109 protein-coding genes, 1 other RNA gene and 1 riboswitch (1 of these 111 running past the window's edge) are annotated in these 110,897 nt (G+C 68.5%); of the genes, 57 read left to right on the top strand and 53 right to left on the bottom strand.

Translation table 11 applies throughout. The features are described 5' to 3' along the window. From Q7J39_RS08995 to Q7J39_RS09005, 3 genes are all read left to right on the top strand, one after another. Positions 1-373, top strand: a 373-nt coding sequence (locus Q7J39_RS08995; protein WP_304823139.1) for an OmpA family protein, incomplete at its 5' end; no start/stop codon positions are given. Between the two features lie 167 nt (positions 374-540). After that, entirely contained in the window at positions 541-3,630 is a 3,090-nt protein-coding gene (gene putA, locus Q7J39_RS09000) for a bifunctional proline dehydrogenase/L-glutamate gamma-semialdehyde dehydrogenase PutA (RefSeq protein WP_304823142.1), read from the top strand. 40 nt (positions 3,631-3,670) lie between these two features. Continuing rightward, a complete protein-coding gene (locus Q7J39_RS09005) occupies positions 3,671-5,455 on the top strand; it encodes an SLC13 family permease (RefSeq protein WP_304823145.1) in 1,785 nt (594 codons plus the stop codon). Here the strand turns inward: Q7J39_RS09005 and Q7J39_RS09010 are convergent. Continuing rightward, positions 5,452-6,015, bottom strand: coding sequence for a TMEM165/GDT1 family protein (locus tag Q7J39_RS09010; protein WP_304823147.1), 564 nt, complete (start codon positions 6,013-6,015; stop codon positions 5,452-5,454). The two genes, Q7J39_RS09005 and Q7J39_RS09010, sit on opposite strands and share 4 nt — an antisense overlap. A gap of 17 nt (positions 6,016-6,032) precedes the next feature. Further along, positions 6,033-6,218: riboswitch (yybP-ykoY riboswitch) on the bottom strand. Between the two features lie 307 nt (positions 6,219-6,525). Here Q7J39_RS09010 and Q7J39_RS09015 point away from each other — a divergent pair. The 3 genes from Q7J39_RS09015 to Q7J39_RS09025 all read left to right on the top strand — a co-directional run bounded on the left by Q7J39_RS09015 (position 6,526) and on the right by Q7J39_RS09025 (position 10,414). Further along, a complete protein-coding gene (locus Q7J39_RS09015) occupies positions 6,526-8,391 on the top strand; it encodes a ribonucleoside-diphosphate reductase subunit alpha (protein ID WP_304823150.1) in 1,866 nt (621 codons plus the stop codon). 71 nt (positions 8,392-8,462) lie between these two features. Further along, complete coding sequence (locus Q7J39_RS09020) at positions 8,463-9,425, top strand: lipid A-modifier LpxR family protein (protein ID WP_304823153.1); 963 nt, start codon at positions 8,463-8,465, stop codon at positions 9,423-9,425. Between the two features lie 137 nt (positions 9,426-9,562). After that, positions 9,563-10,414, top strand: a complete 852-nt coding sequence (locus Q7J39_RS09025; protein ID WP_304823156.1) for a lipid A-modifier LpxR family protein — start codon at positions 9,563-9,565, stop codon at positions 10,412-10,414. Between the two features lie 9 nt (positions 10,415-10,423). Here Q7J39_RS09025 and Q7J39_RS09030 read toward each other — a convergent pair whose 3' ends face one another. Further along, positions 10,424-11,083, bottom strand: coding sequence for a glutathione S-transferase family protein (locus Q7J39_RS09030; RefSeq protein WP_304823159.1), 660 nt, complete (start codon positions 11,081-11,083; stop codon positions 10,424-10,426). 135 nt (positions 11,084-11,218) lie between these two features. Here Q7J39_RS09030 and Q7J39_RS09035 point away from each other — a divergent pair, with 135 nt between their 5' ends. After that, positions 11,219-12,259, top strand: coding sequence for a ribonucleotide-diphosphate reductase subunit beta (locus Q7J39_RS09035; RefSeq protein WP_304823161.1), 1,041 nt, complete (start codon positions 11,219-11,221; stop codon positions 12,257-12,259). A gap of 3 nt (positions 12,260-12,262) precedes the next feature. On the opposite strand, the gene Q7J39_RS09040 is transcribed toward Q7J39_RS09035, so the two are convergent. Next, entirely contained in the window at positions 12,263-12,871 is a 609-nt protein-coding gene (locus Q7J39_RS09040; protein WP_304823164.1) for a bifunctional 2-polyprenyl-6-hydroxyphenol methylase/3-demethylubiquinol 3-O-methyltransferase UbiG, read from the bottom strand. An 80-nt stretch (positions 12,872-12,951) separates the two neighbouring features. Between Q7J39_RS09040 and Q7J39_RS09045 the strand changes: the two genes are divergently transcribed. Further along, positions 12,952-13,191 carry a DUF2188 domain-containing protein gene (locus Q7J39_RS09045; protein ID WP_304823167.1) on the top strand — a complete coding sequence of 80 codons (240 nt, stop codon included), beginning with the start codon at positions 12,952-12,954 and terminating at the stop codon, positions 13,189-13,191. On the opposite strand, the gene htpX is transcribed toward Q7J39_RS09045, so the two are convergent. The 4 genes from htpX to Q7J39_RS09065 form a co-directional block, all read right to left on the bottom strand. Continuing rightward, a complete protein-coding gene (htpX, locus tag Q7J39_RS09050; RefSeq protein WP_304823170.1) occupies positions 13,188-14,126 on the bottom strand; it encodes a zinc metalloprotease HtpX in 939 nt (312 codons plus the stop codon). The two genes, Q7J39_RS09045 and htpX, sit on opposite strands and share 4 nt — an antisense overlap. 56 nt (positions 14,127-14,182) lie before the next feature. Next, complete coding sequence (locus Q7J39_RS09055) at positions 14,183-15,694, bottom strand: bifunctional diguanylate cyclase/phosphodiesterase (RefSeq protein WP_304823174.1); 1,512 nt, start codon at positions 15,692-15,694, stop codon at positions 14,183-14,185. Positions 15,695-15,775: 81 nt separating this feature from the next. After that, positions 15,776-17,131, bottom strand: coding sequence for an MFS transporter (locus tag Q7J39_RS09060; RefSeq protein WP_304823177.1), 1,356 nt, complete (start codon positions 17,129-17,131; stop codon positions 15,776-15,778). Further along, positions 17,128-17,670 (bottom strand): hypothetical protein, encoded by a 543-nt coding sequence (locus Q7J39_RS09065; protein ID WP_304823180.1) that lies wholly within the window; start codon positions 17,668-17,670, stop codon positions 17,128-17,130. Before Q7J39_RS09065 ends, Q7J39_RS09060 begins: the two co-directional genes overlap by 4 nt. A gap of 137 nt (positions 17,671-17,807) precedes the next feature. Between Q7J39_RS09065 and Q7J39_RS09070 the strand changes: the two genes are divergently transcribed. After that, positions 17,808-18,698 (top strand): LysR family transcriptional regulator, encoded by an 891-nt coding sequence (locus tag Q7J39_RS09070; protein WP_304823183.1) that lies wholly within the window; start codon positions 17,808-17,810, stop codon positions 18,696-18,698. An 18-nt stretch (positions 18,699-18,716) separates the two neighbouring features. On the opposite strand, the gene Q7J39_RS09075 is transcribed toward Q7J39_RS09070, so the two are convergent. The 4 genes from Q7J39_RS09075 to Q7J39_RS09090 form a co-directional block, all read right to left on the bottom strand. Beyond that, on the bottom strand, positions 18,717-19,061 hold the full coding sequence (locus tag Q7J39_RS09075) for a helix-turn-helix transcriptional regulator (RefSeq protein WP_304823186.1): 345 nt from the start codon (positions 19,059-19,061) through the stop codon (positions 18,717-18,719). Positions 19,062-19,109: 48 nt separating this feature from the next. Next, positions 19,110-19,556, bottom strand: coding sequence for an ArsI/CadI family heavy metal resistance metalloenzyme (locus Q7J39_RS09080; protein ID WP_304823189.1), 447 nt, complete (start codon positions 19,554-19,556; stop codon positions 19,110-19,112). 99 nt (positions 19,557-19,655) lie between these two features. Then, positions 19,656-20,333 carry a nitroreductase gene (locus tag Q7J39_RS09085; RefSeq protein WP_304823192.1) on the bottom strand — a complete coding sequence of 226 codons (678 nt, stop codon included), beginning with the start codon at positions 20,331-20,333 and terminating at the stop codon, positions 19,656-19,658. 123 nt (positions 20,334-20,456) lie between these two features. Further along, positions 20,457-21,707, bottom strand: a complete 1,251-nt coding sequence (locus Q7J39_RS09090) for a dicarboxylate/amino acid:cation symporter (protein WP_304823195.1) — start codon at positions 21,705-21,707, stop codon at positions 20,457-20,459. Positions 21,708-21,819: 112 nt separating this feature from the next. Here Q7J39_RS09090 and Q7J39_RS09095 point away from each other — a divergent pair, with 112 nt between their 5' ends. The 7 genes from Q7J39_RS09095 to Q7J39_RS09125 all read left to right on the top strand — a co-directional run bounded on the left by Q7J39_RS09095 (position 21,820) and on the right by Q7J39_RS09125 (position 30,545). Next, complete coding sequence (locus tag Q7J39_RS09095) at positions 21,820-23,274, top strand: AMP nucleosidase (protein ID WP_304823198.1); 1,455 nt, start codon at positions 21,820-21,822, stop codon at positions 23,272-23,274. 118 nt (positions 23,275-23,392) lie between these two features. Then, a complete protein-coding gene (locus tag Q7J39_RS09100; protein ID WP_304823201.1) occupies positions 23,393-23,569 on the top strand; it encodes an oxidoreductase-like domain-containing protein in 177 nt (58 codons plus the stop codon). A gap of 52 nt (positions 23,570-23,621) precedes the next feature. Next, on the top strand, positions 23,622-24,398 hold the full coding sequence (locus Q7J39_RS09105) for a tyrosine-protein phosphatase (protein ID WP_304823204.1): 777 nt from the start codon (positions 23,622-23,624) through the stop codon (positions 24,396-24,398). Between the two features lie 90 nt (positions 24,399-24,488). After that, positions 24,489-25,658: an alanine--glyoxylate aminotransferase family protein gene (locus Q7J39_RS09110; protein WP_304823207.1), complete on the top strand. Its 1,170-nt coding sequence runs from the start codon at positions 24,489-24,491 to the stop codon at positions 25,656-25,658. Between the two features lie 311 nt (positions 25,659-25,969). Then, positions 25,970-28,186 (top strand): autotransporter domain-containing protein, encoded by a 2,217-nt coding sequence (locus Q7J39_RS09115; protein WP_304823210.1) that lies wholly within the window; start codon positions 25,970-25,972, stop codon positions 28,184-28,186. A gap of 239 nt (positions 28,187-28,425) precedes the next feature. Beyond that, on the top strand, positions 28,426-29,766 hold the full coding sequence (locus tag Q7J39_RS09120) for an anthranilate synthase component I family protein (RefSeq protein WP_304823213.1): 1,341 nt from the start codon (positions 28,426-28,428) through the stop codon (positions 29,764-29,766). Further along, entirely contained in the window at positions 29,763-30,545 is a 783-nt protein-coding gene (locus tag Q7J39_RS09125) for an aminotransferase class IV (protein ID WP_304823216.1), read from the top strand. The genes Q7J39_RS09120 and Q7J39_RS09125 overlap by 4 nt, the downstream gene beginning before the upstream one ends. Before the next feature lie 106 nt (positions 30,546-30,651). On the opposite strand, the gene Q7J39_RS09130 is transcribed toward Q7J39_RS09125, so the two are convergent. The 3 genes from Q7J39_RS09130 to Q7J39_RS09140 form a co-directional block, all read right to left on the bottom strand. Then, positions 30,652-31,176, bottom strand: coding sequence for a TadE/TadG family type IV pilus assembly protein (locus tag Q7J39_RS09130; protein ID WP_304823219.1), 525 nt, complete (start codon positions 31,174-31,176; stop codon positions 30,652-30,654). Next, positions 31,167-31,757, bottom strand: a complete 591-nt coding sequence (locus Q7J39_RS09135; RefSeq protein WP_304823222.1) for a TadE/TadG family type IV pilus assembly protein — start codon at positions 31,755-31,757, stop codon at positions 31,167-31,169. Before Q7J39_RS09135 ends, Q7J39_RS09130 begins: the two co-directional genes overlap by 10 nt. Positions 31,758-31,946: 189 nt before the next feature. Next, positions 31,947-32,441, bottom strand: a complete 495-nt coding sequence (locus Q7J39_RS09140) for a pilus assembly protein N-terminal domain-containing protein (RefSeq protein ID WP_304823224.1) — start codon at positions 32,439-32,441, stop codon at positions 31,947-31,949. A gap of 309 nt (positions 32,442-32,750) precedes the next feature. Between Q7J39_RS09140 and Q7J39_RS09145 the strand changes: the two genes are divergently transcribed. The 10 genes from Q7J39_RS09145 (at position 32,751) to Q7J39_RS09190 (ending at position 42,978) form a co-directional block, all read left to right on the top strand. Continuing rightward, the gene (locus tag Q7J39_RS09145; protein WP_304823227.1) at positions 32,751-32,921 is read left to right on the top strand and encodes a Flp family type IVb pilin; all 171 of its coding nucleotides are present in this window, start codon (positions 32,751-32,753) and stop codon (positions 32,919-32,921) included. Between the two features lie 132 nt (positions 32,922-33,053). Then, positions 33,054-33,572, top strand: coding sequence for a prepilin peptidase (locus Q7J39_RS09150; RefSeq protein WP_304823230.1), 519 nt, complete (start codon positions 33,054-33,056; stop codon positions 33,570-33,572). Between the two features lie 151 nt (positions 33,573-33,723). After that, positions 33,724-34,587: a Flp pilus assembly protein CpaB gene (gene cpaB, locus Q7J39_RS09155; protein WP_304823233.1), complete on the top strand. Its 864-nt coding sequence runs from the start codon at positions 33,724-33,726 to the stop codon at positions 34,585-34,587. After that, positions 34,584-36,137, top strand: coding sequence for a type II and III secretion system protein family protein (locus Q7J39_RS09160; RefSeq protein ID WP_304823236.1), 1,554 nt, complete (start codon positions 34,584-34,586; stop codon positions 36,135-36,137). Before cpaB ends, Q7J39_RS09160 begins: the two co-directional genes overlap by 4 nt. Beyond that, on the top strand, positions 36,134-36,814 hold the full coding sequence (locus Q7J39_RS09165) for a CpaD family pilus assembly protein (RefSeq protein ID WP_304823239.1): 681 nt from the start codon (positions 36,134-36,136) through the stop codon (positions 36,812-36,814). The genes Q7J39_RS09160 and Q7J39_RS09165 overlap by 4 nt, the downstream gene beginning before the upstream one ends. Positions 36,815-36,824: 10 nt before the next feature. Beyond that, on the top strand, positions 36,825-38,294 hold the full coding sequence (locus Q7J39_RS09170; RefSeq protein WP_304823242.1) for a CpaE family protein: 1,470 nt from the start codon (positions 36,825-36,827) through the stop codon (positions 38,292-38,294). Continuing rightward, entirely contained in the window at positions 38,295-39,836 is a 1,542-nt protein-coding gene (locus tag Q7J39_RS09175; RefSeq protein WP_304823246.1) for a CpaF family protein, read from the top strand. It begins immediately after the preceding gene. A 3-nt stretch (positions 39,837-39,839) separates the two neighbouring features. Continuing rightward, complete coding sequence (locus Q7J39_RS09180; protein WP_370690027.1) at positions 39,840-40,832, top strand: type II secretion system F family protein; 993 nt, start codon at positions 39,840-39,842, stop codon at positions 40,830-40,832. A gap of 11 nt (positions 40,833-40,843) precedes the next feature. Continuing rightward, entirely contained in the window at positions 40,844-41,827 is a 984-nt protein-coding gene (locus tag Q7J39_RS09185) for a type II secretion system F family protein (protein ID WP_304823249.1), read from the top strand. A 44-nt stretch (positions 41,828-41,871) separates the two neighbouring features. Continuing rightward, a complete protein-coding gene (locus Q7J39_RS09190; protein WP_304823252.1) occupies positions 41,872-42,978 on the top strand; it encodes an acyltransferase in 1,107 nt (368 codons plus the stop codon). On the opposite strand, the gene Q7J39_RS09195 is transcribed toward Q7J39_RS09190, so the two are convergent. Then, positions 42,979-43,791 (bottom strand): tetratricopeptide repeat protein, encoded by an 813-nt coding sequence (locus tag Q7J39_RS09195; RefSeq protein ID WP_370690029.1) that lies wholly within the window; start codon positions 43,789-43,791, stop codon positions 42,979-42,981. It lies immediately after the preceding gene. A gap of 111 nt (positions 43,792-43,902) precedes the next feature. Here Q7J39_RS09195 and Q7J39_RS09200 point away from each other — a divergent pair, with 111 nt between their 5' ends. Beyond that, a complete protein-coding gene (locus tag Q7J39_RS09200) occupies positions 43,903-45,288 on the top strand; it encodes a M17 family metallopeptidase (protein ID WP_304823255.1) in 1,386 nt (461 codons plus the stop codon). Then, entirely contained in the window at positions 45,285-46,112 is an 828-nt protein-coding gene (locus tag Q7J39_RS09205; protein ID WP_304823258.1) for an NlpC/P60 family protein, read from the top strand. Before Q7J39_RS09200 ends, Q7J39_RS09205 begins: the two co-directional genes overlap by 4 nt. Before the next feature lie 80 nt (positions 46,113-46,192). Here the strand turns inward: Q7J39_RS09205 and Q7J39_RS09210 are convergent, their stop codons facing one another. Next, positions 46,193-46,903: a cytochrome c family protein gene (locus Q7J39_RS09210; protein WP_304823261.1), complete on the bottom strand. Its 711-nt coding sequence runs from the start codon at positions 46,901-46,903 to the stop codon at positions 46,193-46,195. Positions 46,904-47,116: 213 nt separating this feature from the next. On the opposite strand from Q7J39_RS09210, the gene Q7J39_RS09215 reads away from it, so the two are divergent. Genes Q7J39_RS09215 through Q7J39_RS09225 form a run of 3 tightly spaced genes read left to right on the top strand, consistent with a single transcriptional unit; the run spans position 47,117 to position 49,010 of the window. After that, a complete protein-coding gene (locus tag Q7J39_RS09215) occupies positions 47,117-47,863 on the top strand; it encodes a 3-deoxy-manno-octulosonate cytidylyltransferase (RefSeq protein ID WP_304823264.1) in 747 nt (248 codons plus the stop codon). Next, positions 47,860-48,705 (top strand): prephenate dehydratase, encoded by an 846-nt coding sequence (locus tag Q7J39_RS09220; protein WP_304823269.1) that lies wholly within the window; start codon positions 47,860-47,862, stop codon positions 48,703-48,705. Before Q7J39_RS09215 ends, Q7J39_RS09220 begins: the two co-directional genes overlap by 4 nt. Beyond that, complete coding sequence (locus Q7J39_RS09225) at positions 48,705-49,010, top strand: hypothetical protein (protein WP_304823272.1); 306 nt, start codon at positions 48,705-48,707, stop codon at positions 49,008-49,010. The genes Q7J39_RS09220 and Q7J39_RS09225 overlap by 1 nt, the downstream gene beginning before the upstream one ends. Before the next feature lie 165 nt (positions 49,011-49,175). On the opposite strand, the gene Q7J39_RS09230 is transcribed toward Q7J39_RS09225, so the two are convergent. Beyond that, positions 49,176-49,808, bottom strand: a complete 633-nt coding sequence (locus Q7J39_RS09230; RefSeq protein ID WP_304823274.1) for a glutathione S-transferase family protein — start codon at positions 49,806-49,808, stop codon at positions 49,176-49,178. Between the two features lie 267 nt (positions 49,809-50,075). Then, entirely contained in the window at positions 50,076-50,999 is a 924-nt protein-coding gene (nudC, locus tag Q7J39_RS09235) for an NAD(+) diphosphatase (protein WP_304823278.1), read from the bottom strand. A gap of 63 nt (positions 51,000-51,062) precedes the next feature. Between nudC and ffs the strand changes: the two genes are divergently transcribed. The 3 genes from ffs (at position 51,063) to Q7J39_RS09250 (ending at position 53,345) form a co-directional block, all read left to right on the top strand. After that, positions 51,063-51,156, top strand: an RNA gene (gene ffs, locus Q7J39_RS09240) — signal recognition particle sRNA small type. A 39-nt stretch (positions 51,157-51,195) separates the two neighbouring features. Then, the gene (locus tag Q7J39_RS09245) at positions 51,196-52,992 is read left to right on the top strand and encodes a DNA polymerase III subunit gamma/tau (RefSeq protein ID WP_304823281.1); all 1,797 of its coding nucleotides are present in this window, start codon (positions 51,196-51,198) and stop codon (positions 52,990-52,992) included. A 26-nt stretch (positions 52,993-53,018) separates the two neighbouring features. Then, positions 53,019-53,345 (top strand): YbaB/EbfC family nucleoid-associated protein, encoded by a 327-nt coding sequence (locus Q7J39_RS09250; RefSeq protein ID WP_304823284.1) that lies wholly within the window; start codon positions 53,019-53,021, stop codon positions 53,343-53,345. Here Q7J39_RS09250 and Q7J39_RS09255 read toward each other — a convergent pair. Next, entirely contained in the window at positions 53,342-53,860 is a 519-nt protein-coding gene (locus tag Q7J39_RS09255; protein WP_304823287.1) for an N-acetyltransferase, read from the bottom strand. The genes Q7J39_RS09250 and Q7J39_RS09255 overlap by 4 nt on opposite strands. Before the next feature lie 79 nt (positions 53,861-53,939). Here Q7J39_RS09255 and recR point away from each other — a divergent pair, with 79 nt between their 5' ends. Together recR and Q7J39_RS09265 are read left to right on the top strand one after the other, a co-directional pair. Continuing rightward, positions 53,940-54,542, top strand: coding sequence for a recombination mediator RecR (gene recR / locus Q7J39_RS09260; protein ID WP_304823290.1), 603 nt, complete (start codon positions 53,940-53,942; stop codon positions 54,540-54,542). A 16-nt stretch (positions 54,543-54,558) separates the two neighbouring features. Then, positions 54,559-54,858, top strand: coding sequence for a GIY-YIG nuclease family protein (locus tag Q7J39_RS09265; protein WP_304823293.1), 300 nt, complete (start codon positions 54,559-54,561; stop codon positions 54,856-54,858). A 65-nt stretch (positions 54,859-54,923) separates the two neighbouring features. Here the strand turns inward: Q7J39_RS09265 and Q7J39_RS09270 are convergent, their stop codons facing one another. Then, positions 54,924-55,445: a GNAT family N-acetyltransferase gene (locus Q7J39_RS09270; RefSeq protein ID WP_304823295.1), complete on the bottom strand. Its 522-nt coding sequence runs from the start codon at positions 55,443-55,445 to the stop codon at positions 54,924-54,926. A gap of 57 nt (positions 55,446-55,502) precedes the next feature. Here Q7J39_RS09270 and mtnN point away from each other — a divergent pair, with 57 nt between their 5' ends. The 4 genes from mtnN (at position 55,503) to Q7J39_RS09290 (ending at position 59,176) form a co-directional block, all read left to right on the top strand. Next, on the top strand, positions 55,503-56,237 hold the full coding sequence (mtnN, locus tag Q7J39_RS09275) for a 5'-methylthioadenosine/S-adenosylhomocysteine nucleosidase (RefSeq protein ID WP_304823298.1): 735 nt from the start codon (positions 55,503-55,505) through the stop codon (positions 56,235-56,237). A gap of 10 nt (positions 56,238-56,247) precedes the next feature. After that, on the top strand, positions 56,248-57,513 hold the full coding sequence (locus Q7J39_RS09280; protein ID WP_304823301.1) for a DNA recombination protein RmuC: 1,266 nt from the start codon (positions 56,248-56,250) through the stop codon (positions 57,511-57,513). A gap of 14 nt (positions 57,514-57,527) precedes the next feature. Further along, on the top strand, positions 57,528-58,037 hold the full coding sequence (gene def, locus Q7J39_RS09285) for a peptide deformylase (protein ID WP_304823303.1): 510 nt from the start codon (positions 57,528-57,530) through the stop codon (positions 58,035-58,037). 251 nt (positions 58,038-58,288) lie between these two features. After that, positions 58,289-59,176, top strand: a complete 888-nt coding sequence (locus Q7J39_RS09290; RefSeq protein WP_304823306.1) for a hypothetical protein — start codon at positions 58,289-58,291, stop codon at positions 59,174-59,176. Between the two features lie 4 nt (positions 59,177-59,180). Here the strand turns inward: Q7J39_RS09290 and Q7J39_RS09295 are convergent, their stop codons facing one another. After that, entirely contained in the window at positions 59,181-59,516 is a 336-nt protein-coding gene (locus Q7J39_RS09295; RefSeq protein ID WP_304823309.1) for a hypothetical protein, read from the bottom strand. An 86-nt stretch (positions 59,517-59,602) separates the two neighbouring features. Here Q7J39_RS09295 and fmt point away from each other — a divergent pair, with 86 nt between their 5' ends. Continuing rightward, entirely contained in the window at positions 59,603-60,529 is a 927-nt protein-coding gene (gene fmt / locus Q7J39_RS09300) for a methionyl-tRNA formyltransferase (RefSeq protein ID WP_304823313.1), read from the top strand. Next, entirely contained in the window at positions 60,529-61,269 is a 741-nt protein-coding gene (truA, locus tag Q7J39_RS09305) for a tRNA pseudouridine(38-40) synthase TruA (RefSeq protein ID WP_304823316.1), read from the top strand. The genes fmt and truA overlap by 1 nt, the downstream gene beginning before the upstream one ends. Before the next feature lie 33 nt (positions 61,270-61,302). Here truA and dapE read toward each other — a convergent pair whose 3' ends face one another. From dapE to rpmH, 11 genes are all read right to left on the bottom strand, one after another. Further along, positions 61,303-62,448, bottom strand: coding sequence for a succinyl-diaminopimelate desuccinylase (gene dapE / locus Q7J39_RS09310; RefSeq protein ID WP_304823320.1), 1,146 nt, complete (start codon positions 62,446-62,448; stop codon positions 61,303-61,305). Positions 62,449-62,451: 3 nt separating this feature from the next. Beyond that, complete coding sequence (dapD, locus tag Q7J39_RS09315) at positions 62,452-63,282, bottom strand: 2,3,4,5-tetrahydropyridine-2,6-dicarboxylate N-succinyltransferase (protein WP_304823323.1); 831 nt, start codon at positions 63,280-63,282, stop codon at positions 62,452-62,454. Continuing rightward, positions 63,282-63,944, bottom strand: coding sequence for a pyrimidine 5'-nucleotidase (locus tag Q7J39_RS09320; RefSeq protein WP_304823326.1), 663 nt, complete (start codon positions 63,942-63,944; stop codon positions 63,282-63,284). Before Q7J39_RS09320 ends, dapD begins: the two co-directional genes overlap by 1 nt. Continuing rightward, positions 63,941-64,855, bottom strand: coding sequence for an acetylglutamate kinase (gene argB, locus Q7J39_RS09325; protein ID WP_304823329.1), 915 nt, complete (start codon positions 64,853-64,855; stop codon positions 63,941-63,943). The genes Q7J39_RS09320 and argB overlap by 4 nt, the downstream gene beginning before the upstream one ends. Positions 64,856-64,917: 62 nt before the next feature. Further along, entirely contained in the window at positions 64,918-65,856 is a 939-nt protein-coding gene (locus Q7J39_RS09330) for a ribose-phosphate pyrophosphokinase (protein ID WP_304823332.1), read from the bottom strand. Positions 65,857-65,899: 43 nt separating this feature from the next. Then, entirely contained in the window at positions 65,900-66,658 is a 759-nt protein-coding gene (locus tag Q7J39_RS09335; protein ID WP_304823335.1) for a Crp/Fnr family transcriptional regulator, read from the bottom strand. Positions 66,659-66,741: 83 nt separating this feature from the next. Then, entirely contained in the window at positions 66,742-67,884 is a 1,143-nt protein-coding gene (locus tag Q7J39_RS09340; RefSeq protein WP_304823338.1) for an acyl-CoA dehydrogenase family protein, read from the bottom strand. A 56-nt stretch (positions 67,885-67,940) separates the two neighbouring features. Continuing rightward, positions 67,941-68,621: a ribosome biogenesis GTP-binding protein YihA/YsxC gene (gene yihA / locus Q7J39_RS09345; RefSeq protein WP_304823342.1), complete on the bottom strand. Its 681-nt coding sequence runs from the start codon at positions 68,619-68,621 to the stop codon at positions 67,941-67,943. Next, positions 68,618-70,414 carry a membrane protein insertase YidC gene (gene yidC / locus Q7J39_RS09350; RefSeq protein WP_304823345.1) on the bottom strand — a complete coding sequence of 599 codons (1,797 nt, stop codon included), beginning with the start codon at positions 70,412-70,414 and terminating at the stop codon, positions 68,618-68,620. The genes yihA and yidC overlap by 4 nt, the downstream gene beginning before the upstream one ends. Before the next feature lie 12 nt (positions 70,415-70,426). After that, positions 70,427-70,819, bottom strand: a complete 393-nt coding sequence (gene rnpA, locus Q7J39_RS09355; RefSeq protein ID WP_304823348.1) for a ribonuclease P protein component — start codon at positions 70,817-70,819, stop codon at positions 70,427-70,429. A 23-nt stretch (positions 70,820-70,842) separates the two neighbouring features. Continuing rightward, on the bottom strand, positions 70,843-70,977 hold the full coding sequence (gene rpmH, locus Q7J39_RS09360) for a 50S ribosomal protein L34 (RefSeq protein ID WP_215343146.1): 135 nt from the start codon (positions 70,975-70,977) through the stop codon (positions 70,843-70,845). Between the two features lie 54 nt (positions 70,978-71,031). Between rpmH and Q7J39_RS09365 the strand changes: the two genes are divergently transcribed. Further along, positions 71,032-71,751, top strand: coding sequence for a hypothetical protein (locus Q7J39_RS09365; RefSeq protein ID WP_304823351.1), 720 nt, complete (start codon positions 71,032-71,034; stop codon positions 71,749-71,751). Between the two features lie 59 nt (positions 71,752-71,810). On the opposite strand, the gene map is transcribed toward Q7J39_RS09365, so the two are convergent. Continuing rightward, positions 71,811-72,605: a type I methionyl aminopeptidase gene (gene map, locus Q7J39_RS09370; protein ID WP_370690034.1), complete on the bottom strand. Its 795-nt coding sequence runs from the start codon at positions 72,603-72,605 to the stop codon at positions 71,811-71,813. A gap of 69 nt (positions 72,606-72,674) precedes the next feature. Here map and Q7J39_RS09375 point away from each other — a divergent pair, with 69 nt between their 5' ends. Beyond that, a complete protein-coding gene (locus Q7J39_RS09375) occupies positions 72,675-73,907 on the top strand; it encodes a hypothetical protein (RefSeq protein ID WP_304823357.1) in 1,233 nt (410 codons plus the stop codon). Here Q7J39_RS09375 and Q7J39_RS09380 read toward each other — a convergent pair. The 7 genes from Q7J39_RS09380 to Q7J39_RS09410 all read right to left on the bottom strand — a co-directional run bounded on the left by Q7J39_RS09380 (position 73,904) and on the right by Q7J39_RS09410 (position 80,647). After that, on the bottom strand, positions 73,904-74,887 hold the full coding sequence (locus Q7J39_RS09380) for an NADPH:quinone oxidoreductase family protein (RefSeq protein WP_304823360.1): 984 nt from the start codon (positions 74,885-74,887) through the stop codon (positions 73,904-73,906). The genes Q7J39_RS09375 and Q7J39_RS09380 overlap by 4 nt on opposite strands. Next, on the bottom strand, positions 74,887-75,933 hold the full coding sequence (locus tag Q7J39_RS09385) for an alpha/beta hydrolase (protein ID WP_304823363.1): 1,047 nt from the start codon (positions 75,931-75,933) through the stop codon (positions 74,887-74,889). The genes Q7J39_RS09380 and Q7J39_RS09385 overlap by 1 nt, the downstream gene beginning before the upstream one ends. 5 nt (positions 75,934-75,938) lie before the next feature. Next, positions 75,939-76,562, bottom strand: a complete 624-nt coding sequence (locus tag Q7J39_RS09390) for a TetR/AcrR family transcriptional regulator (RefSeq protein WP_304823366.1) — start codon at positions 76,560-76,562, stop codon at positions 75,939-75,941. Positions 76,563-76,642: 80 nt separating this feature from the next. Next, positions 76,643-77,056 carry a hypothetical protein gene (locus tag Q7J39_RS09395; protein ID WP_304823369.1) on the bottom strand — a complete coding sequence of 138 codons (414 nt, stop codon included), beginning with the start codon at positions 77,054-77,056 and terminating at the stop codon, positions 76,643-76,645. A gap of 27 nt (positions 77,057-77,083) precedes the next feature. After that, positions 77,084-77,449 (bottom strand): hypothetical protein, encoded by a 366-nt coding sequence (locus Q7J39_RS09400; protein WP_304823371.1) that lies wholly within the window; start codon positions 77,447-77,449, stop codon positions 77,084-77,086. Positions 77,450-77,660: 211 nt separating this feature from the next. Further along, the gene (locus Q7J39_RS09405) at positions 77,661-78,572 is read right to left on the bottom strand and encodes an SDR family oxidoreductase (protein ID WP_304823374.1); all 912 of its coding nucleotides are present in this window, start codon (positions 78,570-78,572) and stop codon (positions 77,661-77,663) included. Positions 78,573-78,691: 119 nt separating this feature from the next. Further along, positions 78,692-80,647, bottom strand: coding sequence for a methyl-accepting chemotaxis protein (locus tag Q7J39_RS09410; RefSeq protein ID WP_304823377.1), 1,956 nt, complete (start codon positions 80,645-80,647; stop codon positions 78,692-78,694). Between the two features lie 238 nt (positions 80,648-80,885). Here Q7J39_RS09410 and Q7J39_RS09415 point away from each other — a divergent pair, with 238 nt between their 5' ends. Next, positions 80,886-81,194 carry an energy transducer TonB gene (locus Q7J39_RS09415; protein WP_304701244.1) on the top strand — a complete coding sequence of 103 codons (309 nt, stop codon included), beginning with the start codon at positions 80,886-80,888 and terminating at the stop codon, positions 81,192-81,194. A 113-nt stretch (positions 81,195-81,307) separates the two neighbouring features. Here the strand turns inward: Q7J39_RS09415 and Q7J39_RS09420 are convergent, their stop codons facing one another. Both Q7J39_RS09420 and Q7J39_RS09425 read right to left on the bottom strand, forming a co-directional pair. Next, a complete protein-coding gene (locus tag Q7J39_RS09420) occupies positions 81,308-82,111 on the bottom strand; it encodes a DUF72 domain-containing protein (protein WP_304823380.1) in 804 nt (267 codons plus the stop codon). Positions 82,112-82,125: 14 nt separating this feature from the next. Beyond that, positions 82,126-83,781 (bottom strand): M28 family metallopeptidase, encoded by a 1,656-nt coding sequence (locus Q7J39_RS09425; RefSeq protein WP_304823383.1) that lies wholly within the window; start codon positions 83,779-83,781, stop codon positions 82,126-82,128. Positions 83,782-84,072: 291 nt separating this feature from the next. Between Q7J39_RS09425 and Q7J39_RS09430 the strand changes: the two genes are divergently transcribed. The 3 genes from Q7J39_RS09430 to Q7J39_RS09440 are packed head-to-tail and all read left to right on the top strand — an operon-like array spanning position 84,073 to position 89,758. Next, positions 84,073-85,503 (top strand): efflux transporter outer membrane subunit, encoded by a 1,431-nt coding sequence (locus Q7J39_RS09430; RefSeq protein ID WP_304823386.1) that lies wholly within the window; start codon positions 84,073-84,075, stop codon positions 85,501-85,503. A gap of 2 nt (positions 85,504-85,505) precedes the next feature. Next, positions 85,506-86,621 (top strand): efflux RND transporter periplasmic adaptor subunit, encoded by a 1,116-nt coding sequence (locus Q7J39_RS09435; RefSeq protein WP_304823390.1) that lies wholly within the window; start codon positions 85,506-85,508, stop codon positions 86,619-86,621. Continuing rightward, entirely contained in the window at positions 86,618-89,758 is a 3,141-nt protein-coding gene (locus tag Q7J39_RS09440) for an efflux RND transporter permease subunit (RefSeq protein ID WP_304823393.1), read from the top strand. The genes Q7J39_RS09435 and Q7J39_RS09440 overlap by 4 nt, the downstream gene beginning before the upstream one ends. A 2-nt stretch (positions 89,759-89,760) precedes the next feature. Here the strand turns inward: Q7J39_RS09440 and Q7J39_RS09445 are convergent, their stop codons facing one another. The 3 genes from Q7J39_RS09445 to Q7J39_RS09455 all read right to left on the bottom strand — a co-directional run bounded on the left by Q7J39_RS09445 (position 89,761) and on the right by Q7J39_RS09455 (position 93,298). Then, on the bottom strand, positions 89,761-91,773 hold the full coding sequence (locus Q7J39_RS09445; protein WP_304823396.1) for an ATP-binding protein: 2,013 nt from the start codon (positions 91,771-91,773) through the stop codon (positions 89,761-89,763). Between the two features lie 131 nt (positions 91,774-91,904). Then, the gene (locus Q7J39_RS09450; RefSeq protein WP_304823399.1) at positions 91,905-92,882 is read right to left on the bottom strand and encodes a threonine/serine dehydratase; all 978 of its coding nucleotides are present in this window, start codon (positions 92,880-92,882) and stop codon (positions 91,905-91,907) included. Continuing rightward, positions 92,879-93,298, bottom strand: a complete 420-nt coding sequence (locus Q7J39_RS09455) for a VOC family protein (RefSeq protein ID WP_304823402.1) — start codon at positions 93,296-93,298, stop codon at positions 92,879-92,881. Before Q7J39_RS09455 ends, Q7J39_RS09450 begins: the two co-directional genes overlap by 4 nt. Positions 93,299-93,515: 217 nt before the next feature. On the opposite strand from Q7J39_RS09455, the gene Q7J39_RS09460 reads away from it, so the two are divergent. After that, positions 93,516-94,802 carry an adenylosuccinate synthase gene (locus tag Q7J39_RS09460; RefSeq protein ID WP_304823405.1) on the top strand — a complete coding sequence of 429 codons (1,287 nt, stop codon included), beginning with the start codon at positions 93,516-93,518 and terminating at the stop codon, positions 94,800-94,802. Between the two features lie 109 nt (positions 94,803-94,911). Continuing rightward, positions 94,912-95,745 (top strand): two-component system response regulator, encoded by an 834-nt coding sequence (locus Q7J39_RS09465; protein WP_304823408.1) that lies wholly within the window; start codon positions 94,912-94,914, stop codon positions 95,743-95,745. A 16-nt stretch (positions 95,746-95,761) separates the two neighbouring features. Here the strand turns inward: Q7J39_RS09465 and Q7J39_RS09470 are convergent, their stop codons facing one another. The 5 genes from Q7J39_RS09470 to Q7J39_RS09490 all read right to left on the bottom strand — a co-directional run bounded on the left by Q7J39_RS09470 (position 95,762) and on the right by Q7J39_RS09490 (position 102,695). Continuing rightward, the gene (locus Q7J39_RS09470; protein ID WP_304823411.1) at positions 95,762-97,225 is read right to left on the bottom strand and encodes a phosphoesterase; all 1,464 of its coding nucleotides are present in this window, start codon (positions 97,223-97,225) and stop codon (positions 95,762-95,764) included. A 69-nt stretch (positions 97,226-97,294) separates the two neighbouring features. Beyond that, complete coding sequence (locus tag Q7J39_RS09475; RefSeq protein ID WP_304823414.1) at positions 97,295-99,973, bottom strand: TonB-dependent receptor; 2,679 nt, start codon at positions 99,971-99,973, stop codon at positions 97,295-97,297. Positions 99,974-100,274: 301 nt separating this feature from the next. Further along, entirely contained in the window at positions 100,275-101,162 is an 888-nt protein-coding gene (gene rpoH / locus Q7J39_RS09480) for an RNA polymerase sigma factor RpoH (protein WP_304823417.1), read from the bottom strand. A 203-nt stretch (positions 101,163-101,365) separates the two neighbouring features. After that, complete coding sequence (locus tag Q7J39_RS09485; protein WP_370690048.1) at positions 101,366-102,355, bottom strand: RluA family pseudouridine synthase; 990 nt, start codon at positions 102,353-102,355, stop codon at positions 101,366-101,368. 22 nt (positions 102,356-102,377) lie between these two features. Next, a complete protein-coding gene (locus Q7J39_RS09490) occupies positions 102,378-102,695 on the bottom strand; it encodes a ferritin (RefSeq protein ID WP_304823420.1) in 318 nt (105 codons plus the stop codon). Between the two features lie 64 nt (positions 102,696-102,759). Between Q7J39_RS09490 and Q7J39_RS09495 the strand changes: the two genes are divergently transcribed. After that, positions 102,760-104,454, top strand: coding sequence for an alkaline phosphatase (locus Q7J39_RS09495; protein WP_304823424.1), 1,695 nt, complete (start codon positions 102,760-102,762; stop codon positions 104,452-104,454). Here Q7J39_RS09495 and Q7J39_RS09500 read toward each other — a convergent pair. Next, on the bottom strand, positions 104,428-105,054 hold the full coding sequence (locus tag Q7J39_RS09500; RefSeq protein WP_304823427.1) for a LysE family translocator: 627 nt from the start codon (positions 105,052-105,054) through the stop codon (positions 104,428-104,430). The two genes, Q7J39_RS09495 and Q7J39_RS09500, sit on opposite strands and share 27 nt — an antisense overlap. Next, positions 105,051-105,452, bottom strand: a complete 402-nt coding sequence (gene hisI / locus Q7J39_RS09505) for a phosphoribosyl-AMP cyclohydrolase (protein WP_304823430.1) — start codon at positions 105,450-105,452, stop codon at positions 105,051-105,053. Before hisI ends, Q7J39_RS09500 begins: the two co-directional genes overlap by 4 nt. Before the next feature lie 45 nt (positions 105,453-105,497). Here hisI and Q7J39_RS09510 point away from each other — a divergent pair, with 45 nt between their 5' ends. Further along, the gene (locus Q7J39_RS09510) at positions 105,498-106,379 is read left to right on the top strand and encodes a DUF817 domain-containing protein (RefSeq protein ID WP_304823433.1); all 882 of its coding nucleotides are present in this window, start codon (positions 105,498-105,500) and stop codon (positions 106,377-106,379) included. Between the two features lie 4 nt (positions 106,380-106,383). Here Q7J39_RS09510 and folE read toward each other — a convergent pair whose 3' ends face one another. Continuing rightward, positions 106,384-107,013 (bottom strand): GTP cyclohydrolase I FolE, encoded by a 630-nt coding sequence (gene folE / locus Q7J39_RS09515; RefSeq protein WP_304823436.1) that lies wholly within the window; start codon positions 107,011-107,013, stop codon positions 106,384-106,386. Between the two features lie 180 nt (positions 107,014-107,193). Between folE and cysS the strand changes: the two genes are divergently transcribed. The 5 genes in view from cysS to thrS are tightly spaced (at most 59 nt apart) and all read left to right on the top strand, a layout consistent with a single transcriptional unit that may run on beyond the window. Further along, positions 107,194-108,588, top strand: coding sequence for a cysteine--tRNA ligase (gene cysS / locus Q7J39_RS09520; protein WP_304823439.1), 1,395 nt, complete (start codon positions 107,194-107,196; stop codon positions 108,586-108,588). Then, positions 108,588-109,139 carry an SRPBCC domain-containing protein gene (locus tag Q7J39_RS09525; protein ID WP_304823442.1) on the top strand — a complete coding sequence of 184 codons (552 nt, stop codon included), beginning with the start codon at positions 108,588-108,590 and terminating at the stop codon, positions 109,137-109,139. Before cysS ends, Q7J39_RS09525 begins: the two co-directional genes overlap by 1 nt. Further along, positions 109,136-109,585: an iron-sulfur cluster assembly scaffold protein gene (locus Q7J39_RS09530; protein WP_304823444.1), complete on the top strand. Its 450-nt coding sequence runs from the start codon at positions 109,136-109,138 to the stop codon at positions 109,583-109,585. The genes Q7J39_RS09525 and Q7J39_RS09530 overlap by 4 nt, the downstream gene beginning before the upstream one ends. A 59-nt stretch (positions 109,586-109,644) precedes the next feature. Continuing rightward, positions 109,645-109,914, top strand: a complete 270-nt coding sequence (gene yidD / locus Q7J39_RS09535) for a membrane protein insertion efficiency factor YidD (RefSeq protein WP_304823447.1) — start codon at positions 109,645-109,647, stop codon at positions 109,912-109,914. Further along, positions 109,911-110,897: the 5' portion of a threonine--tRNA ligase gene (gene thrS, locus Q7J39_RS09540; protein WP_304823450.1), read on the top strand. The gene runs 996 nt beyond the window's last position; only the first 987 of its 1,983 coding nucleotides appear in the window; it begins with the start codon at positions 109,911-109,913; its stop codon lies beyond the right edge, outside the window. The genes yidD and thrS overlap by 4 nt, the downstream gene beginning before the upstream one ends.

A 110,897-nucleotide genomic window follows, 5' to 3' on the forward strand; every position in this document is an offset into this window, starting at 1 on the left:
GCCCCCGCCCCCGCCTCCTCCGCCCCCGCCGGCGTATGAAGCCCGGCAGTTCATCGTCTACTTCCCGTTCGATCAGTACGTCCTGACGCCGGAAGCCCAGACGGTGGTTTCGGAAGCTGCGAATTACGCCAACGGCGGCCGGGCGACCCAAGTGGTTGTCGTCGGTCACACCGACTCTTCCGGTTCGCCGGCCTACAACGTCCGCCTGTCGGAACGTCGGGCCAAGGCCGTGGCTGACGCGCTCGTCGGTCAAGGCGTCGGCGCCGGCTCGCTGCAAGTCGATTGGAAGGGCGAAACCATGCTCGCCGTTCCCACCGGCGACGGCGTGAAAGAACCTCTGAACCGCCGTTCGACGATCGACATCAACTTCTAAGATATCGATCTCGGCAGTTCGCCGAACTAAGCGAGGGGCCCGGTCGCAAGACCGGGCCCCTTTGCTATGGGGCTTGCGCCGCCCGCGCCGTCGCGGTCAATTTTCCGCGCCCGCCTTGTGTTTTCCGCAACAATTTCGCATTTTCTGCCCGAAGTTGAGGGCCGGACATGTCTTGGGGCGATCTCGATCAGGATAAATTTGTTGATGAGCGCGCGGCGGTCGCCGCCCTGCTCGCCAGCCGGCCTCTGAGCACTGAAGACCGGGAAGAGGTTCGCCAGGAGGCCGAGGCCCTGGTCCGCTTCGCCCGCAAGGGGGCAGCCAAGCAGGGGGTGGTGGAGAGCTTCCTGCAGGAGTTCTCGCTGTCCACCCGCGAGGGCCTGGCGCTGATGTGCCTTGCCGAAGCCCTGCTGCGCACCCCTGACGAGGAGACCCGCGACCGGCTGATCGCCGAGAAGATCGCCTCGGCGGACTGGGCCAGCCACCTGGGGCGGTCCGACAGCCTGCTGGTCAACGCATCGACCTGGAGTCTGATGCTTACGGGCAAGCTGATCGATCCCGACGAGGAAGCCCGCGCCGACCTTCCGGGCTTCATTCGCCGGCTGGCCGGCCGCCTGGGCGAGCCGGTCATCCGTCAGGCCGTGGGCGCCGCGGTCCGCATCATGGGTGAGCAGTTCGTCCTGGGGCGGACCATAGACCAGGCCATCAAGCGGGCGGCGGCCGACGGCTTCGTCTGCTCCTTCGACATGCTGGGGGAGGGGGCCCGCACCGCCGCCGACGCCGACAAGTACGAGAAAGCCTATGCCGACGCTCTGACCGTCGTGGGCCGCCGCGCCAAGGGCGAGGGTCCGGAGGCCGGCCACGGGGTCTCGGTGAAGCTCTCGGCCCTGTCGCCGCGCTATGAGGCGCGGCAGGAAGACCGGGTCTGGGCCGATCTCTATCCCCGCATCCTGCGGCTGGCAAAGATCGCCGCCGCCGCCAACATCAACCTGACCCTGGACGCCGAGGAGGCCGACCGTCTGGTCCTGTCCCTGAAGCTGCTGGAGCGCCTCGCGGCCGAACCGGAGCTGGGAACCTGGAAGGGCCTTGGCCTGGCGGTCCAGGCCTATCAGAAGCGAGCCCCCAAGACCGTCGCCGCCGTGGCCGACATCGCACGGTCCACCGGCCGGCGGCTGATGGTTCGCCTAGTAAAGGGCGCCTACTGGGATTCGGAGATCAAGCGCGCCCAGGTCGGTGGCCTGCCCGGCTATCCCGTCTACACCACCAAGGCGGCCACAGACCTCTCGTACCTGGCCTGCGCCCGGGTGCTGCTGGCCGCGGCTCCGGCGCTCTATCCGCAGTTCGCCACCCACAACGCCCACACCTTGGCCGCCGTGCGCCAGATGGCGCGGCAGGCCAATGTGGAGCCGGAGTTCCAGCGCCTGCATGGCATGGGCGAGGCGCTCTATGCCGGGGCCGTGGCCCGCTATGGCCCGATGAAACTGCGGGTCTATGCGCCGGTTGGCGGGCACGAGGAGCTGTTGCCCTATCTGGTGCGCCGTCTGCTGGAGAACGGGGCGAACACCTCCTTCGTCCACGCCCTGCTGGATGAGAAGACCCCGGTGGCGCTGGTGGTGGGCGATCCGATTGGCGCGGTGGAGGCCGCCGGCGGCGCGCCGCACCCGCGCATTCCTCTGCCGGTCGACCTCTATGGCTCGGCGCGCAAGAACTCGACCGGGGTGGACCTCTCCATCGCCGCCGACCGCGATCGGCTCACCGCCGCCGTCGCCAACCTCGCCTTCCTCACCGCCCGTCCGATCGTGGCCGGCAAGGAGACCGGGACCGGGGCCAGCGCGCCGCGCACCTCGCCTGGCGACCGTGGGCGGACGATTGGCCAGGCCTGGGACGCCGGGGAGGAGGATATCGGCCAGGCCTTCTCCACGGCCAAGGCGGCCCAGCCTGGCTGGGACGCCCGAGGCGGTCACGGTCGGGCCCAGATCCTGCGCGGGATGGCCGACGCGCTGGAGGACGATCGCGACCGGCTGATCGCCATCTGCACGCTGGAGGCCGGCAAGACCTATGGCGACGGCGCCGCCGAGGTTCGCGAGGCCGCCGACTTCTGCCGCTACTACGCCCACCTGGCTGAACGCCAGTTCTCAGGGCCCGAGACCCTCAAGGGCCCCGTGGGGGAGGTGAATCAGCTTTCCCTGCACGGAAGGGGGGTCTTCGCTTGCATCAGCCCTTGGAACTTCCCGCTGGCCATCTTCACCGGCCAGATCGCCGCGGCCCTGGCCGCCGGCAACGCCGTGGTGGCCAAGCCCGCCGAGCAGACCCCGCTGATCGCCGCCGAGGCCGTGCGGCTTTTCCACAAGGCCGGCTTGCCGTTTGATGTGCTCCATCTGCTGCCCGGCGACGGCGGCGTTGTGGGGGCGGCCATTGTCGCCCACCCGACCTGCGCGGGCGTGGCCTTCACTGGAGGCACGGACACCGCCTGGGCCATCAACCGGACGCTGGCCGCCCGACCCGGCGCCATCGTGCCCTTCATCGCCGAGACCGGCGGGCTCAACGCCATGTTCGTCGACACCACCGCCCTGCGTGAACAGGTGATCGACGACGTCATCAACTCCGCCTTCGGATCGGCCGGCCAGCGCTGTTCGGCCCTCCGCATCCTGTTCGCCCCGCGCGAAACGGCCGACCAACTGATCGAGGGCCTCGCCGGGGCCATGGACGCCCTGGTGCTGGGCGATCCCGCCGATCCGTGCACGGACATCGGCCCGGTGATCGATGAGGACGCGCGCGCCGTCCTCGAGGCTCACCTGGCGCGCCTGACCGCGGAGGCCAAGGTCCTGCGCCGGATGACCGCGCCCGGCGCCGGGGTCTTCTTCGCTCCGACCCTGGCGGAAATTCCGTCCTCGGCCTTCCTGCAGAAGGAGGTGTTCGGCCCGGTCCTTCACGTCGTCCGCTACGACGCCGCCGAGCTGGAGGCGGCGGCCGGCCCCCTGGCCGCCGCCGGCTATGGCCTGACGCTGGGGATTCACAGTCGCATTGAGGGCTTCGCCGACCAGGTGCGAGCCGCCGTCCCCGCCGGCAACGCCTATGTGAACCGCTCGATGATCGGCGCCGTGGTGGGGGTCCAGCCGTTCGGCGGAGAGGGCCTGTCGGGAACCGGTCCCAAGGCCGGTGGACCCCACGCCCTGCTGCGCTACGCGGTGGAGCGGGCTGTGAGCGTCAATATCGCGGCCCAGGGGGGCGATCCGGCGCTCCTGAACCTGAGCCCCTGACGCGCGTTTCCCGCCCGAGCCCGTGGGCTGGGGGTACGGAATGACACATCAACAGGCGCTGGCCTTCGGGCTGATTGGCGTGACCATCGGCGCCTTTGTCTGGGGACGCTTCCGCTATGACCTGATCGCACTGGTCTCGCTGCTGGCCGGCGTGCTGCTGGGGGTGGTGCCGGCCAAGAACGCCTTTGATGGCTTCTCGAACGACATCACGGTGATCATCGCCAGCGCCCTGGTGGTGAGCGCCGCCTTCGCGCGGTCGGGGATCATCGAGGCCATGTTGCGGCCGCTGCTGCCGCACCTGAAGACCGAGCGCAGCCAGGTCCCGGTCCTGACCGCCGCCGTCACCCTGCTGTCGACCGCCACCAAGAACGTCGGCGCCCTGGCCATCATGATGCCCGTGGCCCTGCAGGTGGCCCGCCGAACCGGCACCTCTCCCGGACGCCTGCTGATGCCCATGTCGTTCGGCGCCCTGCTGGGGGGCCTGGTCACCCTGGTGGGCACCGCGCCCAACATCATCGTCTCCCAGGTGCGCGAGGACATCCTGGGCAAACCCTTCGGCATGTATGACTACGCCCCCGTGGGACTCGGTCTTGCGGCGTTGGGGGTGCTGTTCCTCTCCTTCGCCTACCGCATGCTGCCCAAGGGCCGCACCCCGGCCACCAATATTGACGCGGCCCTGGCGGCCAACGCCTATTTCACCGAGGTGAAGGTCCCTGAGGACTGGACCTTCGAGAAGAACCGGATCGCCGACTTCCACCAGATGGCCCACGACGAGGTGCGGGTCATGGCGCTGCTGCGGGCCGGAAAGCGCAAGTCCCAGCCGCACCCCAACACCAAGATCCTGCCCGGCGACACCCTGCTGCTGGAGGGTGAGCCCCACGGCCTGGACGACTTGATCACCCGGGCCAAGCTGCGGCTCACCCGAGCAGACAAGCCGCTCTCCATGGAGGAGCCTACCGAGGAGGTCCGAGTCGTGGAGGCGGTCATCGGCGCGGAATCGGGTCTGATCGGTGAGACGGCGCTTCGCTCCGACCTGCACGGCCAGCACGGGGTAAACCTGCTGGCGGTCAGCCGCTCGGGCTTCCGCCTCAGTCAGCACCTCAACCGCGTCCGCCTGAGGGCCGGGGACGTCATCGTCCTGCAGGGCGGCGAGCGCAGCCTTCCCGTCGCGCTAAGGTCGCTGGGCCTGCTGCCCTTGGCCGAGCGGGAGGTGCGCCTGGGTGGCATCCGGCACGCCCTGGCGCCGGCGATCATCCTGGCCGCCGCCATGGTGCTGGTGGCCTTCCAGGTGGTCCCTGTGGCCATCGCCTTCTTCGGCGCCGCGGTGGTGATGATCGCTCTCGGGTCGATCCGCATGCGGGAGGCCTATTCCGCCCTTGATGGTCCGGTCCTGGTGCTGATCGCCGCCCTGATACCGGTGTCGGAGGCGATCCAGACCACCGGCGGGGCGGACCTGATCGGCGGCTGGCTGTCGGCGATGTTCCAGGGCCAGGCGCCGATGCTGGCGCTGGCCGCCATCATGGCCGTGGCTATGGCCGCCACCCCCTTCCTGAACAATGCCGCCACGGTGCTGATCGTCGCGCCGGTGGGCGCCGCGCTCGCGCTCAAGCTGGGGCTGAATCCCGACCCGTTCCTGATGGCGGTGGCGGTGGGCGCGGCCTGCGACTTCCTCACCCCCATCGGCCACCAGTGCAACACCCTGGTGATGGGGCCGGGCGGCTACAGGTTCAGCGACTATCCCCGACTGGGGACGCCGCTGACCCTGTTGGTCCTGGTGGTCGGGACGCCGCTGATCACGCTATTCTGGCCCCTGGTCGGGGGTTAGCCCCAGATCAGGATCCACAGGCCGATGGCGGCGAAGGAGACGGCCGCGGCGATTCGGATCGCCTTCAGCGGCAGCCGCGTGGCCGCAACCTCGCCCAGGAACACCGCCGGCGTATTGGCCAGCATCATGCCGACCGTGGTGCCGGCCGCCACCACGGCAACCTCATGGAACCGCGCGCCGAGCGCCACTGTGGCCACCTGGGTCTTGTCCCCCATCTCCACGAAGAAGAAGGCCACCAGGGTGGTCCAGAAGATCGAGGCGCCGGCCTTCTCGCGCGGCGCGTCCTTGTCCTCGAACTGGTCGGGAATCAGCGCCCAGCCGGCGAAGGCGAGAAAGGCCAGGCCCAGCACCCACTTCATCCAAGGGCCGTCGAAGAAGGTCCCCGCCACAGAACCGATGGCGGCGGCGAGCGCATGGTTGGCGATGGTGGCCACGAAGATTCCCAGCAGGATGGGAACGGGCTTGCGGAACCGCGCGGCCAGCAGGATGGCCAGCAGCTGGGTCTTGTCGCCAATTTCGGCGATGGCCACGAGGCCGGTGGAGACGAGGAAGGCTTCCATTGAGACAGACGTCCTGGGCGGGGTCGGGCACAACCAATGGCTTTCCGCGCCGCCGACCCCGCAAAAGGACAGCACACGAAAGCCAAAGGTCTCGCCAAGCTCAATCGCCGGACGCGCCATGCTCGGGGCGGGAAAACCCTCTGCAAGTCTGTTGACGCGTCCCCTGCTGGAACCGCAGGCGGCTACTCCCCAGTGACATCTTGGGGATAGTTCGGGGGTGGTTTGGGTGCAAGTTGAAACTGCGCGCGCGGCGGGCGAGGTCATTTGTCACACTGTCGTGAGCAATCGTCCCCAGGCGCCTCGGAAAGCCTTGCCGATCAATCGCCGAGAGGCGACGTTAAGACCTCGTTAACGAAAAAGCCTGGGGACGCGTCCATTCCCCCCGTTGACGAGTCATTAGCATCAGCCCCCATATGCTGCGTGTCTGGGGCAGGCGACCACTAGATGTAGGGCTTGCCGTGTTGGGGCGGTTCTAAGACCGAACCGCCTGATAGTTATGGATTTTGGAACATGAGCAGCAGTGAAGCGGTTTTGCGGGCGGTGTCGGAAGCCAGCGCGGCGGCCCCGGAACGGTCCGATCGACCGCAGTTGCAGCTGGTCCGCAAGGTCGAGGTGGACCGCTCGCGCGACGCGCTGCTGACCGACTTCGGCAAGACTACCCTGGAAGACCGCTACCTGCTGCCGGGCGAGTCCTATCAGGACATGTTCGCCCGCGTCGCCACGGCCTATGCCGACGACGCCGACCACGCCCAGCGGGTCTATGACTACATTTCGAACCTCTGGTTCATGCCTTCGACCCCAGTGCTCTCGAACGGCGGCGCCGACCGCGGTCTGCCGATCTCCTGCTTCCTCAACGCGGTCAGCGATTCGCTGGACGGCATCCAGAGTGTCTGGAACGAGAACGTCGCGCTGGCCTCCAACGGCGGCGGCATCGGCACCTACTGGGGCGGTGTCCGCTCCATCGGCGAGAAGGTGAAGGGCGCGGGCCAGACCAGCGGCATCATCCCCTTCATCCGCGTGATGGATAGCCTCACCCTCGCCATCAGCCAGGGGTCCCTGCGACGCGGCTCGGCGGCGGTCTATCTGGACATTCACCACCCGGAGATCGAGGAGTTCCTGGAAATCCGGAAGCCCTCGGGCGACTTCAACCGCAAGTCGCTCAACCTGCACCACGGCATCTCCATCAGCGACGCCTTCATGGAGGCCGTCCGCGACGGTCAACTGTTCGGCCTGCGCTCGCCCAAGACCGGCGAGGTGGTCAAGGAAGTCGACGCCCGTAGCCTCTGGCAGAAGATCCTCGAGATCCGCCTGCAGACTGGCGAGCCCTACCTGATCTTCGCCGACACCGTGAACCGCTCCATGCCGCAGCATCAGCGTGACCTGGGTCTGAAGGTCCGGCAGTCGAACCTGTGCTCGGAGATCATGCTGCATACCGGTCCCGACCACCTGGGCGCCGAACGCACCGCGGTCTGCTGCCTCTCCTCGGTCAACGCCGAGAAGTTCCTGGAATGGCGCGACCACCCGACCTTCATCGAGGACGTCATGCGTTTCCTCGACAACGTCCTGCAGGACTTCATCAACCGCGCCCCGCCGGAAATGAAGAACGCCGTCTACGCCGCCATCCGCGAACGGTCGGTCGGCCTCGGTCTGATGGGCTTCCACACCCTGCTTCAGGCCCAGAACGTGCCCTTCGAGAGCGCGCTGGCCAAGTCCTGGAACATGCGCCTCTTCAAGCACCTGCGCCGTCAGTGCGACGCGGCCTCGCGCACGCTGGCCGCCGAGCGCGGGCCCTGCCCGGACGCCGCCGACATGGGGGTCATGGAGCGCTTCAGCCATAAGCTGGCCATCGCGCCGACCGCCTCGATCTCGATCATCTGCGGCGGCACCAGCGCCGGCATCGAGCCGATCCCGGCCAACATCTACAGCCACAAGACCCTGTCCGGGACCTTCGCGGTGAAGAACCCCTACCTGGAGCGTCTGCTTGAGGAAAAGGGCCAGAACACCGCCGCCGTCTGGGACTCGATCCTGGAGAACGAGGGCTCGGTCCAGCATCTGGAGTTCCTCAGCCAGGACGACAAGGACGTCTACAAGACCGCCTTCGAGCTGGATCAGCGCTGGGTGATCGAACTGGCCGCCGACCGCACGCCCGATATCTGCCAGTCGCAGTCGGTGAACATCTTCCTGGCCGGCGACGTCGACAAGTGGGACCTGCACATGCTGCACTGGCAGGCCTGGGAGCGCGGCTGCAAGTCGCTCTACTACATGCGCTCCAAGTCGGTTCAGCGCGCGGCCCACGCCGGTGGCGAAGGGCAGTTCATGGTCGAGGCGGGGCCTTCGGAAAAGACAGACTACGACGAGTGCCTCGCCTGCCAGTAGAACCCTGGCGCCAAACTCGGGTAGCTGCGTTATCCCTAAGGCAATAGCGGCGCAGCGCCTCTGGGGTGGGTATGCGGTTTCTGAGCGTGACGGCTGTGACGATCGGGTGTGCGGCGACCACCGCCGCGCTCGGCGCCGCTGTCTTCCCCGCGCCGCACGTCGAAACCTCCCCCGGTGACCAGGTCTTCCAGCAGAACTGGCAGGACCTGAGGGCGGCTGTCTTCGCCAGGACCGACGCCGTCGTCGCCGATTTCAGCGCGGCCGCCCCGCCGGCGGCCACGGTCGACCGGCCCTCGGTGGAGGCCGGGCTTGAACCGGCCTTCAGCCAGCCGGCCTATACCGGCACGACGCTCGATCGCACCAATGCGCTGGCCTCGGAGACCTATGTGCCGGGCGAGGGGGTCGCCCGTTGGAAGGTGACCGAGGTGGCCTTCGTTCGTCCGGCCCTGGGCGCCGTCGACGCCTTGCGGATCTCCGTCGGCCAGATCGCCCGCACCCCCGGCGCCTTGCCGCCCCGGCCGGGACAGGCTGTGGCCGCTGACACCGGCGCCTATGCGGTCAGCTATACCCGTGGCTGGCCGAACCTGTGGGCGGTGGAGGCCGGAGAGTTCGATGTGGACTTCACCCCCCACGCCGGGGTGGGCATCTCCAACGCCGGCGGCGAGGCCGAGGCCGGCGCCGTGGTCCGCCTGCGCAAGAAGGCCGAGGGGTGGGCCAACAGTCTGGGCGTCCGCGACGGCGCCCGGTTCGGCGACCAGGGACGGTGGTATCTGTTCGCCGCCGCCAGCGGCCGGGCGGTGGGCCTCAATCTCCAGCGCACCAACGGCGACTGGGGCAATCGCGGGCTATCCACCGACACGTCCAGCGCCTTGATCAACGATATCCAGGCGGGCGTTGGCTGGCGCAAGGGCTCCGTGCAGGCGTCCCTGGCCTGGATGCGGCGCAAGGTGAAGGCGGCGCACACCCTCATGGGGTGGGATCACCGCGACGACTCGATGGTGGCGGTCACCGTATCCGTCAAGCCGAGACGCTGATCTTGCAGGGAAAACCTCAACCCCCAAGGGTGCGGCGGTTAAGCACGGGAACCGAATTTCCCGTTGCGCCCTTCTCAAGGCGTGGAAGGATGTCGCCAGGCCGTACGCTTGGCGACGCGACAAGGGGAGTAGGCCTCATGAGGTGGATGGCTGGGCTGGCCACCGTCTTCGGGATTTGCGGCGGGATGGGCGCATCAAGCGCCTTTGCGCAGTCGATCCCTCTCACCCTGGATTCCGGCGCGGCGCAACTGATGAGCGCGGCCTTCGACGGCAAGGTCTTTTCGCCCCGGGCCGACTCTGACGACCCCATCGCCAATCTGTTGGAGCGCGAAACCTATGGGCCGGCGGGTCCCGTGCGCTGGGACAATAGCAAGGTCACCCTAGGGGATAACGGAGCGGCGGTTGATTCGCTCAGGCTCTCGGTGGGCGGAACCCTGCGCGCGCCGGCCGGCCTGCCGATCAATGTCGATCGCGCCGAGTTCCAGGCCCAGGCCTATGAAATCGCCGTCACCCGCGACTGGCCCGACGCAGTCAGCTTCGCCACCGAACGCTATGACGTGTCGCTGTCGCCTCACGCCGGCCTTGGCATGTCCAGCGCCGGCGGCTCGGCGGAGGCCGGGGCCATGCTCACCCTGGGACAGAAGGCCTCCGACAGCCTGAAGTCCAGCCTGGGCGCCATGGGAGTCCGCGATGGCGCGGCCTTCGGCAATGAGGGACGCTGGTATCTGTTCGCCGCCGCCAGCGGCCGGGCCGTGGGCCTGAACATGCAGCGCAACAACGGCGACTGGAACGGCGCCGGCTGGTCCACTGACCCCTCCAGCGCCCTGATCGGCGACGCCCAGCTCGGGGTCGGCTGGCGCAAGGGCTCAATGCAGACCTCCTTCGGCTACATCCACCGCGAGGTGAAGGGCCAGCACATGGTCTGGGGCCAGGAAACCAAGGACGATTCGATGGTCGCCTTCTCGCTCTCCATCAAGCCCCGGCACTGAGCCGCAAGGCTAGCCCTCCCAGCCTTCATGGAAGCCCATCCGGTCCTTCCACAGGGCGTGCAGCCGCGGGTCGATGTCCACGCGGCGCACCACATCCCCCATCTTCGGCGCCACCTCGTAGAACCGCTTCCGGCGCGGCCGGAAGCGTGTGACGACGGTGACATAGAGATCGAGCACGCTCAGCTCATCGCCCAGGATGTAGCGGCCCGGCTCCACCTGACTGTCCATGATCCCCCAGCAGTCGGCGATGCGGTTCAGCACGCGCGCTTCCAGGGCCGCGTGGCCGGCCGGGTCGGGGACAAGGCGCGAGGGATCGTCCTTCACCCAGTAGAGCGAGTAGATCGCCGAGGAGACGAAGATCATCCAGCGCAGGAACTGGGCCCGCTTCGGGTCCTCCGGCGCCGGCGCCAGGCGTGAGGCGGGATGCCGGTCGGCCAGGTAGATGAGAATCGCCGCGCTCTCGGTGATCACCTCGCCGGTCGGCGACACCAGGGTCGGCACCTGACGCATGGGATTGGCCGCCAGCACCTGGTCGCCGCTCGCCTTGTCGTCTGGGTCGAAGGTGTAGGCGTCGATCAGGGTGTAGGGGATTTCCAGCAGCTTCAGCGCGGCCTCAACGGGAACCGCGCCGGAGCCCCGCGCGCCATAGAGTGTGAGGCCCATCGTCATAGGTTCATCCCCATGCAATTCACAACATCTTGGGTGCCTGCGTTAACTCGCCGCTAGATGTTGTCGTGGATCGATGGCTAAAGTTAACCCGATAACCGCCCGTCCGTCGATTCCGCCTTGCTGGAAAGTCCGCCCGTGACCGCCTCGAAAATCGCTCTGCCCGGCCTGCTCACCCCGTCCTACGCCTACAAGCCGTTCCGCTATCCGTGGGCCTACGAGTTCTGGAAGAAGCAGCAGCAGGTCCACTGGATGCCCGAGGAAGTTCCGCTCGGCGAGGACTGCAAGGACTGGGCGACCAAGCTCAATGACCGCGAGCGCAACCTGCTCACCCAGATCTTCCGCTTCTTCACCCAGTCGGACGTCGAAGTGAACGACAACTACATGGAGCGCTATTCCCGCGTCTTCAAACCGACCGAAGTGAAGATGATGATGTCGGCTTTCTCCAACATGGAGACGATCCACATCGCGGCCTACGCCCTGCTGCTCGAAACCATCGGCATGCCCGACAGCGAGTTCACCGCCTTCCTGGATTACCAGGAGATGCGCGACAAGCATGACTACATGCAGCAGTTCGGGGTCGAGACGAACGCCGACATCGCCCGGACGCTCGCCATGTTCGGCGGCTTCACCGAGGGCCTGCAGCTGTTCGCCAGCTTCGCCATGCTGATGAATTTCCCGCGCCACAACAAGATGAAGGGCATGGGCCAGATCGTCTCCTGGTCGGTGCGCGACGAGAGCCTGCACTGCGAGGGGATCATCAAGCTCTACCACGCCTTCAACGCCGAGACCGGCGTGGTCACCAAGTCCGTGGCCGACGACATCATCGACTGCTGCAAGACGGTGGTGGGCCTGGAGGACAAGTTCATCGACCTGGCCTTCAGCGCCGGCGAGGTCCAGGGCATGACCCCGGAAGACATCAAGGCCTATATCCGCTTCATCGCCGACTGGCGCCTGCGCCAGCTGCACCTGCCCGAGGTGTTTGGGGGGGTGAAGGAAAACCCGCTGCCCTGGCTGCAGTCCATGCTCTCGGGGGTCGAGCACGCCAACTTCTTCGAGGCCCGCTCGACGGAATATTCCAAGGCCGCCACCAAGGGCCAATGGCACGGAGACGCCGGCGTCTGGGCCGAGTTCGACCGTAGCCTGTCGCGTCGCAGCGAGAACGTCCCGGCGGAGTAGGGCTCAGGCGGGCCTGACCACGGCGACGTGCAGCCAGGTCCGCTCTTCCTGCTCATAGCTGTGGCCCACGCCCTGGCGGATCGCTAACGCCGCCCAAGGCCCAGCGTCGCCGTAGGCGGCCCGCAGCTCTGCCTCCGACGGGAAGTTGAAATAGCGCCCCAGGGTGTCGCGGCCCCCGCCGTCTCCGGCCTTGTAGCTCGCATGGAAGACCCCGCCCGGCTTCAGGGCGCGGCGCACGCGGGCCAGCACCCGGGCCAGGCCCGCCGTCGGCACATGCAGCAGCGAGGCGTTGGCCCAGACCCCGTCGAAGGACGCTTCGTCCTCGAGGTCCTCAAACAGCTGCACCCGGACCGGGCGCCCCAGCCTTGCCTGGGCGATCCGCGCCAATCCCGCCGATCCGTCGAGGGGCGTCACCTCGAACCCCTCGGCCAGCATAACCTCGCTGTCCTGGCCGCCCCCGCAGCCGAGGTCGAGCACGCGGGCGCCGGCGGGCAGGGCCGCCAGGAAGTCGATGAGACGCGGCGAGGCCTTGGGCAACCGCCGACCGGCATAGGCCTCAGCCTCGCGGTCATAGAAAGCCAGGGTCTGGAGGTCATGGGCTTCGTCGGCCATCGCTTGTGCTTCTCCCCCTATGGATCGACCTTGCCATCTTGGCCGTTCAGGCCGGGGGATCAATGCAAGCGGAGCGCGTCATGAGCAAGGTTGTCTACGAGATCGTGGAGCACGATGGCGGCTGGGCCTACCGGTCCGATGGCGTCTATTCCGAGACCTTCGCGGGTCACGACGCCGCCCGCGCCGCGGCCATTCGCGTGGCCCGCGAGCAGAGGGTCCCCGGGACAGACGCCGCCATCTCCTTCGAGACCCCGGACGGCAAGTGGCACGAGGAGCTGGTGGACGGCCACGACCGCCCCACCACCGAGGTGAAGGGCTAGCTGCTCCAGGGGCCGCGTTTGGCCGGGCTCACCGGCACGGCGGTTCCCGACCGACGGGGTCCACCGTTGACCGTGGGCGCACGGCCGGCCAGCTTCATCAGCTCGGCCACCCGGTTCTGGGTCGCCGGGTGGGTGGAGAATAGTTTGTCCGCCCCCTCGCCCGAAAGCGGGTTGATGATGAACATGTGGCTGGTGGCTGGATTGCGCTCGGCCTGATGGTTGACCAGGCCGCCTCGCGCATAGGCCTCGATCTTCTGCAGGGCCGAGGCCAGGGCGTGGGGATCGCCGCTGATCTCCGCCCCACCGGCATCCGCGCCGTATTCCCGATGACGGCTGATGGCCATCTGCACGAGGGCGGCGGCGATGGGCGCCAGGATGGCGATGGCGATCACCCCGAGGATCCCCCCCGGCCGGTCGCGGTCATTGCCCTGGAAGAAGAAGGCGAAGTTGGCCAGGGCCGAGATGGCGCCGGCGATGGTCGCCGTGACGGTCATGGTCAGGGTGTCGCGGTTGCGCACATGGGCCAGCTCGTGAGCCATCACGCCGCGGATCTCCCGGCGGTCCAGCATCCGCAGCAGGCCGAGGTTGGCCGCCACCGCCGCGTGCTCCGGGTCGCGGCCGGTGGCGAAGGCGTTCGGCTGGTCGGAATCGATCAGATAGACCTTCGGGCGGGGCATGCCCGCCCGATCGGACATCTCATGGACGTCGGCGGCGAAATTGGCGATCAGGCGGTCGGGATGGGTCTCGTCCACCTCCTGGGCGCCGTACATCCGCAGCACGATCTTGTCGGAGTTCCAGTAGCTGACGGCGTTCATGGCCACCGCCAGGACAAGGGCGATGGCCATGCCGCCGGCCCCCCCGATCAGATAGCCGGCGCCGACGAAGAGGGCGGTCATCGCCGCCAGCAGCATGAAGGTTCGAAGATGGTTGTGCATGGGTCCCTGGGGGGCAGTGTGGTCCCGGGGGATATGGGGTGGCGGGGGCCGGGAGGCTAGCCTGCTCGGCGCAACCGGGCTGGCGCGACCGCCGGCAGGGGACCGGTCGCCGCCGCGCTTTCGCGAAGACGCACCTCCACCGCCTCGGCGGGCATGGGGCGGGCGAACAGGAAGCCCTGCAGGCGGTCGCAACCGGCGGCGCGCAGGAACAGGGCCTGGGCCTCGTCCTCCACGCCCTCCGCGACGATGCGGATGTCGAGTGATCTGGCGGCGTTCAGCATGGCCCGCACCAGCTTGGAGACCCGCGGCTCGCGGCCCACGTCGCCGATCAGCGACTGGTCCAGCTTCACGGTATGGATCGGCAGCTGCATCAGGGCGCGAAGATTCGAATAGCCGGTGCCGAAGTCGTCCAACGCCACGCGGATGCCGCAGGCGGCCAGCCGCTCGATGTGGCGGCGCGCGAGGTCCAGGTCATCCACCAGGAAGGTCTCGGTGATCTCGACGGTGAGCGCCGTGGCCGGAAGATCGGTCGCCCGCAGGCGGCGGATCAGATTGCGGGAGAAGGATGGATCCAGCAGCTCACGCGGCGAGACGTTGCAGGAGATGGTGTCGATCAGGCCCTCGGCGACCCACGGCGCGGCGCGCTGGCAGGCGGCGGCGAACACCGTGGCGTCCATCTGGCCGATCAGCCCCAGTTCCTCGGCGAGCGGCACGAAGGTCCCCGGCAGCAGCAGGCCCTGCTCGGGATGGTTCCATCGTGACAGCACCTCGACGCCGACGATGCGGCTATCCTGGGCGTTCACCACCGGCTGATACCAGGGGACGATCTCGCCGGCGGGGATGGCGCGGCGAAGGTCGGTTTCCAGGTTGCTGCGCCGGTTGCTGGCCTCGCGCAGCTCGTTGTCGAAGATCGAGGCGCGGCGGCCTCCGCTGGCCTTGGCGCGGTAGAGGGCCATGTCGGCGAAGCGTTGCAGGTCCGTGGCGTCGTCCGCGTCATCGGGGAACACCGCGACGCCCATCGAGGCGCTGGGGGCCACCGTGCGGCCGTAGATCCAGTAGGGTTGGGCCAGGGCCGCGGTGATCTGGTCGGCGCGGACTGCGATGTCGGCGTGGGCGCTGATCAGGGCGAACTCGTCGCCCCCCAGGCGGGCCACCAGGTCGCCAGGCCGGGCCTGGGCCCGCAGCCGGGCGCCGATCTCGTTCAGCAGCAGGTCGCCCGCGTGATGGCCCAGCGTGTCGTTGAGGTGTTTGAAGCGGTCCAGGTCGACAACGAACAGGGCCACCCGCTCGCCCGCTTCCTGGGCGTCCTCCATCCGCTCGATCAGGGCCGAGGTGAAGGCGCCGCGATTGAGCAGGCCGGTCAGGGCGTCGGTCCGAGCCAGGTGCAAGGTCAGGGAGCGCTCGGCTTCCAGCTCGGCCACCCGCACGCTGAGCGCCGTGCTCATGGCGCGGAAATCTTCACCGGCCTGACGCAGTTCCTGGGTGCGGGTCTCAAGCAGGGCCTCGGCCTCGCCTTGGGCGCGGCCGTCCTCCTTGTGTCTCTCCGTCGAGCTGTTCAAGCCCGCCATGGCCGTTCCCCCGGGGCTTCTGCCCGTGGGGTGAAGCCTAAGCGAAAGGCCGGAATCGAGCGTTAACGGCGTTTGGCGATATCAGGCCAGGGCGTCGCGGTGTCGGTCCGGCCGCCGCAGCAGGCTCACCAGGCCCGCCAGCAGCGCCATGGCCGCGCCGATCCCAAGCCCGATCCTTGGCGCGGCCGTCTGGGAGGTCAGGCTGAACAGCAGGGTCATGACCACCGCGCCGGCGGTCTGGCCCGTCAGCCGCGCGGTCCCTTGCAGGCCCCCCGCCGCGCCGCTGCGGCCCAGGGGCGCGGCCAGGAACATGCTGCGGTTGTTCGGAACCTGGAAGAGGCCAAAGCCCAGGCCGCAGAGCACGGTGATCGGCACGATCAGGCTGGGCTCGCTCTGCAGCGGCCAGAGCGCGGCGGCCGTCAGGCCCAGCGCCAGGCATCCGCCGCCGATGGCGCAAAGGCCGGCCGTCGACACCCGCTCCGCCAGACGACCTGCGAGGGTGGCGGTGAGGGCGACGCACAGGGGCCAGGGCGTCATATAGAGCCCCGCCGCCAAGGGCGTCTGTCCCAGGCCGTGCTGCAGGTGGAAGGGCAGGGCCACCAGGGCCGCGGCCTGGCCGGTGAAGCAGCAGGCCGAAGCGATCACCGAAATCCGGAAAGGCCGGCTGCGCAGCAGGTCCAGCGGGATCATGGGCGCAGCCTTCGGTCGCTCCCGGCGGACCAGGGCGGTAAGTCCAAGCGCGGCGATCGAAAGCAGGACCAGGGCCGCGGCCGGCGCTGTCGCCAGGAGCTCCGCGCCGATCACCAGGCCCGCGAAGACGCCGCCGGTCAGGCCGATGCTGAGCCGGTCAAGGCGAGCGCCCGACCCTGGCGCCACCGGCAGGGCGCGGCCGGCGAGCAAAACCGCCAGGCCGATGGGTAGGTTCACCGCCCAGAGCCAGGGCCAGGCGGCGACGGACAGAATCAGGGCGCCGAGGCTGGGCGCCGCGGCCGAGGCCAGGGCGACCGTCAGGGCGTTCCAGCCGATCGCGGCGCCCAGCCTCGCCTGGGGCACGCAGTGGCGCAGCAGGGCGACGCCCAGGGCCATCACCACGGCGGCGCCCAGTCCCTGGACGAACCGCGCCGCCAGCAGCCAGGGCAGGGTGGGCGACAACGCACACAGCACCGACGCCGCCGTGAACAGGGCCACCCCGCCGAGGAACACCTGCCGATTGCCGAACCTCTCGCCCAGGGCGGCGCAGGGCAGCAGGGCCATGACCAGGGCGGTCTGATAGGCGGTGACGATCAACACCGCCTCGGCGGGCGCCGCCCGCAGCGCGCGCGCCAGGCTGGGCAGGGCGACATTGGCGATACCGGCGTCCAGCACCACAAGGGTCATGGCGCCTAGCACCGCGGCGATCGCGATCCGCCCGCGCGCCGTCGGAAGGTCGCCGGTCATGCGCCTGCGGTCCAGGCGCCGTCCCGCTCGACATATCGGGTCACCTGGTGGGCCTGCCGGTCCTCGAGCTTCAGATCCCGCTCCGTGAACCGGAACAGGAGAGCCGAGCCGCTCAGGCATCGGGTGTCGTGGATATCGCCGGGCAGGTAGACCTGGACCTGGCCGGCGCGAACCAAGGTGGAGTCCCGCTTCACCAGCCGCGCCTCGCCGTCGCGCGGCGCGACCCGGGCATAGGTCCCCATCTCGCTTTCGCCGTCTTGCACCGCGTAGATCACCCAGGCGCGCCCATGGTCATGGGGCGGCCGGTACAGGCCGGCGGGCTCGGTGTGGGCCAGCAGCACGAATCCATGGTCGGGGTCGCGATAGAGTTCCCGGCTCAGCGGCTTGTCCTGGTGGAGCGCCGCCAGCCAGTCCTCCGAGGGTGACGCCTTCACCAACTGCTCCAGCCCCCGCCGGCAGTCGGCGATCAGCGCGCTGGTCAGAGGTCCCCAGGCCGACCGCGTCGTCTCGATGAATGTTTCCAGAGCGCTTCGCACCATCGTCCTATTCCTTCCTTCAGCCATGGGTTGACGAGGGAAGGGTATGGGGCGCCCAGGTGTGGCGGAAGACGCAGCATTTGCAGTCTACAAGTGCATATGACGCCGCATATTCTGCGGGGTCGTGCTAGGTTCAACCGATGTCCACGCCCGACTTCAACCTGTTGGTGACCCTCGACGTCCTGTTGGCCGAGGGCAGCGTGGCCCGGGCGGCCAGGCGGCTGCGGCTGAGCCCTTCCGCGATGAGCCGCGCGCTCTCCCGTCTGCGTGAGACGACCGGCGATCCCCTGCTCGTCCGGGCGGGGCGCGGTCTGGTCCCAACCCCCCGGGCCCTGGCTCTGCGCGAGGACGTGCGCCGGCTGGTGCAGGATGTCCAAGCCGTGCTGCGTCCCGACGAGAGGCTTGATCTGGCCCACCTGGCGCGCACCTTCACCCTGCGGACCAGCGATGGCTTCGTTGAAAGCTTCGGCGGCGCGCTGCTCGCCGCGATCGCCGAGGACGCTCCGGGCGTGCGGCTCCACTTCGTGCAGAAGCCCGACAAGGATAGCGCGCCGCTACGTGACGGCCGCGTCGATCTGGAGACCGGGGTCATCGAGGCCTCGCTCGGACCGGAGGTGCGCAGCCAGGCCCTGTTCGGCGATCAACTGCTGGGGGTCGTGCGCGCTGGCCACGCCTTCAGCCGCGGCGAGGTCACAGCGCGCCGCTATGGGGAGGCGCGACACATCATCGTCTCGCGGACCGGCCTGGAGGGTGACGCCGTCGACCTGCCCTTTCTCCCCGCCGGCTTGACCCGGAAGGTCGCCACCATCGTCAGCGGCTTCTCTGCCGCCTTGGCCCTGGCGCGGGCGTCCGACCTCATCGCCACGGTTCCCGAGCGGCATACCGAAGACCTGCGCGCCGGGTTGTTCAGCTTCCCCCTACCGCTGGCGTCACCGGTTTTCACCGTCTCGATGCTCTGGCACCCCCGCATGGACGCCGACCCGGCGCACCGGTGGCTTCGTGGAAAACTTCGCGGGGTCTGCGCGGGCTAGAGTCGCAGCCGGCGCCAATCAGCCTTCCGTGGCGCCGGCTTCGCTGGCGATGGCGGCGAGCGGCGCGCAGATCTCCGCCCGGCTCGCGCAGCAATCCTCCATCAGGAAGGCCAGCAGGTCGCGCATCGCGTCGTAGCCGGCGCTGTAGATGATCGATCGGCCTTCACGCCGCGAGGCCACCAGCCCCGCCGCCGCCAGGATGTTCAGGTTGGTGGACAGCGTGTTGGCCAGGATGCCGGTGGCGCGCGCCACATCGCCCGCCGCCATGCCTTCTGGCCCGGCCTGAACCAGCAGCCGGAAGATTTCGAGGCGGCTCGCATGGGCCAGGGCGCTGAGCGCCCCGACGGCGTTCTGGGTTTCCATAGTTCTCGGATGTCAGAAATATAGAACGCCGCCAAGCGTCAGTTTGCGTCAGCAGCAGGCGCTCGCCGGTGCGACCGCCAGTTGGGCCTGGCTGGCTTCCAGCGCGATCTGCGCCGGGTCCTCGCCATAGGTCGTCGCCTCGCCGAAGGTGTGGAAGGTTTCCCAGCGCACCCCGGCCGGGTCGCTCACCCAGCTCTTGTCGGACTTGGCGTAGCAGCAGGTGGCGCCCTTCTGGTCGAAGGTCTGCGCCCCGGCGGCCTTCAGGCGGCCGGCCAGTTCACCGAGTTCGGCTTGGCTGTCGACCTGGATGCCGAGGTGATCGAGCCCGGCCACGCGGTTCTGCACCGAGATGGCGAAGTTCACCCGCGGGTCATCCAGCATCCACTTGGCGTAGTCGTCCTTCACCACCGACGGCGAGGCGCCGAACAGCGATTCGTAGAACTGGATGGACTGGGCGAGGTCGGGCACGCTCACATGCATATGCAGACGCTTCATGGGTGTTCTCCTTCAGATCAATGACGATTCTATAATTCTAGAAATATAGAATCGTCAAGAGCCAAGCAGGAGTCCGGACGCGCCGCCCGCCTTGAGCTTCTAGCTGTCGAACCCGACGAACACCGTGGCTTCCTCCACCGCCTTGCGCTCCGACACCACCGCATTGGCCGGGAAGCTGTCGTCGGGCCAGCCGAGCGCGATGCTCTTCATGATCACCTGATCGTCGGCGATCCCGGCATGCTCGCGCACCACCGGCGACTGCATGATGCCCTGGCTGTTGATCACCGCGCCCAGACCGCGCGACCAGGCGGCGTTGACCAGGGCGGTGGTCACCGCGCCGCAGTCGAAGGGGGTGTCGTCGCTGCCGTCCAGCACCTTGTCATAGGTGACGATCACGCAGACCGGCGCGTCGAACTGGCGGAAGCCGCGCAGCACCCAGTCCTGGCGCATCTCCTTGTCATCGCGCGCGATCCCCATGGCGGCGAACAGCTGCTTGGCGACCCCCACCTGCCGGTCGCGATGCTGGCCGGCGAAGGCCTGGCCCTGGCGGAATTCCCGCGACTGCGGAACGCCCGCCACCATCCGCTCGGTATTGCCGGCGCGGATCTTGTCCAGCGGCTCCCCGGTGATGACGTAGAAATTCCACGGCTGGGTGTTCATCGACGACGGGGCCCGCATGGCCAGGCCGATGATCTCCTCGATCAGCGCCCGCGGCACGGGATCGGGCTTGTAGCCGCGGATGCTGCGGCGACCGAGGATGACGTCGTCAAACTTCATGGAAGGTTCCTGAGAGCGTTGGTGCGATCACCCTGCTTCTGCTGAGCAGGCGCGGGCAGGATGATGTCAGTCCGGAATTTTAGCTAGTCCGTTCGCCGCATCGAGGACCCATATCCCGGCCGCCTAGACGACCTTCGCCCCGTCCTCTTCCGGCAACTCGATCTGCCCTTCCCACTTCGCCACCACGGCGGCGGCGACGGAGTTGCCGACCACGTTGGTGGCCGAGCGGCCCATGTCCAGCAGGTGGTCGACGGCCAGGATCAGGATCAGGCCGGCCTCGGGCAGGTTGAAGTAGGAGAGCGTCGCGGCGATCACCACAAGGGAGGCGCGCGGCACCCCGGCCATGCCCTTGGAGGTCACCATCAGCAGGGCCAGCATGGTGATCTGCTGACCGATGGTCAGGTCGATACCGTAGGCCTGGGCGATGAACAGCACCGCGAAGGTGCAGTACATCATCGAGCCGTCGAGGTTGAAGGAGTAGCCCAGCGGCAGGACGAAGCTCGCCACCTTGCGCGACACGCCCCACTTCTGCAGCTCCTCCAGGGTGCGCGGATAGGCAGCCTCCGAGGACGCGGTGGAGAAGGCCAGCAGGGCCGGCTGGCGGATGGCCGAGACCAGCTTCATCCCGCGCCCGCCGACGATCAGGATCAGCACCCCCACCAGCAGGGCCCAGAGGATGCCCAGCGACAGGTAGAAGCCGCCGACGAAGGCCGCGTAGGTGCCCAGGATCTCCAGACCCTGGACGGCGATGGTCGAGGCCAGGGCGGCGAAGATGGCCAGCGGCGCGGTCTTCATCACATAGCCGGTGACCTTCAGCATGATGGAGGCGATCTGCTCCACCAGGGCCAGGACCGCCGGCGCCTTGTCGTCGATGGACGCCACGGCGGTGCCGACGAAGACCGAGAAGATGACGATCTGCAGGATCTCGTTGTTGGCCATGGCCTCGACGATCGACTTGGGCACCAGGTGGGTGATGAACTCGCGCAGGGTGAACTTCGAGACGTCCACCGTGGCGCCGGCCACCGCGTCCGGATTGGGCAGGGCCAGGCCCGCGCCGGGATGCAGCAGGTGGGACATGATCAGGCCGATGGTCAGGGACACGATGGAGGCGGTGATGAACCAGCCCAGCGCCTTGGCCCCGACCCGGCCGACCGTGGCGGCGTCCTCCATGTGGGCGATGCCGGCCACTAGGGTGGCGAACACCAGCGGCGCGATGATCATCTTGATCAGCCGCAGGAAGACGTCGGTGATGATGGAGAGGTTGGAGGCCACCGTCCTGGCGTCCTCGGGACTGGCGTACTGGTTCACGCCCCAGCCGACGGCGACCCCAAGCACCATGGCGCCGACGATGAAGGCGGTGAACAGGCGATTCATGGCAAATCCTTAGCAGCGACCCTGACAGTCTTTGTCGCCGGGATGGGCGCCCGCGTCCATCCCGGCGCTCACCCTGTCTCGAAACGGTGGCCGTGTTGCGCTAAAGTGCGCCATGACCCCAGAGACCCAGGCGGCGGAGATCGTCGCCCACCTGAACGCCGAGTACCAAAAAACCGTCAGCGCGCTGCGCGAGGCCCTGAAAACCTTCCTGGCCGGGGGGGCTCCGCCGGATCCGGCGGTGCGCGCCGGCGGCGCCTTCGTCTATCCCGAGCTGCGCCTGACCTGGCCGCGGGGCGAGGTCTATCCGCGCCTCAGCCGCGCCTATGCCCGGCTGTCGGCGCCCGGCGACTATGCGGTGACGGTGACGCGGCCCGACCTGTTCGGCGACTATCTGCGCGAGCAGATCACCCTGCTGCTGGCCGACTTCAAGGTCGAGATCAGCGTGGGCCGCTCCACCCAGGAGATGCCCTTCCCCTATGTGCTGGACGGGGCCGTGGACATCGCCATGGCCGATGTCGGCTCGGCCGATATCGCCCGACACTTCCCGACCACCGAACTCTCCCAGATCGGTGACGAGATCGCCGACGGCTTCTGGAGCCCGGCCCTGGAGGACGCCCGACCGCTCGCCCTGTTCGACGGCCTGCGCACCGACTTCTCCCTGGCCCGCCTGACCCACTACACCGGGGCGCCGGCCGAGCACGTCCAGCAGTACATCCTGTTCACCAACTACCATCGCTATGTCGACGAGTTCGTCCGCTGGGGCTGCGAGCAGCTGAAGGTCCCCGGCAGCCCCTATACCCAGCTCTCGGCCTCGGGCCGGATCGTCGTCACGGCCGACAGCGAGAACCCAGAGCAGCAGATCGCCGAGGGCTCCTGGCGTCGGCACCAGATGCCGGCCTACCACCTGATGGCCGAAGGCCGGGCCGGGATCACCCTGGTGAACATCGGGGTGGGGCCCTCCAACGCCAAGACCATCACCGACCACCTGGCGGTCCTGAGGCCCCAGGCCTGGCTGATGATCGGCCACTGCGGCGGCCTGCGCGGCAGCCAGACCATCGGCGACTACGTCCTGGCCCACGCCTATCTGCGCGACGATCACGTGCTGGACGACGTCCTGCCGCCGGCCATCCCGATCCCGCCCATCGCCGAGGTGCAGGTGGCGCTGGGCAAGGCCGCCGAGCTGGTCACCGGGGAGACCGGCGAGGCGCTGAAGACGCGGCTGCGCACCGGGACCGTGGTCACCACCGACGACCGCAACTGGGAGCTCCGCTACTCGGTCAGCGCCCTGCGGTTCAACCAGTCCCGGGCTGTGGCGATCGACATGGAGAGCGCCACCATCGCCGCCCAGGGCTACCGGTTCCGGGTGCCCTACGGCACCCTGCTGTGCGTCTCCGACAAGCCGCTGCACGGGGAGATCAAGCTGCCCGGCCAGGCGAACGCCTTCTATGAGCGGGCCATCGGCCAGCACCTGCAGATCGGCATCGCCTCCATCGCGCTATTGCGCGAAGAGGGAGCAAGATTGCACTCCCGAAAGCTGCGCAGCTTCGATGAGCCGCCGTTCCGCTGAACATGTCGGTTGTCGCGGATGGAGGAAAACGGGTTCATTGGCGGTTGGCCGCGAAGCCTTGTCTGGTAAGGAAATCGCGCCCGCCATCTGACCAACATGTGCCCGTATCAGACCGACGATGACCGACGAACCCCCCGTTCCGAAGCGGCCCAAGAAGCCCGACCCGATGGAGTGCTGCCGGCGCGGCTGCTACCCCTGCATCTTCGACTACTACGACACGGCGATGGCGCGCTGGGAGACCCGGGTGCGGGCCCTGGGGCTCGATCCGGAGGCGATCGTGGCCGATGAGACTTGATCGGCTGCGGTCAAGATTGCCTTCCGCGGGGTCGCGGCGTTAGACGCTTCCCATGACCCGGCACATCGACTTCGAAGGCATCGAGAATTTCCGCGACCTCGGCGGCTACGACACCGCCTGCGGGCGCGGCATGAAGGCCGGCGTCGTCTACCGCTCGGCCAATCACGGCCAGGCCACCGACGCCGACTTGGCGAAGATGGCCGACCTCGGGATCACTACCATCGTCGACCTGCGCCGCCGCCGCGAGCGCGACCGGGAGCCGTCGCGGCGTTGGCCGGGCTTTGCGGGCCAGGTGATCGAGAACGATATCGAGGGGGTCGAGGTCGACTGGGCCGAGGGCATCGCCGCCGCCGAACGGGTCGACGCCGAATGGTTCCGCCAGGACAGTCTCGGGTTCTACCGCGAGGCCCCGCACCAGCCCCGCCACGTCGACCTGTTCCGCCGCTACTTCCAGGCCCTGGCCGAGGCCGAGGGCGCCCTGGTGGTCCACTGCGCGGCAGGCAAGGACCGCACCGGCCTGATCTGCGCTCTCACCCACCACATCGCCGGGGTCCATCGCGACGACACCCTGACCGACTACCTGATGACCAACAACGAGGCGCGGATGGCCGCGCGCATGGACTTCCTGCGCACCTACATCCTCGACCTGACCGGCAAGCTGGTGGACGACGAGGGGTTGCGCCAGGCCGCCAGCGTCCATCCCGACTATCTCGACCACGGCCTGTCGGTGATCTCCCAAAGCCACGGCCACATCGACAACTACCTGGCCGACGTCCTGGGCGTGGACAGCGCCCTGCGCGGCAAGATCGAGGCGCGCATCCTGAGGTGACCCAAACCCCGGGATGAGCGGATCGGGTGGCATTGCGCTGAAGGCCCTCGCGGCCTAATCGTCCCGCGCCATCTTGTTCGGGGACACCTCATGCAGAGCTTCCAGCCGCCGCGCCGCATCCTGATGGGCCCTGGGCCCTCCGACGTCAGCCCGCGCGTGCTGGCGGCGCTCGCGCGGCCCACCATCGGGCACCTGGACCCCGAGTTCCAGAACCTGATGGAGGAGATCAAGGCGGGGCTGTCGCGGCTGTTCAATGCGCCGGGCTATGCCTGCGTGCCCCTGCCGGCGCCGGGCACCGCCGGGATGGAGGCGGCCATCATGAACCTGCTGGAGCCCGGCGACCGGGCGGTGATCGCGATCAACGGGGCGTTTGGCGGCCGGATGGCCGACATGGCCGACCGGGCCGGCGCCGAGGTGATCAAGGTCGAGTTCGAATGGGGCCAGCCCGTCGATCCCGCCAAGGTCGAGGCCGCCATGGCCGGGGCGCCCGTGAAGGTCCTGGCCTTCGTCCACGCGGAGACCTCGACGGGCGCCAAGAGCGACGCCGCCGCCCTCTGCGCCATCGCCCGCAAGCACGGCGCCCTGTCGGTGGTGGACTGCGTCACCTCGCTGGGCGGCATCGTCGTGGACGCCGCGGCGTGGGACGCCGACGTGATCTATTCCGGCACCCAGAAGTGCCTCTCGGCGCCGCCGGGCCTGTCGCCCATCTGCCTCTCGCCACGCGCCCAGACGGCCATTTCCGGCCGCAAGACCAAGGTCCGCAACTGGCTCTTGGATTTCAACCTGCTGATGGCCTACTGGGGCGGCGAGGGCGGTCGGACCTATCACCACACGGCGCCGATCAATGCGCTGTATGGCCTGCACGAGAGCCTTGTGGCCCTGTTCGAGGAAGGCCAGCAGGCGGTCCTCGTCCGCCACGCCCGCAGCCATGAGGCGCTCGCCGCCGGGATCGAGGCCGCGGGCCTGAAATTCCTGGTGGACCCGGCCCACCGCCTGCCGCAGCTCAACGCGGTGATCGTGCCCGACGGCGTCGATGAGGCCGCCGTGCGGGCCTATGTGCTGGCCAGGTGGGACCTGGAGATCGGGGCCGGGCTCGGCCCCCTGAAGGGCAAGATCTGGCGCATCGGCCTGATGGGCGCCTCGGCCACCGCCTGGCATGTGCGGCTGTGCCTGACGGCGCTGTGCGAGGCGCTGAACGCCCAGGGGTTCAAGGCTGACGCGGCCGCGGCGGTGGGCGCTGCAGACGGGAAGCTGGGTTAGGTTCAAGCCGCTCATCGGCCCCCTCACCCTGCCCTTTCCCCCCGCAAAAAGGGGGAGCATCCAGCGGTCACGACCGTCGGCCAGTCCATGGGCGATGGCCCCGCCCCAGGGGGCGCCTCCCGGGCGGTCGTCCTGCCCCAGCGCGCGGTCACGGAGGCATGGAACCAGCGCCGTCGTGGGGCGCTTAGACCCCGCCACGCTTGCGCCTTTCGGTGCGCGGCGAGGCGCCGGCGGTGCAGTCCAGGCAGCCCGCGCGACCCAGGGGCAAGACCTCATGGAAGACTACACTACGGACCCTGGAGGGGGCCGCCATGAAAAACATGTTCCTGATTCCGCCGCTGAGCCTCGCGCTCGCGGCTCTTTCGACAATGGCTGTGGCGCGCGAGGTGGTGGTTCTGCCTGGCGTGGTGAGCCCTGTGGGCGTCGCCAGTGGTGTCGACACCCAAGGTCCAGGAACCCTGACGGTGGGGAACCAGAACATAAACACCGGCAATGACGCCGGGGGCGGGATCACCAGCTCCGCAGCCAATACGGCCAATGTCCTGTTCAACAACACCTCGACGGTGACCGGATTCGTCGGCTCCACGGGAACGACCTTCCTCAACATTTCCGGAGGCGCCGGCGGCAATACGGTCACCTTCAACGGCCCCGTCTACGCCACCACCTTTACGCTCGCGGGGGCGGGGACCGTCAACTTCAACCGGGGCTTCACCAGCAACACCGGCTCGACGCTCGACTTCGCCGGCGACGGTTTCCTGAACGTCGGCTCCGGTCAGACCGTCAAGGCGGCCCTCACCAACACCGCCGGGGCCAATACCGGCACCTTGACCCTGAACAACGGCAGCATCTTCGATGGCGCGGTCGGCGCGGCAAGCGGCCTGAAGCTCGTCCGGGTGGCGGGCGGCAACGCCCTGATCACCGGGCAGGTGAAGGCCGGGACCTATAGCCTGGACACCAATACCCTGAACGTCGCTGGCGCCTTCGCCATTCCGGTGGCGGGCACCATCAACACGACGATCTTCAGCCCCTCCCTCTACGGCAAGATCGTTCCGGTCGGCGCGGCCACCATCGGCGACGGCCTGAAGGTCCTGGTGACGGTCACCGGGCCAATCGCCAATGGGACCAGCTTCAACATCGTCGACGCCACCAGCGGCACCACCGGCAGCACGGTGACGGCCACCAGCAACACCCTGCGCTACGCCTTCTCCGCCGCGCCCACCACGGCGGGCCTGGTGCGGATCACCACCACCCAGATCCCCTTGGTGGATGTGGTGACGCCGGTGGTGGTTCCCCCCGTGGTCCCCGGCGTCCCGCCGGTTCCCGTCCCGCCGGTGGTCAACCCGGTGCTGCCGATCGTCATCGCCCCGGTGATCGACGCCCTACCGGTGACCCCGACCAACCTGGGAATCCTGACGGCCATCACCCTGCTACCCAACGCCCCGGCAATCGCCGCGGCCCTGGCCCAGCTTGGTCCGGGCACGGCCAGCCTGGCCTCGCCGCAGGTGGCCTTCCGGGCCACCCAGAGGTTCCAGGACCTATGGGCCTCTCATCTTGAGGGCCAGCAGGTCTGCAGCCAGGACAGTCAGATGCGGGACCGGAAAACCCGGCCGGTGGCTGACGCCTCAGCCTGTCAGGTTAACGACGACCGTCGCCCGCACCTGTGGATGACCGGGTTCGGATACGAGCGGTCCCCCTTCAGCTCCGACCGCCAGGGCGACGTCGCCGGCTATGAGGGCAACGAGTCCCGCATCGCCGGGGCCATGGTGGCCTATGACGCGCCGATCGGCGACAACGCGCGGGCGGGCCTCGGCCTGCGCTACGCCCTGTCCTCCGTTGACGGAAACAACGGCGCCGTCGGGGTCAATCCCGCCCGGAGCCATGGGAACATCAGCTCCTACCAGGCGACGGCCTATGTCGGTTATGCGCCGGGGCCTTGGTTCGTCAACGGCTCCATCGCCTATGGCTTCGACAACTATTCCGGCTTCCGCCATGTCGCCTTCACAGGCATCGACAGCACGGCGGTCGCCGACTACAGCGGCAGCCAGTTCACCGCCTTCGGCACCACCGGCTATCACTTCGGTCTCGGCGACGGCCGGACGGTGGTGACGCCCTATGCGACCCTGCAGTACACCGACCTGCGCACCGAGGCCTATACCGAGACCGGTGATCCTGCGCTCAACCTGAAGGTCGCCGCCCAGCAGTACGACTTCCTGCAGACGGGGCTGGGGGTGAAGATCTCCCGCGTCATTCCGCTCTCGGAGTCCGGGGTCTTCCGGCCCGAGATTCATGGCAAGTGGCTCCACGGGTTGAGCGAGGAAATGATGACCAACACCGCGACATTTGAAAGCGGCGGTCCGGCCTTCACGATCAATGGCCTGAGGGCCGATCCGGACACCTTCAACGTCGGGGCGGGCTTCACCTACAAGAGCCCCGGCGCCTGGTCGGTGGGCGGCGGCTATGACTATCTGTGGCGCGACCAGAACTATTCGGCCCATCAGCTGATGGTGAGCTTCCTGCTGCGACTCTGACGGCCGACGGAGGGCTCCGCCGCGCGGGGTCCTCCTGACCGCCCAGATCGGCGGCCCTTCCTCTCTGCCTCATAGAGGGGAGGGCTGGAGGCTTGCGGTTGATCTCTCCTCTCTCCCCTGGCGGATAGGGTAGGGTGAGGGGGTCGCTCCGCCGCAGAGCGACTCGAAATTCCACAAGCGAGGGCGCCAAGCTCACCGACTCCTTTCCTTCGATCCCACAGGGGGGTAAGGCCCGCCCCATGCGCGTCGCAGCCCAGCTTCGGACGTCCTGGCGCGAGCCGCTCCAGGTCCTGTCGGCCTTCGCAGGCGAGCCGTGGGCCATCGCGTTTCTTTCGGGCGGCCAGGGGCCTCGGGCCCGGTGGTCCTATCTGGCGCGGGCGCCGGACGCCGTCCTGACCATGGGCGCCGACGATCTGGGCGATCCCTTTGAAGCCTTGCGAGAGCTGCTGGGACCGCCGGGTGAGACCGCCCGCGACGGGCCGCCGTTCCAGGGCGGGCTCGCGGGGCTGGCGACCTATGAACTGGGCGACCGGGTGGAGACCTTGGGCCTGGCCCGCAGCTCAGACTGGCCCGACCTGGCCGTTGGGCTCTATTCCAGCGTGCTGGCCTTCGATCACAAGGAACGCCAGGTGATCGCCGTGGGGCGCGGCTATGACGAGGCCGACAGCGAGCAGGCGGCCTTCGAGGCGATGAGCTGGTTGCAGGACCTGCCACGCCCGGCCACCCGGGGCGCGCTGACGGAGGGGCTGACGGCCTCGGACGGCGCAGCCTACGAAACCGCCGTGGCCGACGTGGTGAGGCGCATCCATGCCGGCGAAATCTTCCAGGCCAATATCGCGCGGCGCTGGACCGGGCGGCTGGCGGCGGGCGCCACCCCCTTCGACCTGCTGGCCCGGCTGGCGGGCCAGAGCGCGGCGCCCTTCGCGGCCTATCAGAGGCTGGCCGGGCGGGCGGTGGTGTCCAACTCGCCGGAGCGCTTCATCCAGGTGGACGCGCAGGGCGGCGCCGAAACCCGGCCGATCAAGGGCACCCGCCCGCGCGGCGCCACGGCGGACGACGACGCCGGGATGAAGGCGGAGCTGGCGGCCAGTCTGAAGGACCGGGCCGAGAACCTGATGATCGTCGATCTGATGCGCAATGACCTGGCCCGCGTCTGCAGGCCCGGCAGCGTCAAGGCCCCGGAACTGTTCGCGGTGGAGAGCTTCACCAATGTCCACCATCTGGTCTCCACGGTGAGGGGGCGGCTGTCGGCCGGCAGGACCGCGATCGACCTGCTGGCGGCCGCCTTCCCGCCGGGGTCGATCACCGGGGCGCCCAAGGTCCAGGCCATGAAGGTCATCTCCGGCCTGGAGACGCCGCGCGGTCCCTATTGCGGCTCGCTGTTCTGGGCGGGCGCCGATGGGGCCTTCGATTCCAGCGTGCTGATCCGGACCGCCGCCTGCGTGCAGGACGAGGACGGCTGGCGCATCGAGGCCCGCGCAGGGGCCGGCATCGTCGCCGACAGCGAGCCGGGCGCCGAGCGGAGCGAAACCGAGGACAAGATCGCGGCCCTGCTGCGGGCGCTGGAGGCCGGCGCATGATCCCGCTGGACGACCGGGGCCTGCTGCTGGGGGACGGACTGTTCGAGACGGTGCTGTCTCGGGCGGGAGACCTGGTGGCCCTGGGGGAGCATCTCGAGCGTATGGCGGCGGGCTGCGCCGTCCTGGGCCTGCCCGCGCCTGATCGCCGCGAGGCCGAGGCGCTGATGCGCCGCGCCGTCTCCGACGGGGGGCTGGACGGCGCGCGGGCGGCGGTGCGCCTGACCCTCACGGCGGGGTCGGGCGGGCGCGGCCTGGACCGTCCTGACGCGCCCGCGCCCTGGATGTTCGCCACGGCGGCGGCCTCAGCCGCGCCGACGACGCCCGCGCGGCTGAGGGTCAGCTCGGTGGCGCGCAACGCGGGGTCGCCAGCCTCGCGGCTGAAGACCCTGGCCTATCTCGACAATGTGCTGGCGCGTCGGGAGGCCACGGCCGCCGGGGCCGACGAGGCGGTAATGCTGAACGGACGGGGCCATGTCGCCTGCGCGGCGGCGGCTAATCTGTTCTGGATCGTTGGCGGGCAGGTGTTCACCCCGGCCCTGTCCTGCGGCGTGTTGGACGGGATCGTGCGGCGCCAGGTCATGGCGGCGGTGGCGGTCACCGAGGTGGCGGTGAGCGCCCCGGCCCTGGCAGGGACCGAGGCGATGTTCCTCACCAACAGCCTGATCGGGGTGCGCGAGGTGGCAAGCCTGGACGGGCGGATGTTCGAGCCGTCAGCCCAGGTGGCGCAGATCGCGGGGCTGATTTCCTCCCCCATTCATGGGGGAGGGGCACCGGCGTAACCGGTGGAGGGGGCGAAACCGGGCGCGGAGCTTGAGGCCGCCCCTTCCGCCACCCTTCGGGCGGTCCCCCTTCCCCGTAAACGGGGCAGGAAAAGACTGGATGGGCCTAGCTCGAACTCCAGGTGACCTGGGCGGTCTTGCGGGGCTTGAGGTAGTATTTCTGAGTAAAGGTCAGGGCGTTGGGCAGGGCCTTCCCGGTGGCCGAGTTGTAGACGTAGCTCGACTCCGCGAGGATCACGCTCTCGTTGTTGGCGATCAGGCCGGCGGGCACGCTGGTCACGGAGCTCAACACCCCCATCGAGCCGGAGCTCTTGGACCACATCACCTGGATCGCGCCGGTGGAATCCTTGCGGATCGAGGTCACGCGCATGGACAGGCCGCTGGTGGGGAAGGGGGCGATGATCGCCTTGCCCACATTGAAGACGTCGGTCATCTCGGTGGTGTTGATGACCGTGTCCTGGGCCACCAGGTCGCCGATCGCCGAGGCCACGTGCGCCGCGCGCCGGTCGGCCATCATGCCCTGGGTCAGCTCGGCCAGGCCGTAATACATCAGGATCATCACCGGGGCGACGAAGGCGAACTCCACGGCCGCAGTCCCGCGACGGTCCTTGATCAGGGATTTCAGCTGCATCTCGCGCCCACCGGGGTGGCTGTGGAATAGGGTTCGTTACGGAAGGTGGCCACCGTGGAGATCAGCCGCTTGTTGGAGTTGGTCCCCATGTTCACCAGGGACTTGTCGAGCAGCGGGGTGAAGACGTCCCACTCGTAGTAAGACCGCACCAGGACGATGTCGCCGGGCGCGCCGGTGGAGAAGCAGGTGGCCGCCGCCGCCGCCGGGGTCCAGGCCGTGCCGGACGTCGCGGTGTTGGCGCCGGCGGCGTTGAAGTCGGCGAAGGTCTGCACCGCCACGGTGAGCTTGGTGAGGCACGGCGTGGCCAGCCAGGACATGCGGTTGCAGACCAGGGTCTTGAAGTCCCCCTTGGCGTTTGACCCACTTGTCTGAAATTGCCCGGTGCGGATCTGGCGGGCCGCGTTGTCGGTGGCGTTCTGCAGGGTCAACGAGACCAGGAACACCATGCCCAGCTCGATGATGCCAAACAGCATGACGCAGAAGGGCAGGGCGATGATGGCGAACTCGATCGCCGTGGTCCCCCGCCGGGCGGCGGCGAACCGCAGCAGCAGGTTCTGAAAGGCGATGGCGCGGCGGCTCATGACGTCCTCGAGGGGATGTTCGACGTCAGGATAGCCAAGTCTGCTGAATCGGAGGTTTAAGGCGCGCCGATCTCTTGAGCGTGACAGCCTGAAGTGGATGCCGGTTCAGGCGCCCGTCACGCTCCAAACATGAGAAACGAGCCTGTTCATCCGTTTCAAATGAAACCGACAGGCTTCGGCGGTGGCCAGCTACTGGCCGTTCTGGGCGACGCCGCGGCGAGCCTCGGCGGCCCGCGCGGCATAGCCGGTGAAGCCGCCGGCATACCGGGAATACTCGCTATCGAGTTCGCCCGGCATCGGGGTCCGCTCGCAGCGGGGCGAGCACGAGAAGTTAGACACATTGGCCATGGCGGCGCCCGCGCCCGCGCCGCGATAGATCGAGACCCGGTTCACGTCCGGGGCGCTGACCACGATCTGGCTGTTCTGGATGGTGCGGCCGCGGGCGTCGATGATCATCAGGTTGGTGACCCCATAGCCGCGGCCCTGGATCACGGCGGTGCGGCTGTCGACGAGGTTGATGTCGGCGATGGCCGGGTTACCGACCATCACGTCACGGGCCCCGGCCGGCAGGCTGATCCGGACGCCCTGGTCGATCACCGCCGAAATCGTCGCCGCGCCGGCCGTGGAGACCTGGGCCGCGAGGGTCAGGAGGGCGAGGGCGGCGGCGAGAAGCGGACGGCGCATGACGGGACCTGAAAAAAACTTAGCCTCCAACCTCGACGGGAATGGTCAAGAAAGGTTGAAGAAAGACCGACTCACGCGCGCGCGAGAATCATTATGCAAAACCCCCGATTCCGGGCCGATTCAAGCCCCATGGTTAACCGATGTTCACAGTAAACGAAAGTAAACCATAGAAACTTTCCTGCGAATACTTCCGTGTTTACTCGACATTAAGCGCGGCGGCGCAAATTGATCCTGCAATTCGGGGCGAACAAGTCGGTGACTTGATCCCTCACTCACCAACTGGTTCGCAAATTTTCCAAGGAGACCACCATGTCCAAGTTCGTCACGCGCTTCCTGAAGGATGAATCCGGCGCCACGGCCATCGAGTATGGCCTGATCGCCGCCCTGATCGCCGTCGTGCTCATCACCGCGATGAACACCCTGTCGGGCAAGATCGCCGGCACCTTCACCAAGATCGGCACCGCGATGCCGCAAAGCTAGGCCACGGCTTAGCTCCGAAACATTGCGGGGGCCGCGGTGCGAAAGCGCCGCGGCCCTTTCGCTGTCTGAAACCTCCCGTTCACCCAAAGGCGGCAGGATCACATCGCAACCTCCGCCAGATGGTCTCCGCCGATGTCCCTGCTCCAGGCCGCCCTCTTGTCGCTCTTCCCCGCCTTGGTGATCGTGGGCGCCCTGCGCGACGCCGTCAGCTACACGATCCCCAACTGGATCTCGGCCGCCCTGATCCTGGCCTTCTTCCCCGCGGCCTTGGCGCTCGGCCTGACCCCCCAGGCCATCGGCGTCCAGGCCGGCATCGGCGCCATCGCCCTGGTGATGGGCATGGTGATGTTCTCCCTGGGCTGGATCGGCGGCGGCGACGCCAAGCTGTTCGCCGCGGCCGGCCTCTGGCTCGGCTGGCCGGCCTTCGCCACCTACCTGCTGGTGACCGGCATGGCCGGCGGCGCCCTGGCCATGGGCCTGCTGGCCCTGCGCTCCATGTGGGTGCGGCCTTATGTCTTGAACGGTCCGGCCTGGGTCGGCCGCCTGGCCACGCCGGGCGAGAATGTGCCGTACGGCGTGGCGATCGCGGTCGGCGCCCTGGCGGCCTTCCCGGCCTGCGCCCTGATGGCGGCGTTCCCCGGACTGTCCTGAGCGACGTCCTTTAGCCCGCGTTAACCATGCGGGGCCCAAAAGCGATGCGCCGGCAGAAGGTCGGAATTTCGAATCGTGTGCGCCCGCGCGGATCGCAGGGCCGCCGTCAGTCACCCCGGTCTCCCTAGAGGGAAACCCCGAGTAGTCGTTCATGGGCGCCGTCCGCATCGCCATCTTCGCCGTCGCCGCCATCGTCGCCATCGTGCTGGCGTTCCTCGTGCGCGGCATGGTGGCCCCGAAGAAGCCGCCGGCCCCCGTGGTCGTGGCCGCAGCGCCGGCCAAGCCCATGGCCAACGTCCTGGTGGCCAGCCGCGACCTGCCGGTGGGCGCGAGGCTGTCGGCCACCGACATGACCTGGCAGCCCTGGCCCATCGAGGCGCTCAACCCCAATTTCGTCACCGACGGCGCGGCCCCCGCCCCCGTCGCCGACACCACCGCCCAGCAGGTGGCCCAGAAGGCCGCCCAGACCACGAGCGCCATGATGGCCCAGGGCCCGATGGCCGCCTTCGACGGCGCCATCGTCAAGGAGCCGATGCTGAAGGGCGAACCGGTCATAGCGCGCAAGGTCGTGCGCGGCGGCCAGAGCGGCTACATGGCCGTGGTGCTACTGCCGGGCATGCGCGCCATGAGCGTACCGATCAACGCCGAGACCGCCGTGGGCGGCTTCATCCTGCCCGGCGACCGGGTGGACGTGCTGCAGAGCAAGCAGGCCGCCGACGGCCGCACCTGGGTTTCGGAGACCCTGATGCGCAACCTGCGCGTCCTGGCCATCGACCAGAAGACCGATCCGGAGAAGGACGCCCGCACCATCGTCGGCGCCGTGGCCGTGCTTGAGGTGCCCGCCGCCGACGCCGAGGTGCTGTCGCGCGGCAAGGCCCAGGGCGAGATGCAGCTGGCCCTGCGCTCTTACGCCGACCTGGGAGGCTCGGCCTCGCGCGGGACGCCCGGCAAGCGGGGCGGCCAGGGCCTGCGGGTCTACCGCGGCGGCTCCGCCAGCGAGGTGCTTGTCCGATGAACCCGCGCGCCCTCTTCACAGCCCTCGTCCTCGCCGCCGCCAGCCTGTCCGGCGGGGCCCAGGCCCAGACCACCGGCGGAGCCGTGGTCCGGGTCGATCTCTCGCAGACCGGCGGCGCGGTCCAGTCGCTGTCGGTGCCGATCGGCAAGTCGGCGATCGTCGAGTTGCCGGTGGACGCCCGCGACGTGCTGGTGACCAATCCCAGCGTCGCCGAGGCCATGCTGCGCACCCCGCGCCGGATCTTCATCCTGGGCAGCAAGGAAGGTCAGACCGACGCGGTGTTCTTTGACGGCTCGGGCCGCCGCATCCTGTCCCTGGATATCCGGGTCGACCAGGACACCTCGGCCATCGCCCAGACCATCAACCGCATCCTGCCCGGCGCCCGGGTCCAGGTGGACGGCATCCGCTCCAGCATCATCCTGTCGGGCCAGGTGGCCAACCTCGGCGACGCCGACAAGGCCGTCCAGATCGCCCGCGCCTCGGTGGAGAAGCCCGAGCAGGTGCTGAATATGCTTAGCATCGCCGGCAAGGACCAGGTGATGCTGAAGGTCCGCATCGTCGAGATGCAGCGCAACGTCATCAAGCAACTGGGCTTCAACCTGTCGGCGGTGCTGAACCAGGTGGGCGACCCGCAGTTCCTGCTGGGCACCGCGGCCAGCTTCGCGGTCAATGGCGCCCTGCTGGGCGGGATATCCACCGGTTACAAATACGACACCACCAAGCAGCCGGTTCTGCAGGGGCCCTGCGACCCCGCCCTGCCGACCGGCCGGATATGCGACTTCGTGGTGCGCAACTCCAACGACGCGTCGAACTGGAACACGGCGACCACCAAGACCACCGCCGGCGAGCCGGGCCTCAACCAGGCGGAATCGTCCCTGAAGGCCTTTGAGCGGGTCGGCCTGATCCGTACGCTGGCCGAGCCGAACCTGACGGCGGTCTCCGGCGAGTCGGCCAAGTTCCTGGCCGGCGGCGAGTTCCCGGTCCCGGTGGCCCAGGACGCGGACGGCAAGATCACGGTGGAGTTCAAACCCTTCGGCGTGGGCCTCGGCTTCACGCCCCTGGTCATGTCCCAGGGCCGCATCGCCCTGAAGATCTCCACCGAGGTTTCGGAACTCACCAGCACCGGGTCGTTCACCGTTTCCAGCGCGGCCACCAACACCTCCCTCAGCATCCCGGCGCTCAGCGTGCGCCGCGCCGAGACCAGTGTGGAGCTGCCCTCCGGCGGTTCGATGATGATCGCGGGCCTGCTGCAGGAGAAGACCAAGCAGAACCTCGACGGCCTGCCCGGCATGACCACCCTGCCGGTGCTGGGCGCGCTGTTCCGCAGCCGCGACTATCTCAGCGGCGAGACCGAGCTGGTGGTGATCGTCACCCCCTATATCGTCACCCCCACCAGCCCCGACCGCCTGCAGACCCCGGTGGACGGCCTGCGCATCGCCAGCGACGCCTCGACCCTGCTGATGGGCGAGCTGACCAAGGCCTACAAGGCCAATCCGCAGGCCCTGGCGGCCCGCGCCTATCAGGGGCCCTACGGCTACGTGATCGAATGAGCAGCCTGCTGAAAACCTCCGCGGTCCTGGCGGCGCTCTGCCTCTCAGCCTGCGCCACCTCCAGCGTTCCCGACCGCCTGGTCGAGGGCCGCACGCCCACCGAGCACTTCAAGGCTACGGCCGTCCCCCAGGCCGAGAGCCTGGCGCTCGCGGTCCACGCCCAGGGCCTGTCGTCCAACCAGGCCGATGCGCTCATCGCCTACCTGGACGGCTGGCGCGACGCCGAGGGCGGGGCGATCACCATCCAGGCCCCGGTGGCCGGCGCCGACACCTCATCGGCCTATCGGGCCGCCGAGGCCGCGCGCAGCTTCCTGCTGGGCCAGGGCGTGTCCCCCAGCCTGATCATCATGGCCGGCTACGACGCCGACCCGCAGGCCGGCGCCCCGGTGCGGATCGCCTATACCCGCTACCAGGCGGTGGTGCCGCGCTGCGGCCAGCAGTGGACCAACATCGCCCACTCCGCCCGCAACGAGGTGCAACCCAACTTCGGCTGCGCGATCACCGCCAACATGGCCGCCCAGATCGCCAATCCCGCCGACCTCGTGCGGCCCGCGGACCTGGGCCCCGCCGACGCCCAGCGCCGGATCTACACCCTCGACAAGTACCGCAGGGGCGAAGTGACGTCCTCGGCGGCGGACGATCAGGCCAAGGGCTCCGTTTCCTCGGTGGCCAAGTGATGGCGCGCGCATGACTTCCAACCCGGGTCACGACCCCTTCGATCTCGAGTTCGAGGCCGACGACGAGTTCACCTCGCCGGCGAGCGACGCCTGGCGCGAGACGCCGATGGCGCCGGCCGCCGGCGCGGACCCCTTCGCCGACTTCCCGCCGGCCCGCGAGCCGGAGATCCGCGGTTTCGACGGCGACGACGCGCTGGCCGACGATCTGCGCCAGCCCGATCCGCCCCGCGCTCAAGTCCCCAATCCCGTGCACGAGATGATCGCCGGGGCCGAAGCCGCGCTGGGCGAACACACCCTGCCGCGCATCACCATCCACGTCTTCTGCGTCCAGCCCGAGACCGCCGACCTGGTGGAGCGCGCCGCCGCCGACCGCCGCATGGAGCGGGCCGCCGTGGTGGTGCGCATGGGCGGCCTGACGGGCGCCTTCGAGACCTATCAGAACCAGCCCACCCCCTCCCTGGTGATGGTGGAGAGCCTGGATCCCGCGCCGCAGCTGATCGCCCAGCTGGACCAGCTGGCCGAGGTCTGCGATCCCGGCACCAAGGTGGTGGTGATCGGGGCGGCCAACGACATCGCCCTCTATCGCGAGCTGATGCGGCGTGGGGTCAGCGAGTACCTGGTTCCGCCGCTCAACCCGCTGCAGGTGGTCCGCACGGTCACCAGCCTCTATGCCGATCCGTCCGCACCCTTCGTCGGCCGGCAGATCGCCTTCTGCGGCGCCAAGGGCGGGTCGGGCGCCTCAACCGTCGCCCACAACGTCGCCTATTCGATCACCGAGCGGCTGCACACCGGCGCGGTCCTGGTGGACCTCGATCTCGCCTTCGGCACCGCGGGCCTCGACTTCAACCAGGACCCGCTGCAGGGGGTCGCCGACGCCCTGTCCCAGCCCGACCGCCTGGACCCGGTCTTGATGGACCGGATGATGGCCCGCTGCACCGAGCGGCTGAGCCTGTTCGCCGCGCCGGCCACCCTGGACAACGACTACGACATCGGCCCGGAGGCCTATGACGAGGTCACCCAGAAGATCCGCTCGGCCGCCCCCTTCGTGGTGCTGGACCTGCCGCACCTGTGGACCGCCTGGACGCGGAAGATCCTGTTGTCCTCCGACGACCTGGTGATCGTGGCCACGCCCGACCTGGCCTCCCTGCGCAACGCCAAGAACATGATCGACCTGGTTCGCCGCGCCCGGCCCAACGACGCTCCGCCGCGCCTGGTGCTGAACCAGGTGGGGGTGCCCGGCCGTCCGGAAATCCCGGTGAAGGACTTCGGCGAGGCGCTCGGCCTGACGCCGTCGCTGAGCCTGCCCTTCGATCCCAAGCTGTTCGGCCAGGCGGCCAACAACGGCCAGATGCTGTGCGAGGTGGCGCCCAAGTCCCGCGCCGCCGAGGGCATCGACTACCTGGCCCAGCAGATCGCGCGGCGCGACCCGCCACCGACCCAGAAGACCTCCCTGTTCGGCAGCCTGTTCAAGCGCAAGTAGATGTTCGGCAAGCGTCCCACCGACGGCGATCCGCCGGCCGCCCGCAAGGCTCCGCCCCCGGCGGCGGCCGACGGCGTGGCCATCGCCACCCGGCCCCAGCGGATCGAGCCTTCCGACCTGTCGGCGCCCTCCACCGCTCCGGTCAAGGGCGCGCCGGAGATGCAGCGGGCCGGCGGCCAGGCCGCGGCGGGGCCCAAGCCGACCCTGGCCTTCGAGCAGCTGCGCGCCGCCCAGGGCCCCGCGCCCGCGACCCAGGTGGTGCGTGAGCAGACCGACTATTACCACGCCACCAAGACCACGATCTTCAACGCCCTGATCAACACCATCGACCTGGCCCAGCTCGCCCAGCTGGACGTCAAGCAGGCCGGGGAGGAGATCCGCGACATCGTCGCCGAACTGGTGGCGATCAAGAATGTCTCCATGTCGGTGGCCGAGCAGGACATGCTCGTCCAGGACATCATCAACGACGTCCTGGGCTATGGGCCGCTGGAGCCGCTGCTGGCCCGCGACGACATCGCCGACATCATGGTCAACGGCGCCGGCCGGGTGTTCATCGAAGTCTCGGGCAAGGTGCAGCTCACCAATGTCCGGTTCCGCGACAACGCCCAGCTGATGAACATCTGCCAGCGGATCGTCAGCCAGGTCGGCCGCCGGGTCGATGAAAGCAGCCCGATCTGCGACGCCCGCCTGCCCGACGGCTCCCGGGTCAACGTCATCGCCCCGCCCCTGTCGCTGGACGGGCCGACCCTGACGATCCGGAAGTTCAAGAAAGACAAGCTGACCATGAAGAACCTGGTGGACTACGCGTCCATCAGCCCCGAGGGGGCCCGGGTTCTCGGCGTGATCGGCGCCTGCCGCTGCAACCTGATCATCTCGGGCGGCACCGGCTCGGGCAAGACGACCCTGCTCAATACGCTGACGGCCTTCATCGATCCCACCGAGCGGGTGGTGACCTGCGAGGACGCCGCCGAACTTCAGCTGCAGCAGCCCCACGTGGTGCGGCTGGAAACCCGACCCGCCAACCTGGAGGGCCAGGGCCAGATCACCATGCGCGACCTGGTGAAGAACTGTCTGCGGATGCGGCCCGAGCGGATCATCGTCGGCGAAGTCCGCGGCCCTGAAGCCTTCGACCTGTTGCAGGCCATGAACACCGGCCACGACGGCTCCATGGGCACGCTGCACGCCAACTCGCCCCGCGAAGCCATCAGCCGGGTGGAGTCGATGATCACCATGGGCGGCTACGGCCTGCCCTCGCGCACCATCCGCGAGATGATCGTGGGCTCGGTGGACGTCATCATCCAGGCCGCCCGCCTGCGCGACGGTTCGCGCCGCATCACCCACATCACCGAGGTGGTGGGGCTGGAAGGCGACGTGATCATCACCCAGGACCTGTTCGTCTACGAGATCACCGGCGAGGACGCCGACGGCAATGTCGTGGGCCGCCACCGCTCCACCGGCATCGCCCGCCCCCGGTTCTGGGACCGAGCCCGCTATTACGGCCTGGAACGCGAGCTGGCCGAAGCCCTCGACGCCTCGGAGTAGGTCATGGCCGCGACGATCATCACCGTCCTGGCCGCCCTGCTGGGCTTCCTGCTGATCGCGGGGCTGGGCCTTGCCCTGTCGGGCCCGGCCAGCGGACAGGCCCGCACGATGAAGCGGGCCCAGGCCATCGTTGGCGGACGCGACGCGCCGGCCGCGCGTAGCGGCCGCCGTCCCGCCGCCAGCGCCCAGGATTCGCGCCGACGTCAGATTCTCAAGACCCTGCGCGAGCAGGAGAAGCAGCAGAAGAAGGCCACCCTGACCGTCGCCGCCAAGCTGCAGCAGGCGGGGTTGGCGGACAATGTGCGCGGCTTCTGGATCATCTGCGGCATCGTCGGCCTGGTGGTGATGGGCGTCGTCCTGCTGCTGGGGCAAAAGCCTCTGATCGGCCTGGGCCTCGGCTTCGCCGCGGGCTTTGGCCTGCCGCGCTGGGTGCTGGGGTTCCTGGGCGCGCGGCGCACCAAGAAGTTCACCGAGGCGTTTCCCGACGGCATGGACATCATCACCCGGGGTATTCGCTCCGGCCTGCCGGTGCATGACAGCCTGAGGGTCATCTCCCAGGAGACCTCCGAGCCCTTGGCCGGTGAGTTCAAACGTCTGGTTGAGGCCATCGGCATGGGGATCTCCATCGACCAGGCCCTGGACAAGATGTACGCCCGCATGCCCACGCCCGAGGTGCGGTTCTTCTCCATCGTGCTGGCCATCCAGTCCAAGACCGGGGGCAATCTGGCCGAGGCCCTGGGCAACCTCTCCACGGTGATCCGGGCGCGCAAGCTGATGCGCGAGAAGATCAAGGCGATGTCGGGGGAGGCCGTGGCCTCGGCGATCATCATCGGCTCCCTGCCGCCCGGCGTCGTCGGCCTGATCAGCGTCACCAGCCCGGCCTATATGAAGCCGATGTTCGAGGATCCGCGCGGGCACATGATGCTGATGGTCGGCGCCGTCTGGATGTGCCTGGGCATCTTCACGATGCGCAAGATGATCAACTTCAAGATCTAGGGGAGCCGCCCATGAACCTGCTCTCCGCCATGACCGATCCCGACAACCTGCTGACCCTGTTCGTGGCCCTGGTCTGTTTCGCCACCATCGTGTCCATCGCCACCCCGATGATCACCCGCTCCACCCTGGAGACCCGGCTGAAGTCGGTCTCAACCCGGCGCGAGGAGCTGCGGCGCAAGTCGCGCGAGGCCCTGGCGGTGAAGAGCAACGGCGGCGGCACCCTGCGCCACACCGACGAGGGGCTGTACAAAAAGGTCGTCGACCGCCTGCAGCTCTCGCGGCTGCTGGAGGATCCCAAGGTGGTGGAGAAGCTGGCCCAGGCCGGGTTCCGGGGGCCCAGGCCCGTCTCCACCTTCTACTTCTTCCGCTTCATCCTGCCCTTCGCCTTCGCGGTGACCGCGGCGCTCTATCTGTTCTTCGTCAATGATTTCGGCATGCCGCCGATGAACCGGGTGGTCTGCTGCTTCGTGGGCCTGACGCTGGGCTACTACGCCCCCAACATCTACATCTCCAACGTCGCCCAGAAGCGCCGCGAGAGCATCGTCGGCGCCTTCCCCGACAGCCTCGACCTGCTGCTGATCTGCGTGGAATCGGGGATGTCCATCGAGGCGGCGATCCAGAAGGTCAGCCAGGAGATCGGCGGCGCCTCCATCGAGCTGGCCGAGGAGCTGACCCTGCTGACCGCGGAGATCTCCTACCTGCCCGAGCGGCGGATGGCCTATGAGGGCCTGGCCATGCGGACCAACCATCCCGGCATCCGCTCGGTGACCACCGCCATGATCCAGGCCGAGCGCTACGGCACCCCCCTGGGGGCGGCCCTGCGGGTGATGGCCAAGGAAAACCGCGACATGCGCCTGGCCTTCGCCGAGAAGAAGGCCGCCCAGCTGCCCGCCAAGCTGACCGTGCCGATGATCCTGTTCTTCCTGCCGGTGCTGTTCATCGTCATCCTCGGGCCCGCGGTGCTCAAGGTCCAGGACATGGTCGCTCAGCAATAGGCCCGTTTACCTGGCCTTGAGGCGTTACGCCGCAGAGTGGCGGCATGCCAAGGCCAGAGAACCTCAAACCCCTGACCACCCTGCGGATCTTCGCCGCGGCCTGGGTGGTGCTCTATCATTACTGGCCCCTGCTGGTGGCCGGCGCCCGGCCGGGCGCGGTGGAGAAGGGCTATCTCGGGGTCGAGCTGTTCTTCGTGCTCTCCGGCTTCATCCTCTCCCACGTCTATCTGCAGAGTTTCGGCGAGAAGCGGTTCTCCTATGGCAGCTTCCTGTGGGCGCGGCTGGCGCGGATCTATCCGGTGCACCTGGCGGTGCTGGCGGGCCTGGCCCTGCTGATCGCCGGGGCCTCGGCCGCGGGCTTCGAGGCCGGCGACAATGTGGTGGTCTGGAGTTCGCTGCCGGCCCACCTGCTGCTGCTGCAGGCCTGGGGCCTGGGGCAGGGCGGCGGCTGGAACCACCCCTCCTGGTCGATCTCGGCGGAGTGGTTCGCCTATCTGGCCTTCCCGGCCTTCGCGATGGTCTTCTGGCCGCTGCGCGCGCGGCCGTGGGTCGCCACGGCGCTCGCCGCCCTGCTGGTGGTGATCCTGAACCTGGTGTTCCCGCTCTTCGCCGGCCATCCGCTCACCGAGGCGACCACCGCCTGGGGCGCGCTGAGGATCGTGCCGTGCTTCGCCCTGGGCTGCGCCGTCTACCTGCTGTGGCGCAACAAGGCGGTGACCTCGCCGGTCGGGGCCAAGGCGATCACCGGCGGCCTGCTGGCGGCCATCGCCGCCGGCGCGGCCTTTGAAATTCCCGACCTGATCATGGTGCTGCTGTTCGGCGGCCTGATCCTGGCGCTCGCCAGTCTCGCCAGCACCGGGTCGAACCTGATGGGCTCGAAGCTCGGCGTCTATCTCGGCGAGGTCAGCTTCGCCGTCTACATGGTCTGCATCCCGTGGGAGCTGGTCTTCACCCGGGTGGCGCGGGCCGCGCTCGGCCTGCCCGAGGGCCTGTTGCCCTGGCCGGTCTGGGCGCTGATGTTCGCCGGCGTGATCCCGGCGGCCATGGTCGTCCATCACCTGGTGGAGCGCCCTGCGCGCAACGCCATGCGGGCCTGGGAGGCGCGGGGCTTCCGCATTGGAGCCCGTCGCGAAATCGCCGACCCCGCCTGACTATTGAGCCGTGCGAACCGAGTCCCAGGAGCGGGGCGGGCCCGCGGGGCCGGGCGCGGCGGCGCGCAGGAAAGCCATGTTGTTGGCCACGGCTTCCGGCGGCAGGTCCTGGCGCACCAGCTTCTCGGCCTCGTCGAAACGCCCCTGCAGACCCAGCACCAGGGCCAGGTTCTGGCGCACCGCCATGGTGGCGCCGGGCTTGGCGGCGGCCGCGCGCAGCAGGGTCTCGGCCTCACGCGCGTCGCCGTGGCTGGCGTAGAACAGGGCCAGGTTGCACAGCGCAGCGGGATTTTCGGGCGCCAGGCTGGTGGCCAGGCGGTGCGCGGCCAGGGCCTCCTCAGGGCGGCTGGCCTGGTCATAGGCGACGCCGAGCAGGGACGGCGCACGCCAGTCGCGGGGCGCGAGCGCCTGGGCCTGGCGGGCGGGCTCGATGGCGTAGAAGCCCTGGCCGCGGCCCACCTGGGCGCGGGCGACCTCCAGCAGGGCCTCGACGCTCTTGGGGTCAGTGATCAGCACGCGCTGGGCGGCCTGGGCGGCGTCCTCGTACTTGCCCATGGCGCGCAGGGCCTGGGCCAGGCCGACCGCGGCCTCCGCGTCGCGCGGGTCGAGGTCACTCTCGCGGCCCCAGAAGGCGGCGCGGGCCAGGGGGTCGAGCCGGGCGGCCAAACCGCGTTCCTCCGCCGACGCGCGGCGCGGGCCCTCGGGGGTGGCGGGCGCGGCCGAGACAGAGGCGGGCGCGGCCTTGGGCGCCTTGGCCATGACGGGCTGGGCGGCCAGGCTGAGGGTCAGGGCGGTTGCGGCGAGCGCCGACATGCGACACATCAACGGTGCGGACTCCGGGATCATCTCGACACCTTCCCAGAGCCGCTTAAAGGAAGCGTTAAGCATAAGAGCGGGCGCCTCGCCCCGCGTCAGGGCCGATCCATGACCGAAGTGATCCTTGCGACCTCCGACCGCGCCGTGGTTCCGGTCCACGCCCTGTATGACGGCGACCTGGCGGGATTCCTGGAGGGCCGGCCGGCCTTCGTGAAGGCCTTCGCCGAGACCGCCGAGTTCAAGGCCAAGGCCGGCCAGGTGCTGGTCCTGCCCAACGCCGAGGGGGGCGTCGACCGGGTGCTGTTCGGCCTCGGGGCCGTTCCCGCCGATTTCATGGTGTTCCGGGGCCTGCCGGCCAAGCTGCCGGCGGGGGACTACAGGTTGGCGGCGGCGCCGGCGGGGATCAGCGCCGACCAGGTGGCGCTGGCCTTCGCCTTGGGCAGCTACAGGTTCGATCGCTACAAGCAGAAGAAGGCGGGCGACAGGCCGCGCCTGGTGGCGGACGGCGTCGATATCGCCGAGATCAATTCCATCGCCCACGCCTGCGCCCTGGCCCGCGACATGGTCAACACCCCGGCCAACGACCTGGGGCCGCTGCAGCTGGAGACCATCGCCCGCGAGATCGCCGAGCAGCATGGGGCCACCATCACGGTCATCACCGGCGATGGTCTGCTGGAGGCCAACTATCCCGCGGTCCACGCCGTGGGCCGCGCCGCGGTGGAGGCGCGCGCGCCCCGCATGATCGAGATGACCTGGGGCGCGGCCGGCAAGCCGCTGGTCTGCCTGGTGGGCAAGGGCGTGGTCTTCGACACCGGCGGCCTGGACATCAAGCCCTCGGCCGGCATGCGGCAGATGAAGAAGGACATGGGCGGGGCCGCCGCGGTCCTGGGGCTCGCCCGGATGATCATGGCCGCCAAGCTGCCGGTGCGGTTGGCCGTCCTGGTCCCCGCCGTGGAGAACGCCATCTCCGGCGACGCCATGCGGCCCGGCGACATCCTCGACAGCCGCAAGGGCCTGACCATCGAGGTGGGCAATACCGACGCCGAGGGCCGCTTGATCCTGGCCGATGCGCTGACCCGCGCCTGCGAGCTGGAGCCGGACCTGACCCTCGATCTCGCCACCCTGACCGGGGCGGCCCGCGCGGCGCTCGGACCGCAATTGCCGCCCTTCTACACCGACGACGACGACCTGGCGGCCCAGATCGAAGCCGCGATGACCCAGGTCTCTGACCCCATGTGGCGGATGCCTCTGTGGAAGGGCTATGTCGAGGCCCTCGACAGCGACATCGCCGACATCAAGAACGATCCGGACGGCTGGGCCCAGGCGGGCTCGGTGACGGCGGCGCTGTTCCTGCAGCGGTTCGCGCCGAGCGGGGCCTGGGCGCATTTCGACATCTTCGCCTGGAACCCGCGCGCGCGGCCGGGCTGGACGGCCGGCGCCGAGGCCCAGGCCATCCGCGCCCTCTACCAGATGATCCGGACGCGGTTTGCATGAGCCACGACCCGCGCGTCACCCTGGCCCGCCCCTCGCTCGTCGCCCGCTCCCTTGAGGGCGTGACGGCGGCGGACGGCTATGCCGACTCCAGGTCCATGACGGCCGTGGTCCCCGCCGCCCCCCTGCGCGCCGCGCCTGACGCCAACGCCGAACAGGTGGACCAGGTGCTGTTCGGCGAGACCTTCGAGGTGCTGGAGGAGGCCCAGGGCTTCTGCTGGGGCCAGGCGCGGCGGGACGGCTATGTCGGCTATGTGGCCAGGGCCGATCTGGGCCCGCTGGCGCCGGCGCCGACCCACCGGGTCTCGGCGATCCGCACCTACGCCTTCCGGGAGGCCAGCATCAAGAGCCGGGCGCTCGGGCCCTATTCCCTGGGTGGCCTGATCGCCGTCGAGGCGCGGGACGGACGGTTCGTGAAGGCCGCCAATTCCGGCTGGTTCGTCGAGGCGCACCTGTCGCCGATCGGCGTCTTCGAGGGCGACGTCGTAGAGGTGGCCGAGCGTTATCTGGGGGCGCCCTATCTGTGGGGCGGGCGCGAGAGCCTGGGGCTGGACTGCTCTGGGCTGGTGCAGCAGGCGCTGCTGGCCTGCGGGCGCGCCTGTCCGCGGGACACCGACCAGCAGGCGCTCATGGGGCGGCCGGTGGAGACCCTGGCCCGGGGCGACCTGGTGTTCTGGCGCGGTCACGTGGCGATCATGCTGGACGGCCAGCGCATCCTGCACGCCAACGGCCACCACATGGCCACGGCCATCGAGCCGCTCGCCGAGGCGGTGGCGCGGATCGCGGCGACGAGCACGGGTCAGCCAACCGGGTATCGGCGGCTCTAGATCCACATACGAAAAGACCCCCCGCGATGCGGAGGGTCCTCTTGTCCAGTTCGCCCCTCGAAGGGGAGAGGCGGTAGGGCTTAGTTCGCCTGGGTCGGGGCCGCGGCGGCGCCCGTCGCGGGGGCCTGACCAGCGGGACCGCCGCCCGGGGCGGTGGGGGTGGCGGTGGAGCCGGTGGCGGTCGGGGCGCCGGCATCAGCGGCCGGAGCCACGGCGGCGGCGTCAGCGGCGGGCGCGGCGGCGGCGGCCGGGTTCGGAGCCGGGAACGGGAGGGTGGCGCCCTTGGTGTGCAGGTAGGCCAGCAGGTTGATGCGGTCTTCCGGCTTCTTCAGGCCGACGAAGCCCATCTTGGTGCCGGGCATGTCCTTGGCGGGGTTCTTGATGAATTCCGACAGGCGCTCGAAGTCCCAGACCGGGTTCTTCGCGCCGTACTCCACCATGGCGGGGGAATAGGCGAAGCCGGCATGGCCGCCCGGCTTGCGGCCGACGATGGCCCACTGGTTCGGGCCGGTGCCGTTGGCGCCGCCGTTGTCGATGGTGTGGCACGACTTGCACTTGGCGAACACCATTTCGCCGGCGGCGACGTCGGCGGTCGGCAGGACGGTGCCCCAATCGATGGGCGCTTCGGCGACGGGGCCACCGGAGGCCTCTTCAGCCACCTCGATGAGATAGCCAGGTTTCTCCGCCTTTTCGGTGGCGAAGACACCGGCGGAAAGTTCGCGGAGGCCGACAATGGCCAGACCCGTCGCCAGCACGGCGCCGGCGACTTTGTTGAACGTAAGGTCGCTCATCGTCTTGAAATCGGCCCTCTAATCGGCCGGTCCGAAGACCGGCGGAAGCGCGGGAATCCCCGCCCCTTATTGCGCCCGCGTCTCTTACACGCTACCGGCGCTGGCGCAACCGGCCAGTTGGTCGCCCCCCAGATCACGTCCGTGATCTGGGCATTTTTGGAGTTGGAGCGGAATGCGGGCGGTTCCCACTTTCTCTCATTCGCTCAGTCCCTCATGAACCCGATCATCCTTATCCCCGCGCGCCTTGCGGCCACGCGCCTTCCCAACAAGCCGCTCGCCGATATCGAAGGTCTGCCGATGATCGTGCGGGTTCTGCGCCAGGCGCAGGCCGCCAACCTCGGTCCGGTGGCGGTGGCGGCTGGTGATTCGGCGATCGTCGACGCGGTCCAGGCGGCGGGTGGCCGCGCCGTGCTGACCGACCCCGACCTGCCCTCGGGCTCCGACCGGCTGGTGGCGGCCCTGGCGGAGCTGGACCCCCAGGGCGCCCATGACGTGGTGATCAACCTGCAGGGCGACATGCCGTTCGTGGCGCCCGCCGACCTCGCCGCCTGCGCCGCCCTGCTCACCGCCCAGCCGTCCTGCGACATCGCCACCATCGTGGAGCGGGAGGCCTCGCCCGAGGTCCGCACCAATCCCGACATGGTCAAGGCCGTGCTGGCGATGCAGCCGGATGGCAAGACGGGCCGGGCGCTCTACTTCACCCGCTCGACCCTCTATGGCGACGGGCCGGTCTGGCATCACCACGGCATCTACGCCTATCGCCGCGCGGCGCTCGCGGCCTTCACGGCGGCCAAGCCCTCGCCGCTGGAGCAGCGCGAGAAGCTGGAGCAACTGCGGGCCATGGAGCTCGGGCTCTCGATCTGGGCGAGCGTGGTCGACTCCGCGCCCATCTCGGTGGACAACCCCGCCGATCTTGAGCGGGCCCGCGCCCATGCTCGGCAAATCGGGGACAGGTCATGAGCAAGGGGCGGATCGCCTTCCAGGGCGAACTGGGCGCCAACAGCCACGAGGCCTGCGTGGCGGCCTTCCCGGACATGACCCCGGTGGCCCACCCGACCTTCGAGGAGGCCTTCGAGGCCATCAAGTCGGGCGACTGTCAGCTGGGCATGATCCCGGTGGAGAACTCCATCGCCGGCCGCGTCGCCGACGTGCATCACCTGCTGCCCAATTCCGGCCTGAAGATCATCGGCGAGCGCTTCAAGCCGATCCATTTCCAGCTGATGGTCAATCCGGGCGTCAAGCTGGAGGAGGTGAAGACCGTCGCCTCCATGCCCATCGCCCTGGCCCAATGCCGCAAGACCATCCGGCGGCTGAAGCTGAAGACCGAGCAGGTGGGCGACACCGCGCTGTCGGCCAAGCTGCTGTCGGAACACCCCGATCCCGCCAAGGCGGCCATCGCGCCCGCCCTGGCCGCCGAGCTCTACAGCCTGGAGATCGTGGCCCGCGACATCGAGGACACCCACAACAACACCACCCGCTTCCTGGTGATGACGGCCGACAAGGCCCCGCCGCCCCCGCCCTTCACCAGCCCCTGCGTCACCAGCTTCGTGTTCCGGGTGCGCAACCTGCCTGCCGCCCTCTACAAGGCCATGGGCGGGTTCGCCACCAACGGCGTGAACATGACCAAGCTGGAGAGCTACATGGAGAACGGCGCCTTCACGGCGACCTTCTTCTACGCCGAGGTCGATGGCCGCCCCGAGGACCGCAACCTCGCGCTGGCCTTCGAGGAACTGCAGTTCTTCTCCGAGCAGTTCGAGATCCTTGGCGTCTATCCCGCCGACGCCTTCCGGAGCCATATCTGATGCGCACCATCGAGATGGACGGCGCCGCCTATCCCAGCATCAAGGCCTTCTGCGAGGATCTGAAGAGCGAGATCCGCGCCCTCCCAGGGCACGGCGCCAGCATCGAGGCCTTCGTCGATTCGATGATCTGGGCCAACGGCATGAGCGAGCTGGCTCCGCCCTACATGATCCGGGTGCGCGGCCTACACGGCGGGCCGCTGGCCGAGTTCGTCAAGGACCTCTCCAACGCCCTTGGCCAGGCCCGGATGGAGGTCCGCAACCGCCGGGCCGAGGACGTCGAGGTCATCCTGACGCTGCGGCGGTAGGTAGATCCTCCCCCAGGCGCGCCGCGCCGATGTGGGGGAGGTGGATCGTGGCGCAGCCGCGAGCCGGAGGGGGATCGCCGTAGGCGACGCCTTCGACCCACAAACAAGGGTCAAAGTCCCCCTCAGTCAGCTTCGCTGACAGCTCCCCCAGAGGGGGAGCATCTATCAGGCCGGTGCGTGCGCCGCCGCGATCAGGGCGTCGTCGATCTCGCGGGCGCGGACGGCGGCGGGGCGGCCGGCCATGCGGTCGGAATAGGCCTTGAAAACCGGGCGGGCCTCAATGGAGCCGAATTGAAGCCCCCAGCCGAGGTGCGCCCCGACATAGAGATCGGCGGCCGTGAAGCGGTCGCCCGCCAGATATTCGCGGCCGGTCAGGGCCTTTTCCAGGGTGTCCATGACGGCGCCAAAACTGCCCCAGCCGGCCGAGGCCTGCTGGTCGGCGGGCACCTCGAAGCCCAGGCTCTTGACGGTGATAGCGGCCTCCAGCGGCCCGGCGGCGAAGAACAGCCAGCGATAGTATTCCCCGCGCAGCTTGCTGCCGACCGGCGGCGCGAGCCCGGCCTCCGGGAAGGCGTCGGCCATGTAGGCGCAGATGGCGGCGCACTCGGTGATGACGGTGTCGCCATGCTTGATGGCCGGCACCTTGCCCATGGGGTTCACCGCCAGATAGGCCGGGGCCTTCATGGCCGGGAAGTCGAGGACCTGGGTCTCATAGGGCTGGCCCACCTCCTCCATCAGCCAGCGGATGATGCGGCCGCGCGACATGGGGTTGGTGTAGAAAACGAGCTGGTCCGACATGGCTGTTCCTCCGTGTTGGAGGCACCTTAGCCCAGGCTGCTGACAGCAGTGTGGCAGCAGCATTCAATTCCTCCCCCAGGCCGCAGGCCGTATCGGGGGAGGTGGATCGCTGCGCAGCAGCGAGACGGAGGGGGTTAGGCTTTCACGGCCGCCAACAGCGCTCATCGGATGGAGGGGATCTGGCAGCCCCAGCCCCCACCGTCACGCGCATATCTGCGCGCGCCACCTCCCCCGAACCGCGCTGCGCGCTGGGGAGGAATTGGCGACCTAGCTCTCGGCCCAGGCCTTGATGAGCTGGTGGGCGATGGCCATGGGGCCTGGGGCGAAGGTGTTGGGCAGCTTGCCGGCCAGCAGCTGGCGCGCTTCGTCCTTGGTGAACCAGCGGACCTCGGACAGCTCGGTCTGGTCGGGGGCGGCGTCGTCGTCCTCCACCTGGGCGATCAGGCCGATCATCAGGGACGACGGATAGGGCCAGGGCTGGGTGGAGTGGTAGACGACGGAGGCGGTCTTCAGGCCCGCCTCCTCGTGCAATTCGCGGGCGCAGGCCTCCTCGATGGTCTCACCGGGCTCCAGGAACCCGGCCAGGGAGGAGAACATGCCCGCCGGCCAGATTTCCTGGCGGCCCAGCATGCAGCGCTCGCCATGGACGGCCAGCATGATCACGACCGGATCTGTGCGGGGGAAGTGCTCGGCCTTGCAGGCGGGGCAGGCGCGCTTCCAGCCGCCTTCCGCCACCAGGGAGGGTTCGCCGCAATTGGCGCAATGCTTGTGGCGGCGACGCCACTCGAACATCTGCTTGGCGGTGGCCAGGATGGCGGCGTCGGTGTGGGGCAGGCGGGTGGCGAGCGCCCGCAGATCCTCGAATCGTCCCAGGCCCTGCAGGGGCCCGTCGCAGGGGTCGGCGCCCCCGTCCAGGTCGACGGCGAAGACCGCGGTCTCCTTCCAGAGGCCCATGAACAGCAGGGTTTCGGCCCCGCCTGCCAGCTCGGAGACCATCTTGGCCGGCAGGTAGGCGATCTGCACCCCGCCGTCCTTGCTGTTCTCCACCAAGGGCTTGCCGTTCCAGATGGCGATCCCGAGGGACTCATCGGACTTCAGCTGCGCGTTGAGCCAGTCATCGTCCTTACGGCGCTCGCTGGCGCGGTTCAGGGGGTTTCCGGCGAAGGTGTTCTGGAAGGAAGAAAGAGCCATGAATGCTCTCATAGCTTCGCCCAAGCTTGCGCGCGAGCCTCAAGGTCGCGATATAGGGGGTGGAGATCGGGCGACGGGCGGACGCCTCGCCAACCCGGTCAGGTCCGGAAGGAAGCAGCCGCAACGAGTTTCGCTCCGGGTCGTCGTTCGGTCTCCACCCACACCATCTCTGAAAAGCGCCAACGGCGCGGGGCGCATGGCCGACGAAGATCTCTCGCTCGATCCCGAAACGCCCGAGCGTGATCCCAATACGACGGACATGTTCGGTGCGCCCGCGCCGATGAAGCCTCCGCAGGAGGTCTCGGCCGCCTACACCGTCATCGCCCGCAAGTACCGGCCCCGCACCTTCGACGACCTCTATGGCCAGGAAGCCATGGTGCGGACGTTGAAGAACGCCTTTTCCACCGGCCGCATCGCCCACGCCTTCATGCTCACCGGCGTGCGCGGGGTGGGCAAGACCACCACCGCCCGCCTGTTGGCCCGCGCGCTGAACTACGAAACCGACGCCATCCACGAGCCGACCCTGGATCTCCGCGCCGAGGGCCGCCACTGCAAGGCGATCATCGAAGGCCGGCACATGGATGTGCTGGAGCTCGACGCCGCCAGCCGCACCAAGGTCGAGGACATGCGCGAGCTTCTGGACGGGGTGCGCTACGCCCCCGTCGAGGCGCGCTACAAGGTCTACATCATCGACGAAGTGCACATGCTCTCCACCTCGTCCTTCAACGCCCTGTTGAAGACCCTGGAAGAGCCGCCGCCGCACGTGAAGTTCATCTTCGCCACCACCGAGATCCGCAAGGTGCCGGTGACCATCCTGTCGCGCTGCCAGCGGTTCGACCTGCGCCGGGTGGAGCCCGACGTGATCGTCAAGAACCTGGAGATGATCACCGAGGCCGAGGGCGTGCGCGTCGACGCCGAGGGCCTGCTGCTGATCGCCCGTGCCGCCGAGGGCTCGGTGCGCGACGCCCAATCGATGCTCGACCAGGCCATTGTGCAGGGCGAGCCCGGCCAGACGGTGCCGGCCACCCTGATCCGCGACATGCTGGGCCTGGCCGACCGGGCCCAGACCATCACGCTGTTCGAACAGACCATGCGCGGCGAGCCCGGCCCCGCCATCGAGACCTTCCGCACCCTCTACGGCTACGGCGCCGACCCAGGCCAGGTGATGCTGGACCTGCTGGAGCACGCGCACTCCGCCTCTGTTGCGAAGGCTATCGGGGCGCACGCCCTGATCATGCCCAAGGAACAGGCCGGACGGCTGGCGGCCATCGGGGCCTCGGTCTCGGCGGGCACCCTGTCGCGCCTGTGGCAGATGCTGCTGCGGGCCCATGACGAGGTGCGGCGCTCCCCCGACCCGGCCGCGGCCGTGGACATGGCGCTGATCCGACTGGCCTATGCCGCCGACCTGCCCGGACCCGAGGAAGCGCTCCGGCGCATCCAGACGGGCGATCCGGTGGGCGGCGGGCCCGGGCCGTCCGGCGGCGGCGGCGGCGGCGGTGGATCGAGCGCCCAGGGCGGGGGCGGAAGCGTCACGGCCCAGGCCCGCGTGCTGGCGCCCGAGCCCCAGGCGGCCGAGGCGCCGCCGGTGCTGCAGTCCTTCGCCGACGTCATCGCCCTGATCGAGAAGAAGCGTGACATCGCGCTGCGGCTGGACGTCGAGCGCTATGTGCGCCCGGTCAGCTTCCGGCCCGGCGCCATCGAGTTCGAGCCCGCCCCCGGCGCGCCCGCCAATCTCGCCCAGCGTCTGATCGGGCGCCTGCGGGAGTGGACCGGCCAGCCATGGCTGATCGCGGCCCAGGGCGGCGGCGGGGCCGAGAGCCAGTGGGAACGCCAGAAGCGCGAGGAGCGCGAGGTCCGCATCGAGATCGAGCAGGACCCCTTCATCCTCTCGGTGATGAAGAGCTTCCCAGGCGCCGAGATCGTCAGCATCCGCACCCTTCCGACGCCGGAGGCCTCGCCGGCCGACGCGCCGCCGGAAGAGGACGAAGACTAGTCTCCTAGATACCCAGCGAGGACGTGATGAAGGATTTGGGCGGCCTGATGAAACAGGCCCAGGCCATGCAGCAGAAGCTGGCCGAGGCGCAGGAGCGCCTGGCGCAGCTGGTCATCGAGGGGACCTCGGGCGGCGGCATGGTCAAGGTCGTGCTCAAGGGCACCGGCGAACTGGCCTCCGTCGAGCTGGACGAGAGCCTGCTGGCGCCGGGCGAGGGCGAGGTGATCTCCGATCTGATCGTGGCGGCCCACGCCGACGCCAAGCGCAAGCTGGACGAACAGCAGGGCCAGCTGATGCGCGACGCCGCCGGCCCGCTGGCGGGCATGGGGCTGCCGGGCATGCCGAAGTTCTAGAGCTTCAGTTCCAGCCGGGCGACCTGGTTCGTCCGATCCATCAGGTCCTGGGTCGCGGTCCCGATCTGGACGAAGCCCTGGGCGAGCCAGAAGCGCAGGGCGTCCGGGTTCTGGTCCTGGGTCACCAGGCGGATCGCCCGGCCGTCATGGCTGCGAATCCAGGTCTTCAGGGCCTCGACGATCCGCGCGCCGAGGCCTGACCCCCGCGCCTCAGGGGCCAACAGCAGCAGGCCCAGATACCAGACGTGGGGCTCGGGGAAGTCGCGCAACAGGTCGATAGCGGCGGTCAGGCCCTGGTCGGTCCAGAGCCCGATGACGAACTTGTCGCGCAGGGGATGGTCGGGCGGGACGTCCACCAGCAGTTCGCGCGCGGCATAGGGCTCGGGCGGGTGGCCGGTGACCAGGACCTCGAAGTCCGTACAGCGCTCCAGCAGTTCCTGCAGTTCGGCTACGGCGCTGCCGTCGATGAAGGCCGACAGCGCGCCCTCGATGACGGGCAGGTCAGGCGTGATCATGGCGCGGGCTCCCCTCGACAACTAGATAGGACCTACAGACAATCCCCTTGAATCGCATCCCGCTCTAGCAGGAGCCAATTTGGCCGCCTCCGCCGGACCTGAAATCGAGCGCCTGATCGCGCTGCTGTCGAAGCTGCCGGGCCTGGGCCCGCGCTCGGCGCGGCGGGCGGCGCTGGCCCTGCTCAAGCGGCGGGAGCAACTGCTGCAGCCCCTGGCCGAGGCCCTGGCGGTGGCCGCCGACCGGGTGAAGACCTGCAGCCTCTGCGGCTCCCTGGACACCCAGGACCCCTGCGCCATCTGCGACGACCGCTCCCGTGACCCGACCCTGGTCTGCGTGGTGGAGGAGGTGGGCGCGCTGTGGGCCATGGAGCGGGCCAGCGCCTTCCGGGGCCGCTACCACGTGCTGGGCGGCCTGCTCTCGGCCCTGGATGGGGTGGGGCCCGAGGCCCTGCGGGTCAATTCCTTGGTGAGCCGGGCCATGGAGGAGGGGGTCACCGAGGTGATCCTCGCCCTGCCGGCCACGGTGGACGGCCAGACCACGGCCCACTACCTGGCTGAACGCCTCTCCAACGCCCACGTCTCGGTGACCATGCTGGCGCGCGGCGTGCCGGTGGGGGGCGAACTGGACTGGCTGGACGACGGGACGATTGCGCAGGCGATGCGGGCGCGACGGCCGGCCTGATTGAGCGAGGGGGCGGATGGGGGAAAAGACCTACCACGTCTACATCCTCGCCAGCGGCCAGCACGGTACGCTCTATGTCGGCGTGACCAATAGCCTGGAGCGTCGGATCGCCGAGCATCGCGCCAAGGAGGTGGCGGGCTTCACCAGGAAGTATGGTGTCGATCGGCTCGTTTGGTGGACGGCGTTTGGGGAAATCAGTGACGCGATCGCCTTCGAGAAGAAGCTCAAACGCTGGCGGCGCGAGTGGAAGGTCAATCTCATCGAGAAAGAGAACCCGCACTGGGGCGATCTATACGCTTCGATGATGGCGCCCTGAATCGCCCCCCAACGTGTCATCCCGCATGTAGGCCGAAGGCCGGAAGTGCGGGATGACACGTTGGGTTAGCCGGACCGTCGCGCAACCCACACCAACCCTGACCAGCTGTGGCCGTCATGGGTGCTGGTGAAGTCACGGGCTTCGTCGCGTTCGAGGCCGAGCTTGCGCATCACCGCCTGGGAGCGGTGGTTGTCGGGCGCGGTATAGCTGAGCACCTCGTCGAGGCCGCAACGCTCGAAGCCGTCGATGAGGCTGGCGCGGGCGGCTTCGGTGGCGATGCCCGAGCCCCAGCTCCCGCGCACCAGCCGCCAGCCGACCTCCACATTGGGCGCGCGGGGATGCCAGTCGTCGATCGGCATGATCCCGACATAGCCGAGGAACTCCCCCGCCGGGTCGGTCACCACCCAGCGGCAGAAGCCCAGGCGGTCATGGGCCTCGCGGTAGCGGGCCATCTTGCGGGCTGCGGCGTCGCGATCCACCGGCCCGCCGGCGTCGGCCTGGACTTCCGGGTCGGCCAGCATGTCGGCGAAGGCGTCGAGGTCGTCGTCGCGCCAGGGCCTCAGGATCGTCCGTTCGGTGGTGATCATCAGGTCGTCCTCCCGGGAATCTGGTAGCACGGCGGCAGGCCGATGAACGAGGCGCCCATGTACGGAATTCTCTGCGCGACCCCCGAGGAACTGGCGGCGCTCCAGGCGCGGTTGTCGGTCACCCCCTCGCCCGTGGTCTATGGCCCGACCCAGGTCTGGACCGGGACCCACGCCGGCGCCGACTTCGCCCTCGCCCTGGCCGGCATGGGCAAGGTCAATGCGGCGGCGGCGGCCACCCTGCTGCTGGCGGTGTTCCACGCCGACACCCTGATCTTCGCCGGCGTGGCGGGCGGGCTGAACCCGGCCCTGGGGGTCGGCTCGGTGCTGTTGGCCCAGCGGCTGGACATCCACGACTACGGCCACGTCTTCGAAGGCGCCTTCACCCCCACCCGGTCGGGCGAAATGCCCATCGGCGCCCCGCGCCTGACGGCCCTGACACCGGTGGCGCCAACCGTCGCGGCAAATCTCGCCCGGCTGCGCGACGCCGTGGCCGGCGAGCTCGCCCATCCCATCGCCCTGGGCGGCGTGGTCACCGCCGACTACTTCCTCAACTGCGCCGTGACCCGCGACCAGCTGCACGCCGCCTTCGGCGCGGACGCCATCGACATGGAGTCCGGCGCCGTTGACCAGGTGGCGCTGGCCTGGGGCAAGCCACTCTACGTGATCCGCACCCTGTCGGACCTGGCCGGGGCGGAGAGCCACCTCAGCTATCTGGAGATGGCGCAGATGGCGGCCGACAACTCGGCCCTCTGCGTCCCGGCCCTGCTGGCGATCCTCGCCGACTCCGCGTAAAGAACGGAGCATGAACTCCCTGTTGATCTTCCTCGTCATCGCCCTCGTGGCCGCCGCCATCGGCTTCACCTGGGCCCTGATGGAGCGCGCCCGCGCCAACCGGGCCGAGGCGCGGGCCTGGGAGCTGCAGGATTCCGCCTCCCGCCTGAAACTCATCGAGGAGCAGGGCGGCCGCAACGCCGCGCTGATCCAGGCCGAGGCGGTGACCGCCATCGCCGACCAGGTGCTCAAGCGCGCCGACGAGACCTTCAAGGGCCGCGAGGAGCTGGCCCAGGCGCGGTTAGAGGCCCAGCTCAAGCCGGTCGCCGAGACCCTGGCCAAGTTCCAGGAGCAGGTGGTCGCCGTCGAGAAGACCCGCGCCGAGGAGACCGGCGGCCTGAAGGCCCAGATCAGCCAGCTGCTTCTGGCCTCGACCGCCACCCAGGAAGAGGCGCGCAAGCTGTCGGCCGCCCTGCGCCGGGGCGCCGGCGTCCAGGGGCGCTGGGGCGAGCAGACCCTGCGCAACGTCCTGGAGGCCGCGGGCCTGCACAACCGCTACGACTTCGACGAACAGACCTCCACCGACACCGAGGAGGGCCGCCGCCGGCCCGACGTCACCGTGCGCCTGCCGGGCGGCGCGGTGTTCGTGATCGACGCCAAGTGCTCGCTGAACGCCTTCCTCGACGCCCAGGACGCCACCGACGATGCGATCCGCGAGGCCTGCTACGTCCGCCACGCCCAGAGCGTGCGGAGCCACATGATCGGCCTGTCGGGCAAGACCTACTGGGACCAGTTCAACCAGGGTTCGCCGGACTTCGTGGCCATGTTTATCCCCGGCGACAGCTTCCTGGCCGCGGCCCTGGACCGCATGCCCGAGCTGATGACCGAGGCCATGGACAAGCGGGTGCTGGTGGTGACCCCCACCACCCTGTTCGCCCTGTGCAAGGCCGTGGTCTACGGCTGGCGGGTGGAGGAGCAGGCGGCCAACGCCCAGGAGATCTCCAAGCTGGGGCGCGAGCTCTACAAGCGCCTCTCGGTGATGGGCGGCCACGCCGCCTCGGTGGGCAAGGCTCTGGAGGCCGCTGTCGGCCGCTACAATTCCTTCGTCGGCTCCCTGGAGACCCAGGTCATGACCCAGGCGCGGCGCTTCGAGGACCTGCAGGTGGATCACGAGGGCAAGGAATTGCCGGAGCTCGGGCCCGTCGAGACGGGCATCCGGCCGCTGACCAAGCTCGCCGTCGCCGCGCCGGAGGACGACCCGCCGTCCGCCGCCGTCTTGACGCTCAAAGGCGGCTGACCTACCTGAAAACCATGGCTCTTCGCGAAATCCTCGTCGTCCCCGACCCCGTGCTGAAACAGGTCTCCACCCCGGTCGAGGTGGTGGACGATGACCTGCGCGTCCTGATGGACGACATGCTGGAGACGATGTACGCCGCGCCCGGCATCGGTCTGGCGGCGATCCAGGTGGGGGTGCCCAAGCGGGTGATCGTCATGGACCTGGCGGCGCCCGACACCGCGCCCGAGCCGCGCTACTTCGTGAACCCGGAAATCCTCTGGGCCTCGGAAGACACCGCCCCCTACGAAGAGGGCTGCCTGTCGGTCCCCGACATCTATGACGAGGTCGAGCGGCCCGCCCGGGTGAAGCTGAAGTACCTGAACTACCAGGGCGAGGAAGTGATCGAGGACGCGGAGGGCCTGTACGCCGTCTGCATCCAGCATGAGATGGACCACCTGAAGGGCGTGCTCTTCATCGACTACCTTTCGCGCCTGAAGCGCGACCGGGCGGTCGCCAAGGTGAAGAAGCAGGTCCGGGCCGCCTAAGCCTTCGTGAGAGGCCGTCCCGCGCGGGAGGGGACGACCGGTCATGGACGTGACCGGCTGTCCCGACCAGATCCCCCCCGGGACCCGGTCCCGACCTCACCCGATAATCCTTTTCAGGGCCGCGGTTCGGTCAGTCGCCTGCGTGGGCCGGTAAGCGTTCCGGACCTGGCGGCTGGATATCAACGCAGCCAAACCGGCGTGATGGCGTTTTCTGGTACGGTCCCCAAATTGAGGAATTGCTCGCGGCGCCCATGACCGACACACCGCCGCCCGGCCACAACAGGCCCTTCCCGTACAGCAAGCTCGAAGCCTTCCTCGCCCGGCCGGGGATGGACGACGCCATACGGCGTTCCGTGCTTGGGGCGGTGGCCTATTATGACGCCGCGCCCACCCTGCATCGTGACGTCAAGGACGTGAGCCGCTTCCTGCTAGGGGTCCTGGCCCTCTATCTCGACGCCAGTGGCGGCCTGACCCATCGGCGCTTGCGGGAGCTGTCGGGCAAGAGCGGCATCCTCAGCGCCGGGACGGCGACGGCGGTGCTGCTGCGGCTGCAGATGATCGGCTACGTCACCCGCGCCGACGCCGCCAACGGCCACAGCCGCCCCTACAAGCCCACCCCCGCCATGGAAGCCGCCTTCCGGGGACGTATGCGGATCGAGTTCGAGGCCCTGACCCACCTCACCGACGAGACGTCGGAGATGCTGGCGCGGTTTGACGAGCCGGCGGTCTTCTCCATGCTCATGGCGATGATGGGCGACCAGTCGATGATGGCGGCGGGGTCGCCCAACCCGGACATCGCGGCGTTCAATGCGCTCGCTGTCCGGTCAGCGGGCCTGCTGATTCTGTTCGAGGTGATGGCCAAGGCCGACACGGGCGGCGCCTTCCCGCCGGTGGGCGAGGTGGAGCTGTCGGTGGCCGCCATCGCCCGCCACTATCAGGTCTCCCGCAGCCACGTGCTGTCGGTGCTGCGGGATATCGAGGCGGCCGGTTGGGTCGGTAGGGGCCCGCGGGACGGGATCTGGATCCTGCTGCCGGCCCTGCAGGCCGACATCCGCACCTTCTACGGGATCACCTATCTGGGCCTGATCCGCGCCAGCGAAATGGCGTTCGAGCAGCTGAAAGCGCGGAAGGCGGGATGAGGGCCTAGTTCCTCGCGTCCGCTGCGGCCCTGTCGATCTTGGCGTCGGCGGTGGCGGCGGCTTGGCTGGCCTTGTCGCCGGCCTTGTCCGCGCCTTCCTTCAGCTCGGTCCCGGCGGTGGCCAGGGCGTCCTTGGCCACGGCGCCGGCTTCCGCCGCGCCTTCCTTGATGTCCTGCCCCACCGCCTTGATCTCGGGGCTGGTGGCGACCTCCTTGGTGGCCTCGCCGATCTTGGCGGCCGCGGCCTTGGCGTTCTCGCCAGCATCGGACTGTTCGGACTTGGAGCAGGCGGCGACCGACAGGGCGGCGATGGCGAACGAGACGATGAGGGCGTGGCGCATGAGCAGATCTCCGGATGAAGCGTGCGGGTAACGGCCACGCTTGCTTGCGGTTCCCTATTGGGCCCCACGCCGCTAAACCGACCGCCATGCGCCTGGCCTTCCTTGGAACTCCCGACTTCGCCGTCGCCTGCCTCTCCGCCCTGGTGGAGGCGGGCCATGAGATCGCGGTGGTCTATTCTCAGCCGCCGGCCCCGCGTGGCCGCGGCCAGGAACTGAAGCCGTCGCCCGCCCACGCCTTCGCCCTGGCGCGCGGCATTCCGGTGCGGACACCGGTGTCCATGCGCGAGCCGGCCGAGATCGAGGCCTTCGCCGCCCTCAATCTCGACGCTGCCGTGGTGGTGGCCTTCGGCCAGATCCTGCCGGGTGAGGTGCTCGATGCGCCCCGCCTGGGGTCCTTCAACCTGCACGCCTCGCTGCTGCCGCGCTGGCGCGGGGCGGCGCCGATCCAGCGGGCGATCATGGCTGGAGACAAGGTGACCGGGGTCGAGGTGATGGCGATGACCGAAGGCCTCGACGAGGGCCCGGTCCTGGCCTCGGAGACCGTGCGCATCGACGCGCTGGAAACCGCCGGGACGCTGCATGACCGCTTGGCGAGCGTGGGCGCGGACCTGCTGGTGCGGACCATGGCGGCGGTTGAACGGGGTGAGGCGGTGGCCAAGCCCCAGGTCGAGGAGGGCCTGACCTACGCCAAGAAGATCCGGCCCAAGGAGGCCCGCCTGCGCTGGACCAAGCCGGCCGCCGAACTCGACCGCAAGATCCGTGGCCTTTCGCCGTTCCCCGGCGCCTGGTTCGAACTGCCCACCGAAAAGGGTGCGGTGCGGGTGAAGGCCCTGCTGTCCCAGGTCGAGGACGCTTCTGGAATCCCGGGACAAGTTCTCGACGACCGCCTGCTGATCGCTTGCGGTGACGGGGCCGTGCGCCTGCTGCGGGTGCAGCGGGAGGGCAAGGGACCGCAGGAGGCGCAGGTCTTCCTGCGCGGCTTGCCGTTGGCGGCGGGGACGGTCGTGCTCTGATGCCCCGCTACCGCATGAGCATCGAGTATGATGGCCGACCCTATAAGGGCTTTCAGGCCCAGGCGGACCTGCCCACCGTGCAGGGCTCGCTGGAGCGGGCGGCGCACGCCTTCTGTGGGGAGGACGTGCGGGTCAATGCGGCGGGGCGCACCGACACCGGTGTCCATGCGCTTGGCCAGGTGATCCACATCGATCTTGCGAAGGACTGGCGGCCCGAGGTGGTGCGCAACGCCATCAACGCCCACCTGGTCCCCGAACCGATCGCCATCCTGGACTGCGAGATCGCCACCGGTGACTGGCACGCCCGATTCTCGGCGACGGAGCGGCGCTATCTCTACCGTATCCTCAACCGGGAGAGCCCGCCGGCCCTGGACCGGGGCCGGGTCTGGCATGTGAGGAAGCCGCTGGACGCCGAGGCCATGCACGCCGCGGCCCAGGCCCTGATCGGCCATCATGACTTCACGACCTTCCGCGACCTCGCCTGCCAGGCCAAGTCGCCGATGAAGACCATGGATGTCGCCCGGGTCCGCCGCGAGGGCGATGAGGTGGTTCTGGATTTCGCCTCGCGCTCCTTCCTCCACCGGCAGGTCCGCTCCATGGCTGGGACCCTCGCCGAGGTGGGCGTCGGGCGCTGGGAGGTCGAGGACGTGCGCCTGGCGCTCGAGGCGCGCGACCGCACGGCTTGTGGGCCAGTGGCGCCGTCGGACGGGCTGTATCTGACGGGGGTGAGGTACGGGTGATCCTCTCCCTGCCCATCAAGGGGAGGGAGAAGGTCAGCCCTTGAACGCTTCGAAATAGCGTTCGATCAGCCGCTCATAGACCGACTGGAGCTGATGGATTTCCGAGACCGGGGCGCGTTCGTCGACGGCGTGCATGGTCTTGCCGACCAGGCCCAGCTCCACGACCGGGCACAGTGCCCGGATGAAGCGGGCGTCGGAGGTGCCGCCGGTGGTGGAGAGCTCGGGGCCCTTGCCGGTGATGTCGGCGACGGCGGCGGCCACTAGGTCGGTGAAGGGGCCTGGCTCGGTGAGGAAGGCCTCGCCGCTGATCGACGGCGTCACCACGATATTGCCCTGGAAGCCGGCCAGGGCCTCGCCCGCCTCCTGCGCGATCCAGTCGGCCAGGGCCTGACCGGTGTGGTTGGGGTTGAAGCGGATGTTGAGGCGGCCCCGCGCGGAGGCCGGGATGACGTTGGTGGTCTGGTTGCCCACGTCGACCGTGGTGACCTCCAGGTTCGAGGGCTGGAAGCCCAGGAACCCGCTGTCCAGCTCGTGTTCGGACAGGCGGTGCAGCAGGGCGATCAAGACGGGGACGGGATTGGCGGCGCGATGCGGATAGGCGACGTGGCCCTGGACGCCCTCCACGACGATCTCGACATTGATCGAGCCGCGGCGGCCGATCTTGATCATGTCCCCGAAGGTCTCGGCGCTGGAGGGCTCGCCCACCACGCAGTGGTCGATGATCTCGCCCTGCGCCTGCAGCGCCTGGACCACCATCTTGGTCCCGTGGGTGGCGATCCCCTCCTCGTCCCCGGTGATCAGGAAGGACAGTGAGCCCGTCACCTGACCCGCCGCGATGGCCTTGGCCGACGCGGCGGCGAACGCGGCTACGCCGCTCTTCATGTCCACCGAACCCCGGCCGATCAGCACGCCATCGATGATTTCCGCGGCGAAGGCTTCGGAGCTCCAGGCGGCAGCGTCGCCCACCGGCACTACGTCGGTGTGTCCGGCGAAGCAGAGGTTGGGTTGGGCGGTCCCGTAGCGGGCGTAGAGGTTTTCGATCTCGCCGAACTTCATGCGCCAGCAGGAAAAGCCCAGACCTTCGAGGGTCTGCTGGACGATATCCATGGCGCCGGCGTCGGCCGGGGTCACGGAGGGGCGGCGGATCAGGTCCTGGGTCAGGGCGACGGCGTCTAGCATAGCCTAGTCGCGCAACAGTTCGTTGATGGAGGTCTTGGAGCGGGTGCGCTCGTCCACGGTCTTGACGATGACCGCGCAGTTGATGGACGGCAGGGCCGGGTCCACCGGATTGGGCATGGAGCCCGGCATGATCACCGAATAGGGCGGCACTTCGCCCATGAACACTTCGCCGGTCTTGCGGTCGACGATGCGGGTGGTCGAGGTGATGAAGGTGCCCATGGAGAGCACGCTGCCCTTGCGGACGATGACCCCCTCGGCGACCTCGGAGCGAGCGCCGATGAAGCAGTCGTCCTCGATGATGGTGGGGTTGGCCTGCAGGGGCTCCAGCACCCCGCCGATGCCGGCGCCGCCCGACAGGTGGACGTTCTTGCCGATCTGGGCGCAGGAGCCGACCGTGGCCCAGGTGTCGACCATGGTGCCCTCATCGACATAGGCGCCTATGTTCACGAAGGACGGGGTCAGGATGGCGCCCTTGGCGATATAGGCGCCGCGGCGGACGATGCAGCCGGGCACCGCGCGGAAGCCGGCGGCCTCGAAGCGGGCGGCGTCCCAGCCGGTGAACTTCAGGGGAATCTTGTCCCAGTAGGGATGCGGCGCGCCGGCGTCGATCAGCTGGTTGGCGCTGAGCCGGAAGGACAGCAGGATCGCCTGCTTGGCCCATTGGTGGGTGGTCCACGAGCCGTCATCGCCGCGAGTGGCAACGCGCAGGGTCCCGGCGTCGAGTTGGTTCAGGGTTTCCTCGACGGCTTCGCGGACCTCTCCGGTGGTGCCGACATTGACGCCGTCACGGGCTTCCCAGGCGGCTTCAATCACGGACTTCAGGTCTTGGGACATCAGGCGGCTTCCTTCAGACGCGCCGCTCCGAGGAACGGCGCGAGCTTGGTGGTGCGATGGGTGACGAAAGGTTCGGTCGAGGCCTGAGCCCCGGAGCCCACCAGGACGGTGGTCATCCCGAGGTCGAAGGCAGGCTTCAGGTTGCGCTCGGAGTCCTCGAAGAAGCTCGTGGCCCGGGGATCCAGGCCGTGGGCGTCGATCATCCGCTGGAAGCCGAGGGGATCGGGCTTGGGGGTGAAGCCGAAGGAATGGATGTGGAAGACGTCGTCGAACAGGTGATCGAGCCCCAGGTGGGCCAGCACCCGCTCGGCGTGCTTGTCGTCGGCGTTGGTGAAGATCAGGCGGCGGCCGGGCAGGCGTTCCAGGGCCGCCAGCAGGTCGGCGTCATGGGCCAGCACGTCCAGGGACAGATCGTGGAACAAGGCATGGAAGTCGGCGGGATCGACGCCGTGGTTCAGCATCAGGCCATGCAAGGTCAGGCCATGCTCGGCCAGGTACTTCTTCTGCAGGGCGTAGGCCTGATCTCGCGGCAGGCCGGTGACCTTGGCCACGAAATCGGTCATCCGCCCCTCGACCTGACCCATGAAGCCCGACTCGGCCGGGTAGAGGGTGTTGTCGAGATCAAACAGCCAGGTGTCGATGTGGGTCAGGTCGGCGCTCATCGGGTGATGAGGGTGCCGGCCCCGTGCTCGGTGAACAGTTCCACCAGCATGGCGTGGGGCCGGCGGCCGTCCAGGATGACCACGGCCTCAACACCAGACTCCACCGCGGCGATGGCGGTCTCCAGCTTGGGGATCATGCCGCCCGACGCGACGCCGGTGGCGATGGCGTCGCGCGCCTGGTCGATACTCATTTCGCGGATCAGTTCGCCGTCCGCGCCCAGGACACCGGTGACGTCGGTGAGCAGCAGCATGCGCTTGGCGCGCAGGGCGCCGGCCAGGGCGCCGGCCACGGTGTCGGCGTTGATGTTGAAGGTCTGGCCCTCTTCCGAGACGCCGATCGGGGCGATCACGGGGATGTAGTCGTGATCGGCCGAGATCAGGCCCTGGATCAGCTGCGGGTCGATACGGGTGGGCTCGCCGACATAGCCCAGGTCGATGGCCTGCTCGATCTTGCTGTCGGGGTCGATCTTGGTGCGCTCGACCTTCTTGACGGTGATCAGCCGGGCGTCCTTGCCCGACAGGCCTACGCCGCGGACGTCAGCCTCGGCGCCGGCGAGGGTGATCCAGTTGGCGATCTCCTTATTGATGGCGCCCGACAGCACCATCTCGGCGACCTCCATGGTGGCCTCGTCGGTCACCCGCAGGCCGTCGATGAAGGTCGACTTCACCCCGGCCCTGTCCAGCATGCGGGAGATCTGCGGCCCGCCACCGTGCACCACCACGGGGTGCAGGCCCAGCAGCTTCAGCAGCACGGCGTCGGCGGCGAACAGCCGCGCCACCGACTCCTCGCCCATGGCATGTCCGCCGTACTTGATCACCACGGTCTCGCGGTCGTAGCGCTGGATGTAGGGCAGGGCCTCGGCCAGGGTCTTCGCGGTGGCCCAGCCTTGCTCTTCGGGGGTCTCGGTCACGGCGCGCGGCGCTCCATCAACTTGGAGGGGGTCGATTAGCCGACGAGAGCCCCCCTGTCACGTCAGGCGAAGAGGGCGCTCACCGACTCGCCGTTGTGAATCCGACGGATGGCCTCGGCCAGGGCCGGCGCCACCGACAGCACCTTCAGGCCAGAGGCGCGGTCATTCTCCGAGATCGGGGCGGTGTTGGTGGTCACCAGTTCGTCCACGCCGGCCTCCGCCAGGATGCGGCGGGCCGCGTCGTTGGCGAACAGGCCGTGGGTGCAGGCGACCCGAATCGAGCGGACGTTCTCGCGCCGCAGGTGCTTGATGAGTTCGATGACCGTGGTGCCCTTGGCGATCTCGTCGTCCAGGACGATGACGTCGCGGCCGGCGACCTCGCCGATGATGGCGCTGATCTCCACCCGGTCGCCGGAGAACCGCTGCTTGGCGGCGGCGGCGACGCCGGCCCCCAGCAGGCGGGCGAAGGCCGCGGCCTCCTTGGCGTTGCCCAGGTCGGGGGAAACCACGACGGTGTTGGTGTGATCCTCCGCGGCGAAGTGGCGCGCGAGTTCCTGCAGGGCGTGCAGATGGTCCACGGGCATGGAGAAGAAGCCGTGCACCTGGGGCGAGTGCAGGGTCATGGTCAGGACCCGCTGGGCGCCGGCGGTGGCCAGCAGGTCGGCCACCAGCTTGCCGCCGATGGAGATGCGCGGCGCATCCTTCTTGTCGGAGCGGGCATAGGCATAGTGCGGGATGACCGCGGTGATCCGGGCGGCCGAGGCGCCGCGGGCGGCGTCCAGCATCAGCAGCAACTCCATCAGGTGCTCCTGCACGGGGGCGACGATGGGCTGGATCAGGAAGACGTCGCGCTCGCGGCAGTTGGCCTCAAGCTGAACCTCCAGGCAGTCGTTGGCGAACCGGGTCAGGCGCGAGGGCGAAAGCGGCACCTCCAGATGCCGGCAGATTTCGCGGGCCAGGTCGGGGTGCGCGCTGCCGCTGAAGATGGCGATATCACCCACGACTCATCTCCCCAGCTTGCGGGGGTCCTATAGCCGAGAGGCGCTAGATGTCCACCTCGGGCAGAACCCGGGCGAAATGGTCGTCGACGGCCTCGTAGCATTCGCAGGCGACCCGCTCGAGGCCCTTGCGGTCGAGGATTTCGACCCGACCTCGCAGGGTCTTGATCAAGCCCCGCGCGGCCAGGGCCGAGGTGACGGCCGAGACCGTGGTGCGCTGGACCCCCAGCATCTCGGCGAGCGACTCCTGGGTGAGCTGGATGATGTGGTCGCCGGCCCGGTCGTGGGTGGCCAGCAGCCAGCGGGCGCAGCGTTCCTCCACCGAGTGCAGGGCGTTGCAGGCCACCCCCTGCATCATCTGGGCGAGCAGGGCGTCGGCATAGCGCGAGAACAGGTCGCCGAACCGGCTGGAGCCCAGCTTGGCGGTCTCCAGGTGACTGGTGGCGATGGCGAAGGCTGAACCTGGAACCTGCGCCACGGCGCGGCCGAAGGCGGGCTTGTGGCCCTCGCTGACGATCCCGCCCACCGCGCCTTCGCGGCCGATGGTGGCGGCCTCCACCTCCCGGCCATCGCGCGTGACGATCAGCAGCGAGACCATGGTGCGCTGGCAGGGGAAGTAGGTGGTGTGAACGTCGTCGCCAGGCTCGAACAGCACCTTGCCGCGCGGCAGGGTGACGCGTTCGAGGTGTGGCTCCAGCACCGCGAAGTCGCGGGCGCCAAGCGCTCCCAGCAGGCGGTTGGCCAGCCTGGGATGCGGTTCGTTGGCGTCCGGTTTCTGAACCGGCGCGCTGATGACCTTGTTCATCCGACAACTCCCCGGGTTTCCGACCCGGGAACAACGCACGCTTTGGCAAATGGCTCCGCTTGTTGGATGGCCGCCAGAGCGGGTCAGATCGAGCGTGCAACGACCTCCTTCATGATCTCCGACGTCCCGCCATAGATCCGCTGCACCCGGGCGTCGCGCCAGAGGCGGGCGATGGGGTAGTCGTTCATGTAGCCGGCCCCGCCGTGCAGCTGCAGGGCCGCGTCGCAGACCTCCCATTGCAGCTCGGTGTGGAACAGCTTGGCGGCGGACGCCTCGGCGGCGGTGAGTTCACCCTTCAGATGGCGGGCCATGCACCAGTCCAGGTGGGCCCAGCCGGCCTGCAGCTTGGCCTTCAAGCCCCCGAGGGTGAACCGCGTGTTCTGGAAGTCGAAGACCGTCTGCTTGAAGGCCTTGCGCTCCTTGGTGAACTTCACCGCCTCGTCGAAGGCGCGCTGGGCGCCGGCCTGACCGGCGATAGCGATCTGCAGCCGCTCCTGGGGCAGCTGGTTCATCAGATAGGCGAAGCCACGGCCCTCCTCGCCCAAGCAGTTGGTGATGGGGATGCGGACATCCTCAAAGAACAGCTCGGAGGTGTCAGCGGAGTTCTGGCCGATCTTGTCGAGGTTGCGGCCGCGCTTGAAGCCGGCGCGGTCGGTCTCCACCAGGACGAGCGAGATGCCCTTGGAACCGGCGTCGGGATCTGTCTTGGCCACCACGAACACCAGGTCGGCGCTCTGGCCGTTGGTGATGTAGGTCTTGGAGCCGGAGACGACATAGTGGTTGCCGTCGCGGATGGCGGTGGTGCGGATGCCCTGAAGGTCGGAGCCCGCGCCGGGCTCGGTCATGGCGATGGCGGTGATCACCTCGCCCGACACCATGCCGGGCAGCCACTTCTGCTTCTGCTCCTCTGACCCGTAGTTGATCAGGTAGTCGACGACGATGTCGGACTGCAGGGTGATGCCGGCGGTGGAGCCGGCATAGGAGAGTTCCTCGCCGATCACGGCGTTGTAGCGGTAGTCGAGGCCCAGGCCGCCGTAGGCCGGCGGAACCTGCGGGCAGAGGATGCCCGCCTCGCCGCAGGCCAGCCAGAAGGCGCGGTCGACGACGCCCTCTTCTTCCCAGCGATCTAGGTGAGGCGTCAGGTGGACGGCGTAGAACTTGCGGACCTGGTCGCGGAACAGCTCAAGGTCTTCGTCATAGATGGCGCGGGTGGCGGTCTCGAGCATGTCCTGGGTCCTCTTGGCGGGGCTCCCAGCATCTAGAACCCTCACCCAGGGGGAGGCTAGTCCTCGGCCCGCGTGTCCGGCTCGTTGCGGGGCACGATCTCGCACGTGGCGGCGATCTCGGCGCGCAGGTCCGGAATGCCGGTCCCCTTCTCCGAGGAGGTGGCCAGCACCCGGGGGAAGGCGGCGGGGCGCTTGATGATGGCGGCCTGGGTCTTGGCCACCAGGGCGGCGACCTCGGCGGGCTTCATCTTGTCGGCCTTGGTGAGGATGATCTGGTAGGAGACCGCGGCCTTGTCGAAGGCGTCCATCGGCTCCTTGTCCACGTCCTTCAGGCCGTGGCGGGCGTCGATCAGCAGGTAGGCGCGCTTCAGGTTCACCCGCCCGCGCAGATAGTCGCGGCCGAGGTTCTGGAACTTCTTGGTGGTCACCTTCGACGCCCGCGCCCAGCCGTAGCCGGGAAGGTCCACCAGCCGGATGACGTCATCGAGGACGAAGAAGTTCACCTCGCGGGTGCGGCCGGGCTCGTTGGAGGCCCGGGCCAGCTTTTTGTGACCCACCAGGGCGTTGATCAGCGAGGACTTGCCGACGTTGGAACGGCCGGCGAAGGCCACCTCGGGCATGTCGGCCGGCGGCAGGCCGTCCACCGACACCGCGCCCATCAGGAAGCTGGCCTGGCGCGCGAACAGGATGCGCGCGGCCTCCAGCTCGGCCTCGTCGAAGGTCCCGTCGGTGTTCACTCTTGCGCCTTGGGCTTGCCGGAGAACCGGGCGATCAGGTCATCGATCGGGTTATCGACCTTGAAGCGGCGCATGATGATGTACTGCTGGCCGATCGTCAGCACGTTGGACCAGGTCCAGTAGATCAGCAGGCCCACGGCGAAGGGGGCCATGATGAAGGTGAAGATGATCGGCATGAACTGGAAGATCTTCTGCTGGATGGGGTCCCCCACCGGGGGGTTCATCGCGGTGGTCAGCCACATGGTCACGCCATAGGCGAGCGCCAGGGCGCCGATGTGCAGGGAGCCGTCCAGCAGGCCGCCGATCAGGGGGGCCGCGGCCGGGTTCCAGGGGATCAGGCCAAACAGGGTCCAGATGGTCGACGGGTCGCGGGCCGAGAGGTCCTGGATCCAGCCGAAGAAGGGCGCATGCCGCATCTCGATGGTGACGGTGAGCACCTTGTACAGGGCGTAGAAGACCGGGATCTGCAGCAGCATGGGAAGACAGCCGGTGACCGGGTTGATCTTCTCCTTCTGATAGAGCGCCATCAGCTCGGTCTGCTGCTTGGTGGGGTCGTCCTTGTATTTCGCGCGCAGCGCCTCGATCTGGGGCTGCACCTTCTTCATCTTGGTGATCGACTCGTAGCTCTTGTTGGCCAGCGGGAAGAACACGACCTTCACGGCCACGGTGAGCAGCAGGATGGCGATGCCGAAGTTGCCGACGTGGCCGTGAATGAACTCCAGGAACTGGAACAGCGGCCGGGTGAAGAACCAGAACATCCCCCAATCGACAGCCTGGTCGAAGCGGGGCACGCCGAGCGTGGTCTCATAGGCCTTCAGGACCGGCACAGTCTTGGCGCCGCCGAAGAAGCGCTGGGTCTCGGTGATCTGGCGGCCTGGATTGATCACGCGGGCCGCGCCCACATAGTTGGCCTCGAAGATATCGACGCCGCCAGCTTTGGTGACACGGAACTGGCTCTGGACGGCCTCGTTCTGCGCCGGGATCAGCGCGGCCAGCCAGTACTTGTCGGTGATGCCCGCCCAGCCGCCGGTGGTGGCGATGGTGGAGCCGCCGTCCTTCGCCCACTTCTTGAACTTGATCAGCCGCAGTTCTTCGCCCAGCCAACCGACGGCGCCCTCATGGACGATGGAGTTGGTGCCGATGTCGCTGGGCACGCCCTGGCGCTGCACCGAGCCGTAGGGGGCAAGGGTCACGGCGCTGGCGCCAGTGTTGGCGACGGTGTCGGAGAGGGTGAACATGAACCGGTCGTCCACCGAGATCTGCCGGGTGAAGGTCAGGCCCGCGCCGTTGGTGGTCTGCAGGGTGATGGGCGCGCCCGGCGCCCGGGTCGAGCCCTGCGTCTGGGTCCAGACGGTGGCGGCGGTGGGCAGGCCGGGCACGTTGGCGCCAGCCCAGCCGAATTCGGCGAACTGGGCGTGCTGAGCGCCTTCAGGGCGCAGCAACTCCACGGGCGGGGAGCCCTTAGCCACCGTCTCGCGGTATTGCTTCAGATAGAGGTCGTCGAGGCGCGCGCCGCGCAGGGATACCGAACCCGACAGGGCCGGCGTCTCGATGCGCACCCGGGGGCTGGCGGCCGCCGCGGTCTGGCGCGAGACCAGGGCCTCGGCGGCGGTCGGCGGCGCCTTGGTGAGCTGCTGGGCCTGCATCTGGGCGGTGGCGGCGGGCGGGTTGCGGGCAAGTTCGGCTTCACGGGCCTTGGTGCGCGGCCCCATCACCAGGAACTGGTAGGCCAGCAGCAGCGCCATCGCCGAGACCACGAAGATGATCGTGTTGCGGTTCGAGTTGTCTTGCATGGGGGCGCGCGCTCAGACGGAAGGGGGAGAAGCGCGATCGGGCGCGCGGGTGTCGCTATCGGCGCCGAGGCTTATCAGCGCGCTTTTCACATCGTCAAGCAAACGCGCCCAGGGGCGCGTCGGCGCGCCGCCCCGGGCGATGAACACATAGTCGAAGCCGGGCTTGCCCAGAACAGGGACCAGGGCGCGGGCGGCTTCGCGCATCCGGCGCTTGGCGCGGTTGCGCACGACCGCGCCGCCGACCTTCCGCGTCGCGGTGAACCCGACGCGGACAAGGGGGCGATCATCGGCGCGATGACGGGCCTGGAGCACCACGGCGCCACGGGCGCACGAAGGCGCCTTGGCCGCGGCCAGGAAATCGGGCCGGATCTTAAGATGTTCGATGGGAAAGACGGGGTCCGTCATGCGGACACCCCAAGACCCTGGTATTAGGCGGTCAGGCGCTTACGGCCCTTGGCGCGCCGACGGGCGATCACCTTCTGGCCGTTTTTGGTGGCCATGCGCGAACGCCAGCCGTGCCGGCGTGCGCGCACGAGACGGGAGGGCTGGAAAGTGCGTTTCACGGGTCTGGCTCCGGGTCGAAATCGAGCGGCGGGGAATAAGGGGTGGGGCTAGGGATGTCAACCGTTACCGGTCAAAGGTTTAGAGTCGATCACGTGGTGATCCGCACGCCGGGGCGCGACGCCCTGGTGGAGAAGGTCGCCAGGCTGTCGGCGCGGCCGGTGCTGGAGGGCTATCGCCCCGGCGGCGAAGTGGTGTCCAGGGGCGTACGCTTCGCCAATGGGCCCTTCCTGGACGTCTTCGGGGAGGAGGCCGGCGCCCCCGCCCTGATCCTGCAGGGTCCGATCGCGGCCCTGGAAGCCGTGGCCACCAAGCGCGAGTGGGTGTTCCACAGCTACCCGCGCGAGGCGATCACCGATCCCGCCGACGACCAGCCCTGGTCGATGCTGATGTTCCGGCGTGGCCAGGGCCTGCTGACCCAGATCTCGGCGATCGAATATGCCAAGGATCCCGCGCCCTGGGCGATGCCGGCCTTCTCGGGCCCGCTCTATCCGCCGGACACCCCGCCCGACCAGGGCGCGCGTCTGCGCCGGGTTTGGCTGGGGGCCCAGGACCTCAATCGCGCGGCCGCCGACCTGATGGCCCTGGGGTTCGTGGTGGCCGGTCCGGTGGCGTCTGACTTCGCGCCGCACGCCGGGACCCTGTTTCGGGGCTCTCGCGCCGACCTGGTGCTGTTCCCAGGCCCCGACGGAGTGGCGCGCATCGACATCGACGGGCGCGAGCCGCAGCGCGTGGAGCTGACCCCTGACCTGGCCCTGGTCTGTGGTGAAGCCTGACGGCGGCGGAGCAATCCGGCCGGGCGCCCGAAGCGCCGCCGCCCGGCGGACCCCTGGCCTCAGGCGAGCGTCAGGATCACGGGGCCGCGGGAGGTGGCCACCAGGGTGTGCTCGTACTGCACCGTGGGCTGGTGTCCCGGCGGACGCAGGGTCCAGCCGTCGTCCAGCTCCTCGACCCAATCGGCGCCGAGCGACAGGAAGGGCTCGATGGTGAAGACCAGCCCCTCGGTGATCCGGCGCGGGTCGCCCGGTTCATACCAGGTGGGGATGTCGCCCGGCTCGTCGTGCAGGGAGCGGCCCACCCCATGGGAGGCCAGGTTGCGCACCAGGCTGTAGCCGTTCTTCCGGGCGAAGCCCTCGATGGAGCGGCCGATCTCGTTGAGCTTGCCGCCGGGCTTCACCGAGCGGATGCCGGTCCACATGGCGCGGCGGCCGTCGCGGCACAGGCGCTCGATCTTGGGCGCGGTGGGCGGCACCGCGAAGCTGGCGCCGGTGTCGCCGAAGAAGCCGTCGATCTCGGCGGAGACGTCGATGTTCACCAGGTCACCGGCCTTGATCACCGTATCGCCGGGGATGCCGTGGGCGCAGTCGGGCCCCACCGAGATGCAGGTTGCGCCCGGGAAGTCGTAGGTCACCTCCGGCGCCGAGCGGGCGCCTTCGCGCTCCAGCATGGCCCGGCCCAGCTGGTCCAGCTCGCGGGTGGTGATGCCGGGCTCCAGGGCCGCGCCCATGGCCGCGAGCGTGCGGGCCACCAGACTTCCCGCCGCGCGGAGTTGTTCGAGTTCGTCTTCGCTGCCGATTGTCATGGAGCGAAGATGGCGCCGAACACGCGCCGGCCCAAGGGGCTGTGACATTGCGGCGTTTTAAGTTGTGACGCCTGTGACGCCGCTCCTAGGTTCGGGGTGTCCTGAGGGGGAACACCGATGCGAACTCTGCTCCTGGCCCTGGCGGCCCTAACCCTGGCCACCAGCGCGGTGGCCCAGACCCCGGCGCCGTTGGACACCAAGGCGCTGCTGGCGGCCAATACTCGGCCCTTCAGCTATGCGGACGGCAGGCTGGCCGGGCCAGGCGCGGACTTCATGTTCGGCCAGATGAAGAACAGTCAGTTCGTCTTCCTGGGGGAGAGCCACCACGACCACGAGGTCCCGATCTTCGCCGGCGCCCTCTACAGCCGCCTGCAGCAGGACCTCGGCTACCGCTACCTGGCGGTGGAGCAGGACCCCGTGGCCATCGAGGCGGTGAACAGCTATCGCGGCGACCTCGCCAGGATCGTCGCCCTGGCCAGGCGCTATCCCACCCACATCGGCTTCTCGTCGGATCAGGACCTCGCCTTCCTCGCCCAGGCGTCGAAGATCGCCCGGCCGGGCGATCCCACGGTATGGGGCCTGGAGCAGGCGCAAGGCGTCGCGCCCTATCTGGAGGAACTGCTGCCCCTGACGCCGGATGCGGCGACGCGGGCCGCCACCCAGGCCCTGCTGGACGAGGCGCGCCTCAAGGAGACCCGCGCCAACCAGGGGGCCTTCCTCCATGACGACGCCACCACCCTGCCGCGCCTGATGGCCTTGCAGGCCGCCTACGGCGCCAGGCCGGGCTCGCGGGCCGATGTGCTGCTGACCGGTCTGGTCACCTCGGCGCGAATCTATTCCTACAACCGCCGCGCCAACGCCGGGGAGCGGGTGGGGCTCTACAACAACACCGAGCGCGAGGCGCTCTTCAAGCGGGCGTTCATGGGCCACTACCGCCAGGTAGCGGGCGCCGAGGCCCTGCCCAAGGTGATGTTCAAGTTCGGGTCCTGGCACGGCTATCGCGGCCGCAGCCCGGGCGGCGCCTTCACCATCGCCAACTTCGCCCACGAGTTCGCCATCTCCAACGGCCGCGAAGCCTATGGCATCGTGGTGGTTCCCACCGGCGGCTACGAGGCCGATGTCACCGAGGAGGGGCCGTGGATGAAGGCCCTGTTCCCTGACGGTCCGCCCAAGTCGCCGGTGGTCCTGGACCTGCGGGCCCTCCAGCCCTGGTCGCGGGTGTTCGCCAACCAGGTCCCCGCTGATCAGCAGGCGGATTTGCGCGACTACATCTTCGCCCACGATGCCGTTGTGGTGTTGCCGAACAGCGCCAAGGCCACCTGGGACCTGACGGGCTTCCCTGTCCCCTAGAGGTCCGGCCGGACGATGGTCTTGCCGACGACCTTGCGGTTGGCGAGGCTTTCGAAGGCGGCGCGCCAGTCGCTGAGCGGGTACTCGTGGTCGACCCGAGGATGGACCTTGCCTTCGTTGGCGAGCGCCCAGATGGCGGCGGAATTCTCCCGACCCTTTTCGGGGAACTGGCGGCCGTACTCGCCGGCCCGCACGCCCATGACCGAGAAGCCCTTGATCAGGGCCATGTTGACCGGCAGCACCGGCAGGCGGCCCGAGGTGAAGCCGATGGAGAGGATGCGGCCATTGAAGGCGATGCAGCGGACGCTCTCGTCGAAGACGTCGCCACCCACCGGGTCGTAGATCACGTCAGCCCCGCGGCCGCCGGTGATCTCCTTGACCCGCTCGCGGAAGCCGCCGGTGACGTTCACCGTGGCGTCCGGCGCATATTCCTTCTCGATGATCGCCAGCTTCTCGTCGGAGGCCGAGGCCGCGATCACCTTGCAGCCGAGGTGTTTGGCCAGGTCCACGGCGGCCAGGCCAACCCCGCCAGCCGCGCCGTGCACCAGCACCCATTCTCCGGCCTCCACCTGGGCGCGGCGCACCAGGGAGACATAGGCGGTCAGATAGGCCGTGGCGTAGCCGGCGGCCTGGCTGAAGGAGAGGTTGGCGGGCTTGGGCCGCAGGATAGCGGCGGGCGTCACCGCATATTCGGAGAAGCCGCCGACGCGGGCGCCGCCCACCACCGCGTCGCCGATCCTGAACTGGGTCACGCCCTCACCCAGGGCCTCGACCTCGCCGGCGATCTCCATGCCGGGGATGAAGGGCAGGGCCGGCTTGTGCTGATATTCGCCCCGGGTCTGCAGCAGGTCGGGGAAGTTGACGGCGGCCGCCTTGACCTTGATCCGCACCTCGCCGGGGCGGGGCTCCGGGGTCTCGATCTCCTTCAGGACGCAGCCGCCGTAGTCGGTGGCCAGTTCCTCGACGACGAGGGCTTTCATCAGTGAATGCGTCCTTCCAGGCCTTCGCGCACCAGACCGGCGATCTCGCGGCAGGCCACGTCGGCGCAGGGGACCGCGCCGGTGAAGGCGGTGAAGCCATGGGCCAGGCTGTCGTAACAGCGGTAGGCGGTGGGGACGCCGGCGTCCTTAAGGCGTTTCGCGTAGGCCTCGCCCTGGTCCACCAGGGGATCGAAGCCGGCGGTGATCACCACGGCGGGCGCCAGGCCCGAGAGGTCGGCGTTGCGGATCGGCGACAGGCGCGGATCGGCGGGGTCGGCCTCGGGGCCCATATAGTGACCCATGAACCAGTCCATCATCGCCCGGCTGAGCGGGAAGCTCTCGGCATAGGTGGTCATGGACGCGGTCTCGCTGGCGACGTCCGTACAGGGATAGATCAGCAGCTGCAGGTCGGGCTGGGCCTCGCCGCCGCGCTTCAGGTCCTGGGCGACGATGGCGGCGAAGTTGCCCCCCATGGAGTCGCCGCCGATGGCCGCGCGGCCGGCGGGCGCCCCGAAGCGGGCGGCGTTGTCGCGGCCCCAGCGATAGGAGGCCAGCACATCCTCCAGGCCTGCGGGGAACCGGTGCTCGGGGGCCAGGCGATATTCCACCGACAGCACCGGGCAGCGGGCGATCTTCGCCAGGATCCCGCAGAAGGCGTCGCAGGTCTCCAGGTCGCCGATCACCCCGCCGCCGAAATGCGCGAAGACCATCAAGGGGGCGGCCGGGTCCTGTCCCTCCGGGCGGTAGAGGCGGGCAGGGATGGCGCCGGCGTCGTTCGGGATGCTGACGGGCTCGGTCCGGACGCCCGGCTCGGGGGAGCCGCTGAGCGCCGCCAGGCCCTGGGTATTGGCCCGGCGGGCCTCCTCCGGGGTCATCGTGGTCATGGCGGGCCCCCGCGCGGCGCCGGCGGCCAGGAACTGCAAGCGGGGATCCAGGGTGCGCCCGCCGCGATAAACCACCCCGCCCCCGGCCAGCAGCCGCAGCAGGGGCGAAGGCAGGGACAGCAGGGCGCGGACGATGAGCCGTCGGGTGGAGACGCTGGGCATTTCGCCTAGACCCCGGTCTTGGGCAGGCCTTTCACGCCCCCCTGGATCAGGGCCACCACGAAGTCGGCGGCGCCCTTGGTGTCGATAGGACGCCTCTGGATCATCTTCTCACCGACCTCGCGGGCGATGGCGATGCAGGCGGCGGCCAGGTAGTCGGGATCGGCGCCAGGCGCGCCGCCGCGGGCGATCTCGTCGACGATGGCCTGGCGCACCTCGTTGAAGACCGCGGTCATCTCCGGGGTCTCGCCGTGCACGTGGGGGAAGGGCTCGTCCGGCGGGCGGCGGGCCAGCCAGCTTTTGTGCTCGTCGGCCAGGAAGCTGAAATAGGCTTCGATGGCGGCCCGGACGAAGCTTTCCCAGTCGGCAGACTGGGCCCGTTGGGCTTTCAGCAACGGGGTGAAGCGCCGCGCGCCCTCGTCGGAGAGGGCGACGTAGACCTCGTCCTTCGAGCGGTAATAGTTGTAGAACGTGCCCGCCGCGAGGCCGGTGCGGCGGATGATGTCGCGTACGGTGCAGGCTTCGTAGCCCAGCTCTCCGAACACTTCGCGCGCGGCGTCCAGAATGGCCTGGCGGTTCTGGACCTTGGTCTGCTCGCGCTTGCCGACCGGGAGATAAGCGACCTGGGACATCTCTTCCTGATTCAAAACCTGACGGGCGTCATACTAGACACTCGAAAGCCGGATCGCCAACCACGACGCGCGGCAGGCGATCAGGAGGGCTTGGCGGCGCCCCAGGTGAGGATGGCGGTGGCGCCGCCATCGGCCTCGGGCAGGGCCTGGATGCGCAGGGTGCGGTCGCCGTCCATGGCCGAGAACACCTTGGACCCGCCCTGGTCGAGGTCCATGCCGACGGCAAGTCCCGCGGCGGCCGCCTTGTCTTTGTAGAGCGCCACGACGGCGGCTGGGGCGTCGGGGCTGGTGAAACCCACCGCCCCTCCGATCTTGCCCGGCGCCGACTCGCCCTGAGTGCAGAGGGTGATCTTGCCGCCCGGATATAGCGGGGCGTAGGCGGGCAGGCCCGTACAGGGGATCTGCGCGGCGGCGGCCGCCTTGGTTTCAGCGGCGGGTTTGGGGCCGCAGGCGGCAAGGGTCAACAGGGCGGCGGCGGCGATCAGCGGCTTCATGGGTCTCTCCGTCGAGCGCCCAGGATGTCAGCCCCCGGCGAGGCCCGCAACGCCGGGTGCGTCACAGGCCGCGCGGCATTGGCTCCAGGTGGCGGGGCAGTCGTCTCCGCCGTCCCCGGACAGGCAGAAATAGTAGGACTGAGCGCAGGAGAGCCGGCACTGCCCGGCCGCACCTGCCACCGGTGTGTCCGGCAGCGACCGGAGGGGGATCGTGCTCTGGGCCAGGGCCGCGGCGGCGGTCGCGGCCACATCGCCGGCCGGCGCCGGCGCGACGGGGGAACCGGCCGACTGCGAGCCGCGCAGGGCAGTCGCCGCGCCAGGGGTCGCCTGTTGTGCGCCGGCCGGACCGGCCAGGGCCAGGGTCAGGACGAGAAGGGAGAGGGCGCGGCGCATGAGCCACCCTCGCTCATTGCGATTAAGGTCCGGTTAACCATGATTGGCGGAGCGGCTCCACTCCTCTCCGCCGGGTGAGGGGGACCGCGAAGCGGTGGAGGGGGTTGGGGCCGCCGTCAGACCTACGATCCAAACCCCCTCCGTCTCGCAGGCTTCGCCCCGCGATCCACCTCTCCCGAACCGGCCTCCGGCCTGGGGGAGGAATTTGGAGCTAGACCGTCCGCGCCGCGCGATCCTTGGCGTTTGTCGTCTGGATGGACTCCTTGGCCTGGGTCCACTGGTCGTCGGTCCAGGCGCGCAGGGCGGAGAAGTTGCCCCCGGAGGCCTGCCAGGCGGCGCCGTCGATGGCGATGGTCTGGCCGTTCACATAGGCCGACAGCGGATGCAGCAGATAGACCGCCAGGTTGGCCAGCTCCCGCATTTCGCCGACCCGTCCCATGGGGTTGCCGGTGCGGCTGGCCTCGCCGTCGTTGCGCTGCTCGCCGGGATTGAGCCGGGCGCTCATCCCCTCGGTGGGGAAGGGGCCGGGCGCGATGTTGTTGAAGCGGATGCCATAGGGGCCCCACTCCACGGCCAGGGACTGGCTCATGGTGGCCAGGCCGGCCTTGGACATGGCCGAGGGCACGGTGAAGGGGCCGCCGTTCCAGATCCAGGTGGTGAGGATGGAGACCACCGAGGCCTTCCTGCCCTCCTCGATCCAGCGCTTGCCGGCGTCGAGGGTGACGAAGAACGATCCCCGGAAGACGATGTTGGCGATGGCGTCGAAACCGCGCGGCGAGAGGTCCTGGGTGCGGCTGATGAAGTTGCCCGCCGCATTGTTGATCAGGCCCGTCAGCGCGCCGCCATCCGACCAGATCCGGTCCATCATCTCGGTGATGGCCTCGGGGACGCGGATGTCGCAGGCGATGCCGACGACCTTGCCGCCGTGGGCGTCCATTAGGTCCTGGGCGGCGGCCTCGACGATTCCACCGCGGCGGCCGCAGATATAGACCTCGGCGCCGAGGATCAGGCAGGCCTCGGCCATCACCTTGCCCAGCCCCGTGCCACCGCCGGTGATCAGGATCCGCTCGCCCTTCATCAGGCCGGAACGGAACATCAGGTCGTCTTGGGTCAGTTCGGCCATGGCGGCGCTCCTCCTTATCGTTGGGAGAAGTGCGCGCCGCTGACGCCGGGTCGGTCAAATGAAAAGGGGGACCGCCTTGCAGCGGTCCCCCTTCAGACGTCCCCGTAGAATCTGGAGGCTTAGAACTCTTCCCAGGTGTCGTCGTCGGCCTGGGGCTGGTGGGCCAGGGCGGTGTTTCCGCGGCTGACCGGCGCATGGTGCTGGGTGGTCTGGGGCCGGTGGGCCGGAGCGTGGCGCGCCGGTGCGGGGGGGGCCGCGCGGCTGACCGCAGCGCCGCCGGTGACCCGGAAGCGGCCCACCAGGCGGGCCAGTTCCTCGGCCTCGTCGGCGAGGACGCGGCTGGCGGCGGTGGACTCCTCCACCATGGCCGCGTTCTGCTGGGTCACCTGGTCCATCTGGTTGACGGCGGTGTTCACCTGGCCGAGGCCGAGCGCCTCCTCCTTGGCCGAGGCGGCGATTTCGCCCACCACGTTGGAGATTTCCCCGACCTGACGGACGATGCGCTCCAGCGCCTTGCCGGTTTCATCGACCAGGCCCACGCCCTCGGCGACCTGTTGGGTCGAGGCCGAGATGAGCGCCTTGATCTCCTTGGCGGCTTCCGCGGAGCGTTGGGCCAAGGCCCGCACTTCGGAGGCGACCACGGCGAAGCCCTTGCCGGACTCCCCGGCGCGGGCGGCTTCAACGCCGGCGTTCAGGGCCAGCAGGTTGGTCTGGAAGGCGATCTCGTCGACCACGCCGATGATCTGGCTGATCTTGTTGGAGCCTTCCTGGATCTTGTTCATGGCCACGACGGCCTTGCGGACGATCTCGCCGGACTGTTCGGCGTCGGTCTTGGCTGAGGCGGTGGCCTCGCGACCGTGGGTGGCGCCGTCGGAGGTCTTGTTGACGGTGGCGGTGATCTCATCGAGCGCCGCGGCGGTCTCTTCCAGGGTCGCGGCCTGGTGTTCGGTGCGGCGCGACAGGTCGTCGGCCGAGTGGCTGATCTCGCCGGCGCCGGACTGGATGGAGGCCGTCGCGCTGGCGATGGCCGTCATGGCCTCTTCCAGCTTGGCAACGGCGGCGTTGAAGTCGTCGCGGAGCTTGCGGTAGTCGCCGGGGAACTCGGTATCGACGCGGTAGGTCAGGTCGCCGGAGGCCAGGGCGTCCAGGGCGCGGGCCAGGTTGGTGACGACATTGGCCTGTTCCTCGGCGATCGCCGCGGCGGCTTCGGCGTTCTGGCGGCGGGCGGATTCCGACGTGGCCTCGGCCACCTCGTGTTCCTGGCGCAGCTTTTCCAGGTGGAGCTGGTTGTCGCGGAAGACGGTCAGGGAGGAGACGATGGCGCCCAGCTCGTCCTTGCGGGCCAAGGCGTCCAGGTTGATGGCGTTGTCGCCGCGCGAAAGGGCCTCGGTGGCGCCGGCGATCTTCTTGACGTCGCGGCGCAGGGTCAGGGTGAGGCTCATGGCCAGGGCGCCGGCGATCAGCAGGGTGGCCAGGGCGCCGATCAGGGTCGCGGTCTGGGCGGTCTTGGCGCGGGCGGCGCTGGCCGCGGCGTTGGTGTCGGTGACCTTCTGACCGGCTTCCACGATCTTGTGGAGGGTGGCGCTCATCTTGGCGTACTCCTCCTCGAAGGGCGCGGCGAAGCCGGCGGCGGTGCCGAAGTCGGCGCCGATCATGGCGCAGATCACGTCGAGGGCGTCGCGGGTGTTCTGCAGGGCCTTGATCAGGTCGTCATAGGACTTCTTCTGATCGGCGGGGGCGGTCTTTCGGGCGGTCTCGACTTCCTTGGTGATGGAGTCGATCTCGGCCAGCATCGCCTGGGACTCGCCCTCGATCTTCTCGACCTCGATGGAGGCGGCCTGGTGGGTCAGCAAGAAGTAGAGCTGGCCGTGAACGGCGGTGATCCGTTCCGAAACCTTCTGCATCCGCAGGCTGTTGGGCATGTCCACCTGGACCACCTGCCGCAACTCGGCCGACTGGGCGCGTTGCAAGATGATGGCTCCGGTGGCCAGGCAGGCCAGCATCACCAGTGCGAAGGCGGGTGCGAAACCGATCTTGATGATCAGTGGCGTATCCACGAGCCTGAAGCGCTTCACTTTGTATTCCCCCCGTAAAACACGGTTAGCGACTCGGTCACCATGCCTTCAGGTTGCTAACCAAACGTCACCGAAGTGGGGGTAGTTGCGAATTATGCCCTCCCGACATGTATAGAGTCTCCGAGAGTGCGCCTTAGGCATTCATGATTTCTTAACCATGAATATGATGCGCCGTATCAGACTCTCTTAACCCCGCTAGTTCATCCTCAGATTGTCCAAATCTAGAAAGGAGTGGGGCATGAAAAATATCTTCAAGATCTTGGGCGGTTGCGCCCTGGCTCTCGCCGTCGCCGGTTCGGCGTCTGCTGGGAGCTTCGAGGACAGCATGGGCCGTTGCCTGACGAAGAACGCTAACACGCGGGACGCGGCGATTGTCATGCTGGAATGCACCGCTGACGCCGGCAAGCTCTCGGGCTGCAAGGTGCTCGAGGACAGCAAGCCGAACAAGGGCTTCGACAAGGCCGCGCTCTGCGTCGCCGAAGCGCTGCCCATGGGTTCGAAGACTGGCACCGTCAAGGTTCCGATGCGCTTCCCGGGCGGCGGCTAAACCCGCAGCTCCAAGAATTCTCATTCTTGCAAATTCGCGCCCTCGGCCTTCCGGCCGGGGGCGTTTTTGTATTGCGGGCTCCCCCTTTCCCGAAAACGGGGCAGGATAAGAACCTACCTGTTCACCCGCGCAATCAGCTCCATGGCGGCGGCGGGTGCGCGAACCTTGCCCTCATGGATGAAGTAACTGAACACGTCCACCGGCTGCTCGGCCGGCGCCGTGCGGTCGATCGGGGTCAGGTCCTCGGGGCAGCGACCCTGGGAATACTCGGTGAACCGCCGCGCCCACCGATCCAGCCCCTCGGGCGCGTAGCCGGTGGGAATGTCGTCGGACCCGTCGATCAGACGCGCATATACGAAGTCGGCCGTCACGTCGGCGATCATCGGATAGCGGTCGTTCTCCGAGACGCAGATGGCCACGTTGCGGTTGCGGCACATCTTCACGAAGGCCACATCGACAAAGGTCGGATTGCGCACCTCCACCACGTGCCGCAGCTTCAGGCCCTCATGGGTCTTGGGCAGCAGATCGAGGAAGGCCTCGAAATCGGCGGGCTCGAACTTCTTGGTGGGCATGAACTGCCAGAGGATCGGCCCCAGTCGGTCCCCCAGTTCGACGATCCCCTGGCCCAGGAACTTGCCGATCGACTCTGCCGACTGGGCCAGGATCTTGCGGTTGGTGCAGAACCGCGAGGCCTTCAGGGAAAAGACGAAGCCCTCCGGCGTCGCCGCCTTCCATTTGGCGAAGGTCTCGGGCTTCTGGGACGAATAGTAGGTGGAGTTGATCTCGATGGAGGTGAGGTGGCGGCTGGCATAGGCGAGCTCGTCGGCCTGCTTGAGACCTTCGGGATAGAAGACCCCGCGCCAAGGCTCGAAGGTGAAACCCCCGATGCCGGCGCGAATGTAGCCTGCCTGCGCCATGCCGCCCGTCCCCCCTACTTGCGGGCCGCGGCGGTCTTGTCCCGCTCGGCCTTGAACTCAGACCCGGCTTTCCACTCCGGCCAAGCGCGCGAGTTGGCCAGCTTGGTTCCCAGCACCAGCAGCATGTCGGCGTTCTGGGCCGCGCCGGAGAGATCCCAGTCGGGAGAGTATTCGTCCGCCGGCTGGTGATACCGCTCGGTGGTGTAGGCCTTCTGAAGGGCCTCCCCGCGCGCCTTGCCGCCGTTCACCAGGTCCTGGCCGCCCCCGAAGGAGATGGCCGGCACGCCACGCTTGGCGAAGGAGAAGTGGTCGGAGCGGAAGAAGCTGCCCGCACCCGGACGCGGGTCGGGGCTGTAGGTCATGTTGTAACCCTTGGCGACCTCGATCAGATCGTCCTGCAGGGTTAGGGGGGCGTCGCCCGAGGTGCCGAAATCCTTGGACGGCCCGTTGGTGGCGGCCCCGTCCATGTTGATGTTGGCGACCGTCGTGCCCAGGGGATAGAGCGGGTTGGCGGCATAGTATTCCGACCCCAGCAGCCCCTTTTCCTCGGCGGTGACGGCCAGGAACAGCATGGAGCGCTGGGTGCGGGGCGCGGCCGCGGCGGCGCGGCCGATCTCGATCAGCATCGACGTGCCCGAAGCGTTGTCCAGGGCCCCGTTATAGATCCGGTCGCCCTTGGCGTCGGCCAGGCCGATCCCAAGGTGGTCCCAGTGGGCGGTATAGACCACCTTGTCATCGGGATGGCTGGTCCCGGGCAGCAGGCCGACCACGTTCTTCGACACGATCTTCTTGGCGTCCACGGTGATGTCGGTGGAGAAGGTCACGCCGGTCAGGGGCACAGGCTTGAAGTCGCGGGTCTGGGCCAGCTTCTTCAGGGTCTCGAAGTCGAGGCCCGAGGCCTTGAACAGGGCCACGGTCGGATCGCGCTGGATCCAGGCCTCGATGGGGGCGTGGGCCTTGGTGGGATCCTGGCGGATGATGTCGAAGACGGTGTTGGTGTTGGAGTTCTTCACCGTGTTCCAGCCGTAGGAGGCCGGGGCGGTTTCATGGATGACGATGAAACCCACCGCGCCCTGGCGCGCGGCCTCCTCGTACTTGTAGGTCCAGCGGCCATAATAGGTCATCGCCTTGCCGCCGAAGTCGCCGACGCCGGTCTCGAAATCAGGGTCGTTGACCAGCACCAGCGCGATCTTGCCCTTCAGGTCATAGCCCTTGAAGTCGTCCCAGTTGCGCTCCGGCGCCTTGACGCCATAGCCGATGAAGACGACCGGCGCGTCCTTCACCGTCACGTGGTGGGCGCCGGTCTGCGGGGCGCGGATGGCGATCTGGTCGCCCTGGGCCCACGGCTGGACCTGACCATTGACGGTCACGCTGACCTTGATGGGGTCCTTGTTGTCGAACTGGGCCAGCGGAACGTCCTGGGTCCAGGCGCGCGCGCCATCCTTCTGCAGGTCGCCGCCCGGCTGCAGGCCCACGGCCTTGAATTGCTCGGTCAGGTACTTGACCGTCTTCACTTCACCGGCGGTGGCGGGGCCGCGGCCTTCGAAGTCATCTGAGGAGAGGACTTGGATGTGGTCCGCGAGCTTCGCGGCGCTGACGCCCGCGTTGGCGGGAAGGCTGAGGGCCAAAACAGCCCACGCGGACGCGCCGGCCAGGAGGAATTGTTTCATGAATACACTCGAGCAAGGACCAATTTGCCCGAGACCCTAGCGAGCCCGATGCGCGGAGGCTAGGGCGTCGCGCCCAAAAGCCCGCCGACGATGCGATCGTTCAACGTTAAATGATTATCGCGAAAAAAGTGTGGCAGAAGCGCCCCAATCGCTATGACGAAGCTTCTTTGTATCGCCGCTGCAATCTAGGGGACGACTTGCTATGATCAAGGGAGCTTCAGCTAACCGCGTCGCGCCTCCTCAAAGCCGATAAACTCGGCGGCGATTCGCGGTCTGACAACGACAGAGATCATGCGCCCCGCCACATTCGTAGCCGGACTGGCCTGTCTGACGCTTGCCGCGTGCGCTTCCGCACGCAAGCCAGACATCACCGTGCCGACCGCCTTCGAGGCGCCCCAGTCCGCCGCGACGTCAATTGCCGCTGCGGCGCTCGACCGCTGGTGGACACAGTTCAACGATCCCGTGCTCACCGCGCTGATCGAGGACGCCCTGGTCCGCGCCCCGGACTCCCGGTCGGCCGCCGCGCGGCTGGCCGAGGCGCGCGCGACCTCGTCCAACGCCCTGATCGCCTTCCTGCCGCAGGGCAATGCGGCGGGTTCGACGCGGGAAACTCACACGACCCAGACCTCGGGCACGGTGGTCACCATCCCGGGCTTCTCCACCGACGGCGAAAGCACCGCCTCCAGCGCCACCTTGAACGTGAGCTGGGAGGTCGACCTGTTTGGCCGCATCTTCGCGGTGGCCAAGGCCGCCAAGGGCGACACCAACCAGGCGCAGGCCAGCTATGAGGGCGCGCGCGCCAGCCTGGCGGCCAACATCGCCGACACCTATTTCCTGGCTCGCGGCCAGGCCATCCAGCTTGAGGACGCCCGCGAAACCGCCCGCATCCAGCGGGGCCTGCAACAGATCGCCAATGTGCGCGCCGAGCGTGGACTGGGCTCGTCGTCGGAAGCCGACCGCGTGGCCGGCGACCTGGCCCAGGCCGAAGGCTCCGCCGCCAGCCTGGAAGCCGAGCTGAAGGCTACCCGCCGCACCTTGCTGGTGCTGGTGGGCCGGGGCGTCGACCCCCTGGCCAGCATCCCCACCCCGGCCAGCGTCGGCGAGATTCCGCCGGTTCCGGCCACGGTGCCCGGCGAACTCCTGGCCCGACGCCCGGACGTTCGCCAGGCCGAAGCCGGCGTGCGGTCGGCGGCCGGCCGCCTGACCTACGCCAAGTTCGCCTTCTTCCCGACCTTCACCCTGACCCCGGGCATCGGCCTCTCGCGCACCGAGCAGCCGGGCTTCGAGTCCTCGACTCGCAATTGGTCGATCGGGGCCGGGGTCACCCAGCCAATCCTGTCTATTCCGAAGCTTCTACAGGACCTCAAGGCCCAGAACGCCCGGACCGAACAGGCGGTCATCGCCTATGAGAAGGCGGTGCAGACCGCCTATGGCGAGGCCGATAGCGCGCTCACCCGCCTGGACGCCGACCGCCGCCGCGTCGGCCTGCTGTCCGATGGCGAGGTTCGCGCCGAGCGGGCCTATGAAGCCAGCCGTGTGCGCTACGCCGCCGGCCTCGACGACCTGACAACCGCGCTCGGGGCCGAACAGTCCTGGCGCGCCACCCGATCGGCCCTGACCAGCGCGCAGGTTCAAGCCCTGCGCCGCGCCGTCCAGACCTACAAGGCGCTCGGAGGCGGCTGGCCCGCCACTCCGGCGCCTGCAAAGCAAGAGGCACGCTAGACGTGACGAGAACCGCAACCGCCCTCACCTTCGCCCTGGTCGCGACCTTCGCCCTTGCCGGTTGCGGCAAGAAGCCGGCGACCAAGGAGACCGACGCCCAGCGCGCCCGCGCCGTTCGCGTGGTCAAGGTCGAGCCGCGCCAGATCATCGGCTCGCTCACCGCCTCGGGGGTGCTGACGCCCCGCGAGGAGGCGGCTGTCCTGCCCGAAGTCACCGGTTACCGCGTGGCGCGGGTGCTCGTCGACGCCGGCCAGTACGTCCGCGCCGGCCAGACCCTGGTCCAGCTTGATGGCGCCCTGATCGCAGCCCAGGTGGAACAGCAGGGCGCGCTCGCCGCCCAGAGCGCCATACAGGCCGAACAGGCCGAGGCTCAGGCCGCCCGCGTGAAGGGTCTCGACGGACAGGGCGTGCTCTCCCAGGAGCAACTCGACCAGCGCCGCTTCCAGGCCCGCGCCGCGCGGGCCACCGCCAACGCCCAGGCCGCCGCCTACAAGGACGCCCGCACCCGCGCCGGCAAGCTCGCGGTGACCGCCCCTGTCTCGGGCCTGGTTCTGGAGCGCAATGTCCGTCCCGGCGAGCTCTCGGCCGGTGGCGCGACGCCGTGGTTCCGGATCGCCCAGGGTGGCGAGATCGAGCTGCTGGCGGAGCTCTCCGAAGAGGATCTGGCCCGGGTGCGCCCCGGACAGCGGGCCAGCGTGGTGCTTTCCACCGGAACCAGCGCCGAGGGCACGGTTCGCCTGGTCTCGCCGCAGGTCAACGCCCAGTCCAAGCTCGGCACGCTTCGCATCCGCCTTCCGGTCCGCGCCGACATCCGGTCCGGCGGCTACGGCCGGGCCCTGTTCGCCGACGCCGTGGGCCAGAGCCTGGCGGTGCCGGAAACCGCCGTGCGCTACGACGCCGACGGCGCCAGCGTCATGGTGGTCGGCGCCGATAACCGCGTAAAGCGGGTGGTCGTCCAGACAGGGCCGCGCGGCTCGGGCCTGGTCTCCCTGATCAAGGGGCCGCCGGCTGGATCCCGCGTGGTGCTGAACGCCGCGGCCTTCCTGCTGGATGGTGACATGGTGCGGCCGAGCGAAGGTCCGGTTCCCATGCCGAAGGCCGCGAGCTCCAAGAAATGACCCACGCGCCGCAAGATCACGACGCCGGGGGCAATTTCCAGATCTCCTCCTGGGCGATCCGCAACCCGGTCCCGGTTGTGGTGCTTTTCATCGCCCTGATCCTGGCGGGGATGATTTCCTACGGCGGGCTGCCGGTGAAGCAGTTCCCCAACGTCCAGTTCCCGATGGTCAATATCACCGTGACCCAGTCGGGCGCGGCGCCAGGGGAAATCGAGACCCAGATCACCCGGCCGGTGGAAGACGCCATCGCCGGCATTTCCAACGTCAAGAACATCTATTCGACCGTGACGCTGGGGGTCTCCACCACCAATGTCGAGTTCGAGCTGGGCGAGGACCTGCAGAAGAAGACCGACGAGGTCCGCTCCCGCATGGACCAGACCCGCGCCATTCTGCCCCGTGAGATCGACGAGCCGACGGTCACCCGGGTGGAGCTCGATAGCCAGCCGATCCTGACCTATGCCGTGGCCGCCCCGGCCATGTCCGACGCCGAACTCTCCTGGTTCATCGACGACACCATCGCCCGCGAACTGCAGACCGAAAAAGGTGTGTCGCAGATCTCCCGCGTCGGCGGGGTGAACCGCGAAATCAACGTCCTGATTGACCCTGACCGCATGGCGGCCCGCGGGCTCACCGCGCCCCAGGTGAACAACGCCCTGCGCGCCTTCGACATCGACGCACCCGGCGGCCGGGTCGCCGTGGGCGGCCGCGAACAGACCCTGCGCGTGCTGGGGGCGGTCAACACCCTCAACGCTCTGCGTGAACTGACGATCCCCACCGGCGGCGGACGCTATGTGAAGCTGACCGAGGTGGCTGAGGTCGGCGACGGCTCCAGCGAGGTGCGGGGCTTCGCCCGCCTGAACGGCGCCCCGGTGGTCGGCTTCCAGGTGATGAAGACCCGCGACTCCAGCGATGTTGGCGTCGACGATGCGGTCATCAAGGCGATCGCCAAGCTGGAGACGGACCACAAGGGGGTGACCTTCACCCGCATCTTCTCGTCCGTCGATGAGACCCGCGCCAGCTTCCGCGCCACCCAGCACGTGCTGCTGGAGGGTATGTTGCTGGCGGCCATCGTGGTGTTTGTGTTCCTGCGCGACTGGCGCTCGACGATGATCACCGCCTTCGCCATGCCGGTGTCGCTGATCCCCACCTTCTTCTTCATGAACCTGTTCGGCTTCTCGCTGAACGTCGTGACGCTGCTGGCTTTGACCCTGGTGGTGGGCATCCTGGTCGATGACGCCATCGTCGAGATCGAGAACATCGAGAAGCGGGTGGCCCAGGGCATGCGCCCATTCCAGGCCGCACTGCAGGGCGCCGACGCCATCGGCCTGGCCGTGGTGGCCACCACCATGGCCATCATCGTGGTGTTCATGCCGGTCAGCTTCATGAAGGGCATGGCCGGCCAGTTCTTCCGGGAGTTCGGCCTCACCGTCTGCGTGGCGGTGATGTTCTCCCTGGTGGTGGCGCGGCTGTTGACCCCGCTGATGGCCGCCTACCTGCTGAAGCCCACCAGCCACCCGGTGGAGCGCAAGCCCTTCGAGGGCTTCTATCGCAATGCTCTGGAATGGTCGCTGGACCACCGGATCGTCGCCTGCATCCTCGGCGGCGTGGTGTTCGTGGGCTCCCTGTTCCTGGTGCCCATGCTGCCCCAGGGTTTCCAGCCGGCCGGTGACCCCGACTACATCTATATCGACCTTCAGGGCCCCCCCGGCGCCAGCGCCGCGGCCATGGAGGATGTCGCCCTGCGCGTCAGCCGTGTCTTCGAAGGCCATCCCGCGGTTCGCGCCGTCTTCGCTCAGGTGGGCTCCACCGCCGGCGGCGGCGGTCCTGGCTTCGGCGGCGGCGGCGGCGGCAGCGACCTGCGCAACGGCACGGTCACTGTCCTGCTGAACGAACACCGCGCGGTCACCGGCGACGAATTGAAGGCCCAGACCCGCCAAGCCCTGCGCGAGGTGCCCGACGCCCGCATCACCTTCATGGACTTCCAGGGCGGGGCGGGTCTCCAGGCCATCCTGGCTTCCAACGATCCGGCCGCGCTGACGGCCGCCTCGATGGAGCTGGAAAAGCAGATGCGGACCATCGACATCATCGCCGATCCGCACGCCTCGGCGCCGCCCGTTGGTCCCGAGCTGATCGTCCGTCCGCGCGGCGCCGAGGCCGCTCGCCTCGGCGTGTCGGTGGACACCATCGCCACGGTCGCCCGCGTCGCCACCGTTGGCGACATCGACGCCAATGTCGCCAAGCTGACCGTGGGCGAGCGGCGCATCCCGATCCGCATCCGCATGCCGGCCGACGCCCGCGCCGACCTGGAGCGGATCAAGGCCCTGCGCGTGCCCACCGTCACCGGCGGCACCACCACCCTGGACGCCGTGGCGGATGTCAGCTTCCAGGCCGGCCCCGCCAAGATCGAGCGGCTGAACCGCAAGCGCCAGCTCACCATCCAGGCCGAACTGAACGGCGCCGAGCTTGGGGACGCCTACAAGCGTGTCCAGGCCCTGCCGATCATGAAGAACCTGCCCGCGGGCGTGACGCCGGCCGAGACCGGCCAGCTGGAGGCCCAGCAGGAACTGTTCGGCTCCTTCGGTCTGGCGCTCTTCGCCGGGGTGGCGATGATCTACGGCGTCTTGGTCCTGCTGTTCCGCAGCTTCTTCAAGCCGGCGGTGATCCTGACAGCCCTGCCGCTGTCCTTCGCCGGAGCCTTCCTGGGACTGCTGATCTTCAACCTTTCGCTCTCGATCCCCTCCCTGATCGGCTTCCTGATGCTGATGGGCCTGGCGGCGAAGAACTCCATCCTGCTGGTGGAGTACGCCATCGAACGTGAACGCGAGGGCATCCCCCAGCGCGACGCCATCCTAGAGGCCTGCAGAGAGCGGGCCCGGCCCATCGTCATGACCACCATGGCCATGGCCGCCGGCATGCTGCCCACCGCCTTCGCACTCGAAAAGGGGGCGGAGTTCCGTCAGCCCATGGCCGTGGCCGTGATCGGCGGGCTGATCACCTCGACCCTGCTGTCGCTGGTCCTGGTGCCGGTGGTCTACGAACTGGTGGATGACTTCGAGATGTGGCTGCGCCCGCGCCTTGGCAAGCTGATCACGCCGCGCGAAGCGCCTGCGGCGGCGGCGCCCGAGGATCGGCTCTAAGCCTAGGCGGCGAAGACCCCCTGGAGCGCGTTCACCAGGACGCGAGTGTCGACGGGCTTGGGAACGCAGTCGTCCATCCCGGCGGACAGGTATCCGCGGGTTTCTTCGGGCTGAACGCTGGCGGTGACGGCGATGATCGGGGTCTTGTCACGGCCAAGCTCCGCCTCGCGCTGGCGGATGCTGGAGGTGGCGGTGACGCCGTCCATCTCGGGCATGTGGATGTCCATCAGGATGGCGTCCCAGGCCCTGGATTCCCAGGCGGCAACCGCTTCGACGCCGTTGATCACGCACTCGGCGACCAAGCCCAGCTGCTCCAGCAGGGCGCAGAGCACAAGCCGGTTGGTGGCGTTGTCGTCCACCACCAGGATGCGCAGCATGTCGTCCATCGGCGCGACGGCCCCCGGCTCGGCGGGCGCCGGGCAGGCGGGCAGGGGAACCTGGAGCGTGAAGGTGGACCCTACCCCCAGCTCGCTGGTGAAGCCGATGGTCCCGCCCATCAGCTCTGACAGCTCCTTGCAGATCGCCAGGCCCAGGCCCGCGCCGCCAAAGCGCCGGGTCGAGGAGCCGTCGGCCTGGACGAAGCGGTCAAACATCGCCGCCTGCTGGTGCGCAGCGACGCCGATCCCGGTGTCGATTACTTCCAGGACGACCTGATCGTCGCGGCGGCTGAAGGCGACGCGCACCTCGCCGGCGTCGGTGAATTTCAGCCCATTGGAGATCAGGTTGCCGGCGATCTGGCGCAGGCGTGCGGGGTCTCCAAGTCGCCAGCCCCGGACCCCAGGGCTCACTGTCAAGGTGAAGGCCAGGCCCTTGTCAGCGGCCATGGCGCCATAAATCGCGTCCAGATCGCTGGTCAGGCGGTCCATGTCGAAGGGTTCGGGCAGAATCTCCAGACTGCCGGCCTCGATGCGGGAGATATCCAAAACGTCGTTTACGACACTGACCAGGGCCCGGCCCGACGCGCCGATCGTGGCCAGATGCTCTCGCTGGGAAGGATTGAGGTCGGTCCGGCTCATGACGTCCACCAGCCCCAGAACGCCGTTGAGCGGGGTGCGAAGCTCATGGGCCATCGTGGCCAGGAATTCCGACTTGGCGTGGTTGGCCGCCTGGGCCTGTAGGGCCAGGGCCTGGGCCTCCTCACGGCGCACCTCGGCTTCAGCCTCCAGCAGATCCTTCTCGATGGCCGCGTCGCGGAAGGTGACCACGGCCTTGGCCATCAGGCCGACTTCATCGCGGCGGTCAGAGGCGGGAATGGAGACGGAGTGGTCGCCGCGCGCCAGGCGGTTCATCACTGCGGTCAATCGCACGATGGGGTTGGCCATGCTGCGGCGGAGCGCCAGGCCCATGACGGCGGCGCTGAGCGCGGCGAACAGCACGCCAAAGGCCAGGGCCGAGCCCATGGCGCGCATCGCCTCGGCCTTGCGCGCGCCGCTCGCCTTCACCGCGCGCTGGCTTTGCGCCTGAATAAACTCCAGGGCCTGTTCCGCCGGTGCGATCAGGTCGTCGGCGGGGCTGGCCGGACCGACCATCTCTGCTGCCAGGGACCTGGTGTCCCGGGCGCCGGCGAGCTCCAGGGCGCGGACGACCGCCCATTCGTTCCAGATGTCATAGGCCGATTGCGCCTGGTCCAGCTGCCCCAGCAGCAGGGGGTCACCGGCGGCCAGCCGCTCCAGTTCGGCCATGCTCGCCTGGAACAGCGGCCGATGATAGTCGGCGATGCGCCGGGCGTAGAAGGGGTCGCCGGAAATGATGTAACCGCGCAGGGAGGCTTCCTGGCGGGTCAGGGTGAAGCGAGCACTGCTGGCTGTGGCCGCCACCCTGTGGGCATGGTTGTCGTCGGCATCGGCCCTCTGCACCACCCCGAGATTGACCGCCAGGACTGCCCCCATGGCGGCGATGGCCGACAGCACGGCGGCGAAGGCAAGGGTGAGCTTCCATGTCGCAGGCAGGTTGTTCAGGCGCGCGGCAAGGGCCTGTCCTGTGGCGCCTGGGCGTTCTGAATCGCGTTCGGCCACGAGGGTCCCCGTCCGGGCGCAGGTGCAGACTGCGCGGAAAGCCCAGCTTTGCCTTAGGCCCTCAACACCCGGTTAAGGCGCAGCTTAATGCCGCGAGGCAAACCGCCGCACCCTTCTGGGCGTAAGGGTGGCTAACTTGCCGCCAGGATCTCGGCGAACAGGGCGGGATCGACATTGCCTCCAGATAGCACCAGGCCCGTGGTTCCATCGCCCCAGGCCTTGACCTTGCCGGCCAGCAGGGCGGCCAGACCCACCGCGCCGCCGGGCTCGACCACCAGCTTCAGGATGGCGAAGGCGCAGCGCATGGCGTCAGCCACCTCGGCATCGCTGACCACGGCGATGTCGGCCAAGGTCTGTTGCAGGACCGGGAAGGTCAGTTCGCCGGGAGCCGGAGACTCCAGGGCGTCGCAGAGCGAGCGGGTGACGGGTTTCAGGGTCTGGCGCGACCCAGCCTGTAGCGAGCGCAGGGTGTCGTCGAATCCCGCAGGCTCGACGCCGACCAGCGCAGTGCTGGGGGAGAGCGCCTTCACCGCCGTGGAGACCCCGGCCATCAGGCCCCCGCCGCCCACGGGTGCGACCACCACATCGAAACTGACCCCCAGCGCCTTGGCCTGGGTCACCAGCTCCAGTCCGACCGTGCCCTGGCCCGCGATGATGTCCAGGTCGTCGAAGGCCGGGACGACGACGGAGCCGCGCTGCGCGGCGATTTCGGCGGCGATGGCCACGCGGTCCTCTGTCAGGCGGTCATAGAGACGGATTTCCGCGCCGTAGCCGCGCGTGGCCTCCACCTTCACGGCCGGGGCGTCGGCGGGCATGACGATCAGGGCCGGGACGCCTAGCAGCTTCGCCGCCAGGGCGACGCCCTGGGCGTGGTTGCCCGACGAGAAGGCCACCACGCCAGCCTTCCGCTGAGCCGCGTCCAGCTGGACCAGGCGATTGTAGGCGCCACGGAACTTGAAGGCGCCGACCCGCTGCAGGGTCTCGGGCTTGATCAGCACGCGGCGGCCAAGACGGTCGTTCAGGGCAGGACTCTCGATCAGCGGCGTTTCCACCACATGGCCCTTGAGCCGCGCCGCGGCGGCCTGGATGTCGGCCAGCGTGACGCTCACTTGGCGAACACCATGGCGTCGTCGGCGAAGGCCTTGAACTCCAGCGCATTGCCGGACGGATCGAGGAAGAACAGGGTCGCCTGCTCGCCGGGCTCGCCCTTGAAGCGGATCTGCGGCGCGATGACGAACCGGGTTCCCGCCGCCTTCAACTTGGCGGCCATCACCTCCCACTGCGGCAAGGTGAGGATCGCCCCGAAGTGGCGCACGGGCACGTCCTCGCCGTCGACGGCGCTGGTGGACTTGTGTCCGACCTCGTCGGGCGACAGGTGGGCGACGATCTGGTGGCCATAGAAGTCGAAGTCGATCCAGTCGGGGCTGGAGCGGCCCTCCGGACAGCCCAGCAGGCCGCCGTAGAAGGCGCGGGCCTCCTCGAGGTCGCGGACGGGGAAGGCGAGGTGGAAGCGGGGCAGGGTCATATTCGCCTCATAGACCCAAGGCCGCCGCGTCGCGAAGCACCGATTTCAGCGGGCGCGCCTTGACGGCGGGGGCGCCTGGATGCTCTACACCCGACGAACACGACCCTGGCGCCCAGAGGCCCGGTCGCGGTTCCTAAAATCGATAAAGTCCATCCGCCGAGGTGCCTGTCGAAGGGCGTGGCTGGACCCTCTCGGCAGGCCGGGAGATCGTATCTGAATGGCCAATGTGACCGTGATCGGGGCCCAGTGGGGCGACGAGGGCAAGGGCAAGCTCGTGGACTGGCTGTCCAACCGGGCCGATGTGGTCGTGCGTTTCCAGGGCGGCCACAACGCCGGCCACACCCTGGTGGTGGGCAATCAGGTCTACAAGCTCTCCCTGCTGCCCTCGGGCGTGGTTCAGGGCAAGCTCTCGGTGATCGGCAACGGCGTCGTGGTCGATCCCTGGCACCTGCTGGAGGAGATCGCCAAGCTCGGTGGCCAAGGCGTCAAGATAACCCCAGACCTGCTGGTCCTGGCCGACAACGCCTGCCTGATCCTGCCCCTGCACCGCGACCTGGACCAGGCCCGCGAGGCGGCCGCCGTCAACAAGATCGGCACCACGGGCCGCGGCATTGGCCCGGCCTATGAGGACAAGGTCGGCCGCCGCGCCATCCGCGTGGGCGATCTCGCCGACCGCGACGCCCTGGAGGCCAAGATCGACCGCCTCCTGGCTCACCACACGCCCCTGCGCCGGGGCTTGGGTCTGCCGGAGTATGACGGCGCGGAATTGCTGGCTGCCCTGGAAGAGATCGCGCCGAAGATCCTGCCTTTCGCCCAGCCGGCCTGGCGCCTGCTGGACCAGGTGGTGAAGTCGGGCAAGCGGGTGCTGTTCGAGGGCGCCCAAGGCGCGCTGCTGGACGTCGACCACGGCACCTATCCCTATGTCACCTCGTCCAACACCGTCGCGGGCCAGGCGGCGGCGGGCTCAGGCCTGGGTCCCAAGGGCCCTGGCTATGTGCTTGGCATCGTGAAGGCCTACACCACCCGGGTCGGCGAGGGGCCGTTCCCCACCGAGCTGTTCGACGAGATCGGCCAGCACCTGGGCACGGTGGGCAAGGAGTTCGGCGTGGTCACTGGCCGGCCCCGCCGTTGCGGCTGGTTCGACGCGGTTCTGGTGCGTCAGTCGGTGGCCCTGAACGGGATCGACGGCATTGCGCTCACCAAGCTCGACATCCTGGACGGCCTGCCCAAGCTGAAGATCTGCGTCGGCTACAAGCTGGGCGACAAGACCTACGACTATCTGCCGGCCGGGCTGAAGGCCCAGTCGGCGCTGGAGCCGATCTACGAGGAGATGGAGGGCTGGAGCGAGAGCACCGCCGGCGCCACTTCCTGGAAGGACCTGCCCGCCAATGCGGTGAAGTATGTGCGCCGGGTCGAGGAACTGATCGGAGCGCCGGCCGCCATGGTCTCCACCAGTCCGCAGCGGGACGACACCATCATGGTGCGCGACCCCTTCCAGGACTAGGAACCCCAACCCTCGCCGCGGCGGTTCGCCGCGGCGATCCGGTTGACCGTCAAGGTGATCTTTACCGACGCGGCCCATATTGGGGGAATTCCAGGAGTCTCTCGGTCTCGTGTTCAACGAAGAGAACAAGCTCATTCAGCGCATGGTCCCCATGCTGCAGAGGGTGCTGATCGTTGATCCGGCGCCGGCCAGCGCGCGGCTGCTGGCCGACTTGATGCGCAACATCTCCGCCGGCCAGCTCTGGAACGCCCCCAGCAACCGCAAGGGGCTGGAGGCCGCCGAGCAGGTCAATCCGCAGCTCTTGTTCGTGGAGTTGAGCGGCGACAATGTCGATGGCGTCGACTTCGCCCGTCGCGTTCGCCGTAGCGAGATGAACTGCCGGCAGGCGCCCATCGTCATGGTGACCGCCACGGCGACCGCCGCGGCCATCCTCGGAGCCCGCGACGCCGGCGTGCACGAGTTCCTGCGCAAACCCTACACGGCCAAGGACCTGCTGCGCCGTCTCGAGGCCGTCACCCTGCGGCCACGGGACTGGGTGGAGGCGGTGGACTATATCGGCCCCGACCGCCGGCGGTTCAATTCCGGCGACTATACCGGCAAGCTCAAGCGCCGCTCCGACGTCAAGACCACCCCGGACGCTGCGCGCATCACCCAGGCCCTGAAGATCCTGAAGTCCGCCGTCTCCGCCGTGGCCACAGACCCGAAGCAGGCCCTGCGCTCCATGCAGGCCCAAGGGGCGGACCTGCAGAAGGCCGCGGTGGCGGTGGGCGACCTGAAGCTGGTCACCACGGTGGCCGATTTCCAGCGCTACCTGGCCGGCGCCGCGGACCGTGGCGTGCTGATCCCGGAAGACGTGGTTCGCAACGCCGCGCCCTTGCTGGCCCTGCTGCCCTCCGAGGAACTCAGCCGCAAGCCCTCCGACCGCGCTGTTGTGTCTATCTAGGCGTCCGATCGCCTGGTCAGCCCGCGGGCGCCACATCCATGAAGATCGGGTTGGCGTAGAACCAGAGATCGTCCCAAGGATTTTCTCCGGCCGGATCTGGGGTCGGCTCGAGTTCACCGGTGCTGGCGCCGCGGACTCGCAGGTAGCTGTCGGCCTGCACGTTGCGCACGGTGTGGGTCATGGTCAGAATCTCGCCCTCCCGTGTCCAATCGGCCGATGTGAAGCGGCGCTCCACCCGGGCGCGGGGATTGTGGTCGGTGGCGCGATCGGCCGCGGGGCCGCTGACCTCGCTCCAGATCAGGTCCACGCGTGAGACGTCGGGGGTCCGGCCGCCGTGGTTGGCGCCGGCGGGATCGCGCAGCCGGATCGTGATCCGCACGTCCTGGCCGCGGGCCAGGCGCAGACGGCCGCCGATCTCCGCCGACGGCGCCGCGCGGCTCACCGCGCGCGCGGTGACATCCAGTTCGGAGATCAAGTCACCGGTGGCGACGAACACCCGCCCATTGCGCAGGCCGTCGAGGATGTCCTCGTGGGTCCGGCTGGCCCAGACATAGGTCTTGGCGTACTCGCCCGGCCAGAAGTCATTGCCGCCGTCGGTGTAGTGCCGGTGGGAATCGGAGGTGGAGGTCACCCACCAGCCGCGGCCCTCGGCCAGCATGGAATCCCAGAAGCCGCCGAGGCGGGCGGTCATCTGATCAAATCCGCCCAGGGTTGGGGCGTCGTCATAACCGCCGCGGTAGCCTTTGGGATCGAGTGAACCGTCGGGACGCAGGGCGCCGGCCTGATGTCCCGGAGACCCCTCCATGCCGATGGCGACCTTGGGGGCCAGGTCATTCCAGTCGCGGAACTCGCGCGGGACATAGTGGCCATAGACGCCCATGGCCGTGGCCGAGCGAGACGGGTGGTTGGCGATCACCACGGGCGGGCTCTCGACGGACTTCATGTGCTTGAGCGCGTCGAGCATCCTCGGCTCGGCGTCGCGGCTGGGATCCTGCGGGAAGGCGTCGCGCTTGGAGAACCGCTGCTCAATGTCGAAGAGCACGTCCCGCTCGTGATGGGTATGCGGAACGATGAGGCTGGAGTGGTCGCCACCGGGGGTGTCGAACTCCATGCCGTAGAACTGGATAAGGCCCGGAACTGCGGCGCGGGAGGCCACCAGTTCCGGATAGGCCTGGTCGCGGTTGATCTTCGAGTGGTTCGGGCCGCCGTGATCGGTGGAAACCATCCAGTCCAGCCCGTGCTTCAGCGCCATCTGGGCGTTGATGGGAATCGGGTAGCGCGCGTCGCCGGCGAGGATGGGGGTGGGCGGAACACTCGGATCGGCGCCGGGCGCGTATCGAACGCTGAACTGGCTGTGCACATGGTGGTCGCCGGCTTGCCAGGCGCGAGCCCCGCCCGCGGGAGGGGCGTCTTCATGAGCCAGGGCGGAGGTGGCCGCAAGCCAGGCGACGGCGGCAAGGCTGATGGTGAGGCGCGACATGGTGGGCTCCTGAGAAAACGAAAAGGGCGCCCTCCGTGAGGAGAGCGCCCGGTTCGCACGGTCTGCGGATCAGAAATTGTAGCGGATGCCCATGATGTAGCGGCGGCCGAAGGTTTCGTTCTCGATCGGGTTGCCGGGATCGTTCCCGTAGCGGGCGGCGGAGTCGTTGGTCAGGTTAACCGCGTCGAAGGTCCATTCGAGGTTCTCGTTGATCGCGTAGCGGATCGAAAGGTCGAGTTCCTCGTCGTCGTCCCAGTAGACATCGCCATTGGTCACCGGCACCACCGCGCCGTTCAGCACCTGATAGGCGCCCACCGACTGGCCCCAGGCGGTGCGGAACTGGTAGGCGAGCCGCGCCGAGAGACCATATTTCTCGTAATAGACAGAGGCGTTGTAGACGAGGTCTGAGGTTCCCAGCAGCGGCGCCTTGCGGGCCGGCACGGCGCCGTCCGCCGGGATGGTGGTCTCGGAGTCGTTGAGGGTGACGTTGGCCTGGACGCCGAAGCCCCCCAGCCAATCTGGCAGGCCCGCGCTCTCGACGAAGGTCTCGGCCGACTGGGAATACGCGACCTCGATCCCGCGCAGATAGCCGTCGCCGCCATTGCGCAGGGTGCTGAGCGTATAGCCCGAACGATCCACGCCGGGGGAGTTCAGGATGTCGCGGCCGAACACGCCCGACTGGGTGAAGAGAACCCCGGTCAGGTCCTTGTAGTAGGCGCCGATGGAGAAGAAGCCACGCGGCTGCAGATACCATTCCAGATAGGCGTCGAAGCCCACGGCCTTTTCCGGACCAGCGTCCGGGTTGCCGCCGGAGATGCTCTGGGTGGCGTCGGTGATGCTGAAGTTGGGCCGCAGCTCGTCATAGTCGGGCCGCGAGGCGCCGGTGGTGACGCCAAAGCGCACCTTGACGTTCTCCCGGACATCCCAGTTGAGGTGGGCGCTGGGGAAGACCAGGGTCTCTTCGTTCTCGGCGGTGACGATCTGCTGCACCCCGGCGATCGTCGCAAAGGCGCTGCCGGTGTTCTGCGTGCGCTCGACGCGGGCGCCGAAGACGATATTGCCCCAGCTCTGATCCAGGGTGCCCATGGCGTAGCCGGCCAGGATGGATTCCTGCACGCGGTAATAGTTGCCGCTGGTGTTCTGCTTGGTCAGGACGCCCGCGCGAAGCAGGACGCCGGCATAGTCATCAATCGCGCTCTTGGAGAAGTAGTTGAACGCGTAGCCCAGGTTGATGTCGCCCTGGAACGGCTTGGTGTTGCGGAACATGTCGAAGGTCAAGGGGCGGCCCGCGGCGGCGAGCTGGGCGGGGGTCGCGCCGTAGGTCACTTCCTCGGCCTTCTTGGTGCGCACCGAGTAGAAGCCGCCGACCTTGACCCGCAGAGGCGAGCCCAGGAATTCAAGGTCCCGGCCGGCGTCGAACTTGCCGGTATAGGCGAAGGTGGGGTCGCCCCGATCGGTGGTGGAGATCGCGGTCCCGGTTCCCACCAAGGGGAAGGCGTCGATGGAGAACACCTGTTCCCCACGCGAACGGACGTTCCCGGTCAGGATGGTGCGATAGAGCCGGACGGTGTGGTTGTCGTCGTCGGTGAAATCATACTCCACCGTGGGACGGTCGGTGACGGTGGTGGGGCTGGCGAAGTTGGTGCGCGCCGGGGCGTTCTGGCCGTCCTCGGTCTGGGTGTAGTTCAGGCGCCAGGAGAGGTCCCAGTCAGCCCACTTGTGTTCGCCGCCCAGGGTGTTGGTCCAGGTGTATTCCGAGGATTCCAGGGAGTTGAAGTTGGGGGTGATCTGGACGCCGTAGACCGTCCCCTTGTCGGGCGTGTTGCCGTTGCAGGTGTCGGCGAAGCCGCTGGTGGTCTGCGGCGCAGCGACGGCCGGGCAGGCGCCGGTCACCGTGGTGGCGCCGTTGTCGAAGCGGAAGATGTAGTTGCTGCGCAGTTCTTCGTCTTGATAGTCGGTGTAGATCGAGGAGGCGAAGACCTCGTTATTGTCGTCGAACTGGTACTCGATCTTGGCCGATCCGCCGATATTGCCGCGGGTCAGGCGATAGAGCTTGTTCTCGTATTCCCGCGCCCAGCGGCGGGTCTCGGCGCCGGGACGGCCGTCGCGGCCAGCGCCGGCGGTCTGCCAGGGATCGGTCTCGAAATTGTCGGTCACCATGTTGCGGTGATACTTCGAGGCCTGCAGCACGATGCCCAGGCGGTCGTCCATGAAGGTGTTGGAGAAGAATAGGCCGGCCTCGGCCTCCTCCCCGCCGCCCAACGCCACATAGCCCAGCGCGGCCTTGGCCGAGAAGTTCATCCCGGGCTTGTCGAAGGCGCTGCGGGTGATGATGTTGACGTTGCCGGCCACGGTGTCGCCGCTCATGTCGGGGGTCACCGCCTTGCTGACGATGACCTGGCTGGCGAGCGCCGAGGGGATGTTGTCGAAGCGCGAGGAGCGGCCCTCGGGGCTGACCACCGACAGGCCGTCGAAGGACAGGGTGGTCCAGTTGATCTTGGCGCCGCGCAGGTTGACGTAACGGGCCTGACCCTGGTCGCGCTCGACGGCGACGCCCGGCAGGCGGCCGATGGCGAAGGCGATGTTCTGGTCGGGCAGGCGTCCGACGGCGTCGGCGGCGAGCACGCTCACCAGGGAGGGCGACTCTTTCTGGATCTGCAGGGCCCGAATTTCGGACTCGGCGATCGGCCGACCGACGACGACCAATTCCTCAACATCGCCGGCGCCCGCCGCCGCGGACTCAGCCAAGGCTTGGCTCCCGGCCGACAACACCGCCAGGATGGACACGCCGAACATCAGAGCCGCACGCGACTCTCGCCTCATCGTTTTCATTGGAAGCCCCTCTTTGCTCAGGGGGCTCTATCCAGCGAGAACTTCAGTCCGGCGATGGTTATGCGTCGGCTTCGTGACTGGCGGCGGGTTTGTCTACGGTTGAGCTAATTGGCGCCCGGCCGCGGCATTTCAGCATCAGGTGAGCGCGATCGCCCAGGGTTGGAATGTGACGCCGCCCGCTCGGGAGGGCGTCACATTTGAGGTCCGGAGCCTGTGGTCAGGCGTTGACCAGGTTCCGCTCCTGCGCTGCGGTCCGCATCGACTTCTGCAGCTTTTCGAAGGCGCGGACCTCGATCTGGCGCACGCGCTCGCGGCTGACGCCGTATTCGGCGGCCAGCTCCTCCAAGGTCGACGGATCGTCCTTCAGCCGGCGCTCGGTCAGGATGTGACGCTCGCGGTCGGTGAGCTCGGTCATCGCTTCCTGCAGCAGGCCCATGCGCTGGGTCCGCTCCTGGTTCTCGGCGACCTGGGTCTCCTGGCTGACAGAGGTCTCGTCCTCCAGCCAGTCCTGCCACTCGCTCTCGCCGTCCACGCGCAGGGGCGCGTTCAACGAGGCGTCGGGGCCCGACAGCCGGCGGTTCATCGAGATGACTTCCTCGTTCAGCACCCCCAGCTTGGTGGCGATCTGCGCCACCTGGTCAGGGTGCAGGTCGCCGTCCTGGAAGGCGCTGATCTGGCTCTTGGCCTTGCGCAGGTTGAAGAACAGCTTCTTCTGCGCCGCCGTGGTGCCCATCTTCACGAGGCTCCAGGACCGCAGGATGTACTCCTGGATCGAGGCGCGGATCCACCACATGGCGTAGGTGGCCAGGCGGAACCCCTTGTCGGGCTCGAACTTCTTGACCGCCTGCATCAGGCCGACATTGCCCTCGGAGATCACTTCCCCGATCGGCAGGCCGTAGCCGCGATACCCCATGGCGATCTTGGCCACCAGGCGCAGATGGGAGGTCACCATGCGGTGGGCGGCCTCCGGGTCTTCATGTTCCTTCCAGCGCTTGGCCAGCATGAATTCCTCATCCTTGGCCAGCATCGGAAACTTCCGGATCTCGGTGAGATACCGGCTCAGGCCGCCATCGGGCGACATCACGGACAGCGCGTTCGTGGCCATGGATCTTAATCCCCTATTTCCCGGACATGGGTCGCCGCGCCTGGTTCGCGCGCGTCCGTCCGCCCCCTCAACCAACTAGATAGGTATCGGGTTTCAACTGCGGAAGGGCGTTGGGAGGAACGACCTATAAGTCCGACTGCTCAACTCAGGTATTCCTATTCCCGCGCCGTGGCGTCATCAAGGCGCCTGGTCCGCAAGCTTTCTCACAGGGCTGAGAGCAAAGCTTCCAGCTGCGCCATGTCCGGGGGCAGGGGGCTCTCAAACCGCAGGGTTTTCCCGGTCACCGGATGGACGAAGCCCAGCACCGCCGCATGCAGCGCCTGGCGCGCCAGGCCCGCCTGGGCCATGGCCTCGCGCACGGCGGGGGTTGGCGGCCCCGAGCCATAGACCGGGTCGCCCAGGCAGGGACTGCCCTTGGACGCCAGGTGCACGCGGATCTGATGGGTGCGGCCGGTCTCCAGGGTGCATTCCAGGCGCGCGGCCTGGGGCTTCTTCTGCTGGCCGAACACCGTCCGCGTCGAATAGTGGGTGATGGCCTCCCGGCCGCCGGACTTCAGCACCGCCATCTTCTTGCGGTCGGTTGAGGAGCGGCCGATCTGGGTGATGATGGTGGCCTTGGCCGGCGACGGCGCGCCGCGCACCAGGGCCACATAGACCCGGTCGATGTCGTGGGCGGCGAACAGGGCCGAGAGCCCCTGGTGGGCGGGGTCGCTCTTGGCCACCACCACGATACCCGAGGTCTCCTTGTCGATCCGGTGGACGATGCCTGGCCGCGCCACCCCGCCGATGCCGGACAGGGAACTGCCGCAGTGGTGGAGCAGGGCGTTGACCAGGGTGCCGCTGGGGGTTCCCGGCGCCGGGTGCACGGCCATGCCGGGGGGCTTGTCCACCACGATCAGGTGGGCGTCCTCGTAGAGCACGGTCAGGGGGATGGCTTCGGCCTGAGGTTCCGCGGCCTCCGGCGGCGGGATCAGCAGCTCGTAGTCGCCGGCCTGGGCCTTGGCCGAGGTGTCGGTGAGGACCTTGCCCTCGCGGCTGACCATGCCGGCCGCCATCAGGGCCTGTATGCGAGCCCGCGACAGGGCCGGCAGGTGCTCGGCCAGGGTCTTGTCCAGCCGCCCGCCGGCGTCCTCGACCGCCAGGGTCAGGGCCAGAACCTCCCCGGGGGGGGCGTCGTCGTCGTCGGGGATGATCACGCCGCCGCGCCTCCAGGGGCTAAAGTGCGCTCTTCTCGCTCGACTCTTCTTCGTGACCGGTGATCGACCCCTCGGTGAACAGGAATTCCTTGAGCTGCTCGTGGAACTGCTGGTCGTTGCGGCGGATCCACTCCAGGGCCATCGAGGCGTGCTCGATTTCCTCGTGCGCGTTGTGCAGCAGGATGGCCTTCAGCTCGGGGTCGTCGCAGTCGTCGGCGCGCTGCCGGTACCAGTCCACCGCCTCCAGCTCCTCGATGAGCGAGGTGATGGCGTAGTGCATGTTCAGGGTCTTCTTGGACAACTTCTCGCGCGGGACGTGAAGGCCTTCGCTGGACATCTCATGCTCCTGTCGTAACTCCCTGCTCTATGGCATGGGCGATGAAGAACGTGCGAGCGAGGAAATGGCTGTAGAGATCAATCGGCGCGCGGCGCTGGCCTTCCTGGGTCTGGGGGCGGCGGCTCCCGCCTTCGCCCAGACGCCGACCCGATATGGGGGCGTGGTGGTCTTCAAGCATGGCGTCGCCTCGGGCGACCCCCTGGCTGATCGCGTCATCCTCTGGACCCGCATCACTCCGGCCGAGGCGACCACGGGCGAGATCGCCTATCGCTGGCGGATCACACCGACCGGCAAGGCGAACCTCCTTCGGCGGGTGAAGACCCTCTCCGGCGAGGGGATCACCAGCGCCGCCCGCGATTTCACCGTGAAGGTTGATGTCGCCGGCCTTAAGCCGGGGACGGAGTACAGCTACGAATTTGAGGCCAATGGCGTGGTGTCCCGCAACGGCTGGGTCCGCACCCTGCCGGTGGGCAAGACCGCCGACGTGGTGCTGGCCGTGGCCTCCTGCTCCCTGCATCCCAACGGCTATTTCCACGCCTACAGCGCCATCTCGGCCCTGCCGCGGGTCGATGCGGTGTTGCACCTGGGCGACTACATCTACGAGTACGGCGGCCCAGGCTCCTACGGCATGGACAGCAAGGTCGCCTGGCATCGGGCCCATGAGCCCAACCACGAGATCGTGACCCTGGCCGACTACCGGACCCGCCACGCTCAGTACAAGTCCGACGTTCAGCTACAGGCCGCTCACGCCCGCGCCGCCTGGATCGTGGTCTGGGACGACCACGAGACCGCCAACAACAGCTTCCTGTCCGGCGCTGAGAACCACACCCCCATCGACGAGGGGCCTTGGAACGAGCGCAAGGCCGCGGCCATCAAGGCCTATTTCGAGTGGATGCCGATACGAGAGCCGGAGGGCGGCGGGTTCGCCATCAACCGCACGTTCCATTTCGGCGACGTGATGAGCCTGATGATGCTGGAGACGCGGCTGACCGCCCGCGACCAGCAACTCAGCTATGACCGCGACCTTAACGGCATGGACGGCAAGCCCGACCTGCCGACCTTCCGCAAGAAGCTGGCGGACCCGTATCGCAGGATGATGGGCGAGGCGCAGGAAGCATGGCTTGCGTCCGAACTCAGGGCCTCGGTCGCCGCGGGCCGCACCTGGCAGGTGCTGGGCAACGAGGTGGTGATGGCCCGGCTCAACATTCCCAGCCCGCGCAAGGAGATGGGCGAGGCCGCCTATGCAAAGGCCCTTGCCGCCTCGCCGGACGCCGCGCGGAAGCGCGTCGCGCGCCTGGACGAATTCGGCAGGCTCGGCCTGCCCTATGGCCTGGACATGTGGGACGGCTACCCGGCCGACCGGGAGCGGGTCTATGCCGGGATCAAAGCGGCGGGCGCCCGGGCCATCGTGCTGTCGGGTGACAGCCACGCCTTCTGGGTCAATGAGCTGTTGGACGACCAAGGCGCCCGGGCGGCGGTGGAGTTCGGGACCACGGGGATCACCAGTCCCGGCGGCGGCGACGCGCTGAAGGCCTTCCCGATCGGCGACCTGTTCGCCAGCGCCAACAAGGAGGTGCTGTTCAGCGATCAGGCAGCCAAGGGTTTCATCCTGCTGACTCTGACGCCGACGCAGGCCCGGGCCGACTTGGTGGCGGTCTCCAACATCACCCAGCCGACCTTCGAGACCCGGGTGGTGAAAACCTACCGGGTGACGCCGGAGGCCGGGGGCGTGTCAGCGCCGGTCGAAGGCCAGGCGTAGACCGAAGGCGACGAGGACGCCGCCGGTCACCCGGTCCAACCAGCGAACCACGGCGGCGCGCTTCAAGACCTTGGCGATCGGTTGGGTCGCGGCGATCAGCAGGCCCAGCCACACCACGCCCAGCAGGACGTGGATGGTGGTCAGCAGCAGCATGAAGGGCGCGGCGGGGACCCCGGCCGGCAGGAACTGCGGCAGGAACGAAACGTAGAAGACCCCCATCTTCGGGTTCAGCATGTTGGACAGGAAGCCCCGTCGCATCCACGCAAGGTCGGAGCCCTCCAGGACCGGCGCGTCGGCCATCTCGAAATTGTCGCGGGGCCGCAGGATCAGGCCGATCCCCAGCCAGACCAGATAGGCCGCGCCGGCCCATTTGAGGAGGGTGAAGGCCACCACTGAGGCCTGCAGCACGGCGCCCAGGCCCACGGCGACGAGCCCGCCCCAGGCGAAGCAGCCGGCGAGAATTCCCACCATGGCCAGGGCGGCGCGCTTGGGCCCCTCCACCGCGGCGGTGCGCAGGATCAGCGCTGTATCCAGGCCCGGCGTCAGGGTCAGCAATCCAGCCGCCACTGTGAAGGCCAGCAGCGCCTGGAGGACCGTCACGGCAGCCGTTCCTTCAACTTGCCGTTCTCCACCACCCGGTAGAAGCAGGTTCGGAAGCCGGTATGGCAGGCGCCGCCGTCGCCCTCGGGCGTCACCTTCAGCAGGATGGCGTCCTGGTCGCAGTCGATGCGCACTTCTTCCACCAGCTGGATCTGGCCGCTGGTGGCGCCCTTGTGCCAGAGCTCGTTGCGCGAGCGGCTGAAGTAATAGACCTCACCGGTGGCGAGCGTCCGCTCCAAGGCCTCGGCGTTCATGTACCCCAGCATCAGCACCTCGCCGGTCTCGGCATGGGTGGCGATGGCCGGGATCAGGCCGGCTGAGTCGAACCGCGGGGCGAGCAGGTCACCGCGTTCGAGGATTTCCTTGGTGGTGGCGGTGGGGAAACTAGGTTTAGCCATAGGGGCATATGGCGCCGATCAGGTGCGTCGCGCTAGCGTCACCGCATGAGTCTCAGGGACTGGATCAAGGGCCGGGTGGCCGCGATGGACCTGGCCGTCCGTCCCTGGGCGGGCCGCTCGCGGCTCAACGCCTTCGCCTACGAGTTCCTGCTGTTCGGGCTGAAGCAGGCCTGGGCATGCCTCTACGGCGGGGCGATGGTCGCCCTGCTGATCGGCAACCATCTCTGGTGGCCGGCCGACGCGGCCCTGACCCGCTACGACTTCCTGGTGATCGCCGCGCTCGGCCTGCAGGTCGTCCTGCTGGCGACGAAGCTGGAGCGCTGGGACGAGGCTGTTGTGATCGCGGTCTTCCACGTGGTCGGCACGATCATGGAGATCTTCAAGACCAGCCACGGATCGTGGATTTATCCTGAGCCGTCCCTCCTGCGGATCGCTGGTGTGCCGCTGTTCTCGGGCTTCATGTACGCGGCCATCGGCAGCTATATCGCCCGCGCCTGGCGGCTGTTCGACATCCGCTTCAGCAACTACCCGCCGCTGTGGGGCCCGTGGCTGCTGGCGATCCTCAGCTACGCCAACTTCTTCACCCACCACTATACGGTCGACATCCGCTGGGGCCTGTTCGTCCTGTCGGTGGTGCTGTTCGGAGGGCGGAGCTTCCAGTTCACCGCCTATCTGAAGCCCCGGTCGATGCCGATGCTGATGGGCTTCTTCCTGGTGGCGATCTTCATCTGGTTCGCCGAGAACATCGGCACCTTCACGGCGACCTGGACCTATCCCCAGCAGGCCGCGGAATGGCGCCCCGTCGGCCTGGCCAAGCTGGGGTCGTGGTACCTGCTGATGATGCTGAGCTTTGTGTTGGTCACCCTCGTCCACCGGCCGCGGCCGGTGGAGAGCGATGAGCCTCGGACGTCCCTGCTGGACGCCTGACGTCCTAGCGGTTGACGAAGTCCAGGAACCGCTGACGCAGGGTGGCGTCGGTCTTGAAGACGCCCGTGAACTGGGTGGTGATGGTGGTGACGTGGCGGTGGTGAACGCCGCGGGTGGTCATGCACTGGTGGGCGGCGTCGATCAGGACGGCGACGCCGGCTGGGCGCAGGCTGTCGGTGATGGCGTCGGCGATCTGCTGGGTCATGGTCTCCTGGGTCTGGAGGCGGCGGGCGAAGATCTCGACCACCTTGGCCAGCTTGGAGATGCCGACCACGCGGTTCGTCGGCATGTAGGCCACGTAGGCCTTGCCCAGGAACGGCGCCATGTGGTGCTCGCAGTGGCTCTCCACCTCGATCTCGCGCAGCATGACGATGTCGTCATAGCCCTGCACGTCCTCGAAGGTGCGCGAGAGTTCCTTGGCCGGATCGAGGCTGTAGCCTTCAAACCATTCGCCATAGGCGTCGACCACCCGCTTGGGAGTGTCGATCACGCCTTCACGCCGCGGATCGTCACCGGCCCACGCGATCAGCGTGCGCACAGCTTCCATCGCCTCTTCGCGCGTCGGGCGCTTCACGGCTTCAAGATCAACGCCGGATGTGCCGACGAGGGTTCGGTCGCGAGTACCAGCGTCCATGTGAGATCGGTTCTTTCCAGGGCTGAGTTGCGCCGGGACGAAGGTCCCGGAGATTACGCGTGGCCACCCTTAATACGTAAGGCGAAGCTTTCCGGATGCGAGACCCGTGGCTTCCCTGACGCCCCGTCTGTATATGGGGCGCAAGCCTTTCCCGGCAACTGTTACGCAGCGTCAGACCCTATGACTTTGAATCTCTACGACACCATGGCCCGCGCAAAACGGCCCTTCGTCCCCCACGATCCGAAGCGGGTGACGATGTATGTGTGCGGTCCGACGGTCTATAATTACGCCCACATCGGCAACGCCCGGCCCGTCGTGGCCTTCGATGTCCTGTTCCGTCTGCTGCGTCACACCTACGGCGCGGACGCGGTGATCTATGCGGCCAACGTCACCGACGTGGACGACAAGATCAACAAGAAGGCCGCCGAGGAAGGGGTCGATATCTCGGTCATCACAGACCGCTATCTCGACATCTACAACGCCGACATGTCGGTGCTGGGGGCCCTGCGGCCCACCCACCAGCCGCGCGCCACCCAGACCATGGACGCGATCATCGCCATGATCGGCAGGTTGATGAACAACAAGGCGGCCTACGCCGCCGAGGGCCATGTGCTCTTCAACACCCAGTCCTATGCCGATTACGGAAAGCTCTCGGGCCACCCGATGGAGGACATGATCGCCGGCGCCCGGGTCGACGTGGCGCCCTACAAGCAACACCCCGCCGACTTCGTGCTGTGGAAGCCGTCCAAGGAGAACGAGCCGGTCTGGGAAAGTCCCTGGGGTCCCGGCCGTCCCGGCTGGCACATCGAGTGCTCGGCCATGATCGAGCAGAGCCTGGGCCTGCCCATCGACATCCATGGCGGCGGCATCGACCTGTTGTTCCCGCACCATGAGAACGAGATGGCCCAGGGTCTCTGCGCTGGCCATGATCACGGCGGCGCCGCCGAGTACGCCCGCTACTGGATGCACAACGGCTTCCTGAACATGGGCGCCGAGAAGATGTCCAAGAGCGTCGGAAATGTCGCCCTGGTGCACCAGCTCATCGAGCAGGCGCCGGGCGAGGCCCTGCGCTGGGCCCTGCTGGTGGGCCAGTATCGTGCGCCGCTGGACTGGACCGACGACCTGATCGAGCAGTCGAAGAAGGCGCTCGATCGGCTGTACGGCGCCCTGCGCCGGTCCAGCGAGGTGAAGGCGCAGGCCACAGGCCCCTCGGTGGCCTTCCTGGAAGCGCTTGAGGACGATCTCAACACTCCGGCCGCCATGGCCGAGCTGTTCGCCATGGCCACGGCCCTGGAGACCGCCCGCGGCGAGGACCGCGCCTATGCCAAGGGCGAGCTGCTGGCCTCGGCCAACCTGATGGGCTTCCTGTTCGCCGACCCGGAGTACTGGTTCCAGGCGGGCGTCAGCGATGAGCTGCGCGAAAAGGTCGACGGCCTGATCGCCGACCGGGTGGCCGCGCGCGCCGCCAAGGACTGGGCCGCCGCCGACCGCATCCGGGGCGAGCTCACGGCGTTGAACATCGAAGTGATGGACAATCCGACCGGTGCGACCTGGCGGATCAAGGAGCAAGCCTGATGCCTTCGATCACCGCTCCAAAGGTCTTCACCCCCGGCGCGGGGCTGACCTTCAAGAAGTCCGGCGGCGGCCAGGGGCCCGGCGGCGAGAAGATTGAGCACCGGATCGGGGTCCAGGCCCCGGCCCGGGTGGTCTGGGAAGTCCTGGCCGACCTGGACGCCTGGTCGGAGTGGAATCCGCTCTACACCAAGGTCCAGGGTCAGCTCGCCATCGGCGGGACGCTGGTCCTGACCCTGCAGCTTCCCGACGAGTCGCCCGAGACCATCCGCCCCGTGGTCACCGACTGGACACCGGACTCCCTGCTGCACTGGAAGCTGACCCTGGCCGGCGGCCTGGTGCGCAGCGTGCGCTACCTGGAGATCGACGAACTGGCCGAGGCCAGCTGCATCTTCGCCAATGGCGAGATCATGGGCGGACTGCTGGGCCGCTATGTCGCCAAGCGCATGGGACGCAAGATGTACCGCGGCTTCGAGGCCATGGGCGAGGCCCTCAAGGTCCGCGCCGAGGCCAGGTGGCGTGTCCAGGGCGGAAACCCTACATCCGCCTCATGATTGACGACCTCTATTCCAGCAAGCTGCTGAAGCTGGCGGCCAACCTGCCGCACGCCGGGCGGCTGCCGGAGCCGGAAGGCTCCTCGGAGAAGGTTTCCAAGCTCTGCGGCAGCCGGGTGACCATCGACGTGATCATGGATGGCGACCGGGTGGGGCAGTTCGCGCAGGACGTGAAGGCCTGCGCGCTGGGCCAGGCCTCGGCCGCGGTGCTGGGTGCCCACGTGCTCGGAGCCACGCTGGCGGAGATCGAGATGGCCCGTGACCAGTTCCGTGCTATGTTGAAGGACGGCGCAACTGCGCCTGTTGGACGTTTTTCGGACCTAGAAATGCTCGCGCCCGTGAAGGATTACCCGGCCCGCCACACCTCGACGCTCCTGGCGTTCGAGGCCGCGACCGACGCTGTCCGCCAGGCGAGCACCCGAACTAGCCGCGCCGGCATAGCTTGATCGCCACCAACCGTCGGCGTAATCGCTGCGGTTGATTTGCAAGGCGTCTGCGTCCCGGCATGACCTTTTATGAAACCTGCGTCAGAGGTGGGCTCCGCGCCTACAAGCTGACGCTTTCGCCTTTGATCGGGCGCCAATGCCGGTTTCTTCCGACCTGTTCGGAATATGCGGCGGAGGCCTTGATCGGGCATGGCCCCTGGCGCGGCTCCTGGCTCGCGGTCCGGCGGTTGTGCCGCTGTCATCCTCTGGGCGGTTCGGGCTATGACCCGCCGCCCCCGCCGCGCGGGAAGCCCGAGGGCTCCGCCCGGAAATGGACGTGTGAAACATGATCGACCTGATTTTCCCCGACGGCTCCCAGCGCCAGTACGAAGACGGCGCCACGGGCCGTTCCGTCGCCGCCTCCATCGCCAAATCCCTGGAGAAGCGCGCCGTCCTCATCAAGCTGGACGGCAAGCTCTATGACCTCGACCGCGCCCTGCCGTCCGGCGGCGTGTTCGAGATTCTCACGCGCGACGCGCCGGAGGCCCTCGACACCATCCGCCACGACGCCAGCCATGTGATGGCCGAGGCGGTGCAGGAGCTGTTCCCCGGCACGCAGGTGACCATCGGCCCGGCCATCGAGGACGGCTTCTATTACGACTTCGCCCGCGACACGCCCTTCAGCACGGACGACCTGGCGACGATCGAAAAGCGCATGAAGGAGATCGTCGACCGCGACGAGCCGATCACGCGTGAGGTCTGGAACCGCGACGAGGCCATCGAGCATTTCAAGTCGATCGGTGAGGCCTACAAGGCCGAGATCATCTCCGACCTCCCCGAGAGCGAGGAGATCACGGTCTATCGCCAGGGCGCCTGGAAGGACCTGTGCCTGGGTCCGCACCTGCCCTCCACGAAGCATGTCGGCAAGGCCTTCAAGCTGACCAAGGTGGCCGGCGCCTACTGGCGCGGCGACCACCGCAACGCCCAGCTGCAGCGCATCTACGGCACGGCCTGGGCCAGCGAGGCCGACCTCGAGGCCTATCTCCTGCGCCTGGAGGAGGCCGAGAAGCGCGACCACCGCAAGATCGGTCGCGCCATGGACCTCTTCCACATGCAGGAAGAGGGCAGGGGCATGGTGTTCTGGCACGAGAAGGGCCTGACGCTGTGGCGCACGGTGGAGGCCTATGTCCGCCGTCGCCTGGAAGCCGCCGGCTACCAGGAGGTCCGAACGCCCCAGGTGCTGGACCGGGTGTTCTGGGAGAAGTCCGGCCACTGGGAGAAGTACCGTCCCAACATGTTCGTCTGCGAGACGGAGGAGGGCGAAGAACTTTCT

Origin of the sequence: Phenylobacterium sp. (genome assembly GCF_030651185.1) — a bacterium.
Taxonomy (GTDB): domain Bacteria; phylum Pseudomonadota; class Alphaproteobacteria; order Caulobacterales; family Caulobacteraceae; genus Phenylobacterium.

Bases quoted from the DNA above. Each gene is read 5' to 3' on its own strand.
- putA (WP_304823142.1), top strand. From the start codon at position 541: ATGTCTTGGGGCGATCTCGATCAGGATAAATTTGTTGATGAGCGCGCG.
- Q7J39_RS09005 (WP_304823145.1), top strand. From the start codon at position 3,671: ATGACACATCAACAGGCGCTGGCCTTCGGGCTGATTGGCGTGACCATC.
- Q7J39_RS09010 (WP_304823147.1), bottom strand. From the start codon at position 6,015: ATGGAAGCCTTCCTCGTCTCCACCGGCCTCGTGGCCATCGCCGAAATT.
- Q7J39_RS09015 (WP_304823150.1), top strand. From the start codon at position 6,526: ATGAGCAGCAGTGAAGCGGTTTTGCGGGCGGTGTCGGAAGCCAGCGCG.
- Q7J39_RS09020 (WP_304823153.1), top strand. From the start codon at position 8,463: ATGCGGTTTCTGAGCGTGACGGCTGTGACGATCGGGTGTGCGGCGACC.
- Q7J39_RS09025 (WP_304823156.1), top strand. From the start codon at position 9,563: ATGAGGTGGATGGCTGGGCTGGCCACCGTCTTCGGGATTTGCGGCGGG.
- Q7J39_RS09030 (WP_304823159.1), bottom strand. From the start codon at position 11,083: ATGACGATGGGCCTCACACTCTATGGCGCGCGGGGCTCCGGCGCGGTT.
- Q7J39_RS09040 (WP_304823164.1), bottom strand. From the start codon at position 12,871: ATGGCCGACGAAGCCCATGACCTCCAGACCCTGGCTTTCTATGACCGC.
- Q7J39_RS09045 (WP_304823167.1), top strand. From the start codon at position 12,952: ATGAGCAAGGTTGTCTACGAGATCGTGGAGCACGATGGCGGCTGGGCC.
- htpX (WP_304823170.1), bottom strand. From the start codon at position 14,126: ATGCACAACCATCTTCGAACCTTCATGCTGCTGGCGGCGATGACCGCC.
- Q7J39_RS09055 (WP_304823174.1), bottom strand. From the start codon at position 15,694: ATGGCGGGCTTGAACAGCTCGACGGAGAGACACAAGGAGGACGGCCGC.
- Q7J39_RS09060 (WP_304823177.1), bottom strand. From the start codon at position 17,131: ATGACCGGCGACCTTCCGACGGCGCGCGGGCGGATCGCGATCGCCGCG.
- Q7J39_RS09065 (WP_304823180.1), bottom strand. From the start codon at position 17,670: ATGGTGCGAAGCGCTCTGGAAACATTCATCGAGACGACGCGGTCGGCC.
- Q7J39_RS09070 (WP_304823183.1), top strand. From the start codon at position 17,808: ATGTCCACGCCCGACTTCAACCTGTTGGTGACCCTCGACGTCCTGTTG.
- Q7J39_RS09075 (WP_304823186.1), bottom strand. From the start codon at position 19,061: ATGGAAACCCAGAACGCCGTCGGGGCGCTCAGCGCCCTGGCCCATGCG.
- Q7J39_RS09080 (WP_304823189.1), bottom strand. From the start codon at position 19,556: ATGAAGCGTCTGCATATGCATGTGAGCGTGCCCGACCTCGCCCAGTCC.
- Q7J39_RS09085 (WP_304823192.1), bottom strand. From the start codon at position 20,333: ATGAAGTTTGACGACGTCATCCTCGGTCGCCGCAGCATCCGCGGCTAC.
- Q7J39_RS09090 (WP_304823195.1), bottom strand. From the start codon at position 21,707: ATGAATCGCCTGTTCACCGCCTTCATCGTCGGCGCCATGGTGCTTGGG.
- Q7J39_RS09095 (WP_304823198.1), top strand. From the start codon at position 21,820: ATGACCCCAGAGACCCAGGCGGCGGAGATCGTCGCCCACCTGAACGCC.
- Q7J39_RS09100 (WP_304823201.1), top strand. From the start codon at position 23,393: ATGACCGACGAACCCCCCGTTCCGAAGCGGCCCAAGAAGCCCGACCCG.
- Q7J39_RS09105 (WP_304823204.1), top strand. From the start codon at position 23,622: ATGACCCGGCACATCGACTTCGAAGGCATCGAGAATTTCCGCGACCTC.
- Q7J39_RS09110 (WP_304823207.1), top strand. From the start codon at position 24,489: ATGCAGAGCTTCCAGCCGCCGCGCCGCATCCTGATGGGCCCTGGGCCC.
- Q7J39_RS09115 (WP_304823210.1), top strand. From the start codon at position 25,970: ATGAAAAACATGTTCCTGATTCCGCCGCTGAGCCTCGCGCTCGCGGCT.
- Q7J39_RS09120 (WP_304823213.1), top strand. From the start codon at position 28,426: ATGCGCGTCGCAGCCCAGCTTCGGACGTCCTGGCGCGAGCCGCTCCAG.
- Q7J39_RS09125 (WP_304823216.1), top strand. From the start codon at position 29,763: ATGATCCCGCTGGACGACCGGGGCCTGCTGCTGGGGGACGGACTGTTC.
- Q7J39_RS09130 (WP_304823219.1), bottom strand. From the start codon at position 31,176: ATGCAGCTGAAATCCCTGATCAAGGACCGTCGCGGGACTGCGGCCGTG.
- Q7J39_RS09135 (WP_304823222.1), bottom strand. From the start codon at position 31,757: ATGAGCCGCCGCGCCATCGCCTTTCAGAACCTGCTGCTGCGGTTCGCC.
- Q7J39_RS09140 (WP_304823224.1), bottom strand. From the start codon at position 32,441: ATGCGCCGTCCGCTTCTCGCCGCCGCCCTCGCCCTCCTGACCCTCGCG.
- Q7J39_RS09145 (WP_304823227.1), top strand. From the start codon at position 32,751: ATGTCCAAGTTCGTCACGCGCTTCCTGAAGGATGAATCCGGCGCCACG.
- Q7J39_RS09150 (WP_304823230.1), top strand. From the start codon at position 33,054: ATGTCCCTGCTCCAGGCCGCCCTCTTGTCGCTCTTCCCCGCCTTGGTG.
- cpaB (WP_304823233.1), top strand. From the start codon at position 33,724: ATGGGCGCCGTCCGCATCGCCATCTTCGCCGTCGCCGCCATCGTCGCC.
- Q7J39_RS09160 (WP_304823236.1), top strand. From the start codon at position 34,584: ATGAACCCGCGCGCCCTCTTCACAGCCCTCGTCCTCGCCGCCGCCAGC.
- Q7J39_RS09165 (WP_304823239.1), top strand. From the start codon at position 36,134: ATGAGCAGCCTGCTGAAAACCTCCGCGGTCCTGGCGGCGCTCTGCCTC.
- Q7J39_RS09170 (WP_304823242.1), top strand. From the start codon at position 36,825: ATGACTTCCAACCCGGGTCACGACCCCTTCGATCTCGAGTTCGAGGCC.
- Q7J39_RS09175 (WP_304823246.1), top strand. From the start codon at position 38,295: ATGTTCGGCAAGCGTCCCACCGACGGCGATCCGCCGGCCGCCCGCAAG.
- Q7J39_RS09180 (WP_370690027.1), top strand. From the start codon at position 39,840: ATGGCCGCGACGATCATCACCGTCCTGGCCGCCCTGCTGGGCTTCCTG.
- Q7J39_RS09185 (WP_304823249.1), top strand. From the start codon at position 40,844: ATGAACCTGCTCTCCGCCATGACCGATCCCGACAACCTGCTGACCCTG.
- Q7J39_RS09190 (WP_304823252.1), top strand. From the start codon at position 41,872: ATGCCAAGGCCAGAGAACCTCAAACCCCTGACCACCCTGCGGATCTTC.
- Q7J39_RS09195 (WP_370690029.1), bottom strand. From the start codon at position 43,791: ATGTCGGCGCTCGCCGCAACCGCCCTGACCCTCAGCCTGGCCGCCCAG.
- Q7J39_RS09200 (WP_304823255.1), top strand. From the start codon at position 43,903: ATGACCGAAGTGATCCTTGCGACCTCCGACCGCGCCGTGGTTCCGGTC.
- Q7J39_RS09205 (WP_304823258.1), top strand. From the start codon at position 45,285: ATGAGCCACGACCCGCGCGTCACCCTGGCCCGCCCCTCGCTCGTCGCC.
- Q7J39_RS09210 (WP_304823261.1), bottom strand. From the start codon at position 46,903: ATGAGCGACCTTACGTTCAACAAAGTCGCCGGCGCCGTGCTGGCGACG.
- Q7J39_RS09215 (WP_304823264.1), top strand. From the start codon at position 47,117: ATGAACCCGATCATCCTTATCCCCGCGCGCCTTGCGGCCACGCGCCTT.
- Q7J39_RS09220 (WP_304823269.1), top strand. From the start codon at position 47,860: ATGAGCAAGGGGCGGATCGCCTTCCAGGGCGAACTGGGCGCCAACAGC.
- Q7J39_RS09225 (WP_304823272.1), top strand. From the start codon at position 48,705: ATGCGCACCATCGAGATGGACGGCGCCGCCTATCCCAGCATCAAGGCC.
- Q7J39_RS09230 (WP_304823274.1), bottom strand. From the start codon at position 49,808: ATGTCGGACCAGCTCGTTTTCTACACCAACCCCATGTCGCGCGGCCGC.
- nudC (WP_304823278.1), bottom strand. From the start codon at position 50,999: ATGGCTCTTTCTTCCTTCCAGAACACCTTCGCCGGAAACCCCCTGAAC.
- Q7J39_RS09245 (WP_304823281.1), top strand. From the start codon at position 51,196: ATGGCCGACGAAGATCTCTCGCTCGATCCCGAAACGCCCGAGCGTGAT.
- Q7J39_RS09250 (WP_304823284.1), top strand. From the start codon at position 53,019: ATGAAGGATTTGGGCGGCCTGATGAAACAGGCCCAGGCCATGCAGCAG.
- Q7J39_RS09255 (WP_304823287.1), bottom strand. From the start codon at position 53,860: ATGATCACGCCTGACCTGCCCGTCATCGAGGGCGCGCTGTCGGCCTTC.
- Q7J39_RS09265 (WP_304823293.1), top strand. From the start codon at position 54,559: ATGGGGGAAAAGACCTACCACGTCTACATCCTCGCCAGCGGCCAGCAC.
- Q7J39_RS09270 (WP_304823295.1), bottom strand. From the start codon at position 55,445: ATGATCACCACCGAACGGACGATCCTGAGGCCCTGGCGCGACGACGAC.
- mtnN (WP_304823298.1), top strand. From the start codon at position 55,503: ATGTACGGAATTCTCTGCGCGACCCCCGAGGAACTGGCGGCGCTCCAG.
- Q7J39_RS09280 (WP_304823301.1), top strand. From the start codon at position 56,248: ATGAACTCCCTGTTGATCTTCCTCGTCATCGCCCTCGTGGCCGCCGCC.
- def (WP_304823303.1), top strand. From the start codon at position 57,528: ATGGCTCTTCGCGAAATCCTCGTCGTCCCCGACCCCGTGCTGAAACAG.
- Q7J39_RS09290 (WP_304823306.1), top strand. From the start codon at position 58,289: ATGACCGACACACCGCCGCCCGGCCACAACAGGCCCTTCCCGTACAGC.
- Q7J39_RS09295 (WP_304823309.1), bottom strand. From the start codon at position 59,516: ATGCGCCACGCCCTCATCGTCTCGTTCGCCATCGCCGCCCTGTCGGTC.
- fmt (WP_304823313.1), top strand. From the start codon at position 59,603: ATGCGCCTGGCCTTCCTTGGAACTCCCGACTTCGCCGTCGCCTGCCTC.
- truA (WP_304823316.1), top strand. From the start codon at position 60,529: ATGCCCCGCTACCGCATGAGCATCGAGTATGATGGCCGACCCTATAAG.
- dapE (WP_304823320.1), bottom strand. From the start codon at position 62,448: ATGCTAGACGCCGTCGCCCTGACCCAGGACCTGATCCGCCGCCCCTCC.
- dapD (WP_304823323.1), bottom strand. From the start codon at position 63,282: ATGTCCCAAGACCTGAAGTCCGTGATTGAAGCCGCCTGGGAAGCCCGT.
- Q7J39_RS09320 (WP_304823326.1), bottom strand. From the start codon at position 63,944: ATGAGCGCCGACCTGACCCACATCGACACCTGGCTGTTTGATCTCGAC.
- Q7J39_RS09335 (WP_304823335.1), bottom strand. From the start codon at position 66,658: ATGAACAAGGTCATCAGCGCGCCGGTTCAGAAACCGGACGCCAACGAA.
- Q7J39_RS09340 (WP_304823338.1), bottom strand. From the start codon at position 67,884: ATGCTCGAGACCGCCACCCGCGCCATCTATGACGAAGACCTTGAGCTG.
- yidC (WP_304823345.1), bottom strand. From the start codon at position 70,414: ATGCAAGACAACTCGAACCGCAACACGATCATCTTCGTGGTCTCGGCG.
- rnpA (WP_304823348.1), bottom strand. From the start codon at position 70,819: ATGACGGACCCCGTCTTTCCCATCGAACATCTTAAGATCCGGCCCGAT.
- Q7J39_RS09365 (WP_304823351.1), top strand. From the start codon at position 71,032: ATGTCAACCGTTACCGGTCAAAGGTTTAGAGTCGATCACGTGGTGATC.
- map (WP_370690034.1), bottom strand. From the start codon at position 72,605: ATGTCACAGCCCCTTGGGCCGGCGCGTGTTCGGCGCCATCTTCGCTCC.
- Q7J39_RS09375 (WP_304823357.1), top strand. From the start codon at position 72,675: ATGCGAACTCTGCTCCTGGCCCTGGCGGCCCTAACCCTGGCCACCAGC.
- Q7J39_RS09380 (WP_304823360.1), bottom strand. From the start codon at position 74,887: ATGAAAGCCCTCGTCGTCGAGGAACTGGCCACCGACTACGGCGGCTGC.
- Q7J39_RS09385 (WP_304823363.1), bottom strand. From the start codon at position 75,933: ATGCCCAGCGTCTCCACCCGACGGCTCATCGTCCGCGCCCTGCTGTCC.
- Q7J39_RS09390 (WP_304823366.1), bottom strand. From the start codon at position 76,562: ATGTCCCAGGTCGCTTATCTCCCGGTCGGCAAGCGCGAGCAGACCAAG.
- Q7J39_RS09395 (WP_304823369.1), bottom strand. From the start codon at position 77,056: ATGAAGCCGCTGATCGCCGCCGCCGCCCTGTTGACCCTTGCCGCCTGC.
- Q7J39_RS09400 (WP_304823371.1), bottom strand. From the start codon at position 77,449: ATGCGCCGCGCCCTCTCCCTTCTCGTCCTGACCCTGGCCCTGGCCGGT.
- Q7J39_RS09405 (WP_304823374.1), bottom strand. From the start codon at position 78,572: ATGGCCGAACTGACCCAAGACGACCTGATGTTCCGTTCCGGCCTGATG.
- Q7J39_RS09415 (WP_304701244.1), top strand. From the start codon at position 80,886: ATGAAAAATATCTTCAAGATCTTGGGCGGTTGCGCCCTGGCTCTCGCC.
- Q7J39_RS09420 (WP_304823380.1), bottom strand. From the start codon at position 82,111: ATGGCGCAGGCAGGCTACATTCGCGCCGGCATCGGGGGTTTCACCTTC.
- Q7J39_RS09425 (WP_304823383.1), bottom strand. From the start codon at position 83,781: ATGAAACAATTCCTCCTGGCCGGCGCGTCCGCGTGGGCTGTTTTGGCC.
- Q7J39_RS09430 (WP_304823386.1), top strand. From the start codon at position 84,073: ATGCGCCCCGCCACATTCGTAGCCGGACTGGCCTGTCTGACGCTTGCC.
- Q7J39_RS09440 (WP_304823393.1), top strand. From the start codon at position 86,618: ATGACCCACGCGCCGCAAGATCACGACGCCGGGGGCAATTTCCAGATC.
- Q7J39_RS09455 (WP_304823402.1), bottom strand. From the start codon at position 93,298: ATGACCCTGCCCCGCTTCCACCTCGCCTTCCCCGTCCGCGACCTCGAG.
- Q7J39_RS09460 (WP_304823405.1), top strand. From the start codon at position 93,516: ATGGCCAATGTGACCGTGATCGGGGCCCAGTGGGGCGACGAGGGCAAG.
- Q7J39_RS09470 (WP_304823411.1), bottom strand. From the start codon at position 97,225: ATGTCGCGCCTCACCATCAGCCTTGCCGCCGTCGCCTGGCTTGCGGCC.
- rpoH (WP_304823417.1), bottom strand. From the start codon at position 101,162: ATGGCCACGAACGCGCTGTCCGTGATGTCGCCCGATGGCGGCCTGAGC.
- Q7J39_RS09490 (WP_304823420.1), bottom strand. From the start codon at position 102,695: ATGTCCAGCGAAGGCCTTCACGTCCCGCGCGAGAAGTTGTCCAAGAAG.
- Q7J39_RS09495 (WP_304823424.1), top strand. From the start codon at position 102,760: ATGGCTGTAGAGATCAATCGGCGCGCGGCGCTGGCCTTCCTGGGTCTG.
- hisI (WP_304823430.1), bottom strand. From the start codon at position 105,452: ATGGCTAAACCTAGTTTCCCCACCGCCACCACCAAGGAAATCCTCGAA.
- Q7J39_RS09510 (WP_304823433.1), top strand. From the start codon at position 105,498: ATGAGTCTCAGGGACTGGATCAAGGGCCGGGTGGCCGCGATGGACCTG.
- folE (WP_304823436.1), bottom strand. From the start codon at position 107,013: ATGGACGCTGGTACTCGCGACCGAACCCTCGTCGGCACATCCGGCGTT.
- cysS (WP_304823439.1), top strand. From the start codon at position 107,194: ATGACTTTGAATCTCTACGACACCATGGCCCGCGCAAAACGGCCCTTC.
- Q7J39_RS09525 (WP_304823442.1), top strand. From the start codon at position 108,588: ATGCCTTCGATCACCGCTCCAAAGGTCTTCACCCCCGGCGCGGGGCTG.
- Q7J39_RS09530 (WP_304823444.1), top strand. From the start codon at position 109,136: ATGATTGACGACCTCTATTCCAGCAAGCTGCTGAAGCTGGCGGCCAAC.
- yidD (WP_304823447.1), top strand. From the start codon at position 109,645: ATGACCTTTTATGAAACCTGCGTCAGAGGTGGGCTCCGCGCCTACAAG.